The organism is Pedobacter sp. NEAU-ZC8, assembly GCF_059278965.1.
In genome coordinates this window covers 230,686-328,392 of sequence record NZ_JCAJXC010000002.1, presented here as the reverse complement: position 1 = coordinate 328,392, position 97,707 = coordinate 230,686, and the positions used below count along the sequence as shown (strand labels likewise).

Here is a 97,707-nt window from a genome sequence, read left to right as displayed (position 1 = left end):
GCAGCAGTTTATCAGATCTCCCCGGGTAAGAACGCAAACTTTCTCTCCATATACCTGTCGAATATACAGCGGGATGTTTCGGATAGTTTTGGGCTTTATTTTGTTGTGCAAACTCACCCACATCCAACTGCCTGATTCGCTTCCTGTTCGTCAGGCCAGAGATTTACCGCCGGCTTCCTTCAGATTCCTCCTCGCGAAGGACACCCTTGCCTTAGGTTAACGCTTCCCACTATCAAGGCGCGTTCGGGACTTTCACCCTATAGTTTGCGCCCGTGCCGGGCGCACGCATAAAAAAACAGGGCTCCGGATGGGAGCCCTGTTTTCTTGTATGTTGTGTTCTAATTAGTTAGAAGACGACTCAACACGACGGTTTTGGATACGACCTTCTTCAGTATCGTTTGAAGCAACTGGGTTAGCTTCACCATAACCTCTAGCTGTAACTTGGCTAGCGTTAACACCAGAGTTAACTAAGTAAGTTTTTACTGAGTTAGCACGGTCCTTAGATAACTTCATGTTATATGCAGCAGTACCTTCGCTTGAAGCGTAACCTTTAAGGGTTACTTTACTGTTGTTTTCACGTAATCTAGAAGATAATGCATCTAAGATTGGGTAAGATTCAGTTTTTAAAACTGAAGAGTTGAATTCAAATTGGATTGGCTCATAACCAGTTGCAGTTCCAGCTACGCTGTCAGCTTGCATTTTAGGTAGTGGACAACCTGATCCGTCAACTGCAGTACCAGCAGGAGTTCCTGGGCATTTGTCGAATTGATCAGCTACACCGTCACCATCAGTATCTTTTTTCAAGTCTTCGATAGAACGCTCTACGTTAGATACACGGTTTTTAAGTGCCTCAACTTCTTGACGTAAAGATGGATCTTTCAATTCATCATACATTAAAGCTAGAGGGTTAACCCACTGAAGATCTGGTTTAGATTTAGAACCTAATGAGAACTCAAGACCAGCATATCCGTAAGAGAATTTATCTTTAGTAGTTGCTTTAGCGTAGATTCCGTCTAAGTTATCTGCATCAACGAATGACATGGTGTAACCTAAGTTAAAGGCAACGCGGTCAGATACTTTAAACTTAACACCAGCACCAACTGGGATATAAGCTTCTTTTACATATTTTTTGTCTCTGTCATCACCAGCTCTGTCTTTCCAGTCAAATTCAGCACCGCTGGTAGAAACAGTTTTAGGAGCATAAGCGATTAAACCGTAACCTGCAGATACGTAGAAGTTAACAGCGTTTTCACGACGTAAAAAGTCTACAGTTGCAACGTTAACAACACCGCTTAAGTCAGCAGCATAACCAACTTCAGTTTCGAAAGATCTTAGACCGAACTGAGATCCGTTAACCGCATCTTTGTTAGTTCCAGAGATTTTTCCACGGAAGATGTTACCTTGTAATGCAAAAGCATGACCTAGTTGTTTTTTCAACGAGATACCATAACCTAAGTTTAGATCTTGGTTAGTAAAATCGTTAGATCCACCAATTACTACAAACGGAGATAAAACACCCGCGTTCACACCAACTGACCAAGTTCTGTACTGGCCTCTTCCGCCAAATACCTTGGCTGAAGACGAGGTACTTGTAGAATCCTGAGCACTAGCAAGAGTGGTAGCTCCTACTAAGGCTGCAAAGGATAATGCAAGACCCTTTTTTAAAGTAGAATAATTCATAATTTTCTTTTTTTAAGGTTAACAAATTTAAATAGTAATTCTTTTTTGTACAGCAAAACTAAACAAATATTTAATTTCTCAAAGCATTATACAAACTCTGTTCCAAAGTTGGCTATGCCAATGTTTAAACGACATCCACATGGCATTCACCTGCCATTGTGAATAAAAATCAGCCTGGGACTCACATTACGGTAAAGTAAAATCATAGGTTTAGAGCTTCTGAAGCGGGATTTTGGGCTAAAATAAAAACAGGTTCAGCGTATTATACAGTAAGTCCATTATTTAAGACAGAGTTATTAACATTATCTCCATGCATCAATAAACCTGTAAATATTGAAATTCTTTTCTTCAGAAGCCACCTTAATATCATTCAGTAAACGTTGCCGGTCAACATCCTGGGTGCGGTAGAATTGAAGTAACTTAAAGGCTTTTTCTGCAAGCAGGTAAGGTTTCCTGAAGTTATCATGATGAATTGGGCTTGAAAGCCAGTCGCAAAGCGCTGAAATGCCTTTATTTTTGTCCGCTACAGTTTTGAAGACAGGAACCTGGGGTTCCGTTTGCCGAAGCAATTTTATTAAGTTGTTAGCGAATAGATCTGCACCTTCCCGATCAGATTTATTAACTACAAACGCCTGTGCAATTTCCATCAGTCCGGATTTGATATTCTGAATTTCATCACCGGACTCCGGAACAAGCACCACGAGAGTACGTTCGGCAAGACCGGCAATTTCAAGTTCTGATTGCCCCACCCCTACGGTTTCGACGATGATGATATCGAAATTCGAGGCCGATAATACATCAACCATCTCCATTGTTTTTGTGGAAATACCGCCCAATGCGCCCCTTGTTGCAACAGAACGGATAAACACATTTGGATTGTTGAACTGCTGAGACATTCTAATTCGATCGCCTAGCAGGGAACCGAAGTTAAAAGGTGAGGTTGGGTCCACAGCAAGGATGGCCACCCGCTTATCCGCAGCGGCGTAATCGGCGGTAATAGCATTCACCAGCGTGCTTTTCCCGGCGCCTGGCGGGCCGGTAATGCCGATGATCGGCGCGCTACGCTGCACATCAAGAGCTCGCAGCAGTGCTTCGGATCCATGTAAGCTATTCTCCACGATCGTTAGTGCCCGAGCAATACTAATGAAATCACCTTCTTTAATGCCTTTAAGCAGTGCTTCTACTTTGTCCATCCGATCAGCTTTGTTTACAAAGAAATATAATTCTCCGCATATTAGAGGTTATGGCGCGGAAAACTATTCTACAGATGATACCTTTGTAGCTCATCTCAGTTCAATCCATATGTCGATACCGAAAATCATTCATCAGACATTTAAAACAGATAAACTCCCGTTTATCACCAGATGGCACATCGCGCGTTTCAGAAAACGGAACGCGGACTATGCTTACGAGTTTTACGATGATGAAAGGATCGCCAGCTTTCTCCAGGAGCATTTCGATGCGGAAGTTTTCAGACAATATCAGCGGCTGAACATTGGCGCTGCGAAAGCAGATTTCTTCCGCTATGCAGTAATGCTTAAAAAAGGAGGAGTATACCTTGACGTAGATAGTGCCATTAAAACACGTCTGGATGGCTTTATTTTTCCCGAAGACGTCGCGGTTATTTCCAGGGAGCACCATGAGAATTATTTTGTGCAATGGGCCTTGATTTATGAACCAGGCCACCCTTTCATGCAAAATACCCTTGATATTGTGCTGGATAACATTCGGAACAACACCTATCCACACGATGTACATAAGATGACAGGGCCACAAGCCTACAGCAAAGCCGTTGAAGCATGCCTGGCTGAGAACAAGGACATCCCCCATCGCGTTTTAGGGTACGATTACAATGATCACCTGCGATTTAAATTCCCATTAAATAAGCTGATGTATACGGACCGTGAAGAACACTGGAAGATAAAACAAATAAAAAGTACTGTATTGAAGAGTGTGTAGCGTTTTCAGCCTTGAAACCGTTCTAGAGGAAATTATTGGCTTATATTTGGCACCGTTTGTACCAAGTAGGCAGCACCAACGGTCACGTAGTAAATTGATCAATGAATGAAAGTATCAGGCTTTACCTTTATAAAAAACGCAGTCACCAACGACTACCCAGTTGTAGAAGCAATCACATCCATATTACCTCTATGTGATGAGTTTATAGTGGCGTTAGGAAAGTCTGACGACGGTACGGCTGAGCTGATTCGAAGCATTCCAACCAATAAGATCCGGATTGTAGACACCGTTTGGGACAACACCATGAAAGAAGGTGGCCGTGTATTCGCAATAGAAACGGACAAGGCCTTTGCAGCGATTTCGCCAGATACAGATTGGGCCTTCTATATACAAGGTGACGAAGCTGTACACGAACTTGATTTGCCTAAAATTAAGTTTGAAATGGAGGCTTGCCTGAATGATGACAACATCGAAGGTTTACTATTTAATTATCTCCACTTCTACGGATCCTATGAGTATTTGACAGATGCTCGAAAATGGTATCGCAGAGAAATCCGCCTTGTTAAACGGAAACTTAATGTACAATCTTACCGGGATGCTCAAGGATTCAGAATTGATGATCGAAAGATCAATGTGAAGCTGATCCCTGCTACCATTTACCACTATGGTTGGGTAAAGCCTCCAAATGGCTTACTTAGAAAAGGACAAAATTTCCGCTACTTCTATGATAAAGATGCGCAAATAACGGAAATCCCCGAAACAGCCGGCTATGACTACGCGAATGCCGTAAATTTAAAGCCTTTCAAAGGTAGCCATCCCATGGTCATGAAGAAACGCATTGATCAGGCGACTTGGACGTTTGATCCCAATGTTAGACACAAAACCAATCATTCCCTCAGAGAGCGTATCCTACAGAAAGTTTATGAACTAACTGGAATAAGGGTTGGGGAATATAAAAATTACCATATAGTTCATAACCGATCGTAAATGAAAGTGATATTAGATTGTGAGCGGATGAAATATCCGAACACCGGATTATTTGAGTACTGTCATCAGCTGGGGCTTGCATTAATACAGAGCCAAAACAAAGCAGATAAAGTGGGTATTTACATTCAAGAGCAAAATCAGAAATACTTTCCTGATGCTGTTGATTTTCTTAATCAAAAAAGTATCCACAAGTACCTTTTTCCAAGTCTAGGGAATGCCATTGATATATGGCATGCAACCCATCAGTCTACCTGGTACTTGCCTCCTAAAAGCCGGAATATTAAACGTGTTTTAACCATTCACGACCTAAACTTCTTATATGAGGAGAAGACGGAAGCAAAAAGAAAGAACTATCTGAACAGCCTTCAGCAGAAGATTAATCTTACTGATCACATTGTGGCGATCTCTGAATTTACAAAGAGCGACATCATCCAACACCTGAACGTCGATAGGCCCGTCACCGTTATCTATAACGGTTGCCGTGTTAAAGACCATTCAAACTTTGATCAACCAACCTATCGGCCGACAAACGCTTTTATATTCGCATTAGGATCCGTAAATGCAAAGAAAAACTTCCATACGCTTCCTTGTTTGGTTAAAAACAATTCCATGGAGCTGATTATTGCTGGAAATCCATCCAAAAGTTATGTAGAAAAAATATACAGTGAAGCCCAAGCGCTAGGCGTGGTCGACAGAGTGAAAGTAATTGGAGCAATTACAGAAAAAGATAAATATTGGTACTATAAACATTGTTCTGCGTTTGCTTTGCCATCAATTGCAGAAGGTTTTGGCATTCCTGTGATAGAAGCCATGAGCTTTGGCAAACCTGTGTTCCTTTCCACGTCAACCTCACTACCCGAGATTGGAGGTGAATACGCCAGTTATTTCAAAAACTTCAGTCCAGCGCATATGATCGAGGTTTTTGAAGCAGGCATGAAAAAGCACAATGACTTGAATCTTTCAAAATCAGTCATTCAATATGCTAAGAAATTTGACTGGAAGATTAGTGCGGAGGCTTATTGGAAAGTATACCAGAGCTTAGTGCCTTAATCCCCCACTCAGGCTTTATATCTTGTATCTTCAGGGTGTTAAATTTTTAAATGTGTAGCTTTGTGATTATAACTCCGGAATGAAGACCTATTTTAGACTTTTATCTTTTGCTAAACCAATCGAGAAATTTGCGATACCCTATGTAATTACTACACTTCTCGCAGTTTTTTTTAACACATTTAACTTCACTCTTTTATCTCCTTTACTAGATACCTTGTTTGCATCAGACACTAATGTCATGTCTGGCGGAGTTACCAAGGCTGTATCTGACTTGGACTTCCTGTCGAAATTCAGGGCCTTCATCGATTATTCTATCATAAATAACGGCAAGAATGCTACACTTGAAATTGTCTGTACCGTCATCCTAATATCCGTGTTGTTATCAAACTTTTTTAGATACCTGTCTCAACGGATAATGGAAGATCTTCGCGTGTATACGCTGCTAAACATCCGTAAAAAGGTCTTCAATAATGTTATGGACCTGCATATTGGGTACTTCAATAATGAGCGGAAAGGTGATATAATTGCCAAGATATCTTCAGACGTACAAGTCGTACAATTCACTGTCACCAACACGCTGCAGGTTGCCTTTAAAGAACCCTTGCAACTCATTTTTTACGTAATCGTACTCCTGAGCGTATCTGTAAAGCTAACTTTGTTTGCACTGCTCATTATTCCACTCTCTGGATTTATCATCAGTAAGATCGTAAAGCGTCTTCGGAAACAAGCCACTCAGGCTCAAGAATCCTTCGCAAGGATGATTGGCTTTTTAGATGAAGCACTAAGTGGAATTAAGATTGTAAAAGCTTTCAATGCTACTGGGCTTGTAAAGGATAGATTTCAACAGGAAAACGAACATTACTCAAATATCAATCGTAAGATGGTACGGCGCCAACAGCTAGCTTCTCCGGTGTCACAATCACTTGGTGTGCTAGTCGTTGTTTTAATTGTATTATACGGCGGAAATCTGGTCATCAACGGTAGTAATGAGTTTACGCCTTCCCAGTTTATCCTGTACATCGCTGTATTCTCTCAGGTCATGCAGCCAATTAAGGCCTTAAGTGATTCTTTCAGCGGCATCCATACCGGTATTTCAGCGGGTGAACGTGTATTATCACTTATTGACACCAAACCGGAGCTGGTAGACAAACCTAATGCTGTTGACATTACGGACTTTAAAGATTCCATCAAAATAGAAGGTGTCAACTTCAACTTTGGGGAACGACAAATCTTAAGCAACATAAACTTGGAGATTAAAAAAGGTAAAACGATTGCATTGGTTGGTCCCTCAGGTGGCGGAAAAAGTACGTTAATGGACATCATTCCGCGATTCTATGATCCACTTGTGGGCACACTGAAATTTGACGGCGTAGACTACAAAGATCTTAAAGTTGATTCCCTAAGGGCACAAATGGGCATTGTGAACCAGGAATCATTTCTATTCAATGACACGATCTTCAATAACATCGCATTTTCGAATCCAAATGCAACTGTCCAGGAAGTTGAGGCTGCAGCAAAGATTGCCAATGCTCATGATTTTATAATCCAACAGGAGCAAGGATATAACACCTTCGTTGGCGATAGAGGAAGCAGGTTATCCGGCGGACAACGTCAGCGGATAAGTATTGCCAGAGCGGTACTGGCCAATCCACCAATTATGCTTTTAGATGAAGCCACCTCTGCCCTGGACACGGAATCTGAAAAACTTGTTCAAGTGGCATTAAACAACCTCATGAAAAACCGTACATCAGTCGTTATTGCACATAGACTAAGTACCATTCAACACGCGGACCAGATTGTAGTTATTGATCAGGGCAGCATCAAAGAGACTGGAACACACCAGGAGCTAGTCAGCCAACATGGTATTTACAAGCGCTTAATCGATATGCAAACCTTCAATGAATGATATTGCTGCTGTCAATTGTTAGCTTTCGTAATATATGATACAGCCCTGAAGACTTTTTGCTTCACAACATCCCAATTGTAATTAGCGTGCACGTATGCTACTCCATTAGCTTTCATTGTGGACAGATCAACTCTCGAGTGCAATACTGTATCTAAAGCCAGCTTAAATGTTGAGAAATCTTTGAAAAGTAGCCCGGATTGGCTGTCTTGAACATGCATCCTGAGTACCTCGCAATGTTCATTTATTATCACTAAAGTACCTTCTTTCATACTCTCCAAGGTCACTAACGACAGACTTTCGTAGTACGATGGCATGATCAAAGCTTGTGCGCCCCGTAGCAAACTAAGCTTTCTCGATTCAGACACATATCCGAGGCTCAAAATACGCTCATTAACTGGAACCTCCATAAATTGCTGACCAATCAGCACAAGCTTACAATTTTCGCTTGTCGACTTTACATATTTGAGAAAATGATCAATCATCATTGCGCAACCCTTTGCATGATCGACCCGCCCTATGTAGATAAAGTATGGAAAATCAAAGTTCTGATGCTGTTCATTATCGTTAGGAACAGTTGCAGAGTCGATGCCTACACCAACGATATCATTGTAAATTGATGCGTTATCAAATAGCTTATGAACTAGATTTCTTTCCGCTGGTGTATTAAACAATATAGAGGCAGGCGATGTAAATACCTTTTTAAACCCGGGCAAATATATATCCGGCTCATCGTGTGCGGTGGGTATCAGTATTGACTTGTGCGCTGCAACACTTAAGCCGGCATATGTCGGGAAATATAAATAAGTAAAAAAGATTAGCGCATCATACTGCTCATGATTTTCTTTCAAATGATCAATAAGATCGGGGGTATATGGCCCCTGCGCTTTAGACCAGTTATCGAAAACAGCAACCAGATTCTGCTTGGGTTTAAACACACGCTCGAATAACTCAAGTGCGCCAAAGAAGCGAAGTATTTTTTGATGAACGGATCGTTTTCGGAGAATTCGACCCAACTTGTGGGCCTTCATTTTGTCACGTTCTTGCACCACCGGAAAACGCCTGACTACAATTCCATTGACGACCGTATTGCCGGGCCTGTATTCATTAGCCCAGGTGATATAGTCTTTAGCGCATGTGGTTAATACTTCAACATCAAAGATATCTTTTAAATGCTCAGCTAAAACCCTGCAGTGAAATTCCGCGCCACCGTTAACTTCTAAGCCATACCTTTGTACTACAAACCCAATTTTTTTCATAAACTTGAAAGGCAAATGTAATTTTAAATTTCAAATGTTTTTGTAAAGCATTTGGATCAAAACTTAGTCTTAGGTCCGAAAGTGCTTGATGTTCACTCTTAATAACTCTATGGAAGCACCTTCAATTGTCATTGTAATTCCCATCTATAAAGAAAAGCCAAACGCCCTGGAAGAACTTGCCATACAGCAGTGCTTCCACGTCCTGGGATCTCATCGGATCGTAGCCTTGAAGCCATCGAACCTTTGTACAGCCCATTATAGATACCCATTTCAGAAGGTGATCAGTTTTGATGATAGTTACTTTCGGGATGTCGCGGGATACAATCGCCTTATGTTATCGCCAGCCTTTTATGGTACCTTCCTCGAATTCGATTTCATGCTGATCTATCAGCCAGACGCATTTGTCTTTAAAGATGAACTTCTGTATTGGTGTAATAGTGGATACGACTACATTGGAGCACCATGGCTGACGAAAGGTGATTACCCTGACATTATTAAGAAGTGGAAGAACAAAACACTGAACTATTTTCATAGAAAATTCAACTTAAAACAGCCAGATTCTCATTTACCAACCGACATACAGCTGGAAAATATGGTTGGTAACGGAGGCTTCTCACTCCGTCGAATTGAGAAATTCCACAACCTTTGCTTGGAAGAACAAACACTAATCGAGCACTACAATTCCAAAAACGAGCACTATTTTCATGAAGATGTATTCTGGTCAATTGAAGTAAACCGAAGGAAAGGAAGACTAAAGATCCCTAGCTACAAAACGGCTGTACATTTTTCTATGGAAAACAATAGCGATTTTGGCTTCAAGCTGACCGGTGGAAAACTGCCATTTGGCTGTCATGCCTGGGATAAGAACCTGGGATTCTGGGCACCAATCCTTAAAAAGCAGAATATCAAACTCCAGTTACCTACATCTACTAATTAATACCGTCGAACAAGCACCTTAAAGTTGAATAGCAGAAACAAATTCCAGCCGAGTGCTCTCCATAATTGATGCCTCCAAAGCACTTTTAACTTATAAAAAGTACTGCGATCGAGCGCTGTAAGTTGCTTCATCAGACGCTTTGACGTTATCCGCTCGGCTTTCCTTGCCTCTGCGGGAGAAATTTCATCCACCACAACAGGCAGTTGCTGCTTGTGCTTATTGTGAAGCAACAGCGTTGCATTCAGCCAATCTTCAGAATAATTTCCCTCTGAAAAATGTTCCAAAAGAACTTCATAGGTGACATAGATCTTATACTTTGTGCCAACCTGCAGAGCGTACTCTACGTCATAGCCGTGAAAGCCTTTTATCAGCTCCTGATCAAATTTAAATTCATTAAATACAGATTTCCGAACACACATCCATACGCCATCAACTGTAGCAACCTGTTCTTTTGTATGTTGATCGGAGGCACTTGAGAATAGCTTCGTTTTCCGCTCCGAAAACTTGAAGTTTTGAAGGATATGTATTTTGTGTCGGGAGTCATCTACACCCGGGCATGCCCATTCAGCCGGTGTCAATGATTTATAGGTTGATCCCGCAATACCCAGCAACCCGATCTCCGGATCACTCATAATCTCTACAACCTTCTTTCCCCAATCCTGTGTATGCAATATTACGTCCTCATGCATAAAACACATGACATCATAACTTGCCTTCGCACCTGCGGCATTATACACCTCACAGATCCCCTTTTTTCCATCACCATTAGGTACAGCGATAATTTCGTAAGGAATGCCTACAGTGTCATCTATGTTCTTTTTAACGGCGCTTAGATATTCAGGGTTTGAAGAAGATATTATTATAGAAATCATGTTAATCTAACGTTATTCACCATCAAAATGCGACAGCTACAAAACTAAAAATCCCTGCCTGATTAACCAGACAGGGATTTGAATATTATAGATGTTAAAGATTAGAGTTTTCTCTTAACCTCTACCTGCTCGTAAGCTTCAACGATATCCCCAACCTCAATGTTGTTGAAGTTATGGATGTTCAATCCGCATTCGTAACCGGCGTTAACCTCTTTCACATCATCTTTATAACGTTTCAATGAAGCAAGTTCACCTGTGTAAACCACTACACCATCACGTACAATCCGGATCTTACTGTTTCTGGTAATCTTACCATCAAGAACCATACATCCTGCAATCGTACCCACTTTCGTGATCTTGAAGACATCTCTGATCTCCACGTTCGCAGTGATCTTCTCTTCGAATTCCGGTGCTAACATACCCTCCATCGCCGCTTTGATCTCGTTGATCGCATCGTAGATGATCGAGTACAGACGGATGTCGATTTGCTCCGCTTCAGCAAGCTTTCTTGCACCTGAAGATGGACGAACCTGGAAACCGATGATGATCGCATCTGAGGCCGAAGCAAGAAGTACATCAGATTCTGAGATCTGACCAACCGCTTTACCAATGATGTTGATCTGGATTTCCTGCGTAGACAGTTTCAATAACGAGTCAGATAGTGCCTCGATAGATCCATCCACGTCACCTTTAACAATCAGGTTAAGCTCTTTAAAGTTACCAATTGCAAGACGTCTTCCAATCTCATCCAATGTAATGTGTTTCTGGGTACGTAAACCTTGCTCACGCATCAACTGCAGACGTTTGTTTGCAATATCACGTGCTTCATGTTCCGTTTCCAACGCGTTGAACCTGTCACCAGCGGTTGGTGCACCCTGCATACCCAATACCTGAACCGGTACCGAAGGACCAGCCTCATTTACCTTTTGTCCACGCTCATTGAATAATGCTTTAACACGTCCACTGTAGCTACCTGCAAGAATCGGATCACCAATTTTCAGCGTACCTGCCTGAACAAGAACAGTAGTAACGATACCACGGCCTTTATCAAGGGTAGCCTCGATCACGCTACCAGTAGCACGTTTATTAGGATTAGCTTTCAGTTCAAGTAATTCTGCTTCAAGTAATACTTTTTCAAGTAATAGATCCACGTTTAAACCACTCTTACCAGAGATCTCCTGCGACTGGAATTTACCACCCCAATCCTCAACCAGGATATTCATCTGAGAAAGTTGTTCTCTGATGCGTTCTGAATTCGCACCTGGCTTATCAATCTTTGTAAATGCAAATACCAATGGTACACCTGCCGCCTGTGCGTGGTTGATCGCCTCTTTTGTTTGAGGCATCACCGCATCATCCGCCGCAACAACGATAATCGCGATATCCGCTACTTTCGCACCACGTGCACGCATCGCCGTAAAGGCCTCGTGACCTGGTGTATCCAGGAAGGTTACCTGTTTACCTGTTGGTGTAGTTACCATATAGGCACCAATGTGCTGGGTAATACCACCCGCCTCACCGGCAACAACGTTTGCTTTACGGATATAATCCAGCAAGGACGTTTTACCGTGATCCACGTGTCCCATAATGGTCACAACTGGTGCTCTAGGAATTAAATCTTCCGGATCATCTTCCTGCTCAATGATAGAATCGCTCTCATCATCAGGTTTAACAAACTGGATTTCGTATCCAAATTCGTCAGCCACAATGGTAAGGGTCTCTGCATCTAAACGCTGGTTGATGGAAACGAACATACCCAAACTCATACAGGTACCAATGATTTTCGTAACCGGTACGTCCATCATGTTTGCAAGCTCATTGGCTGTAACAAACTCCGTAACACGAAGTACTTTGGATTGTAATTCCTGCTCCATTGCAGCCTCTTCAGCTGTCATGGCAACATCGTCACGTTTCTGACGACGAAGTTTAGCACGTTGTGCAAACTTACCAGATTTACCAGCACCACTCAAACGAGCAAGTGTTGCTTTGATCTGATCTTGTATTTCTTTCTCCGTAGGTTCTTCCTTAGGACCTCCTGAACCTGGCGCACCCGGTCTGGCGTTTCTAAAGTTCGGCCTATTGGCAGTATTATTAGTATTGTTCCTGAAATCAGGTCTGTTGGTAAACGAAGGTGCACCTGCAGGGCGTGGAGCAGTACCAGGACCGCCATGCTGATTTCCAGCAGCAGCAGTACCTTGTCCTTGTACAGGATTAGCACCAGGTGTTTTCTTACGTTTACGCTTACGCTTCGCCTCTGCACTTTCGTTAGAAGAAGCAACTGGCTGTGATTTTCTTTCAGGCGTAGTTGGTAAAACAATTTTACCGATAATGTTCGGACCCGATAGTTTAACCGAACGTGCTTTAATAACCTCAACCTCTTCCGGTTTGTCCGCTTTAGGCGCTTCCGGTGCTGGCGTAGGTGCAGGTGTTGCAGGCTTAGGTGCTTCAACCGGTTTCTCCACTGGCTTCGGTGCCTCAGCAGCAACTTCTTTCGGTGCTTCAGGTGCAGCAGGTTGCTCTACTGCAAGGGCGGCAACTGGTTCAACCTTCGCAGGTTCAGGAACTACAGCTTTCGGCGCTTCTACAGCAGCAGGCTGCTCTGCAGGTGCTGCAGGCTCATCCTTTTTAGCAGGTCTGGTTTTCGCATTGAAGTTGGTAAGATCGATTTTTCCAACAATCTTAACTCCTGGCAATGTGCCATCTTCATGCTTCTCCTCTGCTTTAGCAGCAGGTGCTGCCGGTGCTGGTTCTTCTTTTGCTTTAGGAGCAACCGCCGCCTCATCCTTAGGTTTTTCTGTATGCGGTGTATGTACGTTAAGGTTCTTAACTAATATACCCTCATTTTCAAACTCTACATTTTTTCTAGGTGCCTCCGCAACTTTTTCAGTTACTTCAGGCTCATCACGACGAATTTTACCTATAACAATTTGATTAGCTTCTTCTTTTACAATTTTGTCCCCCTGAAACTCTTTTAACAAAGAATCATACATCTCACGGGAGAGCTTAGTAGTGGGTTTATTTTCCACAGAGAAGCCTTTCTTTTCCAGAAACTCTACAGCCGTAGCGATTCCGACGTTAAGTTCCTTAACTGCTTTAAATAAAATTATTGGTTTGTCGTCTGACATTGATATCCTATTTTTCTTAATTCTTATACAAAAGTAACGTTTATTCTTGTTTATTTCATGTCCTTACAATTAGTTTTTAAAATTTGGAAGCACATATAACCTTATTTTTTAATCTGTTAAGAGAATATAATACAGGTTCAATAATTAACAAACGCCTATTCAAACTCTGACCTTAAAATACTGATCACTTCTTTGATCGTTTCTTCTTCAAGGTCCGTACGTTTAACCAGTTCGTCAACTGAAAGTGTTAATACACTTTTCGCAGTATCACATCCAATAGCTTTCAACTCATCAATGATCCAGCTATCGATTTCATCTGAGAATTCCTCAATATCCACATCCTCATCCTCTTCACCAGCTTCACGGTAAACATCAATCTCATACCCGGTTAACTTACCCGCAAGTTTAATGTTATGTCCGCCTCTACCGATTGCCAAAGAAACCTGATCAGGTTTCAGGTATACCGAAGCATGTTTGGTCTCATCATCAAGCTTAATGGAAGTGATCTTCGCAGGGCTTAATGCTCTCTGGATATATAAAGAAACGTTATTGGTGAAGTTAATCACGTCGATATTCTCGTTCTTCAACTCCCGGACAATACCATGGATACGTGAACCTTTCATACCAACGCAAGCGCCAACCGGATCAATACGATCGTCGTAAGACTCCACAGCTACCTTAGCACGTTCTCCTGGTTCTCTTACGATCTTCTTAATCGTAATCAGGCCATCGAAGATCTCAGGTACTTCAATCTCAAATAATCTTTGTAAGAACTCCGGTGCAATCCTCGAAATAATGATCTTTGGTGTTGCGTTTACCATATCAACTTTGGAGATCACTGCACGTACAGTATCGCCTTTTTTGAAATAGTCGGCCGGAATCTGCTCTGTCTTAGGCATGATCAACTCATTACCCTCGTCATCCAGAATCAGGGTCTCTTTCTTCCATACCTGGTAAACCTCACCAGTTACAATTTCACCAACCCTGTCCTTATACTTCTTGAAGATCTCATCTTTCTCCAGCTCCAATACTTTGGAAACTAAAGTCTGACGGGCAGCTAAAATAGCCCTGCGACCAAAACTCTCCAGCGTGATCTGCTCAATGTAGTCGTCACCAACTTCCATATCCGGGTCCAGTTGTTTTACTTCAGACAATTCTATTTCAAGGTCATCATCCTCAGAAAATCCATCTTCCATCACTTTCCTGGTGCGCCAGATCTCCAAATCTCCATTGTCAGGGTTCACGATAACGTCGCAATTCTCATCCGTGCCATACTTCTTCCGCAACATACTACGGAAAACTTCTTCCAACACACTGATTACCGTCGGACGGTCGATATTCTTGAAGTCCTTAAACTCCTGAAATGAATCGATTAAATTAATATTGCTCATTTTTATTTAAATGAAATTAAAACCTTTGTTTCTACTATTTGATCAAAGCTGATTACAGTTTCCTCTAATCTCGCTTTTTTACCTTTCTCTTTAATCTGCTCCTCGATGGTAATGTTATCATCTGTTACCGACAACAATTTACCTTCTTTTTTCGTGCCGTCCGAAAATTTAACACTTAAATCCCGGCCAACATTCTTGTAGTACTGACGCTTTAATTTCAAAGGCTCTCCAACACCAGGAGAAGATACCTCCAGATTGTAAGCCTGTTCAATAACGTTTTCCTCTTCTAAATGAAAACCCACATGCCTGCTTATGGCCGCACAATCCTGGATACTGATGCCTTCATCACCATCAACGTGAATAATTAGCTTATTGTTCGGAAGCATTTTAATTTCCACCAAGAACAGTTCCGGTCTATCCGAAATCTTTTCTTCAATTAACTCTTTTACTCTATTTTCTACTTGCATATCAAAATTTTAACAAAAGAAAAGAGGGGACCTTTGTCCCCTCCTATTCCTCTATTAGAGCACAAAGGTAATTATATTTTTTTTAATTTAAAAATCAAGTGGTTACAAGAATTCAAGTACCTTTTGATTTGGCGCCATATTGAATTTCGTCTTATTCTTTATAATCGACTGGAAATCGGCAAATTTTGAGTTGATATAAGTGAGCACCATATACTTCCTGCCCTTCGCAAAGGGTCTGGCCGGCTGAAAGATCAGCGAATCTCCTGCTGCCAGCAGCTTTCCTGACAGCTGCAGCTGCAAGCCCGCAGTATCTTCCGCCAAGGGAGATTCCATTACGGTGACCAGCTCCTGCAGCAAGGAATCGCCAAGTTCGCCATTTTTAATCTTAGCCATACCTACCGGATCAATGTTCTTGATCACAATCGAGGTACTATCGCCGGAGAAATCAATATCAAGCGGCTTATTTTTTGTAGAATTGCAGGCAATAAGACTACAAAGCAGCATAAACACAACACAACAAAACGGGAACTTTAACATTCAACTAATATATTAAACGAAGGGCAAACAGATGAAAATTATAATCGACATCTTACTTATGGGCATTATTATGCTCCTGGCAGCTTACCTGGTACCTGGCGTTCAGGTTGATGGTTTTGGAACTGCAATTATTGCTGCGATCTTAATCGCAATTACGAATGCAACGATCGGATTTATCCTGCGCGTCTTAACGTTTCCAATCACCATTCTTACCCTGGGGCTGTTCTCTTTCGTGATCACCGTATTGATGATCCTGTTGGTAGATGCCATGCTGGATGGCTTTCATACCGCCGGATTCTGGTCGGCAGCACTACTCGCCATTGTCATAGCCATCATGAAGTCCATCTTTGGCGTTGTTGCCAAAAACGACTAGTACTATTTAAGGACCTCCCTGGAGATCACCATTTTCTGGATCTCGGAGGTGCCTTCATAGATCTGGGTAATTTTTGCGTCGCGCATCAGACGCTCTACATGGTATTCTTTCACAAAGCCGTAACCACCATGGATCTGTACCGCCTCAACGGTTACATCCATGGCAACTTTCGACGCATAAAGCTTAGCCATTGATCCTGCAAGTGTATAAGGCTGTCCCTGATCTTTCAACCAGGCGGCTTTATAAACCAGCATTCTGGCTGCTTCAATCTGCGTAGCCATGTCTGCAAGTTTAAAGGCGATGGCCTGATGATCTGCAATGGCTTTACCGAAAGATTTTCTTTGTTTAGCGTATTCAAGTGCAAGCTCATAGGCGCCTGCAGCAATGCCCAATGCTTGCGCTGCAATACCGATCCGCCCACCTTCAAGGGTCTTCATCGCGAACTTAAAACCGAAGCCATCTTCGCCGATGCGGTTTTCCTTAGGTACCTTCACATCATTGAACATCAGCGAATGGGTGTCACTCCCCCTGATCCCAAGTTTGTTCTCTTTAGGACCCACGGTAAAACCCTCCATCCCTCTTTCGACGATGAATGCATTAATTCCACGATGTTTTAGGGATCTGTCTGTTTGCGCAATAACCAGGTATACAGATGCAGTACTACCGTTGGTGATCCAGTTTTTGGTACCATTCAGCAGATAGTAGTCGCCCATATCCACTGCGGTGGTCTGCTGAGAAGTGGCATCAGAACCCGCTTCGGGCTCCGAAAGACAAAATGCACCGATCTTTTCACCTGATGCTAATGGCTTTAAATATTGCTCTTTCTGGGCTTCTGTACCATAAGCTTCCAGGCCATAACAAACCAGGGAGTTATTTACAGATACCACAACAGAGGCTGAAGCATCTATTTTAGAAAGCTCTTCCATAACCAGAACGTACGACAAGGCATCCAGGCCGCTACCATGGTATTTTTCGTCTACCATCATACCAAGGAAACCCAGCTCACCCAGTTTTTTCACCTGTTCTGCCGGAAATTTCTGGTGCTCGTCACGCTCAATAACGCCAGGTTTTAATTCATGCTGTGCGAAATCCCGCGCAGCCTGCTGGATCATTAATTGTTCTTCACTTAATTGAAATTGCATAATATTGTATTTATGAGATATGGTCTGGCCAAATTTAGTATTTAAGAACTAAATATTATGGCAGCATAGCAATTTTAATACAATAGCTTTCAGTAACTTATTTCAATAAATGGTTGTTGTCGTCGGGGAAAACTAATATTGGATGATATTTCTTTGCTTCTTCAATCGGCAATGAGCCGTAAGACATAATGATCAAGATATCGCCTACCTGCACTTTGCGGGCTGTTGCACCATTCAGGCACACCATTCCAGTGCCACGCTCGCCTTTAATCACGTAGGTTTCAAAACGCTCACCATTGTTGTTGTTTACGATCTGTACCTTTTCGTTTGCTATAATATGAGCAGCATCCATCAGATCTTCATCAATGGTGATGCTTCCAACATAGTTCAACTCAGCCTGAGTCACCTTTACACGGTGAATCTTAGACTTTAAAATTTGAATTATCATACCACAAAGTTAGGTATTTTTAAAACGGAAATAATACAATTAGCTCAACAGCATATTATCTATGAGCCTGGTATGACCAACCTTAGCAGCTACCAATGCAACCAGGTTTTTAGCGGCTTTATCGCTTTGCTTTTCCAGGGTGCTGCCATCTACGATGCTGAAATAATCGAGTTCCACACCTGGTGTATTGCTGATCATCTCGCTGGCATGTTCCTCCAGCGCATCAATGCTTTCCTGTTCAAAGTGCTCTTTTACATACTGGAGCGCTTTACTTAATACCAGCGCATGGGTCCTGTCGGATGCAGAAAGATGGATATTCCTGGAACTCATGGCCAGGCCGTCCTGCTCCCGGATGATTGGGCAGGTCACGATCTCGATCGGCAGTTTAAAGTAATGAACCATATTCTGGATCATGAGCACTTGCTGATAGTCTTTTTGTCCGAACAGCGCTTTATGCGGCTGCACTGCATCGAAAAGCTTTTTAACGATTTCCGTTACACCCTGGTAGTGCCCTTTACGGTAAGCACCTTCAAGCAGGAATTCTGCAGAACCAAGGTCAATATGCCATTGTTCCTGCTGCGGATACATCTCCTGAACCGAAGGCATAAATACCAGATCACAACCTGCTTGTTCAAGCATTTTGATGTCATGTTCTACCGGGCGGGGATATTTTTCAAGATCCTTGGGATCTGTAAATTGTGTTGGGTTAACAAAGACGCTGCAAACTACAAAATCTGCGATTTCCTGAGCAGCCTTGATGAGCGAAACATGTCCTGGATGAAGCGCACCCATGGTCGGTACCAGGGCAATTTTTTGGTTTGCCGCATTTACCGGCTCGAGCTGCATTTTCAATGCCGCTATCGTATTTATTACTTTCAAAACAGCTTCTAAAATTTTAGGCGGCTAAGTTGGTTAATTATAATTTCCCAACAAAACATCTTGCCTAAGAAGTTGATAAATGGTATAATTTTGCTATCTTTGCGCCTTGATTATCTTTTCTTTAACATAATTTATCTACGAATATGGAGATGGCAAAAACGAAGCTACTGATTGTTACACACGAGATGTCGCCTTTCCTCGAACTAACCAAAATTTCAGAAATTACCCGCCAATTGCCTCAGGCAATGCAAGACAAAGGATTCGAAATTCGGATTCTTATGCCAAAATTCGGAAACATTAATGAAAGAAGGAATAGATTACACGAAGTGATTCGCTTATCAGGCATGAATATCGTTATTGACGATAATGATAATCCTTTAATTATCAAAGTTGCCTCTATTCCTGCAGCACGCATGCAGGTTTACTTCCTGGATAACGAAGACTACTTCCACCGCAAGTATGTTTTCAGGGACAAAGAAAGCAAATTTTACGAAGACAACGACGAAAGAGCAATTTTCTTTTGTAAAGGCGCTTTGGAGACCGTTAAAAAGCTTGGCTGGGCACCAGATATCGTGCATTGCCATGGCTGGATGACTTCTCTTGTTCCGGTTTACATCAAAACCAGCTACAAGAATGACCCGACGTTTAAAAGCGCTAAAGTGGTTTATTCTGTTTATGAAAACTGCTTCACTGAAACCCTTAACTCGAAACTTTCTACTAAGGCAGTGATGAACAACATGACTGAAGCGGATACTAAAGTGTTTGAAAAGGCAGATTGCAGCACCATGCATATTGGTGCGATAACTTACTCAGACGCAGTGGTGTTAGCAGACGAAAAGCTCGAAGACGATGTGTTAAAATTTGTTAAAGATTCTAACAAGCCAACTTTAGCTTATAATTTAACAGAAGATTTTGAGAACTTCTACAACCTGTATGAAGAGATCTCAACTGAAGAATTACAGTCAATAGCTTAACAGCATTATTAATTTATTATGAAATTTTACAAAATAGACTTATTAACCCTGTTGATAGGTCTTTTTCTTTTTGCGTCCTGTAAATCCTCGAATACCATTGGCCTGGACGTTGATCCGGAAACCGCTGTTCAAGGTGAGCTGATCGACACACTAACCATCAACACCCAGACTTTACTGGAGGATCCAACGACGACAAACAACCTGGCCCGGTACCCACTTGGCTTGTTGACCGATCCTGTTTTAGGAACGACCGAGGCCAGTATCGCCATGAGCGTGAACCTGCCAAGTTCCAACTACAAGATCCAGCTGGATGCGACACTTGACTCGGCCGTATTGGTATTACCCTATGCAAGTGGATTCTACGGCGATTCTACTTCCGTATACAGCGTAAATGTTCATCAGCTAACCGAGAATCTTTCTACACAGACCTCTTTCCCAAGCAATAAGGAATGGAGCGTAAACACCAGTTCTGAACTGGTTCCAAATGGTGTTATCGGTAACTTTACCGGCCGGCTTAGACCGAATACCGCAATTCGGGTGACCGAGGTTGTTAGCGGAAAAGCAGACTCGACGAAAAGCGTGAAAGCTTTAAGAATTAAGCTCGACAACAACTTTATCACCGAAAGCATCCTGAGAATCCCTGCAAACGCATTGGTTAACTCTGCATTTTTCAACAGTCGCTTTAAAGGACTTCGGGTAAGTGTAAACAAAGAAGGTGTTTCGGGAAAAGGTGCACTGGCATTTTTCAATGTATCAAACACCGAGGATGCTGGCCTTGAGGTTTATTTCAAGCAAAACAATGCTACCACTGCTTCCAAAAAAGATACCGTGTCAGCGCTCTTCCCGGTAAGCACCAGTCTTAATCCTGTCGCAGCAACAGTTAAACACGATTATACTGGGACTCCGGTTGAAACGCAACTTGCAAACCCCGGTGTTCAATATGAAACGACTTACCTGCAAGGTACCACTGGCTTAAGGAACAAGATCACTTTCCCACACCTGGCGAGCTTAATCCAGAACCTGGGCGGTAAAGTAATTATTAATAAAGCCGAGCTGGTTGTTGACCTTGCTGCCGGTACTGACGTTGCGCCATTTACACCTGCTGATCGTTTGGCATTATACCGTTATGACATCGCTGGTCAGCGTGCTTACATTCCGGATGATCCCTTAGGCACTGACCGAAGAAAATTAATAAACTACGGTGGTACTTACGACGCAACCAAAAAGAACTACTCCTTTGTCATTACGGCTTACCTGCAAGACTTACTTGATGGTAAAACCCAGGACTACGGAACCTATATTGCTACAACAGGTGCAACAGGAACAGAATCGACGCTTTTAGCAGTGCCAACATCAGGTGGCAGATCTGTAATTGGATCGTTCAATAATCCGAATAACAAGGTAAAGCTGAATATCTATTATACTAAGATCCAATAGTAGCAGCAAAACATAGTTTAAGCCGCCTCATTTCTGTGAGGCGGCTTTTTTTTGCGCTAAACTTTCCTGCCACGATTAAGCTTGCATACGGGTTATACCCGGAAAGGGAGAGGCTTTGGGGTTGAGCCGCCCTCAAGCCGCCCTCTACCCGGGGTTGATACGCCCTTGACCGCCTTACTGGCGGATCAATGCCTGATGGATACCCAAGCAACGCAGGTTCAAGCCAAAAGCAGTGGGCATTAAAAAAGCCGTTTTACCATTTTCAGGTAAAGCGGCTACAAAAATCTTTGAGATTATTTAAAACGGGATATCGCCTCCGATATCTGCAGAACCCGAGTAGTCATGCTCTGGTTTAGAAACCGCAGCTGCAGGTGTTGTGTTTTCAAAATCACTCTTGCGGCCAAGTAGCGTGAAGTTCTCTGCAACAACTTCCGTCACATATTTTTTTACCTTTTCCCGGTCCTCGAAAGTGCGGGTACGTAATTTACCTTCAATATAAACCAGCTTACCCTTGGTCAGGTATTTGGAGGCAACCTCCGCCAGTCCCCGCCAAAGCACAATGTTATGCCATTCAGTTTGTTCTACACGTTTGCCGTCTTTGTTATAACTCTCAGAAGTCGCCAAAGGAAAACTTGCAACTGTAACACCGCCTTCTAAATGCCGGACTTCAGGATCTTTGCCTAAATGTCCTACTAAAATTACCTTATTGATACCTGACATGGACTTATAATTTGCTTAGATAAAATTTAACAAAGTCGTTAATGACGTTGGGTTTTGGCACAGCCATCAAGGCCTCGCTGTTCAGCCATTTAAAACCTGCCTTTGTATTAAAGTTAGTGATATTATTGTCTAAAGCAAAGAACTGCACATATATTATTTGGTGCGTAAGTACATGTTTTTTGTTTATCACCGGACGCAAAACGGGGATTGATCCGAACAGTTCATGTATGGCTTTCTGGAACATTTCCGGATCGGCATAATGCTCCTGAGCGGTCTCTACCAGGGGGAAATCGTAGAGCTGCTGCCAGACGTCGCCGGCACCCCGTTGTTTCATCAATACCAGGCCATCCTGCTCGATTACGAAGTAGTTGAAATGCCGGACACGTTTACCTGCAGCCTTCAGCTTCACTGGCAGCAGCTGTGTCTGGTGGTGCTTAAAAGCGAAGCAGCCCGGGCGCAGGGGACAGCTTTCACACAGCGGCACTTTGGGTTTGCACTGCAAGGCACCAAACTCCATAATGGCCTGATTGTAAATGGAAGGATCCTGGCCCTGGATTAACTCGGTAGCCAGTGCAGCAAACTGCTTTTGGCCTGCAGGACTGTTGATCGGCAGATCGATACCAAAATAACGGGCAAGTACCCGGTACACGTTACCATCTACTACCGCCCGTGACTCTTTGGCAGAGAAAGAACTGATTGCAGCAGCCGTGTAAGCGCCTATTCCTTTGAGCTTGACCAAAGTATCATACTGTGTAGGAAAAATGCCGCCATGAAGCTCCATGACAGCCCTGGCCGTATGCAGCATGTTCCTCCCTCTGGAGTAATAGCCTAAACCCTCCCAAAGTTTCAGAATTTCAGCTTCCGAAGCAGCGGCAAAATCTTTTACGGTGGGGAAACGGCTTAAAAAACGGTTGAAGTACGGCATACCCTGGTCTACGCGGGTTTGCTGCAGGATAATTTCAGAAAGCCAAATAATGTAAGCATCAGATGTATTTCTCCAGGGTAATTCACGTTTATTATTCAGATACCAGGTGATTATTTCCGGTTGAAAATTCATGCCTGCAAAAGTACATGCTTATTAATACTTATTTACAAAACTTGCATTCCGCTGATGCTTTAAACTACAAATAAATGATCTTTTATTTTCCTATCTCGTTAAAAAGCAATACTTTTGCAACCCCAAAACACTGATAAACATAACACACAATAAATTAATAATAACGAATATGACTAAGGCAGATATTATTACAGAAATATCAACAAAGACAGGAATTGAGAAAGTAGATGTGCAGGAAGCAGTTGAAGCTTTTTTCAAGGTAATTAAAAATAGCATGATCAGTGGCGAGAACGTATACGTCAGAGGTTTTGGAAGTTTTGTTGTAAAGAAACGTGCGCAAAAGACAGCCAGAAATATTTCTAAGAATACTGCGATCATTATCCCTGAGCATTTTGTGCCAAGCTTTAAGCCTGCGAAAGTGTTCGTGGAGAAAGTAAAAAACAACTCTAAAAAAATTACTGCTGTAGAAGCCTAATTAATCATGTCAAATACCCGTTCTAAACAAATCATCTTAGTTTCGGCAGTTTTACTGCTGGTTGTATTTTTGTTTACACGGGATATTAAGGGCCTGGTTAAACCTAAGGAAGATACCACCGCTGCACCTGCAGCAGGGCAAATGCAGGCTGAAGCCGCTGAAATTAATCTGGATGAGGTTTCCACGGTAGGGAAAAACTTAGTCGGCTCTGCCGTTGCGAAAGAGATCTCTACACTGGAAAACGAATTCAAGACTTCAAACGGCAGTAAAAAGATCAGCCTTGCAGCTTCACTTGCTAAAAAGTGGGACGCGGTAGATCAACCTGTTCCAAGTGCCTTGTACCTGGAAATGGTGGCACAGCAGGAAAAAACATTAGATAGCTGGCTTGCCTCTGGCGAGAAGCTGATGAAAGCATTTGATAACAGCAGGGACAGCACATTGTTGCAGCCCCTGTTGCAAAAAGCTAATGCTTCATACAGCGCAGCTGTAGCACTGGATTCTACGAATCTGGATGCGAAAACCGGATTAGGAATTACGATCGTCAATGGTATGGGTATGCCGATGCAAGGTATCGCCATGCTGATGGACGTGGTTAAAAAAGATCCGAAAAACCTAAAAGCAAACATGAGTTTAGGCATCTTTGCAATTAAGTCAGGTCAGTTTGATAAAGCCATCGCCAGGTTTAATGACATTATTGCCATTAAACCATCACCGGATGCTTATTTCTATCTGGCAACCTCTTACGAGAGCTTAGGAAAAAACAAAGAAGCTATAGATGCCTATTTGCAAAGTAAAAAGCTAGCCGGTAACCTTACCCTGTCTAAATTTATTGACAGAAAAGTAGCCGAGCTGCAAGAAAAAATTTAATCAACAGATTTTTAAAATATTAAACTTTAAAATTATGCCAAGCGGTAAAAAAAGAAAAAGACATAAAATGGCCACCCACAAACGCAAAAAACGTTTAAGAAAAAACAGACATAAGAAAAAGTAATTTCTTAACTCTTATATACGCAACAACATAGATCAAGCATATTCATGGTCTATGTTGTTGCGTATAGTGTTTTATTTTCAGTCCATGTATTAATAAGGTATCCGTACCTTGAAATCTCTAGCTTTTGGTAAAGGAATTAATTATCGATTCGGCTCCAACAGGAGTAACCATAGCTTTGATTGAAGACAAACACCTTGTAGAGCTTCATAAGGAACACATCAACAATAATTATGCTGTAGGCGATATCTATTTAGGCCGCATTAAGAAAATTATGCCCGGCCTGAACGCGGCCTTTGTTGATGTAGGTTATGAGAAAGATGCTTTTCTGCATTATTTTGATCTAGGCCCTCAGGTGCAGTCTTTAATAAAGCTCACAAAAATTAAGCGGAATGGATCAGTTACTGGAAATTTACTCGATGATATCAAATTAGAGCCCGATATTAATAAGGCCGGTAAAATATCAGAGGTCGTTTTCAAAAACATGGTGGTGCCGGTTCAAATAGCCAAAGAGCCTATTTCAACCAAAGGACCCCGTCTAAGTTCTGATCTTTCCATCGCAGGCCGGTACATTGTTTTAGTACCCTTTTCAAATGTGATCTCCATCTCTAAAAAGGTTAAGAGTAATACCGAACGTAATCGACTTAAGAAGATTATCGAAAGTATTAAACCTAAGAACTTTGGTGTGATCATCAGAACTGTTTCCGAAGGGAAAGGCGTTGCTGAGTTACAAAAAGACTTGATGGACTCTGTTGCAAAATGGGAAAGCTTCATGAAGAAGTTGCCTGATGCAGAGCCTTCAAAAAGAGTGTGGGGAGAAATGGACCGCACTTCAACTTTAATCCGTGATATTCTGAGTACAGACTTCACGAACGTTTATGTTAACGATCAACACTTGTACGAAGACATTAAATCGTACGTACATGAGATCTCTCCGGAAATGGAGAAAATCGTTAAACATTACAGACACAAAGAGCCCATCTTTGAGCATTTCGGGATCGAAAAGCAAATCAAAAATGGCTTCGGTAAAACCGTAAACCTACCCGGTGGGGCCTACCTTGTTGTTGAGCATACAGAAGCATTGCACGTTATTGACGTGAACAGCGGAAACAGAACGGCAAGCAAGGAAAACCAGGAAGAAAACGCCTTACAGGTTAATAAAGAGGCTGCAAAAGAAATTGCCCGCCAGCTTAGACTGCGAGATATGGGCGGTATTGTGGTGATCGACTTCATTGATATGCACAAACCACTGAACAGGAAGATCCTGTTTGATGATTTGCGTGAACTGATGCAACTTGATCGCGCCAAACATACCATCCTGCCTCCAAGTAAGTTTGGTTTGGTACAGATCACCCGCCAGCGGGTTAGACCTGAAATGAACATCGTGACAAGCGAGAAGTGTCCGACTTGCGGTGGAACAGGAGAAATTAAAGCCAGCATCGTATTGATGGATGACATTGAGAATAACCTGAACTACATCCTTCGGGAGCAAAATGAAAAGAACGTAACCTTGTGTGTTCATCCATACATTGAAGCGTACATTAAAAAAGGGATCTATTCCCTGCAATGGAAATGGTTCTTCAAATTCGGACAACGAATTAAGATCCGCGCAGTTTCCTCTTACAACCTAACCGAATTTCACATTCTTTCTTCCAAGGAAGAAGAGATCAAACTCTAAAACAACAACAAAAAGGGTATTCAATAGAGTACCCTTTTTGCTTGCTGCACTTTTCGGTTATTAAAAGCTAAATTCGTAACAACTAAATATTAAGCAATTGGCTAAAGCTAAATCCTCCTATTTCTGTCAGAGCTGCGGTTATGAATCCGCAAAGTGGCTCGGCAAATGCCCCTCATGTAACCAGTGGAATACCTTTGTTGAAGAGATCGTTGAAAGGAGCAGCGCAAAAGTGCCTTCCTGGAAAACCAGTTCTTCGACGCACCGCAGCAATGTGCCCAGTCAGGTAAGCACCATCGTTTCTTCTACGGAGAAACGTTTGAGCACGAGCGACCAGGAGCTGGACCGCGTGCTTGGCGGCGGACTGGTAACTGGCTCAGTGACGCTGATTGGCGGCGAGCCAGGCATCGGTAAATCGACACTGATGCTGCAGCTGGCACTGAACATCGAAAATAAAAAGGTGTTGTACATTTCTGGTGAAGAAAGTGAGCAGCAGATCAAGATGCGTGCAGAACGCATTACCAGTACACCACGGGCCGACTGCTACATCCTCACGGAAACCTCCACACAGAATATATTTAAGCAGATCGAGATCCTGGAACCGGAAATCATCATCGTAGACTCGATACAAACGCTGCACTCCGCACATATCGACTCCACACCTGGCAGTGTATCACAGGTGCGGGAATGTACCGCAGAACTGCTTCGTTTTGCCAAAGAAACGGATACCCCGGTATTCCTGATCGGGCACATCACTAAAGATGGCGCAATTGCAGGCCCAAAGATCCTGGAGCACATGGTGGATACGGTGCTGCAGTTTGAAGGCGACCGTCACCATGTTTACCGTATTTTGAGATCGATCAAGAACAGGTTTGGTGCCGCAGCAGAGATGGGGATTTATGCCATGAACAGCACGGGCTTGCGCGAGGTTTCCAATCCTTCGGAGATTCTGCTTTCCCAGCGGGATGAAGAGCTGAGTGGCATTGCGATTTCAGCCACTTTAGAGGGCGCCAGGCCAATGTTAATAGAAACACAGGCATTGGTGAGCATTGCAGCTTACGGAACGCCTCAGCGTTCTGCTACGGGCTTTGATACCCGGCGGATGAATATGCTGCTTGCCGTGCTGGAAAAACGCTGTGGATTTAAGCTGAGTACCCGTGATGTGTTCCTGAATATCGCAGGTGGTATCAAGGTGGAAGATCCTGCAATTGACTTGGCCATAATTGTGGCCATCATATCTTCCCATGAAGATATTCCGGTAAGTTCTAAAAACTGCTTTGCCGCAGAGGTTGGACTTTCGGGCGAGATCCGTGCGGTTAACCGCATTGATCAGCGTATTCTGGAGGCACAGAAGCTGGGCTTCGACAAGATCTTTGTTTCCAAGTTTAACCTGAAAGGATTAGTCATGGAGAAGTACAGCATTGAGGTGATTGGCATCAGCAAAATTGAAGATGTACTATCCATCTTATTTGGCTAAAAAGCAGCATTAACTTGAATTATTGTCTACATGTTGGGGAATTTAATTCCCACTGTGGAATGTACCTGGGTATTGTGGCACATTAAAAAGCGTCTTTAAACGTAAATTAGGGGGTTTTTTGCTGGAATTCAAAGTTGGAGCCTAAATTGACTATACCTAATTGTTCTAATCCAGAGGTGGGTTTTAACATAATTATAGGGATGATTAAAATCTCGTTACCGGAGGGTAACGAGGTTTTTTTTTGCGCCAGATTTTAGGGCATAAAAAAACCAGGCTTTCGCCTGGTCTTGTATTTAAAATTAAGAAGGAACTATTTACTTAAGTACATGGACTTGTCTTTAACCAGCTTAAGGAAGTAAGGATCTTCAAGGTTTTTGATGAAACGGATAGCCTCACCCGTAGATTTCATCTCCGGACCTAATTCTTTGGTTACTTCAGGGAACTTATCAAAAGAGAACACAGGCTCTTTAATCGCGAATCCTTCAAGCTTGCGCTCAATAGTGAAGTCTTTCAGTTTGTTTACACCTAACATCACTTTTGTAGCTATATTGATGTAAGGAACCTGGTAAGCCTTCGCAATGAAAGGAACAGTTCTGGAAGCTCTTGGATTGGCTTCAATCACATATACTTTATTGTCTTTAACCGCGAACTGGATGTTTAGTAAGCCTCGTACATTCAACGCACGTGCAATCTTTTTAGAGTATGCCTCCATGTTTGCAATAACCTCTTCAGATAAACCAAACGGTGGCAATACTGCGCTTGAATCACCGGAGTGAATACCTGCAGGTTCGATGTGCTCCATCAATCCTACAATATGTACATCTTCACCGTCGCAGATGGAGTCAGACTCGGTTTCTTCTGCACGGTCAAGGAAGTGGTCAATCAGTACACGGTTACCAGGAAGGTCACCTAGTAATTTCACAACCGCTTTCTCCAGGTCTTCATCATTGATCACGATGCTCATACCCTGCCCACCCAGTACGTAACTTGGACGAACTAATACCGGGTAACCTACTTCGTTAGCAACTACGATAGCCTCTTCAGCATTTTCAGCAACACCGTATCTTGGATAAGGAATCTCAAGTTCTTTTAGCAGGTCAGAGAAACGGCCGCGGTCCTCGGCAACGTCCATATCATTGTAAGAGGTACCGATGATCTTGATGCCATGCTCATGAAGCTTCTCAGCCATCTTAAGCGCCGTCTGACCACCCAATTGCACGATTACACCTTCAGGGTTCTCCAGGTCGATGATCTCACGAACATGCTCCCAGAATACTGGCTCGAAGTATAATTTATCAGCAATGTTGAAGTCTGTAGAAACCGTTTCTGGGTTACAGTTCACCATGATCGCTTCGTAGCCACTTTCTTTGGCTGCAAGGATACCGTGCACACATGAATAATCGAACTCAATACCCTGACCAATTCTGTTTGGTCCTGATCCTAGTACGATCACTTTCTTTTTCTCCGAACGGTGTGACTCGTTTTCTTCTTCGAAGGTGGAGTAGTAGTAAGGTGTTTTAGCGGAGAACTCTGCTGCACAGGTATCTACCATCTTGTAAACACGCTTAATGCCTAAGGCATGTCTGCGGTCGTACACTTCATCTTCAGTAACATTACCCAACAAGTAAGCGATCTGAATATCAGAGAAGCCTTTCTGTTTAAGCGTTACGAAGAAGTCTTTCGGTATGTTGTTTAAGGAATATCTTTTTAGTTCTGTTTCCAGCTGAACAAGTTCCTGGATCTGAGAAAGGAACCATTTATCAATTCTGGTTACTTTACGGATGGATTCTAATGGAACGCCCATGCTCATCGCATCTTTGATCAGGAATAAGCGGTTCCAGCTGGCATGCTCCAGGCCGTACATGATCTCGTCGATGCTACGATTGTGTTTACCATCAGCGCCTAATCCGGCTCTGCTGATCTCTAAACTCTGACAAGCCTTCTGTAAAGCCTCGATGAACGTACGGCCGATCGCCATAACCTCACCTACAGATTTCATCTGCAAGCCAAGCTCCATGTTCGCACCTTTGAATTTATCGAAGTTCCAACGAGGGATCTTCACGATTACATAGTCAAGGGTTGGCTCGAAATAAGCGGAAGTCGTTTTGGTGATCTGATTTTCGATCTCGTCAAGGTTGTAACCGATGGCCAGTTTTGAAGCGATCTTTGCAATTGGGTAACCAGTTGCTTTACTTGCAAGGGCAGATGAACGGGAAACCCTAGGATTGATCTCAATGGCGATGATCTCGTCGTCCGCCGGGTTAACGGAGAATTGTACGTTACAACCACCAGCGAAGTTACCGATCGCTCGCATCATTTTGATGGCCTGATTACGCATATCCTGGTAGCAACGATCAGATAAGGTCATTGCAGGGGCAACCGTGATCGAGTCGCCGGTGTGGATACCCATTGGGTCGAAGTTCTCGATCGAACAGATGATGATCACGTTGTCATTGCTGTCGCGCAAAAGCTCCAGCTCATATTCTTTCCAACCCAACACCGCCTGTTCTACCAGTACCTCATGTGTTGGAGAGGCTTCAAGACCACGTTTTAACGCATGGTCAAATTCTTCTTTTTTGTGCACGAAACCACCTCCTGAACCACCAAGGGTGTACGAAGGTCTGATTACAAGGGGATAGCCGATCTCTTGTGCAGCTTCTTTACCTTCAAGGAAGGAGTTTGCGATTCTGGAATTCGCAACGCCAACACCGATGTCTACCATCAGCTGGCGGAAAGCTTCCCGGTTTTCTGTTTTTTCAATCGCAGCAACATCAACCCCAATTACCTTAACGCCATATTTTTCCCAAACACCGCGTTCCTCAGCTTCCTTACACAGGTTTAAGGCTGTCTGCCCACCCATGGTTGGTAAAACTGCATCAATGCTCTGTTCAGTTAAGATTTCAACAATGGAGTCAACTGTTAATGGCCGTAAATAGACATGGTCAGCAATGACCTTGTCTGTCATAATTGTTGCCGGATTTGAGTTGATAATGGAAACTGAAATGCCCTCTTCTTTGAGGGATAAAGCTGCTTGTGAACCTGAATAATCAAATTCAGCGGCTTGTCCAATGATAATTGGTCCTGAACCGATAATTAATACTGAGCGTATCGAGGTGTCTCTAGGCATAATTGCGTTTAAATATGAAGCGACAGGTTCTATGCGAAATGAAGTAATATCCCGACTATCCTGTCGGGGTGCAAAGATATGGTTTAAAGAGATACCGAGCAACAAAAAAGACCACTCTGGTTAGGAGTGGCCTCTAGGTTTAGGTTGATTGTTTATATATTATTGCTGTAGCTTAATTTCGCCCATATCAGTAGTGCTGCCCTCCACCACGGCGACCCCCTCAACTGGGGTGTCTTTAAACGGCGCCACACCTTTGAACCATACGGAATAGGTTCCCGGTTTTACTTTGGCTAAAAAGAATGTACCATCGGTTATCGGTGAACTGATGGTGTCCTTCCCCGAAATGGCCATCACCAGATTAGCACCTTCCGCGGGTGCCACGCTACCTTTAATTGCACCTTCAAAAACATTTGTAAATGCAAATACAGCCGTAAGTGGAACAATACATGCTGCATATTTTAAAAAGCTCTTTACCATGATTGCCATTTTAAGTTCGACAAATAGACAACCTTCGTTCTAAATTGTTTTATTTTTTTGAACTAAAGTTTTAAGGTTGTTACAATCAGGGCGCCTATTTGGCTGTAATTCAACACTCTGTAACAAAGACATTTTCTTTAAAACATTAGACGTCATAAGAACGTCATGAAATATAAAGAAGGATATTTTCCTTCAGTTTGAACATACTTCATTAATCACTTTTCCGTTTTGTTCATAAACATTGCCAAGGCGGTATTTGCTTTTGTCTGGAATAGTCAGACGCATGATTTCAGGTGTGGTTGTAACCAGCACCGAGTAGAATTGACTTAAAACATCCTCTTAATCGAGGGTATTCTTCATAAATAGTTTGTTTGGTTTATTATCCGGCAAGGAAAAGATTTCCCTGCCGGATTTTTTGTTGCATATGTATTTAGGATATTTACTTTTGACCATGCTGTTATTTGCTGATGCCCTGAAAGAAAGTTTCCTGCAATTCTTCACGCAAACCGGATGGTTAGAATGGTGTGGTGTAATAACCGGCATACTTTGCGTCTGGCTGGCGGCAAAAAACAACATCCTCAGCTGGCCTATCGCCATCATCAGTGTTCTGATCTACATTGTGATCTTTTACGATGCCAAGCTTTATGCCGACATGGGTTTGCAGGTGTACTTCTTCGTTATGAATGTTTACGGCTGGTATTTCTGGAGCAACAACAAAATTAAAGACGAAGCGAGTAGTCCCGTTTTATCCATCATCAGAAAAGAAATTTTCATCTCTATCCTGGCTGTTATTGCCTTCACTTACATCATTGGCAGCCTGTTGCACCGCAATACCGATGCCTCTTTCCCTTTCATTGATAGCTTCTGCACGGCATGCAGCTTGGTTGCACAGGTGTTTTTGGCGAGGAAGGTGATGGAAAACTGGCTGATCTGGATCTTCGTAGACATCATCTATGTAGGGGTTTACTTTTCCAAGGACCTTTACGCCACGGGGCTGATGTATGCCTTGTATGTTTACATTGCCGCGGTAGGTTATACCGATTGGCGCAAAATTTACCGAACACAACATGATTAAAAAGATAGCGATCGTAGGGCCGGAGAGTACAGGCAAATCAACCATCTCGCAGCAGTTGGCCAGACACTATAATACTTTGTGGGTAGCAGAATTTGCGCGGTACTACTGCGCCGCACTTACGGAACCCTGCACCATGCAGGACGAGATCAACATGTTCCATGGCCAGGTTGCGCTGGAAGAATCGGTGCTCGCAATGGCGGATAAAGACTTCATCTTTTGCGACACCACCTTTGTTACGGTGAAAATCTGGAGCGATGCCATGCTGGGTCGCACACCACAGCTCGTGCTGGATGCACTACCTAAAAGAACTTACGACTTCTACCTGCTGATGGACATTGACCTGCCATGGCAGGAAGACCCTTTGCGCGACTTCCCCAATCAGCGGGAGCACTTCATGGAGGTTTGGCATAAAGAACTTCAGGCATTGAATGCCAATTATATGGTGATAAGCGGCATCGATGACCGTTTTGATAATGCTGTAGCTGCAGTAGATTCTTTCTTAGAACAATAGCGAACCGCAACTAAGTGCGCTGAATTAGTATTTGGGCACCTCTTCAAAACACGTCCCGAACTGCACAGCTGAACAACAGTTTCACAACTGAACCCCGCAATTCAGCGTTTTAAAATAATTTCCTACCTTTGCGACATCAAAAAGGGGTGCCTTGTTTTGCTAAGAAACACAAAAACAGGCTGAGAACATACCCATTATAGCTGCACACACAACCTGCCGCTATATGAACCTGATCCGGATAATGCCGGCGTAGGGATTGGAGTTATGGAGTTTAACTAAACTGTAAGTACCCCTACTTACAGCAGGTTTAACTAAAAACGTTAGAAATTGAAAAAGTTACTGTTTACAGCCCTCGCTGTAATGTTGCTGCCTTTATTTGTACAGGCACAGCTAAGCCTTCGCGGCAAAGTTTCCCAGGCGGGAACAAACAAAGTCTTACCCGGCGCAAGTGTCAGAATTCAAAGCCCAGCCAGAAACACGCAGACCGATGCTTCCGGAAGCTACCAGTTCAATAACCTGCAAGCAGGAAATTACACGGTGGTGGTGACTTACCTCGGTTTTACTGCCGCCCAGCAAACCATTTCCCTTAATGCAGATCAAACGCTAGATTTCCAGCTTAGCGCTTCGGCGTTCCTGGCGGATGAAGTGATTGTGCGCTCCACCCGGGCAACCGAACGTTCTGCCACAACGTTCAAAAACATCGGTACCGAGGAGATCGAAGCCAACAACTTCGGACAGGATCTGCCATTCATTCTAAACAATACACCCGGCGTGGTGGTGACCTCCGATGCGGGTGGTGGCGTAGGTTATACCGGTATTCGCATCCGCGGAAGTGATGCCACCCGTGTTAACGTAACACTGAACGGCATTCCTTATAACGACAGCGAAAGCCAGGGCACGTTCTGGGTGAATATGCCAGACTTCGCCTCCTCCGTAGACAACATCCAGATCCAGCGTGGCGTAGGTACCTCCACCAACGGCGCCGGGGCTTTCGGCGGTAGCCTCAACATCCAAACTACAGGAACCAGCGCTGAACCTTATGCCGAGCTCAACAATACCTATGGATCCTTCGATACCTGGAAGAACACCGTCAAACTCGGTACCGGGCTCATCAACAATAAATGGAGCTTTGATGGGCGACTGTCCAGGATAAAATCTGACGGTTTTATTGACCGCGCTGCTTCCGATTTGAAGTCCTACTTCCTTTCCGGTGCTTACCAGGGCAAAAACGACCTAATCCGCCTGAACGTCTTTGGAGGATCAGAGCAAACCTACCAGGCTTGGAATGGTATTCCGGAGTCCCGGTTAAATGGTGATTTGCCAGGCATGCAGGCCTACATTGCCAGGAATTACCTATCCGAAGCTGATGCCACGAACCTGCTGAACTCCGGTAACCGCACCTACAACCCTTTCACCTACAAGGACCAAACCGACAATTATTGGCAAAACCACTATCAGCTGCTCTATGCACGCCAGCTAAGCGACAAGCTTATTTTTAACGGCGCACTGCACTATACCGACGGCCGCGGTTACTATGAAGAATACAAGGCAGACCAGAAGTTTGCGAATTATGGCCTGGCAGATGTGATCCTTGGTGGTGATACCACTACGCGTACCAACCTGGTTCGCCGCAGGTGGCTCGACAATAACTTCTACGGGCTTACCTACAACCTGAACTACCAGGCAAACAGCCAGCTGAACTTTACCATCGGCGGTGCTTACAACGAGTACGACGGTAAACATTTCGGTGAGATCACCTGGGCGCAGTTCGCCTCAAACGGGAACCTGGGCGATCATTACTATGATAACACCGGCAAAAAGCAAGACTTCAACATCTTCGGAAAAGTGAACTTCAGTCCAAGTGAAAAGCTGAGCCTCTTTGCCGACCTGCAATACCGCAACTTAAACTATACCGTGCGTGGAACAGAGAAAAACCTGAACCAGCTGGACATCACCGATAAGTTGAACTTCTTTAACCCTAAAGTTGGCGCAACCTACTTCCTAAATCCGCAAAGCAACTTCTACGCATCCTTCAGCGTAGCCAACAAGGAACCCAACCGCGACGATTACATCAATGCAACAGCAAACCTTTACCCGCTATCAGAGCGTCTGTACAATACCGAAGCAGGTTACCGGTTTAAAAACGAAAAACTACAGGCGGGCCTGAACATCTACCACATGCAGTACAAAGATCAGCTGGTACTGACCGGAAAGATCAATGATGTAGGTGAATCCATCCGCCAGAATGTGGATGACAGCTACCGCTTGGGTGTCGAGCTGGATGCATCTTACACCATCAGTCCAAAGTTCCTGATCAATGCCAATGCTGCCCTGAGCCGCAACAAGATCAAGAACTACATTGATTATCTTTATGAATATGATGACAATGGCGACATCAGCAACATCATCACGACGGATTACAAGGATACCGATATCTCCTTCTCACCTGCAGCGGTCGCCTTTGCAGAGCTTGCTTACGCACCAGCAAAAGGGCTTGCTATTGCTTTCCAGAACAAGTATGTAAGCAAACAGTACCTGGACAACACACAAGATGATACCCGCAAACTGGATGCATATTATGTGAGTAACATTCGCGCAGGTTATACGTTTACTGCTTTAGGCGTTAAAAAAGTAAACCTTAGCTTACTTATAAATAATATTTTTGACAGAAAGTATGAAAGTAACGGTTATACCTACAGCTCGCTGTACCAGGGTGTAAGAACCACGGAGAACTTTTATTTCCCGCAAGCCGGCACAAACTTTCTACTGTCCTTAAACCTAAAGTTCTAAGCAATGAAAAAATATATTGAGCAACTACACTTCATCACCCACGACTTAGACCATCTGAGCCATGTGGAACAGGCAAGAATCGTGTGTGAAGCCGGCGGAAAATGGATCCAGTACCGTTGCCTGACCAAAGATGATGATGCACTTCTAGCAGATATCAATGAAATTGCGACCATCTGTGACGACTGGGGTGCCACGCTGATTGTTACCGATCATATTCACCTGCAAGGAAAAGCAGATATCCAGGGCTTTCACATTGAAGACATGAATGCCGACTTCCTGCGCATCCGCGCGCAAGTCGGCGAAGCCTACACCATCGGCGGCTCTTCCAACACGCTCGAAGGACTGCTGCGCCTCGCGAAAGAAGGTGTAGATTATGCCGGCTTCGGTCCCTTTGCCCATACAGACACTAAACCAAACAGCTACCCACATCTAGGCGTTCAAGGTTACGAACAGGCCATGCTAAAACTCAAAGAAATGCAGGTAAACCTACCCGTACTTGGTGTAGGTGGTGTAACCATCAATGATGTAGAGGCACTTATGCAGACCGGTATTTTCGGCATAGCGGTATCTTCGGCAATCAATCAGGCAGAAGACGTTGAAGCGGCATACCTGGATTTCTACCAGAAGTTGCGCTAAAACATTTAGCGACCAATAAAAAAATGTAGCCCATAAAACACGGAAAAACAGCTAAAGAAAGGGGCTGATTGTACCACAACAATCAGCCCCTTTTTCATTTAAACAAATGGTTAGTTTTTAGCGCTTAGCAATTACCTTTGTTTAAAAATACACCTCTTGCAAAAAGCTACCATCATCGACAAGAAGGACCCCTACGCGGCCCTGCGTTACAAAGAATTCCGCTCCTACCTGGGCATGCGGTTCTTTTTCACCTTTGCTTACCAAATGCAGGCCGTAATTATCGGCTTTCACATATACCACCTTACCAAAGATCCGCTTGCCTTAGGGCTGGTGGGCCTCTGTGAAGCCATCCCGGCCATCAGCATTGCACTATATGGCGGCTACGTGGCCGATAAGTCCGAAAAGCGTGGCTTACTCTTAAAAGTCTTCATTGGCGTATTCATCTGTTCCTTGGTGATGCTGCTGGTAACCTCCAGTCAGATGCAGCCCTATGTACCCGTAAGATATATCGTACCCATCATGTACCTGATGGTATTCGGAATCGGTATTGCGCGGGGATTCTTCAGCCCGGCAACCTTCTCCCTGATGGCTCAGATCGTACCCAAAGAGATTTATCCAAACTCCAGCACCTGGAACAGCTCCAGCTGGCAGGCGGCTTCCATCATTGGCCCTGCGATGGGCGGGCTGATCTACGGTTTCTTTGGCATCACCGCCACCTATTCCCTGATCCTGTTTTTCATTGGTGTTGCACTCATCTGTATCTTTTTCCTGAAACCACATCCACCCACATTCATCCCCAAAGACAGTATCATCAAGAGCCTTACCGAAGGCGTAAAGTTCGTATTTAGCAACAAGATGATGTTGGGTGCCATGAGCCTGGATCTCTTTTCGGTATTCTTCGGCGGGGCCGTGGCACTATTGCCCGTATTTGCAAACGACATCCTGAAAGTTGGCTCCGAAGGACTGGGATTCATGCGTGCAGCAGCATCCAGCGGTGCAGTGATCACCATGTTCCTGATGACGCGCTTTTCGCCGATGAACAAGCCATGGCGTAACCTGCTGATCGCGGTAACGGGATTTGGAACCAGTATTATCTGTTACGGGCTCTCTAAAAATTTCTATTTAACACTTGCATTCCTGTTTATGGAAGGCGCGTTCGACAGTGTAAGCGTGATCATCCGCTCCACAATCATGCAGCTGCTCACCCCTGATCAGATGCGGGGCAGGGTCTCTGCGGTGAATAGCATGTTCATCGGCTCATCCAACGAGATCGGCGCCTTTGAATCCGGGCTCACTGCAAAACTCATGCGCACCGTGCCCGCAGTCGTGTTCGGCGGTAGCATGACCATACTCGTGGCCGGCATCACCTACATGAAGACCAAAGGCATGACCAAGCTATCCCTTGAAGAGATCAACGAGCATACAACTTAGTTAGCCATTTACTTCAGGCACCCGTTCGCCCACCTGCTGGCGCCACATGGCATAGTACAGTCCCTTTTCATCCAGCAGGTCCTCATGGCGGCCCTGTTCGATGATCTTACCACGCTCCAGCACGTATATGCGGTCCGCATGGCGGATGGTAGATAGCCGGTGTGCAATCAAGATGGTGATATGACTGGTCTGTTCGGAAACGTCTCTGATGGTTGCTGTGATCTCCTCTTCTGTCAAGGAGTCCAGCGCAGAAGTAGCCTCATCAAAGACCAGGATATCCGGCTTACGCAGCAAAGCACGCGCAATAGATAGTCGCTGCTTTTCACCGCCAGAAACCTTAACACCACCTTCACCAATAACACTGTCCAGACCTTTATCTGCACGCGCAAGCAGATTCTCACAAGCCGCCTGACGTAACACGAACATACACTCCTCATCGGTTGCACCCGGTCGTACAAACTGCAGGTTCTCCCTTATGGTACCTGAAAACAGCTGCGTATCCTGAGTCACGAAGCCGATCTTCTCACGAAGCTGATCCAGATCAATCTCCTCTGCCGGGGTATCGTTATAGAGGATACTGCCCTGAACAGGTTTATATAGCCCTACAAGCAGCTTCACCAAAGTGGTTTTACCCGAGCCGGAAGGACCTACAAAGGCGATCGTCTCCCCATTATTGCTTCCAAAGGAGACATCCGTAAGTGCGTTCTGCTGCCCGGTCAGGTGTTTAAAGCTCACACCCTTAAAAGCCAGACGAGTAATACGCTCCAGCTTTACGGGATTTGCGGGTTTCTGATCTACCGGAATGCTCAGGATACGCTTGAAGTTATCCAGGGATACTTCCGCTTCGCGCCAGTATAGGATTACATTTCCAAGCTCTTGCAGGGGACCAAAAAGAAAGAAGGAGTAAAACAAGAACGAGAAGTACTGTCCCGGGGATATGGTGTTGTCAAAGATCAGGATCAGCAAAACCACCACCATACAACTCCGTACAAAGTTCACCGTTGTTCCCTGCAGAAAGCTCATGCTACGAACATATTTTACCTTCTTCAACTCCAATCCCAGAATCTTGTAGGTGGTCTTGTTCAGCCGCTCAATCTCCTGATTGGCCAATCCCAGACTTTTTACCAGCTCAATATTACGTAGGGATTCCGTTGTTGAACCCGCAAGCGCGGTTGTTTCCTTGATGATCGTACGTTGAATAACCTTAATCTTATTACTCAGCAGCCAGCTCACCAGACTGATGATCGGGATGGCGGCAAAATAGATCAGCGTCACTTTGTAACTCACCGTGACCGAATAAACGATCACGAAGACCATTCCGATAAGACTCACAAAGAGTACAGAGATAAATGAAGTAATGAACTTCTCACTGTCCTGACGCACCTTTTGCAGCACGCCCAGGGTTTCCCCGCTACGCTGGTCTTCAAAAACCTGGTAGGGCAACTCCAGTGAATGTTTTAAACCGTCTGCATACATCTGTGCACCTACTTTCTGCACAATAATGCTGGTAAAGTAATCCTGCAGGTTCTTAGCGATCCTGGAGCCCATTGCTGCAGCTACACCAAGGCCTACCAGGCCAAGTACGCCCCAAACAAAATCATTGCGGCTCAGGTCATCTTTGCGCTCAATAAAGCGGTCTACGATCAAACCGGTGATATATGGATCAAGTAAAGAAAAACCAATGTTTAAGGAAGCAAGCACAAGGGCCAGGATAACAATCCACTTGTATGCTTTTAGATAGGCTAAGAGTAATTTCATTCAGGCCGGATATATGAGGAACAAAAATAAAAAAAGGAATACAGCAGCTGCCATATTCCTTTTTTATTACTAGGAAAGATCGAAAAAATGACCTTAAATCGTCATGATGTCTTTCTCTTTTGCTTCCGCGTGTTTGTCAACTTTCACGATGCAGGCATCAGTGATCTTCTGAACTTCGGCTTCACCAACTTTAATGTCATCATCAGACACGGCTTCTGCTTTCAATCTTTTGATCTTCTCGTTTGCATCTTTACGGATGTTACGGATCGCGATACGGCCTCTTTCAGCTTCCTCTTTAACCTTTTTAACCAGGTCTTTCCTGCGCTCTTCTGTCAAAGGTGGCACAATCAGACGGATTACAATACCATCATTCTGAGGATTGATACCAATATTGGCTTCCATAATGGCGCGCTCAATAGGTACCAGCAGTTGTTTCTCCCAAGGCTGAATGTTCAAGGTACGCGCATCTGGCGTAGTGATACTTGAAACCTGGCTTAGGGGAGTCGGTGCACCATAATAATCAACCATGATCCCGTCAAGCATACCTACAGATGCTTTTCCAGCACGGATCTTGGTTAATTCAGATTCGCAATGGCTGATTGCCTTCTCCATAGTAGCCTGCGCATCCTGTAATTGTTTCTTTATCAGCTCATTCATATGATATTATTTTTGCAATATATATTTTTATCCTGCTACCAGGGTTCCAATTTCTTCACCATCGGTAACTTTCAACAGATTACCTTTCTTATTCATGTCAAACACAATGATCGGCAATTCGTTTTCCTCACATAAGGTGAACGCCGTCATGTCCATCACGTTCAGGTTGTTTGCATAAACTTCCTTGAACGACAGGTTAGTATAGCGTGTTGCGGTAGCATCTTTCTCCGGATCGGCGGTATAGATCCCATCAACACGGGTACCTTTAAGTACAATATCTGCTTTGATCTCAATTGCACGCAATGCTGCAGCAGAATCAGTGGTAAAATATGGATTACCGGTACCAGCACCGAAGATCACCACACGGCCTTTTTCAAGGTGCCTTACCGCCCTGCGACGAATAAAAGGTTCGCAGATCTGTTCCATTTTAATTGCGGTAAGTAAGCGGGTTTTAATGCCCACTTTTTCCAGTGCATCCTGCAAAGCCATACTGTTGATTACCGTAGCAAGCATACCCATGTAGTCTGCCTGCGCACGGTCCATACCCGACTTCTCTGCACTTAATCCTCTGAAAATATTTCCCCCTCCAATTACAATCGCGATTTCCAGACCTTTATCATGCACGGTTTTAATCTCTTTGGCATACTGATTAACAATTTCATTGTCAATGCCATACTGTTTGTCGCCCATTAGCGATTCACCGCTAAGCTTTAATAAGATCCTTTTATACTTCATTTCTTCAAAAATACTAATTGTTTTAATTAATAGGGTTCAAATATTCAACACCTGCTACAAATACACGTTTAAGGGACAAATCTTCCCCTAAAACCAACAAGTCTGCCGGCATACCGCTGGTCAGTGCTGTGAGCGGTTTACGCCCGATAACTTTCGCCGGAATAGTGCTCGCCATAGCCAGTGCACGAGGCAATTCAATGCCACAATGTTTAACGCAGTTCTGTACGGCTTGTAGTAAAGTGATGTTCGAACCAGATAGCGTGCCATCTTCCGTAACGTACTTATCGCCTTGCAACCGGTGTTTATAGGGGCCGATTTCACATGCGGTTACCGCATCCGTAATCAGGAATAAGCGCTCCTGCATCAGCTTGGCGGCCATTTTTACGACCTCAAAGTTCACATGCTCGCCATCAGCGATGATGCTGCCATGGGCTGTCGGGTGACTGAATAAAGCAACCGGCAAATTGGGCGAACGGTGGTGGATCTGCGGCATCGCATTAAACAGGTGGGTAGTCGTGGTGAAGCCGTTATTATAAGCCGAAGTGGCTTGTTCATAACTGGCGTCGCTATGGCCTAAAGACAGCACAACACCTTTCGAAAGCAGGTACTCGATTACCGCTGCATCCTGCAGTTCAGCAGCCAGGGTCATCATCTTCACGGTACCATCAGCGGCTTCGATCAGCCCTTTTACCTCCTCCAGCGTTGCTTTTTTCACATACGCTGCCGGATGGGCTCCCAGACGTTTCGGGTTCAGGTAAGGACCTTCCAGATGAAGCCCCATAAAACCTTTCGCTTCCGCACGATAAGCCTTTGCAGCTTCGATGGCTTTATAGAATACATCAATGCTATTGGTTGCCAGACAAACCAGGAAGGACGTGGTGCCCTTCCGCGCCAGGTCCATATCCATCTGCCTCAGCGTTTCTACCGTTGGATAAGCAGAAAACAGGTTACCGCCAGAACCATAGATTTGCAGCTCCATAAAACCGGACGTGATGAGCTGACCCGCAGCATCGATCCGTTCGTAAGTATCCGGAACTTCCATTGCTCCGATGGCCTCAATATGGCCATTACTGATCAAAAATGTCTGATTGTGCAGCAATTCGCTGCCCTTGTAGTAGCTGGCATTGGTTATGGCGATCATCCTGGTAAATTTAAGTCATAAAAAAAGTCCCTTGAACCAAGGGACTTTTTAAAAATCTATAAGAATTAAGATCCTAACTGAACGCGTTTAAATGCGGTAACAGTTAATCCGTTCGAAGTATCATTTAAGAATTTACGAACGTCTTTAGAAGAATCTTTAACGAACTCCTGGTTCAATAAAGTGCTGTCTTTGTAGAATTTGTTCAATTTACCAGCAGCAATTTTCTCGATCATGTTTTCTGGTTTACCTTCAGCGCGGATCTGCTCTTTAGCAATTTCAGTTTCACGCTCAATAGTAGTTGCATCAACACCGTCTTTATCTAAAGCAACCGGGTTCATTGCCGCAATTTGCATAGCAACATCTTTACCAGCTTCTTCCACACCAGCAACATCCTGGTTTAAAGCAACCAATACACCTAAACGGTAGTTACCGTGGATGTAAGGAACAACTTTCTCACCAACTACAGTCTCATATTTAGAGATACCAATTTTCTCACCGATTTTACCAGTGTTCTCTACGATGATCTCAGAAACTTTCTGACCATCAATTTCCAACGCCAAAAGCGCTTCAAGAGATGCAGGATTGTTTTCAAGTGCTAGATCAGTGAATTTATTTGCAAGTGCAACGAAGTCTGCGTTTTTAGCCACGAAATCAGTTTCGCAGTTCAATTCAACAACAACACCACGTTTGCCATCAGCAGTAGCTTTAGCGATAACAACACCTTCATTAGAATCACGATCTTGTCTGCTTGCTGCAACTTTAGCACCTTTTTTACGTAGGTAATCTACAGCGGCTTCGAAGTCACCGTTAGCTTCTGTTAATGCCTTTTTGCAATCCATCATACCGGCACCGGTTTGTTGGCGTAATTTGTTTACATCTGCAGCAGTAATTTGTACTGACATTTTCTTTTCTTTTTTAAAGTTTTCAAAAAAAATATGGGTTGTACGTTGCGTGCTGAAGGCAAAGCCTGCAAAACACAACATACAACCCAATTAAATTATTTAAGCTTCGCTGGTACCTTCTTCAGAATCAGCATTAACTTTTTTAGGTCTTCTAGCGCCTGGTGCAGCAGTTTCCGGAGCATCAGCAGCAGCTTTAGCAGCTACAGCTTCTTTTTCAGCTTCATCATCTTTCTCACGTTTACGCTCGTCTAAACCTTCTTCAATTGCTTTGATGATTACATCAGTAATTAAAGAGATCGATTTAGTCGCATCATCATTCGCAGGAATTGGGAAATCGATGTTAGACGGATCAGAGTTGGTATCAACCATTGCGAAAGTAGGGATGTTTAATTTCAACGCCTCGCTAACCGCAATGTGTTCTTTTTTAACGTCAATTAAAAAGATTGCAGCTGGTAAACGGTTAAGATCCGCGATACCACCTAAAAGGCTTTCTAATTTAATACGCTCACGCTGAATCATTAAACGCTCTTTCTTAGAAAGGATCGTGTAAGTACCGTCTTTAGTCATCTTGTCGATGTTAGCCATCTTCTTGATCGACTTGCGTACGGTAGCAAAGTTGGTTAACATACCACCTAACCAACGCTCAGTTACGAAAGGCATGTTTACTTTTCTTGCTTGTTCAGCAACGATTTCTTTAGCTTGTTTCTTCGTAGCTACAAATAAGATCTTACGACCAGATTTAACGATTTGTTTAATCGCTGCAGCAGCCTCTTCAGTTTTAGTTAAAGTTTTATTTAAATCTATGATGTGGATACCATTGCGCTCCATGAAAATGTAAGGCGCCATTTTTGGGTTCCATTTACGGGTAAGGTGACCAAAGTGTACACCTGCATCCAATAAGTCCTGATATGTTGTTCTAGCCATTGTGTTGTCTCCTTAAGATTAACGTTTACTGAATTGGAATTTTTTACGAGCTTTCTTGCGTCCTGGTTTCTTACGTTCAACCATACGCATATCACGGGTCATTAACCCTTTAGCGCGTAATGCTGGTTTTTTCTCAGCATCTAATTCAACAATAGCTTTAGCAATAGCTAAACGAACAGCTTGTGCCTGGCCTGTGATACCACCACCTGCTACATTTACAGTAACATCATACTGACCAGCAAGTTCTGCAACTTCGAATGACTGGTTAACGACATATTGTAAAGGTAATGTTGGAAAATATTCTTTGTGATCTTTACCATTTACGGTAATAGCGCCGTTGCCTTCTTTTAAATAGATACGTGCAACAGCAGTTTTTCTTCTTCCTGAAGTGTTTGTAACTGACATTTCTTTCTTCCTTTAATTAAAGTGTAATGGTTGTTGGTGATTGTGCTGCGTGCGGATGCTCAGAACCTGCGTAAACAAATAGGTTGGTGTATAATTTAGCACCAAGTTTTGTTTTAGGTAACATACCACGAACAGCTTTCTCGATAACACGTGTAGGGTGTTTCGCCATTAACTCTTTCGGAGAAATGAAACGTTGACCACCTGGATAGCCTGTGTAAGAAATGTAAGTCTTATCACTGAACTTGTTTCCGGTCAATTTAACCTTGTCTGCATTGATAACGATTACATTATCGCCGCAGTCTACGTGTGGGGTGTACTCAGGCTTGTTTTTACCTCTAATGATCATAGCGATCTTAGATGCCAAGCGCCCCAAAATCTCGCCTTGTGCGTCAACAACAACCCACTGTTTGTTAACAGTTTTTGCATTGGCAGAGACAGTTTTGTAACTTAACGTATTCACTTGCTTGTATTTAATTTGTTAAACAATTTGTAATTCCCAGTATTTTAGGGACTGCAAAGATAGCCTAAATTGTGTAATTCTCAAATACTTGCTAAAAATAAAAGATCATCTGTTTACAGCCTGCCTTTTGCACCGCTAAGATCCGCCACTGAACAATCAAAAATACTTCGGGAATATTTAACAATAAAGCTAAGGACTAACGTTGCTTAAGCTTGGTTTTGCACCGTACTTGCACCGTACTTGCGACGTACTTGCCAGGTGCTTGCGACGTACTTCCTACGTATGGAGACGTAACAATCTCCCATCAACCTTGAGGCAACATTAACGCAATTAGCCATTAATACTCAGCCCATCTAAATTCATTTGCCATTCAATTGCGGCACAATCTTGGCTTTCCCTAAGCCGGAGATTTAAATCGAAACTATTTAAAAGCAACGTTGTTAATTTTTAAAAACCCTTAAACTATGACAAAAGAAACCAAAATCATCGCGGGAGTACTGGCAGGAGCTGCCTTAGGTGCCGCTATAGCACTGATCTTATCTTCAGATAATACTGACGACCTTAAAAACGATGTAACCGATTGGTTCAGCGACTTACTGGATTCGTCGAAAGACAAACTTGCAAGTGTTTCTGAATCTGTTAAAGACACCGTATCACATGCTAAAGATTCGCTTTCTCACGCAACTGACTCGATCACACATGCTAAAGAATCAGCAACCGATGCTGTTAAAGATTCCATCTCTAAAGTAAAGGGATAGGGATAGAATGAAAATCACATTTCATGGTGCTGCACGTGCTGTAACCGGCAGCAAGCACCTTATTACGCTAACCAATGGCACCCAGGTCCTGTTGGACTGCGGATTATTTCAGGGTATGGGCGAAGTAACCGACAAACTGAACGGTTACTTCGGCTTTAACCCGGAAAAAATAGACTACATGATTCTCTCGCATGCCCATATTGACCATGTGGGTCTTTTACCAAGACTGGCGAAAGAAGGCTTCAACGGCAACATCTATGCTACCGCAGCCACAATGGACCTTGCCAGGATACTATTAATGGATTCTGCGAAAATCCAGATGCAGGATGCAGAATACCTTAGCAGCACCGGCAACAGTGATGATGATGACGGCTTATATAATGAAGATGATGTCATCAAAGCGCTGGGGCAATTTAAGGTTCTGGAATATAATGAGGAAGTTGAAATTGATCCCAGGATCCGCGTAACACTTACCGATGCCGGACACGTGCTTGGTAGTGCGGCCATACACCTGACCATTATCGATGATGGGAAAGAATATAAGATCACTTTCAGTGGCGATGTGGGCCGTTATGGTGATCTGCTGTTGAAAAGCCCGCAGACCTTCCAGCAGGCTGATTACATCATCATGGAATCTACCTATGGCAATTCCCTGCACAAGGACCTCGAACCTGTTGAGGACCGGCTATTGGAGATCATCAACAACACCTGCAACATCAAGGGTGGTAAGGTGGTTATCCCTGCTTTCAGCGTCGGTAGAACCCAGGAGATTTTATATGCACTGAACAGTCTTGAACTGAAGAACAAACTGCCGGATGTACCCTACTATGTTGATAGCCCGTTATCTTTGCAAGCAACTCAGGTGATTAAAAACCACCCGGAAGTCTACAACAACGGGGTGAAAGAGGTGATGAAGGTCGATGATGATCCTTTCCATTTCAAGGGACTGAAGTTTATAGAAAGCGTGGAAGAATCACGTGCGCTGGTAGACGACCCGCGGCCATGCGTGATCATTTCCGCGTCGGGAATGGCAGATAGTGGCCGGGTAAGGCACCATATTCGCAACATCATCGGCAATCAGAAGCATACGATCCTGATGGTTGGATACTGTGAGCCGAAGTCGCTCGGTGGCCGGTTAATTGCCGGCCAGCCGGTAGTGGAAATATTCCGTGAGGAGTTTACCGTAGCTGCAGAAGTTATTGCCGTTAAATCCATGAGTGCACACGGGGATTATGAGGATCTGCTACACTTTTTAAGTTGTCAGGATCCTTCTTTGGTTAAAAAGGTGTTCCTGGTCCACGGAGAATATGAGGTGCAGCAGGAGTTCGCAAAGAAGATCCTGGAGAAAGGCTTCACTTCGGTTGAAATTCCGGAATACCATCAGGAGTTTGAACTTGAATAACACGAATGAATGATATTAGATAGCATATTAGGTTACGAGTTTCCCAAATTTCTGAACAACCTGATCATTGCAGCACTTGCATTGTTGACCGGCTATATTATAAAGGTTATCCTATGGCAGCTTTTTCATGTAAGTACCAGGATCTGGGACAGCTTTGTCGTTAAAGCAATCAGCAGACGTTTAAACAAGCCTTTTACGTTTTTCTTCCCCCTATTTATACTAAACATTGCGACAGGGTTCATGAATTTGAACCCTGTTTTTCGCTTTGAATTCAAGCGGGTTATCGGGATTTGCATCGCTGTTGTTTTTGCATTTATCCTGATCAACATCATCAAAGTGCTGGAAGATTATTTCTACCATCGCTTTGATCTTTCCAAAGAAAACAACCTTAAGGAGCGTAAACTTAAAACGCAGCTGCAGTTCATCCGGAAGTTTGTGATTTCGTTGATCGTCTTTTTTACGGTCGCCATCATCCTGCTGAGCTTCGAAAGTATGCGGAAAATTGGCGCAGGACTACTCACAGGTGTGGGTGTAGGTGGTATCATCATCGGTTTTGCCGCGCAGAAATCATTGGGCAGCCTCCTTGCGGGTTTTCAGATTGCCTTTACGCAGCCCATCCGGATAGATGATGTGCTGATCGTAGAGGGCGAATGGGGCCGCGTGGAAGAAATTACGCTCACTTACGTCGTAGTCAGCATATGGGACCAGCGCCGTTTGATCCTGCCGATCACCTATTTTATTGAAAAGCCCTTCCAAAACTGGACCCGGGTTTCTTCTGAATTGCTGGGTACCGTGTTTCTGAATTTGGACTACAGCATCCCCATCCCACCCTTGCGGGAGGAGTTTACCCGCTTACTGAAAGAAAACCCGCTTTGGGACAGACGGGTAAATGTGGTGCAGGTGACCGACAGCAAGGAATCCATTGTGGAAGTCCGGTTCTTAATGAGTGCCAGAAATTCTTCTGAGGCATTTGACCTGCGCTGTTATGTGCGGGAGCATATGATTGCCTTTGTGCGCGACAACTATCCACATGGCCTGCCGCGGGCACGTGTAGAGTTTCATAAGACACCTTAAATCTGTATTTTTGGCGCTATGGACGTATTTGGACAAGCGCTAACCGATCAGTTTAAACATGGCAAAGCCGACACCCTGCATCTTTACACCTCCCTGGGTGATTTAGAGGAAATGCCGCTCGATCTGTTTTTCCGCTCGGAAGAAGAAATGCCGGAGCTGGAAACCTATGCGCTTGAACTTTGCAGGGGCAAGGTACTGGACATTGGCGCAGGTGTAGGCAGTCATGCCTTGGCGCTGCAGCAAAAAGGCTTTGATGTTACGGCAAACGATATCTCTGAAGCAGCCTGTGAGATCATGCGGGAACGTGGGGTACAAAACATCCTTTGTGGTAACATACAGCACCTGCAGCTTGAAAAATACGACACCCTGCTGATGCTGATGAACGGTATCGGTGTGTTCGGAAAACTAAAGGGCTTTTCAGATTTTCTGGAACGTGCAAAAGGCTTGATCAATGAAGGCGGGCAACTGCTGTTCGACTCGTCAGACATCACTTATGCCTACGAAGATACTGTGCTGCCCACAGGCAACTACTTCGGTGAAGTATCTTACCAGTACGAATACAAAGGCAACAAAGGCGAATGGTTCGATTGGCTGTTTATAGACCAGGCGACCCTTATTTCTACGGCATACCAGGCCGGCTGGACCTGCGAGATACTCTATATAGATGAAAATGATCAGTATCTGGCTAGGCTTTTTCTTCCCAGATCGTTGCAATATTAACGATCGTCTGCACCGCTTTCTCCATATCCTGTAAGGAAACCCATTCCTGTTTGCCATGGAAAGCATGTTCGCCGGCAAAGATATTTGGGCAAGGTAAGCCCATAAGCGATAGTCTGGAGCCATCGGTACCACCCCTGATGCTTTGACGGATCGGGTTTAAACCTGCACGTGTTATGGCGAGTATACCGTATTCCATCACCTTTGGATGCTGATCCAATACCTTCTTCATGTTCCGGTATTGTGCCGAGATCGTAAGCTTATAAGAGGCCTCCGGGTACCCTTGCATGACTTCTTTAACTGTACGTTCCAGGGTCTGTCCATGTTCAGCAAGTTTAGCATCATCAAAATCACGCAGGATAAACTCCACCATCGTTTCCTCTACATTACCTGCAACATCTACGGGGTGAATAAAACCTTCCTTTAAACTGGTCGATTCCGGTGATAAATGATCCTTGGGTAAGGCATCAATAATCGCAGCAGCAATCTTAATCGCACTCTGCATCTTACCTTTTGCGAATCCTGGGTGGGCACTTACCCCATAAATGGTTAACATGGCGCCATCTGCAGAGAAAGTTTCGTCTTCAATGGAACCACAGGTCTCCCCATCAACCGTATAGGCGTATTGCGCACCGAGCTTTTCGAGGTTTACATTGTCTACACCACGTCCAATTTCCTCATCCGGGGTGAAGAGGATCTTAATTTCACCATGTTTAATTTCCGGATGGCTTAGCAGGAAAGCTGCTGCTTCCATGATTTCAGCGACGCCTGCCTTGTTATCTGCACCAAGCAGTGTGGTTCCACTAGCGGTGATGATGTCATTCCCGATTTGATTTTTCAAGTCAGGATGCTCCGCCATTTTCAATACCACCGTAGGATCATCAGGTAATACAAGATCCTGGCCCTGGTAGTTGCGGTGTATGATGGGTTTAACATCCAAGCCACTGCAATCGGGCGAGGTATCCATGTGCGAACAGAAGCAGATCACCGGTACTTGCTTTTCCGTATTTGATGGGATGCTGGCATACACATAGCCAAATTCATCAAGTTCTGCATCGTGGATGCCCATGCTTTGAAGCTCCTCTACCAGCACTTTGGCCAGGTTCTTTTGCTTTTCGGTACTTGGACTGCTGGTGCTGCGCGGATCGGATTGTGTATCAATCTGAACGTACTTTGTGAAGCGAAATGCGAGGGAATCGGTTTGAAATTGATAATTTGGCATAATTATGTAGCGGTATAGGATTAAAGCCCTTTACGAACAAAACTAACAATAGATCTCTTGAAAAGAATATATATTTTTCTATTATGCGCCCTGGCAGGATTGCAGGCAAGTGCCCAATCGAACTTCTACAAATACTCGGTTGGTGCTGGTGGAGGGGTAACTGTTGGCTATGGCGACCTGCGTGGTCAGTCGCTTTCGCCAGCAGCATACGGTACGGCAGAATTTTACTTTACGCCCTATGTTTCCATGGGTGTAGAAGGACAACTTGGACGCATTAAGGGCGGAGATACGACAGCGAATTTTGCAAACTATAACAATAAATACAAAGCAGGGTCCCTTTACGCGCGACTTGCCGCTGGTGCTTTTATGAACCACACTTATCGGCATACCACATTGAAAAAGCTTATCAGAGGGGTTTATGTTGGTACCGGGATCGGTTTAATTCGAAATGATATCGTCGAGCGCTACCCAACCGTTAACGTCAATCCACGCGTTGATCAGGGTAAACGCCATTCCTGGGATGCACTTGTTCCATTGAACGTAGGCCTCAACTACGGCATCAGTGAAAAAAATGGGTACGAACGCTTTGTAATAAACCTGAACTTTCAGGGTAACCTTACCTTTGGTGAGGGCATGGATGGCTTTGACCGGAACCCATTATTCTCCCGGAAAACCAGCAACGACATTTATACTTTCAGTTCTATTGGTATAAAGTATAAATTTGGTCCTGTTGGATATTTTAAACGATAAACATTCATGAGGCGAGTATATTTGATTTTCCTGGTATGCCTGGGCATGCAGAGCTTTGGACAGCAGACACCATTTGAAAACAGTCAGAAACAAGCGACAGCAACCTACCCGGAAGTAATCAAGTATTATCAGGCCTTAGATGCCGCCTATCCTCAAGCCAAACTCATTACTTATGGCCCGACCGACTTCGGTGAGCCATTGCGCCTTTTGGTATTATCTAAAGACAAGACCTTTGATCCGGAGCTGATCCGCAAGCAAAATAAACGCATTTTACTGATCAATAATGGCATACATCCGGGCGAGCCGGAGGGTATTGATGCCAGTATGATGCTTGCACGCGACATGCTTAAAGGCAATAAATTGCCGGATAATATGGTAATCTGTATAATTCCGCTGTACAATATAGACGGAAGCTATAATAGAACCAGCAGCTCCAGAGCTAATCAAAATGGACCTGTAGCTTACGGCTTCCGGGGTAATAGCAGGAACCTGGATCTGAACCGCGACTTTATAAAAACTGACTCGAAGAACTCTGCAAGCTTCCAGCAGATCTTTAATATCTGGCAACCAGAGGTATTTGTTGATACGCATACCAGCAATGGCGCAGATTACCAATACACCATGACGCTGATCCCAACACAGAAGGATAAACTGAATGCGACATTATCGGCTTACCTGACCAGGCAAATGGTGCCCGCCTTGTACAAGGACATGGCTGCTAAAGGTTACGAGCTTATTCCTTACATCAACAGCGTGGAGGAAACGCCAGATGCAGGGATCACGGGATTTCTGGAGCCGGCAAGGTTTTCTACCGGCTATGCGGCGCTACACAATGCCATCGGCTTTATGCCTGAAACACACATGCTGAAGGCTTTTGATAAACGTGTGGATGCAACCTATAAACTTTTGGAAACCTATATCGCTATTGTTTCGAGAGACGCTAAACAAATTGGTCTGAACAAACAAAAAGCAGATCAGGATGTTGCTGCGCAAACCGTTTTCCCATTGGAATGGAAGCTGAACAAAGAATTATATGACAGCATTCCCTTCAAAGGTTACACGGCAAAGCAAAAGCCGAGTGCGGTAAGCGGAAAAGACCGGCTTTACTACGACCGGAATGCACCCTACGAAAAGTACATCAAACAATGGAACAACTTCGAGCCCGCAGTTACGGTTAAGAAACCCGTCGCATACGTGATCCCGAAAGCCTGGAGCCGCGTGGTGGAACTGCTGAAGTTAAACGGCGTGAAGGTGCAGCAACTGGATAGCGATACCAGGCTGGATCTGGAGATGTACTACATCAAGGATTATAAAACCGCCCCAGCGCCCTATGAAGGACATTATATCCATTCGGCAGTACAGGTAAATCCAGTGAAGCAGAGCCTGCAATTCTACAAGGGCGACTACCTGGTATACGTTAACCAGCCGCAGAACCGTTATATTGTGGAAACCCTGGAGCCACAGGCAACGGACTCTTTTTTCAACTGGAACTTCTTTGACTCCATCTTAGGACAGAAAGAGCACTATTCTGCCTATGTTTTCGAAGATACCGCAGCGCAGCTGCTGAAAGATAATCCCGAACTTAAAGAACAGTTGGCACAGGCAAAAGCGAGTAACCCTGACCTGGCGAAAAGCGCAGCAGCACAACTGCAGTTTGTGTACAAGAACTCTGCATATTACGAAAAAACACACTTGAGGTACCCGGTTGGTAGATTACTGGAGCCTTTAAAGGATAGTACAAAATAAAAGCATGGAATATTTAAACCAGACCCCAGTAGCAAGTCTCATTTTAGTTTTTACCGTTGTTACCAGCATCTATGCTTTCAACGACCATACGCTTTATGGCAAGTTTATGCTGCACCCATACAGTGTTTACCGGAAGAACAAGCTATATACCCTGATTACAAGTGGTATGATCCACTCGGACTGGATGCACCTGATTTTTAACATGATGACCTTCTTCTTTTTTGCATTTACGCTGGAAGCGCAGATCGGTTCATTTCGTTTTGGCTTGATCTATTTCCTGAGTTTGATCCTAAGTGATATCCCTTCCGTGTTGAAGCATAAGGATGACTTCTGGTACAACAGTCTGGGCGCGTCAGGTGCCATTAGTGGGGTGCTGTTCAGCTACATCTTGTTCTATCCGCTAAGCAAGCTGTACCTTTTCTTCATCCCAATTGGCATACCGGCAGTACTCTTCGGCGGACTATACCTGATGTATTGTGTTTATGCTTCAAAGCAATCCAGGGATAACATAAACCATGACGCACACTTTTTTGGGGCGCTCACCGGCATTATCATCACCATATTGATCATTCCGGGTATTGTGCCGCACTTTTTAAGTGCTTTAGTAGGCGGGCGGTAAAGCTGCCGGATTGAAGTAGCTCATCGGTGCCAAAGGATCTTTGATGATCTCAAATAGCGTATGGCCCCATGGTTTCCAGAAGTTCTCCAGCACCTGCGCATAGGTCTTATGCTGCCAGTTATCGAACAAAGGTTTACTTGAAGCGCCTTTCAGTGGCATTGGAGAGATGTAAATGGTGCCTTCTACTGGCAGAATGGTGTATTCCGGCAAACGGTTGAAGAGGTAGGCGGAGTAGAAGAACCTGGCGCATAACTCTTCGAACTGCTGCTCGAGCAACGCTTTACCTGCAATTTGATCCAGGATCTCCTTGTGAAAACGTTTGTTAGTGCCATTGTCCTGCAGACACATGATGATACCGAAATCTTTAAGCTTAAGGGAGAAGGTCATGGTATTGATCTCATCACGGAAGCTGAAATAATGATCCTGATCAGCAAGCGGTACAACAACGATAGACCATGGTTCGAAATCCTCAAAATCTACGTTCAGGTAAATGCTCTGAATCATGGTGTGCAGGTTACCAAATTTATGCATTAGGCCCTGCGACATATTTACCCCATCAGAACTTAATTGCTGCAGCTTAATCGCCGCATTCATTTCGATATAGATCAGGCTGTACATGAACTTGCCCACCCATTTGAAAAGATCGATTTCTTCCAGCTTGGAGACGGCTGCATAGCCACCTTGAAAGGCTGTCGCAATTTTCGCTTCAAGCGGATCAATGAATTGCTCAAGAATCTCCGTGTTAACCGGCACTTTGAGGGTGTTATAAGAACGTACGCTTTCATCCAGAAGCTTAATCTGCTCCTGACCGGAAAAGTTGGCCAGGGCAAGAAGCCAATCCGGAAGCACATTGATTTCCGTTATGGGCGTTTTCAAAGTATCGCCGCTAAGGAAGCAGTTTTTATACTTAAAATCGAAGTTTTTGAAGGGCTGGTAGATGCTGCTGTTCATAGAACCGGCAATATTATGGATATTATTTTTACATTCACCGGCGCAATCATATTTTAACTTTACGATTACCAATCCGCTTCAGCATCATGCAGGCAACCCATATCTCCTACCAGCTTGAACTCAAACACCCCTTTGCGATCGCTAAGTTCTCCAGGACGAGCACACCCTTATTGCTGCTGAAGCTCGACCATGAAGGGCACACCGGATATGGCGAGGCCTCTATGGTACCCTACATGGGGGAATCATACGAGTCCGCGTCGCGTTTTCTGGAACGGGTAGACTGGAGCCGCATCCAGGCGCCATTCAACTTTCCCGAGATCATTGCCTACCTGGATGCTCTTGAAAGTGGCAATCCCGCTGTCAAAGCCGCCATAGATATTGCGCTGAATGACCTGCAGGGTAAGCTCCTGAACAAGCCCTGTTACGAGATCTATGGTGCTGAACCTTCGAAAATGCCTTTAACATCTTACACGATTGGTATCGACAGGCCAGAGGTGCTGAAGGAGAAGATCCTTGATGCAAAAGATTTCAAGGTGCTGAAGATTAAACTCGGCCGCGATAACGATCGGGAGCTGATCAATACGATCCGTAGTGTAAGTGACCTTCCGCTGTATATTGACGCCAACCAGGGTTGGACAGATCGTAAGTCGGCCATTGAAATGATCTACTGGCTGCATGAGCAAGGCGCGGTGTTGATCGAGCAGCCGATGGACAAGAACGACCTGGAAGGCAATGCCTGGATTACAGGTAGAAGTCCGATCCCTATTCTGGCCGATGAGGCCGTGCAGCGTTTAACAGATATCGACAAGATCAAAGGTGCCTATCATGGCATTAATGTAAAGCTGATGAAAAGCGGCGGAATGTATGAAGCACATCAGATGATCCTGAAGGCAAAAAGCCTGGATATGAAGGTGCTGATCGGGTGTATGAGTGAGACCTCTTGTGCCACGCTCGCTGGAATCGCGCTGGCACCGCTATGCAACTGGGCAGATCTGGATGGACCATGGTTAACCAGTAACAATCCATTTAAGGCCCCGCAAATGGATGCAGGGCGCTATAAGATGAATGATCTTCCTGGTTTAGGCCTGGAAGGTATTAACGCTGATTTGTTTTATTCTTAATGGTTTGTCTGAGGTCCCTGATTAGGGTGATCTTCAGATAAATAAAGAAGATCGCTGAGGCGACGAACAAACATACCGCAGGCATATTGTGTATTTCCCATGCCCATTTAAGCCCGATGATCGAAATGAAGATCCCCAGGTAAAAAAATACGTTATAGGCAATTTGTTTCTTCATGATTAGTATACCGGCATGTTTGGATCAAACGCTTCCTGCCATGCCAGGATACCGCCTTTAAGGTTATACAGGTTGGTGAAACCCAGTTGTTCCAGCTGCATCACTGCCGCCGCGCTGCGTTTTCCGCTTCTGCACTGCACGATTACCGGTTTATCGGTTGCAATTTTATCAGCTTCTATTAATATGCCGCCTAAAGGGATATTTTCCCCATTCAGATTGGAGGTTTCATACTCGAAAGTCTCTCTAACGTCGATTAGCTGGAAATCTTCGTTATTATCCATCTTCTGTTTAAGCTCTTGTACAGTAACTTCTTTCATCTGTTTAGATTTTTATTGGTAATGAAATCATCATGACGAGATTTCATGGTTAAATTTTCTCAAAGATAAGCAATTAATATAATACGCATTTGTCGCCTGACGACCAGCTTCCTGTAAAATTTATCGACAATATCGCTGTAACAACGTTGCCCCCCAGGCGTTTAATAGATAGCTATATTAATACCCTGAACTATGAACTCCGTTAACCAATTCTTTTGGTTTTGCTCCGGTGTGCACCTGGATACGCTAAAAAAACATCCTACCGAACAGAACAAGTATGTCGGGATCGGCGCCACCATTTTCTTTACAGGACTCTTCGCAGCACTTTCGGGCGGCTATGCCATGTATTTTGTCTTTAAAGGCGATCCATTTGCGGTCATCTTCGCGCTGCTGTTCGGCATCCTCTGGGGGCTGGCGATCTTTAACATGGACCGCTATATTGTGGCCAGCATCAACAAGAATACCTCCGTATGGAAGCAAATCCTGCAGGCCACACCCAGGATCCTGCTTGCAGTGATGATCGGGATTGTGATTTCGCGCCCGCTGGAGCTGAAGATCTTTGACAAGGAGATCCGGGAACGGCTGAAGGTAAGTTACCTGAACAACCAGCGTGCAAAGATCGATACGTTAAACAAGGCATTCAACAACAAATACGCCATTGAGCTTGCTAAGCTGAATGCTACCCGCACCGAAAGAGACTCCCTTGCCAGTGCCATCAAAGCCGACCGGCAGAAGCTTAACTTTGAGATCTTCGGCAATAAAACTGCGGAAACCTCGGGTGTAATGGGCTACGGTCCGTATGCTAAGCGCAAGGAAGCGGAGCTCATCCAGCGCCAGCAGAACCTGGATACGCTGAATGCTTATGTCCGGCAGCAGGAAGATTTCGTGACCCGACGTAAGGAATTCGATGGTATGTTCGCTGAAAAGATATACACCGGCAAACAGCTGGACAGCCTGGCCAGCATTGCAGGTTTCGCCGACCGCAACTGGGCGCTAGGACAGCTGAGCTTTAATCCGAATGGTACACGTGATGAAAGTACAGCCATGGCCGTCACCTTCATTGGCCTGCTCTTCATTTTCTTCGAGTGTTTGCCTGTTTTTGTCAAGATGATGAGCAGCATTGGCCCTTACGATAGATCCGTCGAGTTCAGGGAAACTGCCGAGGTCTATACCGCTGAAAAAGACCGTGACTATGAGGTAGAAGTGGTTGATGGCGTACATGAAACACGCGTAAACACCAGCATCGAGCAGAAAAAGTTAAGGCTTAAAGAAGATAATTACTAATTTAACCCAAAAAACAAGTAATGAAGAACAAACTCTTTTACGCCTTTCTGTTTCTACTCCTGACCGGACAAGTCAGTGCTCAGGACATCAATAAAATCATCACTAAGGACTATGTAGACCGACTCATCAAAACCCTGAGCAGTGACGAAATGGAAGGCCGTGCCACCTTCACTCCGGGTATAGACAAAGCAGCAAGCTTTATTGAAAAGGAATTTAAGGCCATCGGCTTGAAACCTTTAACAGGCGCAAGCGGATACAGGCAAAGCTTCTTCAAATACCGCGTAGCACCCGCTTCGGTTGAAGTAAACCTTAATGGAACGACGGTAGCGCCGGAGAATATCCTGGTTGCTGGTAGTACCACAGCATCACTTACCTTCGACAATACTGCTGCAGAAAGCTGGATGAAATTAGATGCTTCTAAAGACTTTATTTCGCAGTTCCGTGGGCTATCAAGAAGTAAAAAGCAACAACTGGTATTGGTTGACCCTAAGATGGAGAAAGATTTCAATCGTGTGAAAGATGCACTTAAGCGTGGAAGCATGGTTGACGAGAAAGACCTTCAGGCTGCGCAGGCATCTGGATTGGTATTCGTGCTAACGAGGGACACCGTAGCTACGCAGTTCAAGGCGAACGTTAAAAACGAAGTATCCAAGCTGCCATTGTTTAACGTTGCCGGTATGATTCCCGGTAAATCAAAAGCGAAGGAGTTGGTCGTATTCTCAGGTCACTATGATCACCTGGGCATTGTAAAGGCTGTTGAAGGCGATAGCATTGCCAATGGTGCTGACGATGATGCCTCTGGTACTACTGCGATGATCGCGCTGGCGAAATACTATAAAAAGCTAAACAACAATGAGCGTACGTTAATCTTCGTTGCATTTACAGCAGAGGAGATCGGCGGTTTTGGTGCTAAATATTTCTCAGAGCAGTTGAACCCAGACGACGTTGTGGCGATGTTTAACATCGAAATGATCGGTAAAGAAAGCAAGTTTGGCAAGAACGCCGCATTCATCACTGGCTACGAGAGATCCGACTTTGGAAAGATCCTGCAGAAGAACCTTAGCGGCACGGAGTTTACCTTTCACCCGGATCCATATCCGCAGCAAAACCTGTTCTACCGCAGTGACAACGCTACGCTGGCAGCTTTAGGTGTTCCGGCACATACCATCAGTACTGACCAGATTGATACCGATAAGTTGTATCATACGGTGAAAGATGAGTACAGCTCTATGGATATCGACAACATTCTCTCTACCATTAAAGCAATTGCAAAAAGTGCCATTACGATCGTTAAAGGCACCGACACCCCGAGCAGAATACCTAAGCTGGCTCGATAGTCTTTTCCATGATATAATCATTCATATAGAATCCGTTGCCAATCTCATTGTCAACGGATTCTTTGATTTTAAAGCCAGCACTTTCATAGAAGTCCTTGGCTTTATTATACCTGTTTACGTTTAAACGCAGGTATCTGCCGCCTTCAGCGCGGACCCTATTTACCACTTCATTCATCAGGAATTTCCCGACACCCTGTCCATGCGCTTCCGGCAAGACATACAGCTTGTGCAGGTGAAAAGCATCACCTTCATCCCTGGAATAAGCAGCAAAACCGACCTCTTTAGAACCCTGACGCGCGATAAAGAACTGATGTCCTTGTGCCAGCTGCTCCTGCAAGGCCGGAAGGTTGTAGATCTTGTTTAACATATAATCAACCTGCTCCTGACCAATAATATGGGTGTAGGTCGGCCCCCAGGTTTCCTGTGCGATCTCCTGAATGATCGGCAGATCAGATTCTGTAGCTTTCTTAAGTAGGATCATAATATTCCCTCACAAACAAATAGGTACCAGCAAATGTAAATTCAACGAAACCGTCTTTGATGACTTCAAAACGTTCCTTCTCGTTAGGGAGCAGGTTAGTGGTTTCAAAGTAATTCGTCAGCGGGATCTGGAACTCCGTCCCTTTAGGCTTCCATACTTTAAACCCTGATTTTATCGCATAGTTTTTAGTATTTGTCGTAAAGATCACGATGTTGATTTGCGGGAAGTAGTCGATAAGGTCTGGCAGTTGCCCATCCTGATCGATGATGTTAACCGCCTGGTAGCCCTCCTCGATCAAGAAGTCAAGCACTTCCAGGATATCGGCTTTCATCTTTTCAATTAAACGGGTATTCTCCTGGTATTCCTGTCTGCTGGAGGGATTCAGTACAACATCGACCTTCAAGCCTAAACTCACTACTTTCTCGTATTCCGTGGAATTTACGATCAAAGTCGGGCTCCATTCCAACAATTGTCCAAGGTATTCTTCATTAAAGTCACCCAGCTGGTGAATGTATAACGCAGGTTCCTGCTTTTCTCTGATGATATGATGTGATGACATAAAACAAAAATATAAATATGAGTTTATTGACAAACCCTGATTATTTCAAAAGCGGAAGATAGTCAAAAAATTAGGGTACCCTTGTTCTACACACGTTTACAAGAAATATTGCGTTAATTAGTATATTCTTTTACATTTAAGCCGCAAATGATAACCGCTAAGATAGCTTAGCAATTTAGAACTAATAAAATCTTATGAACAAATTAAGAATGTACTTTTTGCCAGTTGCGCTGGGCATCTTGACACTAACCATGTACTCGTGTAAAGCGAAAAAAATGGTCACAACAACCCCTGCACCGGTGGTTAAAAAAGAAACCCCTGAAGTAACCAAAACTGAGCCTGAGCCACAAAGAGCACCTGAGCCACAGAAAGAAGAACCGGTTGCAAAGCCTGACTATAACTTTGAGAACATCCTGTTCGAATTCAACTCTGCAGTGCTTAAAACATCTTCTTTCGCAATCCTGGACAAAGCTGTAGCGGAAATGAAAAAAGATACTTCTGTTAAATTTGAGCTAAACGGTCACTCTTCTGCGGAAGGTTCTCCGGCACACAACATGTCACTATCTATCGACAGAGCAAATTCGGTAAAATCTTACCTGGTAAATGCTGGTTTTAGTGCAGATAACTTCAGCGTAAAAGGATTCGGTGAAGCGAAACCAGCATCATCAAACACCAATGAAGAAGGCAGAGCATTAAACCGTCGTGTAGAAATTAAAGTCGTTAAATAATAAGCCTTCTGGCTTTAGACTATAAAAAAAGGAGATACCTGCGTATCTCCTTTTTTTATTACCAGAAAGGGCATTAAAGCCATCTTACCTGAGCGGTGTTGCCTTACAATCCGCAGGTGCGAATATAAACCTGGCATGTTCATAATCGATCGGCACCGTTTCATCGAAGGCACCTGTGCCCCAAACCACATTGATCTGTCCGATACCAAGTACCAGGCTGTCGCCGCGCTTTAGAAAAGCCATAGGATTCCGGTACCATTTGTCTACGTTATTTATCTTGAAATCATAAGCAAGGATCAGCGTATCACCTTTCCCTTTTTGTTCACCCAATATGGTGCCGTCATAGACTTTGCCGTCACCATAGTTAATGCGCATTTTACCTTTGATCTTAGATCCGGTAAAGCTTAGGTTCATCATGGCTGTGTCCTGCTGAAAACTGGCGACGTAGCAACGCTCCGTTGTGCTTAGCTGTGTTGTGGCTTCCGGCTGCGTCTGATTACAGCTTGTTCCAAGCATTATAGCTGAGCCCAGCAAAGCCAGGACTCCCTTAGCGGATGTAAGCTGTAGGAGAAATCGCGGAACAATGGCCTGAGGTGAGTAAGGTTCAAGCATTGGTATGTATTTTAGCCGACATTCACCGGTTTAAAAGGGGGCATATTGGTTTTATTCAGAACCGATGTTACGCTGGAGATCACACCTGCAATATCGGAAAGATCTGCCGGCACAATCATCGTGTTATTGGTTTTCGCCAGTTTACCAAACTCGTTCAGGTATTGCTCTGCAATACGCAGGTTAACGGCATTCATGCCACCCTCCTGATTTATCGCACCAGCAATTTCCTTTATACCGATGGCGGTCGCAACAGCAACCATCTCAATTTCCGCAGCAAGACCACTTGCTTCGTTGATCTTACGCTGCTTTTCACCTTCCGAGCGTGCAATCATCTCCTGTTTGTCCCCTTCAGCACGGTTGATCTTCGCTTGTTTATCACCTTCAGATTCGGCGATCAAAGCGCGTTTTTCACGTTCTGCACGCATCTGCTTCTCCATCGCATCGCGAATACTTTGTGGTGGAGAGATGTTTTTTACCTCATAGCGGGATACTTTGATCCCCCATGGATCACTCGCCTTATCTACCGCATTAACGATCGCGCCGTTTACGGTTTCTCTTTCCTCGAAGGTTTTATCCAGCTCCATTCTACCGATCACACTTCTCATGGTGGTTTGCGAGATCTGGATCACCGCAAAACGATAGTTATCAATCCCGTAGGATGCTTTCTGCGGATCTACAACCTGTAAGTACAGCACACCATCTACCTCGACCGCGATATTGTCTTTGGTGATACAAATTTGCGGCGCCACATCGATCGCCTGCTCTTTCAGGTTCTGCTTGTAGGCTATTTTATCTATGAACGGGATCAGAATGTGAAAGCCGGCTTCTAAGGAGCGGCTGTATTTACCCAAACGTTCTACAATGAATACGGTACGTTGCGGCACAACTTTAAAGGTGGACAAAAATGCCACGAGCACGAATAGTGCGAGGAAGATCAGAATAATAGTGGATGACGTCATATTGCTTTAGTTGGTTTTACATATAATAAAATACTGTCTATTCGGGTAATGATCACGTTTTCGCCGGGTGAGATGGTTTCTTCAGAACAGGCATCCCATTCGGTGCCCCTGAATTCTACACGCCCCTTTTTACCAGGAAGGATCATGGTTTCTGCTACGGCAATTTTTCCAACGAACTCATCAGGAAGCATGCTGGCCACCGTTTGTCCCATGCCGAACCTACGTTTCACCCAATTGCGAAACAGCAGCACAGAAAGTACTGAGCTTACCAGAAAAACAATTAGTTGCGTATTGATGGAAATGTCAAAAAAGAAGGTTGCAATGGCTACGATCCAGGCACCCAGTCCAAAAAAGAACAAGATAAAACCCGGGAGCAGAAACTCCAGCAAGAAGAGCGCTAAACCGAGGCCAAACCAAATTACCGCGTTATTTAAAAAACTTTCCATATCACAATTAGCTTATTTAGTTTTGAAGGTGCTGTTTCTTCGAAGGATCTTTTAATTCGCTATATATCCCTTAGCACTTTCTCTAAATATAAGTAATTTACGCGAAAAAATGAACTTAAAAGGCACTGAAAACCTCGTAATCACCCGAAAATGAAAGAAATCCCTGAGCGAAATCATGATCTGTTAAGAAAAAAGATATACATCATTATCTTCAGGTCGGATACGCCTGCAGGGAGGCTGTTTGATCTCACGCTGCTATTCTTAATCCTGCTCAGTATCTTTTCAGTTGCATTAGAAAGCGTGGCGACTTTCCGGAGAGATTACCTGACCTATATCCACGTCATCGAATGGACCTGCACCATCTTTTTTACCATAGAGTATGCCTTGAGGATTTATGTCATAAACCGGCCGAAACAATATATTTTTAGCTTTTATGGACTGGTAGATCTGGTGGCCTTTTTGCCAACCTACCTTAGTTTTTTCCTGGCAGGCACGCAGTTTCTGGTCGTTGTCCGCGCATTCAGGTTGCTAAGGGTATTCCGGATCTTGAAATTGAGCAGGTTCCTTTCCGAAGGTAATATTCTGAAGCAGGCACTACAGAATTCTATGCATAAGATTGTGGTCTTTCTGGCTACAGTACTCACCCTGGTAATCATTATGGGCACCATTATGTACCTTATTGAAGGTCCGCATAATGGCTTTGAAAACATACCTATTTCTATTTACTGGGCTATAGTAACGATTACCACGGTAGGTTATGGCGATGTATCGCCACAAAGCCCCTTAGGGCAGTTCTTCGCCAGTATCTTGATGATTATGGGTTACGGAATTATTGCTGTACCGACCGGGATTGTGTCTGTAGAGATGGCGAAAGCAACGGAGCTGGCAAAAAAACGCTGCCCCGCGTGCAGGGCAGCGATATTTGATTCGGAAGCAAATTTCTGTTCCAATTGCGGCGTCGATCTGAAACAGATCCAAACCAACGCGGAAGCCCAAAAATCGAAATAAAACCGCAAATCCGCCTGGATATTAGCTGGCTTGGGCGGTAGGGCGCAGAATGATCTCATTCACGTCAAACTCTTCAGGCTGCTCAATCACATACGCTACTGCCCTTGCAATAGATTCTGGCGATATCGCAATGTCCAATACCGGCTGCATCACTTCTTTAATATTATTGTCCGTGATGGTGTCAGGTAACTCCGTTTTAATGGCTCCTGGAGAAATAATGGTTGTTCGGATGTTATAAGGCTTCACTTCTTGCCTCAATCCTTCTGAGATAGCCCTGACCGCAAATTTTGTGGCCGAATAGACCGCAGCCCCAGGCCCTACACGGTGCCCTGCAACAGAAGATACATTAATGAAATGACCGCTTTTTTGCTCTTTAAAAACTGGCAATACTGCGCCAATGCCATATAACACCCCTTTGATGTTGGTGTCAATCATCTTTTCCCACTCTTCATAGTGCAGGTTTTCCAGGCGGGATAGCGGCATCAGCCCGGCGTTGTTAAAGATAACGTCAACCCTGCCGAAAGCATCCAGCGTGTTTTTTACCAGGGCATCAAGATCTTCCTTTTTCGTGACGTCGGTAATGAAAGCACGGGCAGATCCACCTGCCTGCTCAATGTCTTGTACAATCTGATCCAGCTTCTCTTTTCTGCGGGCGCCAAGACTAACTTTCGCACCCTGTGCTGTAAGATGTTTTGCTACAGCTTCGCCAATACCACTGCTGGCGCCGGTGATGATCACCACTTTTCCTTCAATATTATTTCCCATAGAAATTGTTGATAGCTAACAGGGCTACCTGCCCTGGAGCATTTATCTACAATCGGGAAAATTTAATGTTTTAGCGCGGAATGGATCTGTAATAAATATGACAATAACGAACTAGGCGTTTACTTACCCTGATCGTCATTCACCTCCAGCCAGTGGCCATCAGGATCCTGGAAGTACACCTGCTTTACCCCGTCAACCCGAACAGTAGGCGCCTTTTCAGTACCAGGCCAGTTGGAGAATTCGATTTTTTGTTTATTTAGTACGGCAATAAAGTTGTCAATATTAGGTACGCTGAAGCAGAGGTGCTCATTTTTATCGTGCGTTGCTTTTGCATTAGGTCCCTGAATCAGGTGCAAAGCGCCTGCGGGTCCTAAGGTAAACCATACATGTCTTCCGTCCTTAAAGGGTTCATTGATCTTCACCAGGTTTAACAAGGTGTGGTAGAACTTTTCACTTTTCTCAAGGTCAGATACGTATACGGCAATGTGGTTTAGCCTGGCACTTACCGGCTGGTTTTTTTCCTGGGCATTCATAGATTTACAAAACAGCGTGCTTATTGCGATTGTTAGAAGGACTGCAAACTTTTTCATCATTCGGGTATTTGGTTTAATGGTAAACTTAAACACAAATCGTTATTCCCCGTAGCTGTTATTGTATTATTTTTATTGCTCGAAAAACTAATCAGTTAATTAACCAAATATGAAGTACAAATCCCTATTCTTAGGCAACATTGCCTTGCTGTTCATCACCTTTGCTACGGCAGCGGCCCCAGTAAAAAAGGCACCACCACGTGAGTTCTACCAGCTTATGGTTTACCACATCAAAGACAAAGCACAGGAAACACGTATGGACAAGTTCCTGTCGGAAGCCTACTTGCCGGCCTTACACCGCGCAGGAGTCAAAACTGTAGGCGTGTTTAAGACGCTGAACATCGACACGGCCAGCGACAAGAAAATTTATGTTTTCATGCCATTCAAATCCCTGGCAGCATTTCACAAGACCACGAAGCTGTTGGAAACAGATAAGGAAATCGCCGCTAAAGGCGCAGATTATCTGAACGCAGCTTACAACGACGCACCATACATCCGTATAGAGTCTATCCTGATGGAAGCTTTCAGTGGCATGCCAGAGATGAAAAAGCCGACGTTCAGCACGCCGAAGAGCGAACGCGTTTACGAATTACGTAGCTACGAAAGCGCTACAGAGAAGCTGTACAGGAATAAAGTGGCCATGTTCGACAAAGAAGAGGTCGAAATCTTCGATAGAATTGGCAGTCAGCCGGTATTCTATGGAGAAGTAATTGCCGGAAGCAGAATGCCAAACCTGATGTATCTCACCACTTACAGCAATATGGAATCCAGAACGGCACATTGGAAAACATTTAGCGATGACCCGAAATGGAAAAGGGTATCGGCCATGCCGGAATACCAGCACAACGTGAGTAAAAACGACACCAAGTTTCTGGTGCCAACTGACTATTCAGACATTTAAACAGCAAGCCTCCAAAGCGGACGCAGCTTCCATCCAGCTTGTACCTTAACAAGGCTTTAACAGGGGGTTGACAAGGGGTTGACAGGGCCTAAAGCCGGCCAATGCCTTGTCAACCCCTAGCTAAGACCTTTTGAACCTCTTGTCTGACTACTACTTGTATATATTTTTTAAGTCCTTTTCAAATAGCGTGTATGGATCCTTGTAAAATCTCATGAAATCCGGTACACTTGGATGCCCGGGAAAAGGAGCATAATAGTGGGTAGGGCTTTTCGTATCATTTCTCCAGACCAGTACATAAGATAACTCCATTTTGTTGCGCTTCATCACTTTGAGCAACACATCATTCCACCAGTTGGTATTGGGAATAGACTCCAATCCAGTTTCCGTAAATGCCGCAAGCTTACCGGTTTTTTTAGCATAATCAGAAACGATAGTAAGCTTCTGTACTGCAGCCTCCAGGTTATAACGATTATCACGGCCCATATCGCCATAGTTGTCCATGCCAACCATATCCACCCATTCATCTCCGGGATAGCGTTCCAGGAATTCTGCTTCGGTTTTGAATTTATTATCCGGGGAGAAAGCATAAAGGATGTTATGAACGTTAGCGCTGTCTTTTAGATAAGAGACTGTAAAGCGCCATAGCGTTTTAAACTCCTCGGTGGTACAATGCGGTTTACCCCACCAGAACCACTCGCCATCAAACTCATGGTATGGGCGGAAAATGATTGGCACCTGCTTTCCATCCTTACCTTTAAGGTCTTTAACCAGTCCGGCTACATTGTCCAGGATCTTCTTGTATTCCTCATGTGCTTTGCCCCCAGGAATGATGTATTTCACTGCTGGCAAGGAAAGTGAATCTACCCAGTAGAACCCACCTTTGGCAACGGGATTGGAGAAGTGCCAGGCTACAGTAGTAACTCCTCCACGATTATAGGTATCTACGATGTTTTTCTTTAAAGCAGCTTTGTTCTTTTCGATCTCCGTTTCAGGAAGGCCGGACAGGCCAGAGAAATCTACTCCAATTACTGCCGGATGAGAACCGGTAACCGATTTAACATCCGAGCGGTTTTCATCACCAAACCAGCCATGTCCGTATTCGGTGGCATGCTGGTGCCCAAACAGCGTGTGCTTTTTAGAAAGCGTTTTCAGGTTTTTATACAAGGCCTTGGTTTCAGGGGTAGCTTGAGGGTCTATCGGTCCCTGCTGGGCAGATGCCGCGGAAAAGAGCAGCATTGCAATCGCGGATAATAAGAATGATCTCTTCATGGTGTTATACTTGGTATTATAATAATTTCGGTGTTTACTGCATCGACTAAATCAAAGCTATTGGATTCCGGCGCCTGCTTTCAATGCTATTTTATCGGAACATTGTATTAAAATGCGAAACAGGAATGGAATCGCGCAAATTGATGATGATATAAGACATCCTTACCGGGGAAGGTACTTCGAGAACTTTGCATGCAAGTATTTTTTTTCTTCAGTCTGTTGACGCCCATAAATGCCAATATAGCCGCTAAATAGGTACGCGGTAAAACACGCCAGGGCAAAGAAAAGCAGATGTTCAACACCAAACAGTTCAAGGCCCATGACCGTACAGGCCAGCGGGGTGTTGGTGGCTCCTGCGAACACGGCAATAAAGCCCAATGCGGCAAAGAGGCTCACTGGTGCATTCAGCAGGCCTGAGAGTGTATTGCCAAGCGTAGCGCCGATATAAAACAGCGGGGTCACCTCACCACCTTTAAACCCCGTTCCAACAGTTATGGAAGTATAGATGGTTTTCCAGAGCCAGCTCCAGTGGTCTGCGCCGCCAAGATGGAAAGCTGATTGTAAGGTCACCGCAGCGGGATATTCCGGATCTACTCCAAGGCTCAGGTAATCTGGCTTGCCCAAGAGCTGTGTAAGTCCGATGATGATGAGTCCCCCAACAAAGGGGATCATCCATTTAAGCTTGAAAATGCGGTTGGATAAAGTCTTTATTTCATTGATCATACGGGTAAACAGGTAGCTGGCCAAACCAAAAGCGGCTGCAGCAGGAATAATTTTCAATGCCAGCAGCAGATCAAAATGTAGTGTACGGCTGAAATAATCGGCATCGAGGGGCAGCTCGTCGATGCGGTAGTGCTGGTGGTGGACCTGCCAGGCCTTAACCGTTGCATCTGCCAGCAGTGCTGCCATAAGGCCCGGGAGAAATGCTTTGTATTGGACTTTGCCCTTGGTGAGTACTTCAAACGCAAATATAGCACCGGTGAAAGGCGTTCCAAATACGGCGGCAAAACCTGCAGCCAATCCTGCGCTAAGCATCAGTTTGCGTTCTTCCGACATGAGTTTAAACAAGCCATTGAACATGGAAGCGATGCTGCCACCCATCTGTACCGCTGTACCTTCACGGCCCGCAGAACCGCCAAACAGGTGTGTCATCAGTGTTGTAAGAAGTATCAGCGGTGCCATGCGCTTTGGAACAGGACCACCATCCTGTTGAATTTGATCCAGGATCAGGCTGTTTCCTTTTTCGGCAGACTGGCCAATCGACTGGTAAATGAGCTGGATCGCCACCCCGGCTAGCGGTAGCAGGAACAACAACCAGGGATGTTCAAAGCGGAAGTGAATGGTCTTTTGCAAGGCCCATAAGAAGAAGGCAACCATGCTGCCAACTACAATCGCCATCGGTACAGTTAAGATCAACCAGCGTACAAGCCAGCGAAAAACAGTAAGCTGTTCGGAAAAGTAAAAGTTTCTTTTGGGTGACACCATCTCCTGCGATAAAACTAATGCATTATCCCAGGAAATGCAAATGCCTCATTTTTATTGATGCGGGGATATACTACAGCTTAGCCGGTTGCGTTATACCTACCTGAGTATGAGAGAGACAAGTAAAAACATTAACGCTTGCCGCTTGCTCCTTACCCTCATCAGCTTTCTATTTATCACCTTCAGTGCTTCGGCTCAAATCATCCTGACAGACGAAGCCATCCAACTAAAGCCTACTGGTTTTTACATTGCAGAAGTAAAGGATAATCGTGCTGAGAAAAGCAAGCCGGCAGAAATCATTATAAAAGATAACTTAAATAAACCACAAGCACAGTCCATGAACCTTCAGGGTGGCACGGCGGGCGCTATTAAGCAGTACCTCGCTAAGAACCTGCCAAAATCAACATCGGGCAGGCCTATCGTGATTGGCATCGAACAGTTCAGGATTAGCGAGACCGCCGTCGGGACTAACAGCGTGGATGGGCAGATCAGTTTGAAGCTGTCCTTTGGCCTGGATAAAGATTATGGCGTAGAGCCGCTGATCAGCTATCCTGGATCCCTGCGCTACCGCAGAGGTTTGGCCGGTACGGCATCTGTGGAAAGGAACCTGCGTCAGCTCATCAACAGCGGGATCGGGTACTTCAGCTCCTGGATGGCATCGAACCTGGGTTCGGACCGCAGACTGGCCAAGTCGGTGAAGATCAGCTTTACGGATTATAAGGAAAGCAAGGAGGGTGATACCATTTATTACGATCCGAAGAGGCCCTTAACCTGGGCAGACTTTCAGTCTAAGATCAGGATCTCCGGCAATTTTCAGGCCTCAGTGATGCCGAGTTTCGGTTACACGCAGGATGCTGATCTGGAGAATGGTGTACTGGATGTACGGGTAGCTGTTAAGGCATATGTCCCGAAGAGCGCCTGCTGGGCCAACCCCACAGACCGGAATGCCTACTACCTAAACCATGAACAACGGCACTTTGATATTGCCAAGATCATTGCGGAGCAGTTTAAAAAGAAGATGCTGGCAAAAAAGCTGAGCCCAGACAACTATGAAGCATTACTAAACATGCAGTATTTAGACTCTTACCGGGATATGAATACGATGCAGAAAGCTTATGATGATGAAACGAGCCATGGCATCAACAGGTTTGCGCAGGATGTGTGGAACGCCAGGATTGATAAGGAATTAAAGCAATAAAAAACCGGCAGGGATTACCTGCCGGTTGAATAACTATTTTTGGAATACCCTTACATAATCGACCATCATTTGCTGCGGGAAAGTCGTTGTTGCGTCCGGGTTCCCCGGCCATCGGCCACCTACAGCAAGGTTGAACAACAGGAAGTAAGGCTCCTGAAATTCCTTCCGTGCTGCAGAACTAATCTCCTGGGTATGGAATTCAACATCGTCTACAAACCAGCTGATCTTGTTTTCATCCCATAGGATAGAAAAGACATGGAACTTTTCTGAAAAATCCCCGGTTGGCAATGCGTAAGGTTTGCTGATGTTCGCATAAGTGCCGTTATCGTCAAAATGGATGGTGCCATATACGGTATTGTCTTTGCCAGGACCGCCACCTACTAGCTCCATGATGTCGATTTCGCCACTATATGGCCATTTTACATCATCGATGTTAGCGCCGAGCATCCATAAAGCAGGCCATATACCTTGACCTTTAGCCAACTTCGCCCGGATGTCTATACGACCATATTTAAAGGTCTTTTTGTACTGGGTTTTGATTCTGGAAGAGGTATACTGATACCCCCCAAAGGCTTCTTTTTTTGCGGTAATGGTGAGACAACCATCCTTCACACTCGTGTTTTCCGCCCGATAATACTGCTGTTCCGCATTACCCCAGCCATCAGTGCCGTTTCCAGTTTCGAAGCTCCAATCTGCAGTGTTTAGCGCATTTCCGCTGAAGTCATCTTTCCACACCAAGCTCATACCGGGGTAGCTGTCGGCACTCTGATAGCCTTCATCTTTGACGGCAACCGTCACATCAACTTCCTTTGTCGCTACTGCAGAGGTGTTATCCGGTCCATATGCGGTAACTTTGATGGTATATTTTCCATTGGCCGTATAAGTCACAGAGGCCTTCCCGTCGGTGGAACGCAGGCCTTCTTCGTTATTACTTTTTCCGAAGGTGAAATAGTAACGGTCAGCATTGTTTGCCGTTGCAGTAGCCTGAACCAGGCCGGAACCATCATTGGAAACCACTACTGAAAGTTGCAAGTTCAGCGATGCAGGTGCATGTTCTGCTTTGGAACAAGATACCGTTAAGGTAAGGAGGAAAAGCAGCAATACCTTGGTCATCGTAGCTATTATCGATTTCATAGGATCTTAATTTAGTCGTTCTTTCTAGTTTACGTAAAAGGGAATATTTGCGGTTGCAACATTATTATTGCCGTCCTTAACGTACACAAACAATCGGTAAGCGCCTTTCTGGGCTGGTGCAGTAATGGCCACCTGGTTAGTTTTAAGGTTATCCAGGTTCAGCGGGATCGCCACCGGGCGATCTTCATGATCTCCGCCTTCACCCACATTGGTTGCTTCAGGCAAGAGTTCATAATGATAGTTTAAGGGATCCTGATCCGGATCTGCGGCATCAACCAGAACCTGGTACTTTGTTCCGGCCTTCAACTGAATGCTGTTGACTGCTTTTTTCCCATCGAGATTGAAAGCGTAGATATGCGGCGCTTTATTTTTAGGGTAGCTGCCCGACCAAAGGTACTGCATAACGTCTACCACTTCAGATTCTTCACCTTTCTCCGTGAACACACCGTACCACGTTGGTGTCCTTTCCTGTTTCTGTCCCCATAAAAACACGTAGGAGCCCAGGCAGTTTAGCGTGTCGCGTTCTACAGAAAAGGCGTACCTGCTTTTGTAAACCGCGGCTTTCTCGCTGCTGGTCTCCTCAATAGGCGCCTTCCAGGTGGTCTGCAGACCTTCCCAGTGTCCTGTTGGTCCCCATTCGGTTACCATGTACGGCCCTTGCCAGCCAGTAGCTTTAACCTGCTCAGGCAATTGTGCCAGTCCACCATAGGTGTTGATCGACAAAATATCGATGGCCGGTGTATTGGTCTTAATATAATCGATCTCTCTTTTATTAATCCCTGCCAGTACGGTGCTCGCCGGGTGATTCGGGTCTTCCTTATGGATCATCTTTGCAATATCGTTTACCGCATCCCATACTTTAGGGTTCTTGTAAGAAAGATTAAGCTCATTTCCAATGCCCCAAGCCAGCAAGGCTGGATGATCTTTAAACTTGATGACGTCTGCTTTTACGCGCTCAAACTGCTTTTTAACCGCAGCGGCGTCGTCATAATTAAAGCCATGCCTTTCAGGAACTACACCTAATCCCATCAACACCGTTAATCCGTGCTTTTGCGCCGAATCCAGGATTTGCTGGGCATCTTTAGTACCCCAGGTTCGTACAGAATTTCCGCCATAGGCCGCAATGCGGTCCATATAACTGGTGCCACCAGCACCTTTGATGAAATAGGGTTGGCCATTTCGCAACAGCTGATAGGTATTGCCATTCTTTTTTACCTCCACTTTCACCGGCCCTTTGGAGGTCGTTTGCTGGGCCCTCAGTGCCAAGGGTAATGTGCATGCAACTGCTGCGAACAATAAATTTTTAAGCTTCATAACTGTTTAAATATAGGGAAAAGAGGGTAGCGGAGGCTACCCTCCGCTGAGCGTATTAATATCCTGGATTCTGAACCAATTTGTTATTTCGCTCCAGTTCGATTTGTGGAATTGGAAGCAAGTTATAATGTTCTTTATAGCCCCTGTTCTCCAGGTTTTCATCGGTGTAGGTGAAGCTGCCATCGGCATTTTTCACGATCTTAACACGCTTTACCGGCTGATTGAAATAGGTCGAGCCCAATTTCCAGCGGCGTACATCAAAGAAGCGGTGTTCTTCAAATGATAGCTCTACCCGTCTTTCGTTTCTGATCTTTTCTCTCATCTGACTTTGACCCATTGCCGTTAGTGCAGGCTGTCCTGATCTTTCCCGGACTTTGTTTATAGCAGCCAATACCGTTCCATCAGCCCCGGCAACTTCGTTCTGTGCTTCTGCATAGTTCAAGAGGATTTCCGCATAACGCATGAAGATCCAATCGTTATCTCCACCCTGGTAAACGGCATCTGCAGATACATATTTCTCGTCAATGAATTTCTTCAAACCATAACCCGTTTTGGTACGGTCGCCATTGGTCGGTTTGTTCGCATTGCCACCTTCAAAGGTTTCTACGGTAACACCTTTCCAGCTGGATCCGTTTCTGAGTACGGATTTATCCAGGCGGCTATCGCGGTTTGCATAAGGATTGTCCTTATCGTAGTTGCTGGTCGGATCGGTGATCAATTTACCATCTTTCATTTCGTAAGCATCCACGAAGTTCTGGGTAGCATGGAAGGCACCCCATGCACCGCCAATTACCGAAGGTGCTTCGATACTCATTGCCAGCTTCCATGCAGTTTCGTGGATTCTACTTGGTCTTGCAAACTTCTTAGCGAAGATCACCTCCCGGTTACCTGTTTTGTCGATGAATAAACGGTAGTAGTCTGGATGGGTATCGTAAACACCTAAATCCATCACATCTTTAGCTGCTTTGGCAGCGTTTGACCAGCGTGTTGCATCGTTTGATGGGTTGTTTAACGGACTTGCATAATAAAGCAATACACGCGCTTTCAAGCCCAGTGCTGCACCTTTTGTCGCGCGGCCCAGATCTGCATCCGAATAACTCAAAGGCAGATCTGCAGCTGCAGCATCACATTCATCCACAATGAACTTAACACATTCGTCGTAGCTGCTTCTTGGCACCGAAAGATCATCGGAGATCATTTGTTCCGTGGTGATCAGCGGCACGCCTCCGAAAGCTTTCACCAGTTCTTCATAACCGAAAGCACGTAAGAATCTAGCTTCAGCCTTTAAGCGGGCTTTTAGCTGCTCATCTGTAGTCGGAACAGCGTCTATCCTGGCCAGTAAGGTATTTGCCCTTCTGATCAATACATAGTTTGCCTGCCACATCTCCGTGCCGAAGTTGAAGTTGGAGGAGTTTAGGTCGCCTGCCTGAATCAGGTTGACGTTCAATGAAGCGTGTGCCTCAATATCGTCGGTCGCCATATCCAATAATCCGAAACCTACGGACCAGTCCTGACCCAATCCGGCATCCCGGCGTTCAAAACCACTAAGCAAGCTGGAGTAGATATTGGTTACAAACTGTGAGGTAAGTGTAATGTCCTTGAAAACAGCCTCATCAGACACAAAGTTTGTTGGCTTTACATCCAGGACTTTCTTGCAGGAATAGGCAGTAGACGCAAAGAATGCGATGCCCAGGATCCATGTTATTTTTTTAGTAATCATTATATGCTGATTTAATATGAGTAAATAATTATGCTAGCTTAAAATTGAACACTTAAACCAAAGTTGAAGGTCTTCTGCTGTGGATAGTACCAACCGTTAGCAGCTGTATTTTCCGGGTCAACATTCAGGATGTCGGTCAGGGTAAACAAGTTTTGACCATTGGCGTAAACCCGAACACCTGATAGCTTCAATTTAGAAAGGAATTCTGTTTTGAAGGTATAAGCCAGCTCTACGTTTTTAAGGCGTAAATAGGTCGCATCTTTAAGCCAGAAGCTGCTGGTTACATAGTTATTTCCGTTAGCGTTTAGTGATAGTCTTGGCAAAGTAGCGTCGAGATTATCAGGTGTCCAACGATCTAACCATTCTTCTGTTACGCGACCGCCATTATAGAATGCCCATGATGCATTTTGCGTAAGCATCTGCTGTGATCTGGTTGCACCCTGGAAAAGGAAGTTTAACTCGAAGCCTTTATAGTTCAGCCCACCGCTGATACCATAAATGATCTCCGGTAAAGCACCACCACCTAAATAGGTTACGTCAAAATCGTCGATTACACCATCCGGAGCACCGTTAGGGCCACTAAGGTCTTCATACTTGATGTCACCAGGACCCGTTGTAGCCAGGAAAGCTGAGGTTTTAGCGGAGTTGTTGAAGTCGGCAGCATCTTTGAAGATACCGATCGCTTTGTAGCCATAATAACCACCATTTGGACGTCCGGTGATTCTTTTTCCTGCAGGCACATTGATCGCCTCGGCAGCTTCGATGATCTTATTCTTCGCATACGTAAAGTTTCCGCTTACATAGTAAGATAGATCATTTGAAATGGTGTTGTTGTGACTTAGCACCAACTCTATACCTTGGTTGGTTACACGACCAATGTTTTCTGTAGGCAGATTTGCACCAAATGATAATGGAACAGATAGGCTACGCGTTGCGAGAATATCCTTACGGTCTTCCTTGAAGTAAGTGAAATCTACACCGATCAGGTTTTTAAGTAATCTGGTTTCGAAACCGATATCTGTCTTGGTTGAAGTTTCCCAGGTAACGTTTGGATTGGCAATGGCACCTGGCGTTAAACCATTATACAAGGTGCCTCCAAAAGGATAGTTGTTAGCCACCAGATCATACCTGTTATAGTAACCAAACCGGCTAGCGATTCTGTCGCTACCAAGTTTACCATAAGATCCCTTAATTTTCAAGTAATCTACTGCGCTGATGTTCTTCATGAAATCTTCGCCAGTAACCAGCCAGCCAGCAGATACTGCAGGGAAATAGCCGGTTCTTTTGTTTGGTGCAAAGTTTTCGGACTCATCACGTCTTAAACTTCCCTGAATGAAATACTTGTTATCATAATCATAGTTCAGACGGAATGCAGCACTTCTTAAGCCTGTTTTATTTTCATCGTCTGAAAGCACTTCATTCTCTGCAGGACCAAAGTTGATCAGTTCCAGTGCTGAGCTTTCGTAAGAGTTCCTGGCACCACGGAGCCGGCTGTCCTGATTTTCTTTCTGCAGGATTAATGCTAAAGCGGAGACACCATGTTTTCCAAAGCGGTTCTCATAATTGATATGTCCCTGGAACTCCAAACCCTGACCTTCGTTGAAAGTCTTGGATAAAGAAGATTGGGAAGGTGCCGTAGTTCCATAAGTGCCATCTGCATTCTTGACGTACAGAGGCACCCAGGTATTCCAGGTTTTATTGTAATTGAAGTTCCTGTCGAATGCCATCACCCCTTTTACCGATAGGCCTTTTACCCCAGGAATGTCCTGTGCCAATTGGAAATTGGTTAGAATGTAGTTGCCGGAGGTTCTGTTGTAACCGCTTTCCGGGCTAACTAAAGCTAGCGGATTAGGGTATGAACCCGGGCTAGCCAGATGTCCGTCTGCATACTGCGCCAGGAAGATTGGCGGGTTACGCATGGTATGTTCGAAGATGCCGCCTGAAGGTGGGGCAAGCTTGTTTTCTAACCTCCCGGATAGATCCACAGAGAAACGTGTGGTGTTCGTCACCTGTACATCCAGGTTGGTACGTACATTATAGCGCTTGTAGTTAAGCGATTTATACAAACCATCTTCGTTCAGATAACCTAATGAAGTGAAGTACTTAGTTTTCTCTGTACCTCCGCTTAAGGAAACATTGTGCTGCATTCTGGCTGCAGTTCCACCAAGCACAAGATCCATCCAGTCAGTATTCGGATAAAGTTCGCGATCAACACCGCTTCTGAAACCATCTAATCGCTCCAGAGAAAATTCAGGTGCTGCATTTGGGTTATCGTTTAGTTTGGCTTCATTGAAAAGCACGCCATATTCATAAGAACCCAGGCTTTTAGGCAATCTGGTTACCTGTGAAAGTCCGTAGTTGAAAGTATAACTTGCGGTTAACTTGCCCGCTTTTCCGCGTTTTGTAGTAACCAAAATTACCCCGTTTGCACCTTTAACACCGAATATTGCGGCAGAGGAAGCATCTTTCAGGATGTTTACCGATTCAATTTCATTAGGGTCCATCTGCGAGAAGTCACGGAAAGCACGCACAATTCCATCAACCACGAACAATGGCTCCATAGTAGAGTTGCCAAAAGTTGAATTACCACGGATGTAGATCTGTGCCGCATCAGAACCAGGCTCGCCTCCCGGCTGCTTGGTGATTACACCCACAGTTCTACCAGCAAGCGTATTACTTAAATCGCCTACCGGATTTTGGAGCATTTCCTTACTGTTCAGCGTTGCAATTGACCCGGTAACACTCGCTTTCCGCTGGGTACCGTAACCGACAACCACGACATCGTTCAACACGTTCTCCGAATCTTCCAGCACCACATTGATGGTCCTGGATGTTCCAACCACGATCTCCTGCCTGTTGGTGCCGACATAGCTGAATACCAATACAGCACCGCTTTCAGGAACACTAATGCGGTAATTTCCATCTGCATCCGATGAAGTGGCCGTTGTAGTGCCTTTTAGGAGTACGGAGGCGCCAGCGATTGCTGTCCCTGTTTTATCTGTAATCTTTCCGTTTACAGCGATGTTTTGTGCAACCGCCTGCTGTAGGAAACAGGAGGTGATCAAAAACACTATAATTTGTATAGTTCTTCTCATTTCGTTTTTATTTAAATCTTGAATAGATGATGTTATTGGGCTACAAACCTGAACTGGTGTACAGTTTCATTCGCTTTTCCGCTTCTTAGTACGAGTTCGGAATCTGTAATGGAGATGATCCTGTAGTTATTTGAACTTACGTCGGTAACACCAATGAACATTGCAGGTGGCGCACCTGGAAGGGTGATGGTAGCGAGACCTGCGCCAGATACCACGGTGGAGTAGGTAAAGGAAACATTGCTGTAAGAGCGATCAGCACCACATGCATAGTTCGGCTGAACGTTTCCGGCGTTGAACGTTGATCCATTAGCGTTGTAGGTTAACTTGAAATCGTTGTTAACGAAGGCGAAGGTGTAAACATCATCCATTTGGCAATCTGCCAGGGAACCACCGCCGAAGTATTCTGCGGGATTATTCTCGGTACCCACAATGACCGGCGCGGTAGATGTAGGGTCCAGTTTCCAGGAATGTGCGGTAAGTAATTTGAATTCCGGACTGTTTAAGATGGGTGAAAGATCATCGTCCGCGACCACTACTTTTTGGGTAGCGACATCATAGCCACCATTGCCGTGCGCATACAACTTTACCTCGTACTCACCCTTTTTAAGAAAGTAAGCTTCTTTGTTTGCCTCAGCAGCAACGAGCCCCTGTCCGTCGCCAAGATCCCACTGGTACCTGTAGGCATTTTCAGAAGTACTCTCTAGCAAGAAGGTATTGACCTTACCGCTAACCGGGGTAACTGTAAAAGATGCTTTTGCGGCCTGGCCGAGTTCACCTACGGTTTTCTTGCAGCCAAGGATTAGGAAGAAAGCCAGAAATACTGGCAGGTACAGGCACTTGAGCCTATACGAAGATTGTAGAAAATTCATACGTGTTTACATTTGGGTTAAACAGCTACAAATGTATTCACAGCTTTCAGATTTGCGGTTTTTAGGGGTACATCAATACTACATCATACCGCCTAAAAACACCATTAAACGCGGTTTTTGTGTACATTGATTGAAACGATGAAGTTTTTGCCTACTTTTATCCAAATTGCTATGCGCAGATCGCTTCTCCTCATTTCGATACTTTACACGCTTACTTGCGGCAGGTTATTAGGGCAAAATCCAGTCGGATTACCAGACATCATCAATTACGAAAAAACCACTTACGGTGCCGGCACACAGAACTGGGCCATTCAACAGGACCGGAATGGCATGCTCTATTTTGCCAACAATGAAGGGCTCTTAACTTTTGATGGAACCTTCTGGAAAACTTACCCTATAGCAAATAAAACCATCGTCAGATCATTGGTTATCGCGCCAGACCACAAGATCTATGTAGGGGCACAAGGCGACTTTGGCTACTTCTCTCCCGCAGCAAATGGCAAGCTGCAATACCACAGCCTGCTGGATAAAGTTCCTGAAGGCGATAAGGTATTCGCTGATATCTGGGATATCGTAGCGCAGGGTAAGGATATTTTCTTCCGTGCGGAAAATAAAATCTTTAAACTGTCTGAGCATAAAATTACCGTGTACAACAGTGCTTCCGGCTGGCGCTTCCTGGGTGCAGCGAACAACCAGATCATTGCGCAGGATAAACGTGGATTGTTAAAGTATGAAGGCAATAAATGGGTCTCTTTCCTTCAAGCGGATATTCCAGGCGACTACATAGCGACCTCGCTCTCTCCCTACAACGGAGATACGCTGCTGCTCGCCACCTGGCAACACGGGTTGTACACCATCAGCAACAACAGCATCCGCAAGCTACAGGACTACCAGGCGGAGCGGTTTACGAATGAACAGCTGTCCCAGGCATTTAAGCTCAATGCGGATATGATGGTGATCGCCACCAACATCAATGGATGCTACATCGTAAACAAAAAAGGTACGATCGTTTACAATTTCTCCCGGAAATTGGGCCTGCAGAACAATGCGGTGCTCAGCATGCTCAAAGACAATCATAACAACCTCTGGCTAGGATTGAACAACGGCATTGATTTCATTGCGAACAACGACGCCATCAGGCATCTCAACCCGGAGGCCTTTAGTGAAGGTGTAGGTCATAGTTCGATGCTTTACGACAATGCGCTATATTTCGGACTATCGGGGGCTGTTTTTAGAATACCCATTGATGAGGCGAAAGATTTCAGCCTGCTGCAGCATGCCTTCGAATACATCAATTACAGTGCAGGACAAGCCTGGGGCATGAATGTCGTGAAAGGCCGGCTCTTGCTTGGTAAACATGAAGGTGCATTCCGGGTCGAGGGAAATAGTGCAGTAAATCTGGTTGCTGGCAAAGGATACTGGAATTTTCTTCCCTATGAGCTGAATAACCAACCGGTAGTATTGGCAGGTAACTATAACGGCATTGATATTCTGCACTACCAGAATGGGAAACTGGTGCCTGCTGGGAAAATTAAGGGTTTTAATGAATCTGCCAGGTTTACCGCAGTAGATCAACAAAAGGTGATCTGGACCTCCCATCCCTATCAGGGCGTGTACAAGATCGACCTCAGCCAAGCTGAAACACCTAAGATCAGGTTGTACACCAAGGCAGACAAGTTGCCCTCAACTTATAACAACCATGTTTACAAGGTTAAAAACCAGATTGTGGTTACCACAGAAAGTGGTGTGTATGCCTACAACCCGGTAAGCGATAAATTTGAGCCATCGAGGCTGTTTAACGAGCTTTTTGACGGATTATACATCCGCTACCTGAAAGAGGACAAGGATGGAAATGTATGGTTTGTGCATGAGAAGAATTTAGGTGTATGTGATTTCTCCGGCAATAAGCCAAAGCTGATTTATATTCCCGAGTTAAACGGCAAACTGGTCAGCGGATTTGAACACATCAATCCGATTAATAAGAACAACATCATCGTAGGGGCACAAAAAGGGTTTTATCACCTGAACTATGAAAAGTATCTGCAGGCCTTAAACAATCCTCAGGTACGCATAAATGTGGTTCGGGCAATAGGAAAATCCGACAGCCTGCTATTTGCGGGTTATCATGGAGAAGTTAATGATGCAAAAACTCAGCAGCGCATTCCCCGCATCAGGTACAACTGGAACTCCTTCCACTTTGAGTTTACAGCGATATTGCCCCAAAGCCAGGCCAATGTGGAGTACAGCTACTACCTGCAAGGCTTCGATAAGCAATGGTCTGAATTCAGTAAGAAAACAGAAAAGGATTATACCAACCTGCCTTATGGAGATTATGTTTTCCGGGTTAAAGCCAGGAACAACTTCGGACAGGAGTCTGCCGTAGCGGCTTACCAGTTTGTGATACTTCCGCCATGGTACCAGACCATTTACGCTTATATGGCTTATGCGGTTGTGGCGGTATGCCTGGTGATCTTGATCTATAAACGCCAGCAGAAGAAGTTTCGTAAGCAGCGGGAGGCCTTTGAGCAGGAACAAGAGCGCATGCGATACCTGCACCAGCTGGAAATAGATAAGTCGGAACAGGAAATCATCAAGCTGAAAAACGAAAGACTGATCACCGAGATTGAAATTGCGAACACTGCACTGGCATCAACTTCCATGCACCTGGTTCAAAAGGAAGAACTGCTGACCAAGATCAAGCACGACCTAAGCAAACTGAACACCAACATCCCTTCAGACGAGAACCTTTACAACTTAAGAAAGATCATCAGGTTACTTTCCTCCGAGGAGAAATCGGCGGAAGGTTGGGAGCAGTTTTCCATTTACTTCAATAAAGTACATGCAAACTTTCTGGAAGACTTAAAATCAGTTTATGGCAACTTAACCTCCAATGACATGAAGCTGGCCGCTTATCTGAAGTTGGGATTATCTACGAAGGAAATTGCCGAACTGATGAAGATCTCGCCGCGTGGGGTAGAAATAAGCCGGTACCGTCTTCGGAAGAAGCTGCAGATACCGGCTGAAGTAAGTTTATTTACATTTTTCTCAGAATTTAAAGCGAACTAGCTACCAGGATACCATTGAAGCAGCTTCACCTCAACACTTTTATCGCCATCATTCACCAGCTTTTTAAACGCTTCCACATCTTGTCCGCGGAAATGGTATGGATATACAACTTTCGGTTTAAATGCAAGCACCGCTGAAGCCGCTGCATTAACATCCATCGTATATGGCAGGTTCATACAAACAAAAGCCATATCAATGTTCTTCAAGGCACGCATTTCAGGGGTATCTGCCGTATCACCCGAGATGTACAGGCGTTTTCCGCCGATTTCCAGGATGTAACCATTTCCTCTGCCTTTCGGGTGGAACTTGGCGTTTTCTGCATTTGGAAGGTTATACATCGGCACCGCAAGGATAGAAATGCCGGCTTGGCTGGTCTTTGAACCGTTATTGAGGATCACCAGTTTCTTTTTGTTGATGGTCGCCGGCAGTGAATCTGCTACTGCTTGTGGCACCACCAGCGTCGCATCGGATTTATTGATCGCTTCAATGGTTTTCTTGTCGAAATGGTCTCCATGGATATCCGTGATCAGGATTACATGTGCAGCGCCTAATCCTGTGTAGGCTTCCGCACCACCGGTTGGATCGACGTAGATGTTCTTGTTTTGGTAGTTCAATACTAAACTCGCATGAGTTATGGGCTGAATGGTGAGCTCGCCGCCTTTAACACTTACACGCTCCGGAACGGGCAATTTGGCTTGTTGATCCTGTGCGTATAGGCTGGCAGTAGAGAGCATTAAGGTTGCGAGTGCAATTTTCAGTTTCATAATCATCTGGTTTTTATATTGTAAACGATAATTCAAAGGCTTTGTTTGCCAGGTCATCAGCAATGCTATTTGAATTTCAAAACTGAAACGATCGGCAGATGGTCTGAAGCATAGCGCTCTTGAATGACCTGATGACTAACCACTTCCAGGTTACTGGCTTTGCTGAAGCCGATAAAGTCGATCGCCTTTGTTGGATTGATCTGCGGAATGGTGAAGGCACAATCACTGCAGGTACGGGTGAACTGTTCATCAAAGATCTTGATCACCGCGCTTTCTGGTGTCGCGTTCAGGTCGCCTGCAATGATGAAGGGCAATTCTTCCTGCGCTGCGATCTTGTTGATCTCCGCAACCTGTAAAAGCCTGTTGGTATCATTCTTCTGGGCATCCAGGTGTGTGCTTCCGAAACGGATCTTTCTACCTCCAGGCAGATTCACCTGTGCTGTGGCGAGTACGCGTGGTTCTCCTTTTGTACCTTCTTGTGTTGGCAGCCGGTGAATTTGATTATTTGATATCGGGTATTTGGAGAGTATCGCCACCCCGTAATCGCCGCCTTCATGATCAATGGCTTTAGCGAAAAAGAAGCCTTTAAATCCCAGTTTCAGGGCAAGTATACTGGCTTCATTGATCTTTCCGGAACGGGCCGTGTTTACATCTACTTCCTGTAAGGCAACCAGATCTGGATCCTGGTCCTTGATAGCCTTCGCAATGGCATCAAGGTCGATCTTGCCCGGTTCGGCGGGTGGGTTAGCATGGTGAATATTATAGGACATCACCTTTAAGCTGCGCACATTGGCGGGCGTGGCTTGTTGAAGCTTCGGCGAACAGCTGAGCAGCACCATGATGCTGCTCAGTAGGCCAAGTTGTTTAAATATGGTCTTCATGGATTATTTGGTTAATTCCAGCCAGGATTTTGACCTAAGTTAGGATTTCGCTGAATTTGATTCAATGGAACCGGCCATAAATAATGCTTATTTTCATCAAATTGCCGCCCTGTCATCACAATAATGTAGCCATCTGCATCCGCAGCGATGTTACTCACCTGAGCGGGTACCAGCGCAAGAGATTTCTTCATGCCTTTTACATCTGCTGCGAGCAATGCACCTTGTTTCCAGCGAATGATGTCGTACCAGCGCTGACCTTCACGGGCAAGTTCAACCCGGCGTTCTCTTCTGATCTCATTGCGCAGGTCAAGTCCATTTTGTGCAAGTTCAGCGATCACCATGTGACGCATACCCACCCGGTCCCGCAGCTTGTTTATGCTGATGTCCAGATCTGCCTGGGTAAGTGTACCCTGCTCCATTTTGGCTTCCGCATAGTTGAGCAGTACCTCGCCTAAACGCATAACATGGATATCATTCTGATCCTTCGAAACCTGAGATACGGTACTCACCTCAACATATTTGGTAAAATAATAGCCGGTGATGGTAACACTACCAAGCTTGTCGGATACAAACTTTGGTGCGGTGAAGATGCTCGCATTGGTATTTGCAGGATTACCGTCTCTACGACCGCCCCAAGCGGCACCTGGCGCAAGAATGGTCTGCTTCATGCGTGGATCGCGATTCTCAAACAAGGCCGCATAGCTGTCTTCTTTATACAATGGTGATCTATCGATCGGCAGTCCGTCCACGCAGAGGTACGAATCAACGAGCGATTTGGTCGGATTGTATCTTGAGGCCTGATCGGGAACTTGCGATTCCCGGCTGATGTTGTGCATGCTTACATCGGTCAGGTTGATTCTGGCAACAATGGTTTCTTTGTTGGCCCCATTGGATAGCTTTCCCTTGTAGTTGAAGAGGTTGTTGTAATCTACTGCAGGATTTCCGGTGGAATACAAGCTATAAACCCCCAGGTCCATAACTTCTTTGGCTGCTTTTTCCGCTTCAGCCCAACGGCTGTCGAATAAGGCAATCCTCGATTTGAATGCTAATGCAGCGCCCTTACTCAGGCGCCCCAATGTAGCACCGGTCTGCGGTTTTGCCTGCATCATTGCCGCAGCTTCATCAAGTTCCTTGATGATGAAGTCGATCACTTCCTTCCTGGGCTTTCGGGGCTCATATAGCTCATCAATATTCAGCGGCTTGGTTACAATCGGTAGATCACCGAAGTAACATACCAGGTTCATATACATGTAAGCACGGATGGTCTTTGCCTCACCGGCCATCTGGTCTCTTTTCTCCTGGCTTACACTCGTGGCGTTATTGTATTTTTCTAAAAAGACATTGCACTGGCGGATGCCTGCATATTGGCTACGCCATTCGGCATCTACCGACGCCAGATCTGCCCCGAAGTTGCCGCTACTGAAGATGCGGTAGCTATCGCCGGTAGAGGAGTTGATGCTGTTATCACCCATCTGGTCCAGGGCAACGGTATTGCTGTTTTTGATATTGGCGTATAAGCCATTGACGGCCAGGATAAGCTGCTCTTCGGTATTCCAGAAGGTATCGTCTGAAATGGTATCCAGCGGCTGGCGATCTAAAAAGTCTTTTTTGCATGAGCTGGCAACTAAAGCCAGGCTGAGCATCATATAGGTAATTTGCTTCTTCATGTTATTTGAAATTGATGTTCAGACCAAAAATGAATGTCTTTACTTGCGGATAAAATCCGCCGGATGACACAGGGGTCTCGGGATCGTACCCGTAGAAATAATTAGATCTGGTAAACAGGTTATCTGCCGAGGCATAGAACCTTAGCCGGTCAATGCGAAGCTTCTCTGTAAGGGCTTTTGGGAAGGTATAACCCACCTGCACGTTCTTTAAACGCAGGTAAGAAGCATCTTCCAGCCAGTAGGTGGATAGTCGCTGGTTGTAGCTGTAACCGTAGGCCAGCCTCGGATAACTTGCATTGGTGTTTGTCGGTGTCCAGCGGTCCAGGTGTATGGCCTGAGGATTGGAGCTGTCGTTGATCAATGCGTGACGAGCCCCACCGGTAATTAAACCGTCAGCTTTCCCAACACCCTGGAAGAAAAAGCTTAGATCTACCCCTTTGTAGCCAATATTTCCCCTGAAGCCGTAAGTATAACGCGGAATCTGATTACCAATAACCTGACGGTCGTCTGCAGGGGTGATCCTGCCATCACCATTAAGGTCGCGGAACATGATATCACCTGGAAGCATAGGGTAACTTACATCGTATGGAAAGTTCGGCGTGTATTTGTTGGTTACGGGATCAAGCGTATAATCAGAAACCTCGCTGATGCGTTCTGCGACAAAGCCATAGAAAGCATCTATTGGGTGGCCAACCATGCGCACCTGATCACCTACCGTAGCCGGAGCGTCGCCTAAGCTCAACACCTTGTTGCGGACATCCGACAGGTTAAAGTTAACGCCATAAGTAAACTCGCGGATGTTGTCCTGCCAGCCCATTTGCAGCTCCCAACCTTTGTTTTCTACTTTACCGGCATTTTGTGGCGGGTAACTTGTACCAAGCACATCCGGAAGTGGGACTTCCAGTAAGATGTTGTTGGTGGTATTCTTGTAATAATCTGCTGTCAGGCTTAAGCGGTTGTTCAGCATGGTAAGGTCGATACCGATATCCTGCTTCACGACCGACTCCCAGGTAAGCCATTGATTTGGAATGCCCGTTTGTCTGTAACCCAGGGTGATCACGTTACCAATCGGCATGGTATTTACCGAATTGATTGCCGCCAGATAGGCAAAATCGGAACCTACTTTATCATTTCCCTGTGTCCCGTAAGAGGCTCTGATCTTACCGAAACTGATGATGTTTTGTAATGGTTCAAAGAACTTTTCTTTGGAAAAGATCCATCCGGCAGAACCAGACAAGAACGTGTTCCAGCGAAGTTCCGGTGCGAAACGTGAAGAACCATCATACCGGAAGTTACCCTCCAGGAGGTACTTTTCCTGGAAACTGTAGTTTAATCGTCCAAATAAAGATTGCAGCGCATTCTGGGAGCCATTGCTATCATTCAACTGGTTTAAAGTACCCAGGTTTATGCTACCAACATCCTGTGTAGGCACATTCGTTCTGCTGGCCAGCAAGTAGGTATTGCTGTTCTCTTCCGAAGATGCACCTGCCAGTGCTTTGATGTAGTGCTTTTCCGCGAAGGTTTTTTCGTATTCTGCGGTTGCAATAAAGGTCTGGTAGGTTTGTGTATAATCCCTGTTGTCGATCTTATTGGGATTGTTGGTCATGTAGATCAGCGAATTATCGATCGGACTGTAATAGTTGATCGTTTTATTGAAGATCTGTCTTAAGGAATTCGACTTTACCAGCCCATATTGGCCTTTCAACCGCAAATCAGAAGTAATGTTTAAGGTAGCTTGAAGGTTGGCGGTGAGCTCTTGTGAGCTGAAGTCGTTGGTGCCCCCGTCCGTCGCAATTGCAACGGGGTTTGCAGATCCGCCAAGGTAACCCCAGCCGCCCGTGGTAAAACGCACTGGCACCAATGGGGATATTACATGTGAGGTGTAAATGACCCCACTGCCTGCAGCTACGCCGGCGCTGGAGCCGTTTACGGCACGGTCTACATAACCAAGGTTCGCATCCAGCTGCAGTTTGTCGAACAAGGTTGAACTCAGGCGCATTCTGGCATTATGTCGATTGGCATTGAACGCATCCCCGGTGATCAGTCCGCCTTCCTTTAGAAAGGAGTAAGACACGTAATAATTCATGTTGTTTCCACCGCCAGAGAGATTCAGATTATGGTTCTGCTGTGGTGCTGAACTCTTGTACATTTCATTGATCCAGTTTGTGCTGGCGTAGTAGTTGGGGTCGCTGCCGCTTCTGGCGATCTCAATTTGCTCGTCGGTATAGGTGGGATTGGCTCCTGCGTTGATCTTGGCTTCATTTAGCAGGGTCATATAGTCTACTGAGCCCAGGAATTCTGGCAGTGCCGTTGGCGTCTGAATACCGAAGTAGTTGTTGTACGACAAGCTCGGTTGTGCATTGGCTGCGCCTTTTTTGGTGGTTACCAAGATAACACCATTGGCGCCACGGACCCCATAAATGGAAGATGAGGCCGCATCTTTTAACACGGTGACAGACTCAATATCGGAGGGATTGAGGATGTTGATGTTACCACTAGGCACACCATCAATCACGTAGAGCGGGCTAGCGTCGTTCAGGGTTCCGATACCTCGGATGTTGATCGTTCCGCCATTACTGCCCGGCAGGCCGGTGGAGTTTACGACGGTAACACCCGGCATTTGCCCTTGAAGCAGCGCGCCCACGGTAGGAGCCGCGCGACTTTCGAACTCCTTGCCAGTAACCGTGCTTATCGCACCGGTTAGGTTCGCTTTCTTCTGGGTGCCGTAGCCTACTACAACAACCTCTTCCAGGTCCTGTTCGGAGGATTGCATCCTGATGGTAAGCGTGCTTTGTGTGCCTGGACTGACGGTTTGTTCGGCGTAGCCGATCATTCGGAGCAGCAGTTGCTCGCCACCGGCCACTTCAATGCTGAACTTTCCGGAAGCGTCGGTAGAGACACTGCGCTTCGTACTGCTGTTGGTTACCACGACGCCGGGTAGCGCCTGGTTGTTGCTTTGGTCTAGCACTGTTCCGCTGACTGTTCTGCTTTGCGCAAGCAATTGCATGCTGAAAAGAAGCAAAATGCAGGTCATGGCGAGCATTGCCTTGACATGCATGCTGCATGTAAAACGTAAGGGTTTTCTCATGGATTAACTATTATAGGGTGAATAATTAGTCGTGTTTAAGTAGTTTTCATCCGGCGGCAAAGTAACTGATAATGGAATTTTCTGGTGTTAAGCCCTTGTTAAGCAATCGTGATGTTACTAGCAAGTTATCAACTTGATTGAATTGAAGGGAAGCCTTACTCGTAACAAAACCTTGACTTTGAGCAATTAACAAGGAAGTTACACAGCCGTATACATGGTACATTTCGCTACAAAGAACCTTGAAGAAAAATAATACTTGTACGGTTTTCCGTAAAAACAAGGACATAGCGCTGCATACTTTTGAGACAACAAAAAGAGAATGCTTAGAAAATGGTTGAACACCATTACACCGATAGTTAAGGCAGATGCTGTTGCTTAACACAGCTGCCAAAGTACAAAGCAGATCAAATATCATTCAGGTGAATGACTCTGGAAGCTGTAAACTCCGGGATCTAAGCCTTAATCTGACGAATGATGCCGCCCGGCATCTATGAATAGATTTTGAATGGTTTGAGTGCGTTGCTCTCAGGAATTGCGGGGATTGTTTCTGGTTCGTTTCCATCAACCAGCCGGAGCAATCCTCCTTTCCAATACCATAAATCCACCCCATTGCAAGCTGAAAAGATGTTTACACAAGGTGTTTCAGAACAGGCTTCGAAGAGTGCTTTGTCCCATCGAGAGAAAAAACACCTCCTTACGTGAAGAATCCTTAATCAAAACTGATCATAATAAATCTGATCGGTCTCGTTTCCCTTTATTCGATCCTATACATCTTGGTGTGAACGTAAAATACGAATGGTTCTTCGCCAATTTTGATGCAATCTTCCTACGACAACTATGATGATAAGGAGAAAGTGCATCGCTGCATTATTCAGCTTCATCTGGTCCTGCAGTAACTCACAAGAGTGGGAATACTGAAAGCCCGCTGGGTATTTATTTCTTGATATACTTCTCCCAAAGCATAAGATGGGTACCGCAGTGCTGGTAAAGTCCTTATTAAAGTATTCAACAAGGCTGTTAAAATGATCCTTACCGGGCTCAGTATCCTCCGGAACATTTACATCACCAGGGAACGGCTTAAAAATCAGTTTACCTCCTCAGAATTAATGCTTCCTGTTCCAGCCCTCTTTTATACCGATGTAAAAGTAAGCTAAGCTCATGTATGCCTGCCTCATCTATTTCTGATAGCTGGAAACTGGGCTTCTGATAATCATACAACGCCCGGTTTCCGTAGCGGACGATAAGCTCTTCAAGATTTGCAGGGATGAAGAACTTTGCCCGCTTCCCTAAAGATCGCTTGTATTCATTCAGGTAAATATTGATACCGGCAAAGTCAAAGTCCCCAAAATGCAAATACGAATTAGGAATACCCTGAAGCCATCGTAATAGATCTTTGTTTTGATTTTGAGGATAGCGGCTGACGAAAAGTGTAGAAATGCCCTCAAAGAGATGTCGTTGCCGGGCAATCTGGCTGAAGTTTTCTGAATTTTCGACATTTACAATCACCACATCCTGATCTGGGACAAAGTGCTCATAACTATGAATGAACTGAAAGGTACCTTCAGGTGGTGCAATGGTTATTGCGGCGCCCTCTAGTGTGGCAGCGATAGGTTGATAGCTGTTTACGAGAAATCCCTTAAAGGTCCTGACGGCTTTCGCCTTTGAATTTGAGGCATTTCGGGTCAGATCTGCCCTGGAAAGCTCGTTTTGATTCATCAACTCGACATAGCCTTGCAAGTCTATGATCTGAAAGTTGTTGCGCAAGAAACCTTCGAGGGCTTTTGGATCAGGACAAAACAATGTACTCTTAGTCCGTCCGGTTCTATGATCCATGAGGATACCCTCGGTGATCAGTTCCTGCACGAGTTCATATCTAAGCGCACTAGCAGGCAAGCGTTCGCCTTTAGCTAAGCAAAGTAACTTAACTGCTAAGGCTCTGCTTAATTCCATGATGCGTGTTGTTGGTAATCAACTTCTTGATCGTAGTCGAATTCTTACTGTCTTTACTCAACAAATAAGTGAATTTATAATCGACAGCATTGTAAGATGTAGGTGAACTATTGATCAGCACAATATTTCGGTCATTGGCAAACTTGAGAATGCCCTTCACATTGTTGGGATGTAGTTTTCCGATCTCATCCATCATGCAATGCAACCTGAAATCCTTGAATTTTTTCGAGGCGCTTTCTTTGAAGACATTGAGTAACATAATGTTAATCATCGCTTTCACCAGTACATCGGTTCCTTCAGATCCTACATTTGTAAGCTTTTCAACCCAACCACTGTCGTTGTCGTTTTCAACAATCCTGAACTCGAGTTCAAAAGTATCAGAGAGTGTAACTTCACTTTGTTTTGAACTGGCTATCTCATCTGCAAAGCTCTTTAAATAGCTTACAGCGCGTTTGTTGTTTTGTGCAGAATCGTTGTTGCTGAAAAGATTCGCTCCGCCCAGGGTTGTCCCAAATTCGTTGTTAAACCGGCGGATCTCCTGCAAAAGCGTCACAATCTTATGAGCACTCGGGGAAAGCCGCAGATTGATGCTCTTGATCACACCGGTAAAATTCCGTACTTCAAAGTCTTTATTGATGTCGCTGATCCCCTTGCTGATGGTCGCTTCCTTAGAAACAAGCGCGGTGGTTTCTTTGCCAACCTGGACAATCAGGTTTGAAAAAAACTCATTAGTTCGTGTTTCATATTCTTCAATTTTATTCTCTTCTAAAAACTCGCTTAGGCGCTCTGCAAACCTGATATAATCATCGTCTTCATTGAGGTTGAATTCAAACCCAAAGATATTGCCTCGGGAGAAATGACTCAAAAACTTGTTTATGGAAGCCCGTAAATCGTTCATGCGGTTGGTAGATTCATGGATTCTGTCGGTGATGGTGGTGACGAGCGTCGTGAGACGCTGACCATCATTAGTCAGCTTTACCTGATTTGAAGCAAGAACTACTGCGTCCTGAAACATCTGCGTATTGCTGAAAGTATCAAATGCCTGCAGGTCTTGTTCCATCTCCATAATTTCCTGCTGTTGTATTTCGATGACGTTTTTCAATTGGGTTAGAGCCTCCTTAAGCTTAGCCTTTCCGGCCTCATGTCGCTGCTGCTCTGACAGCAGTTTGGTTTCGGCCAACTTCTTATTCGCTTTTAAGTCATCAACACGGTCAAATAATTCCCGCTTGTCTTTTCTATATTCAACTACTTTGTCGCGGTTAGCCTCAATATGGTCCAGCTCTGCTGCTGCTTGAATGAGCTCCCATTCTATTGCGCTAATCCGGATCACGTCCGCACCATCCTCTTCAAGCGCCCTTTTACTTTGATTTTCTACATCAGTTTTCCGGTGCTGTATGCGGGCACGCTCATCGGAGATCTCCGATGTGACGCCTTCTAAAGCTAAAGCAAGAGCCTTAACTTCTGCCTCGATTTTATGATCCCGCTCTTTTCTTTTGTCTTCAACTTGTTTTTTTATGTTTTTTTGAATCACCTGCAGTTGCCCTTCTGCGTCAGTGCGCTCCTGGCGGGCATTCACAATTTCCTGTTTAATCGCAGCGATAGCGGCTTTCTGTGCAGTTTCCGCTTTTCGCTGCTTCTCATCACGGTCCAGTATGGCGGCTTCAAGTGCCCTTGCTGCCTTCTCTTTTTCGTATTCCCCCAAAGCAATCTGGTCTTTCAACCCCTTTACTTGTGGTTGGTATTTCTTTTTGAGCTTTTCAGCGTCTTTAGTCTGATCTTCGGACAACCTCGTCAGAAACGATTCATGTTCGGCAATATTCTTGGTAAACTGTTCTATTTCCTGCTCGTAATTTGGGATGGATTTGATATCTGAAGCGAGGCCTGAGAGATCGAGCTCAACCCCATAGAGCAGATTATGATCCTGGTTTACGTTCTTTGGAAATAATTCCGAATTAAACAAAACTGATCTCTGATCAATTACTTTCCCGATGGTGTGCTCCCAGCCCGGTTTATTTTCATGCAACCATTCATAAAGAGAGTTGCTACTAGCAGCGATGATTTCTCTATTTTGATCAATTCTTTGCCTTAGCACAAGCATATCGTGCTCTGGTTTACGTCGCCTGCTGGCAAATAGCGCTTCGTTTGTAGCAGTATCCAGCTCCCATTGTTTTTGCAACAATTCAATTTGTGCTTTAAGTGTGACCTTCTCCGTCTCTACGGTCAATAAAATCTGCTTAGCAGCCGCGATGTTGTGCTCAGCGGTTAGAATCTCTTTTTCAAACCAGCGCTTGAATTCGGCTTCCTTTCTTCTGAGTTCAAGTTGATAGATAAACTGTTTTTTCTCCTCCAGCAGCGCTTCGGCATTTTGTTTTATACCCGCATGCTCCTGCTCGATACCAGCGATGATTTTCTCATATTGTCGCCTCAGTTCATCCCGAATCTGGTAAGAAGCAGCTTTACGGTCATTACCGGCATTATTCTTTGCGTTTACAAACTGTTCCAACTGGTTTTGCAACTGTATGATGATCGCTTCATACTTTGTGGTAATTTCCTGATAACGGGCAGCCAAGAGAGACCGCTCTGCCTGCAGGTGTTCTTTTTTGCTTTCCCAGTCGGGCTTTTTAGCTATCCGTTGTATGATAAGGTGGATGTCAATGCGTTCGTATTGTTCCAGCTTACGCCTTGATTCAGCCAGTTTCGCGTCGGCGAGCGTAATCTCTTTGTTAATCTTATCTTTCTTCAGCTGGAACTTTTGGTCCGCATCTTCGACTTTTCTGAGTACGCCAGCCAGCTTATCTTTTTCATGATCAAGCGCTCTGGATAATCCGGGATATGCGTGCTCTATAGCGGCATGAACATCAAGGAGCGATTGAATAAGATGTATTCTATCCTGCTCTAAAAAGCGGACGGTTGTATATAGCTTCGCGATTTTATCGGCCAATAAACGAACAACAATGTCTCCGGAGCGGGTTCGTTCACTCCATTTTCCGATGTCAGAAAGTTGCTGCTCGAAATCCTTCAGATGTAAAGCAAACTGCTCGAGATCGATTCTGACATCATCCTCATTGAGCGACATAATTATGGTCTGCTTTATGAATTCCGCTTCAAGTTTAGAGTTCAGAAAGACATTCTGAATGGTGCGGGGCAGATTTTGATACTGCCTGCTGTCGATGAGTGCAAATTTCCTAAACTGCGCCTGCAGACCTTTGTTGTTTCCGTATAAAATATCACGGTATTCCTCATAGTGTTCAATCTTTCTGCTGTAGAATGGCCCAACTGAAAATGTATTCCTGATTTGTTCCCAATTCATTGCCTTGTGATCTTCACTGATGAAATTGGTCCTGCTATAGGCGCCGTCAATAAAGCGGAATGCTACGCGCCCCTGCGCTTTATAGGCAAGCACGCAAAAGTTTCCGGTTTCGGTAACGACCTCGTAGATGATGAATGAATTTCCATGTGGAAAATAGTACTCATCAAAACTCCGCTTGCCTTTTTCAATACCCAGCTTGAGTTTATCTGCATTGTAGAAAAAAAGAATGGCGCGCAGGGTTGTACTTTTTCCAACGCCTTGTGTGCCGATAAAGTGGACATTCCCGGAGATCTCAATTTCAGCGTAGGCGATGTTGGCACTATTGATAAAAACAACTTTATTCAGGTATCTCATGCTGTATATCTTCAGGAATATTGATGGTCAGGACTAATTTTTCCAGGTAAGAGAAAGAAGCGAGTGTCTTATATTCCTGTGAAATATTGTTTTCAAGTTCTATAAAATTGTCTCTCTCCAGCTGATCAAGCACTCTTTCCAGAATGTCACTATACTTCTCCTTGGCGGGCGCATACTTCTTCAAGCCATCCAACTTGTTTTTCAAATCAGCATCTACACCCAATCGAGCCAGTATTTCCGCAATTCGGAAACGGGTGCCGGATCCAAAGCTGTTATCATAAGTCTTCAGGAAATCTATGATGTCGATCCATTTCATTGCAATATCCAACTTTCGTTCTAGTTCTGCCCGGCTCTCAGAACGGGCAAAATAATAGTACTCATCTCCTTCCTCCAGAACAAAATTCAGCCCTGCGTAATATTCAGAATAGGTGTCAACATCTTCACTTATCGCAAGATAAAGTCTCCTTGTAGCATCTTTGGTGCTATTGGAGCAGATAAATTGCCCCTTGCTGAGTATCTCGAAGACTTCTGCTGATTGCTTTGGTATTTCGTTCATGTTACAGCGGATATATTAGTAAATATTCGGTTTCATTTTTAGTCTGATAAGTATTTGTTAGCCTGAAATACGCATCATATTGTGAAATAAGTTGGCAGTAAATGGTAAGGCATTCTTCAAAAGAAACATCCATTCCGAAATCGTAAGATTGAAGAAAATCGTAAAGATTGTTGCTGCCCGCCAGAAAACTGTTTTTTACCTCTTCCAGATTAACCTGCGAAACTAACTCGGCATCTGCCTCCAGGTAATTCTGAAGGTTAGTGTCTGCTAAGGACTGCTTTATCGCTTTTCCAGACTTGGAACGGGCATTGATTTTTCTGATCAACTCGAGACTGACATCGTCACTTTGCAGCTGATCAAGCGAAAGCTTGAAGGGATACGAAGGTTTAGGCTCGAAAAGCAGTGGATTTTCTGATGCGAGTACCTGTAGAATATTGGTTTTGCTGCGCAATTCAAACTGATCTTTCAGGTATTTAAGCTGACGGATTTTTTCCATGATACTATTCTGCTGCCGCAGTTTGTTCAGGTACTCGATGATCTGTTTTTGATTATCAATAAGATTATGTCTGCAGATATTCATCTGCACCTTTAAGGTAGTGATGATACGCTGCAGTTCCTCATCCGAAGCTGTCTTGAAAAAGGTCTGTTCCTGATCTTCTGATATGAGCTCTTCAGTGAAATCAATAAGTTGTGAAATGTCTTTTCGTTTGATGTCCAGATGCTCTAGCTTGGATTTCTTAATCTTATAGTTCGGCTCATTTTTAAAGGTATTGTCGATGTTTCGCTTTAGATCAATAACATTACGGAGGGCTATTGTACCGATTTTTCGAAAGGCATTTTTTACCTGTCTGAGATAATGATATCGCCGCGTCTCGCTATGCTCCTGAAGGTAGTACAGGATATTCTGCCGGATGGTTTGCAGGCTTTCATTAATATAGAAGGCATTTATTTCTTCGTTCACTTCAAGAACTTGTTCAAAGAACTGCAGGAATTGATCGTCCAGCTCCAGGTAACGTCCATTTTCCCGCAGCACAGCGAGGTCTATAAGATTGCGAAGCCTGTCTTCGTTATAATCCAGGAGTTCAAGTGCATCATCAATCTTGTATGCCAACACTTTACGCTTCTCGAAAATTTCGCTGATTAGCTTATGTTCACGGCTGAGCAGCCCGAGCAGTTCTTTGATGGAGGAAAATGTTTTCAAAACGTGGTTAGTTGAATAAATTTTGTCAGTTCCTCCACCATCGCCCGCCGACGCCAATAAGTTGTGCTCAATTCTTTTGCAAGATCTGACATTTGTTGCGTCCCTTCAGGAATGTCCTTGATAATCTTTTTCATCTGATTAACCAGATGTCTATATTGATTCCTATCACTAACCTTAGCTGCGGCAATCTTAAGGGCAGGCAGATACACGTTCAGAAGATCCGATCGATAATCATTAAGCAAAACTTCATGGTAGTATAGAATACGCTCCAGCGCTGTTTCCTGCTTAACCAATGCCATCAAACGATCCAGGTACCGCTCTTCGAGATAAATAGAAGCTACAGCAGATAACAACGATAGCATGCTTTGCGCCTGCCAACCTCTCTTTTTATTTAACTCATAAACATCGGTTGCAGCATCAATAGATTGCTGTATATGTAGCTCAATTACGTCCTTCCAGTTTTCAGACGAATAGGTGTTTTTCCAAATTCGGTAATACTCTATATTAAAGCCTCTATCAAAAGCAAAGTATTTACTATAGTGCCTTATTGCTTCTTCATCTTTCTCAAGGAACGCGATACGGAGTAATTCCTTTTGCCAGTGAGCAATGGTACCAGGATGATCATTTTTTGCCGCAATCTCTATTCCATCTTGGATCAGTTCCTTTGCGTGTATATATTTATGCTCGCTTATCGCCTCGTTTACTACTCCTTGCCGCACTTCAACAATATTCAAATTTTGCTGCACCGATTCCTGTGCCTCATCTAATCTCCCAATTGAGGTTAAAAATTCAATCTTTCTAACTTGATAGAAGTTTTTAGTGTAGTCCGAGTAGGCTTGTGCAGGTTTTGAAAGCTGAATATTTAAGTGCTTTAAGAATACTTCAGCTTGACTAAGTTTAACCGCTAACGACTCAAAGATATCCAGTAACCTGTAGCCGAAATTACCGTAGTCAAAATATACGTCCTCCTTTAACAGTGTCTCCAGATAAATAAATATTACCTCCTTTAAGGGATTACCTGCATTCGGATTGCTTGCTATCTGTTCCAGCAACTGAATACAAAATTCTACTGTACTGCCTAAATTCCCGGACGAGTCATCACTGTACGCCAATATTTGCACAATTTCAGGTAGCGCAACCCTGGCAAGCGCAAAAGCGTCCTGGAAATTGTGTTTTTCAGCTAAGACAAAGCCCGTGTTGATAATATTATCTAAGTCGCATGCTAGGGCGGAACTGTTCCTATAATCTATAAATCCCCTATGCTCATACTTACGGATTGTTTTTCTGATCCATTCACTGTATCTCTCGCTAATATCTACTTTTCCATCTTTGCGAGCAAAATACAACTCAAATTCTGCTTTGAATTCAGGAGCCTTAATACTATATAACAGCATAAAGTCCCGCAGCTCATCTATTGTTATCTTTTCCAGCAGCTTTTCAAATTTCATCAGCTAATTCAATTAGCTTAAAGATAAGTTGAATTAGATTAAAATAAAAGCTCGGTCTAATTTGATGAGATTGGCTTGGGGCTTCAAGTTAGCCAAAGCTCTTATATATACCTATCCTCTGCAAACAAGAATGGCCTTCCTGATGTAGAAAGGCCATTTTTGTTTTACTAGTAATTATTAAAATGTGGTCCCGACGAGAATCGAACTCATATCTAAAGTTTAGGAAACTTCTATTCTATCCGTTGAACTACGGGACCAGTACTATTTGATAACGCTGCCGTTGTTATGCTTATCAACAGGCGCCACAAAAGTAAGTTTTCCATCGGAATTTTCAGACATTAAAATCATTCCCTGAGATAATATTCCTTTGATCTCCCTTGGCGCAAGATTTACTAGCAAACTCACCTGTTGTCCAATGATTTCCTCTGGCTTATAGTGTTCTGCAATACCAGATACAACCGTTCTCGTATCAAGACCGGTATCAAGCGTCAGCTTAAGCAGCTTTTTAGTCTTTTCAACCTTTTCCGCAGCAATAATCGTCGCAACCCGGATGTCTACCGCACTAAAATCGTCGAAGTTGATATTCTCTTTAGCAGGTGCCGCTACAGCATTTGCCAGGGTATTTTCGTCTTTACTTTTTGTCAGCTTGTCTATTTGGAACTGCACCTGATCATCTTCAATCTTCTCGAACAATAGAACTGGCTGATTCAACTGGTGTCCGCGAGGTAACAGGTTCATCTGACCCGCATGTGCCCAAAGGTGACCACCGTAGTTAAGCATTTTCATCAGCTTGTCGGCCGTAAAAGGCAGGAAAGGCTCAATCAGGATTTCCAGGCTTGCAACAATCTGCAAACTGATATTCAAGATGGTTCTAACACGATCCTCATCGGTCTTGATGACTTTCCAAGGCTCCATATCCGCCAGGTACTTATTACCCAGACGTGCAACATTCATCACCTCCATCAAAGCCTCTCTAAAACGATAATTCTCTATAGAAGCACTGATCTTGGCTGGATACTGCGCCAACTCGTCAATCACAGCCTGATCTTCCGGCTTAATTTCCATGATCATCGGCACCTTACCTTCGAAGTATTTGTGGGTTAAAACCACCACCCGGTTGATGAAATTACCCAAAACCGCAACCAGCTCATTGTTATTTCTGGCTTGAAAGTCCTTCCAGGTAAAGTCATTGTCTTTAGTTTCCGGCGCAGTAGCAGTAAGTACGTAACGAAGCACGTCTTGCTTATCAGGAAACTCCAACAGGTACTCATTCAACCAAACCGCCCAGTTCTTGGAAGTAGAGATCTTCTGACCTTCCAGGTTCAGGAACTCATTGGCAGGCACATTATCCGCAAGGATATACTCCCCATGTGCCATCAGCATTGCAGGGAAGATGATGCAGTGGAATACAATGTTATCTTTTCCGATAAAGTGTACAAGTTTGGTGCTGTCATCCTTCCAGTATTCTTCCCAATTGCCTTTTTCTACGGTATTCTGGTTGATGTAATATTTCTCCGCTTTCGGGTTCCAGACATCAAGCTTCGCATAGTTAAAAAACTCTTTCGTTGCAGAGATGTAGCCGATCGGCGCATCAAACCACACATAAAGCACTTTTCCGGCAGCATCTTTTAATGGTACCTCTACACCCCAGTCCAGATCTCTGGTCATCGCACGAGGCTGCAAACCGGCGTTCAGCCAGCTTTGGCACTGACCATACACATTCGGTTTCCACTCCTTATGACTTTCAATATATGCTCTAAGCTTATCTTCATACTTATCCAGCGGCAGAAACCAGTTTTTGGTTTCCTTACGTACTGGAGGCTCACCAGATAACGTAGATTTTGGATTGATCAGGTCCGTCGCATTTAAAGTACTTCCGCAGTTTTCACATTGGTCGCCATAAGCATGCTCAAAACCGCAGCGTGGACAAGTTCCGGTGATGTAGCGGTCAGCAAGGAACTGCTGTGCCTTTTCATCA

At 44.6% G+C, this 97,707-nt stretch carries 83 protein-coding genes and 1 tRNA gene (1 of these 84 only partly in view); 32 read left to right on the top strand and 52 right to left on the bottom strand.

Annotated features, from left to right (window positions below; all coding sequences use genetic code 11):
• Positions 1-342 precede the first annotated feature (342 nt).
• Together AC5WJX_RS03135 and meaB are read right to left on the bottom strand one after the other, a co-directional pair.
• On the bottom strand, positions 343-1,680 hold the full coding sequence (locus AC5WJX_RS03135) for an OmpA family protein (protein ID WP_494483315.1): 1,338 nt from the start codon (positions 1,678-1,680) through the stop codon (positions 343-345).
• A 302-nt stretch (positions 1,681-1,982) separates the two neighbouring features.
• Positions 1,983-2,873, bottom strand: a complete 891-nt coding sequence (gene meaB, locus AC5WJX_RS03130) for a methylmalonyl Co-A mutase-associated GTPase MeaB (protein ID WP_494483314.1) — start codon at positions 2,871-2,873, stop codon at positions 1,983-1,985.
• A 109-nt stretch (positions 2,874-2,982) separates the two neighbouring features.
• On the opposite strand from meaB, the gene AC5WJX_RS03125 reads away from it, so the two are divergent.
• From AC5WJX_RS03125 to AC5WJX_RS03110, 4 genes are all read left to right on the top strand, one after another.
• On the top strand, positions 2,983-3,639 hold the full coding sequence (locus tag AC5WJX_RS03125) for a glycosyltransferase family 32 protein (RefSeq protein ID WP_494483313.1): 657 nt from the start codon (positions 2,983-2,985) through the stop codon (positions 3,637-3,639).
• 105 nt (positions 3,640-3,744) lie between these two features.
• A complete protein-coding gene (locus tag AC5WJX_RS03120) occupies positions 3,745-4,626 on the top strand; it encodes a glycosyltransferase family protein (RefSeq protein ID WP_494483312.1) in 882 nt (293 codons plus the stop codon).
• Positions 4,627-5,676, top strand: coding sequence for a glycosyltransferase family 4 protein (locus AC5WJX_RS03115; RefSeq protein WP_494483311.1), 1,050 nt, complete (start codon positions 4,627-4,629; stop codon positions 5,674-5,676).
• 79 nt (positions 5,677-5,755) lie between these two features.
• Entirely contained in the window at positions 5,756-7,582 is a 1,827-nt protein-coding gene (locus tag AC5WJX_RS03110) for an ABC transporter ATP-binding protein (protein WP_494483310.1), read from the top strand.
• An 11-nt stretch (positions 7,583-7,593) separates the two neighbouring features.
• Here the strand turns inward: AC5WJX_RS03110 and AC5WJX_RS03105 are convergent, their stop codons facing one another.
• Positions 7,594-8,838, bottom strand: coding sequence for a glycosyltransferase family 4 protein (locus tag AC5WJX_RS03105; protein WP_494483309.1), 1,245 nt, complete (start codon positions 8,836-8,838; stop codon positions 7,594-7,596).
• 109 nt (positions 8,839-8,947) lie between these two features.
• On the opposite strand from AC5WJX_RS03105, the gene AC5WJX_RS03100 reads away from it, so the two are divergent.
• A complete protein-coding gene (locus AC5WJX_RS03100) occupies positions 8,948-9,775 on the top strand; it encodes a DUF5672 family protein (RefSeq protein ID WP_494483308.1) in 828 nt (275 codons plus the stop codon).
• On the opposite strand, the gene AC5WJX_RS03095 is transcribed toward AC5WJX_RS03100, so the two are convergent.
• From AC5WJX_RS03095 to AC5WJX_RS03075, 5 genes are all read right to left on the bottom strand, one after another.
• Positions 9,772-10,647 (bottom strand): glycosyltransferase, encoded by an 876-nt coding sequence (locus AC5WJX_RS03095; protein ID WP_494483307.1) that lies wholly within the window; start codon positions 10,645-10,647, stop codon positions 9,772-9,774. The genes AC5WJX_RS03100 and AC5WJX_RS03095 overlap by 4 nt on opposite strands.
• A 101-nt stretch (positions 10,648-10,748) precedes the next feature.
• The gene (gene infB, locus AC5WJX_RS03090) at positions 10,749-13,772 is read right to left on the bottom strand and encodes a translation initiation factor IF-2 (RefSeq protein ID WP_494483306.1); all 3,024 of its coding nucleotides are present in this window, start codon (positions 13,770-13,772) and stop codon (positions 10,749-10,751) included.
• 155 nt (positions 13,773-13,927) lie between these two features.
• A complete protein-coding gene (gene nusA / locus AC5WJX_RS03085) occupies positions 13,928-15,163 on the bottom strand; it encodes a transcription termination factor NusA (protein ID WP_440428550.1) in 1,236 nt (411 codons plus the stop codon).
• A gap of 2 nt (positions 15,164-15,165) precedes the next feature.
• The gene (rimP, locus tag AC5WJX_RS03080) at positions 15,166-15,630 is read right to left on the bottom strand and encodes a ribosome assembly cofactor RimP (protein ID WP_440428551.1); all 465 of its coding nucleotides are present in this window, start codon (positions 15,628-15,630) and stop codon (positions 15,166-15,168) included.
• Positions 15,631-15,732: 102 nt separating this feature from the next.
• Positions 15,733-16,167 carry a hypothetical protein gene (locus tag AC5WJX_RS03075; RefSeq protein ID WP_494483305.1) on the bottom strand — a complete coding sequence of 145 codons (435 nt, stop codon included), beginning with the start codon at positions 16,165-16,167 and terminating at the stop codon, positions 15,733-15,735.
• 31 nt (positions 16,168-16,198) lie between these two features.
• Between AC5WJX_RS03075 and AC5WJX_RS03070 the strand changes: the two genes are divergently transcribed.
• Entirely contained in the window at positions 16,199-16,540 is a 342-nt protein-coding gene (locus AC5WJX_RS03070) for a phage holin family protein (protein WP_440428553.1), read from the top strand.
• Positions 16,541-16,542: 2 nt separating this feature from the next.
• Here AC5WJX_RS03070 and AC5WJX_RS03065 read toward each other — a convergent pair whose 3' ends face one another.
• The 3 genes from AC5WJX_RS03065 to panC form a co-directional block, all read right to left on the bottom strand.
• The gene (locus AC5WJX_RS03065) at positions 16,543-17,682 is read right to left on the bottom strand and encodes an acyl-CoA dehydrogenase (RefSeq protein WP_440428554.1); all 1,140 of its coding nucleotides are present in this window, start codon (positions 17,680-17,682) and stop codon (positions 16,543-16,545) included.
• 97 nt (positions 17,683-17,779) lie between these two features.
• Positions 17,780-18,130 carry an aspartate 1-decarboxylase gene (panD, locus tag AC5WJX_RS03060; RefSeq protein ID WP_440428555.1) on the bottom strand — a complete coding sequence of 117 codons (351 nt, stop codon included), beginning with the start codon at positions 18,128-18,130 and terminating at the stop codon, positions 17,780-17,782.
• Between the two features lie 39 nt (positions 18,131-18,169).
• Positions 18,170-19,009, bottom strand: coding sequence for a pantoate--beta-alanine ligase (gene panC / locus AC5WJX_RS03055; RefSeq protein WP_494483304.1), 840 nt, complete (start codon positions 19,007-19,009; stop codon positions 18,170-18,172).
• 149 nt (positions 19,010-19,158) lie between these two features.
• Between panC and AC5WJX_RS03050 the strand changes: the two genes are divergently transcribed.
• Both AC5WJX_RS03050 and AC5WJX_RS03045 read left to right on the top strand, forming a co-directional pair.
• Positions 19,159-19,983, top strand: coding sequence for a glycogen/starch synthase (locus AC5WJX_RS03050; protein ID WP_440428986.1), 825 nt, complete (start codon positions 19,159-19,161; stop codon positions 19,981-19,983).
• 18 nt (positions 19,984-20,001) lie between these two features.
• Complete coding sequence (locus tag AC5WJX_RS03045) at positions 20,002-21,420, top strand: DUF4270 domain-containing protein (RefSeq protein ID WP_494483303.1); 1,419 nt, start codon at positions 20,002-20,004, stop codon at positions 21,418-21,420.
• Between the two features lie 297 nt (positions 21,421-21,717).
• Here AC5WJX_RS03045 and AC5WJX_RS03040 read toward each other — a convergent pair whose 3' ends face one another.
• Both AC5WJX_RS03040 and mutY read right to left on the bottom strand, forming a co-directional pair.
• Positions 21,718-22,140, bottom strand: coding sequence for a single-stranded DNA-binding protein (locus tag AC5WJX_RS03040; protein ID WP_440428558.1), 423 nt, complete (start codon positions 22,138-22,140; stop codon positions 21,718-21,720).
• Positions 22,141-22,144: 4 nt separating this feature from the next.
• Positions 22,145-23,197 (bottom strand): A/G-specific adenine glycosylase, encoded by a 1,053-nt coding sequence (mutY, locus tag AC5WJX_RS03035; protein WP_494483302.1) that lies wholly within the window; start codon positions 23,195-23,197, stop codon positions 22,145-22,147.
• A 169-nt stretch (positions 23,198-23,366) separates the two neighbouring features.
• Between mutY and AC5WJX_RS03030 the strand changes: the two genes are divergently transcribed.
• The 4 genes from AC5WJX_RS03030 to radA all read left to right on the top strand — a co-directional run bounded on the left by AC5WJX_RS03030 (position 23,367) and on the right by radA (position 27,812).
• Entirely contained in the window at positions 23,367-23,672 is a 306-nt protein-coding gene (locus AC5WJX_RS03030; protein WP_188625318.1) for an HU family DNA-binding protein, read from the top strand.
• Positions 23,673-23,678: 6 nt separating this feature from the next.
• Complete coding sequence (locus tag AC5WJX_RS03025; RefSeq protein ID WP_494483301.1) at positions 23,679-24,539, top strand: tetratricopeptide repeat protein; 861 nt, start codon at positions 23,679-23,681, stop codon at positions 24,537-24,539.
• Between the two features lie 248 nt (positions 24,540-24,787).
• Complete coding sequence (locus tag AC5WJX_RS03020) at positions 24,788-26,338, top strand: Rne/Rng family ribonuclease (protein ID WP_440428563.1); 1,551 nt, start codon at positions 24,788-24,790, stop codon at positions 26,336-26,338.
• Between the two features lie 97 nt (positions 26,339-26,435).
• Complete coding sequence (radA, locus tag AC5WJX_RS03015) at positions 26,436-27,812, top strand: DNA repair protein RadA (RefSeq protein WP_494483300.1); 1,377 nt, start codon at positions 26,436-26,438, stop codon at positions 27,810-27,812.
• A gap of 310 nt (positions 27,813-28,122) precedes the next feature.
• Here radA and carB read toward each other — a convergent pair whose 3' ends face one another.
• Together carB and AC5WJX_RS03005 are read right to left on the bottom strand one after the other, a co-directional pair.
• The gene (gene carB, locus AC5WJX_RS03010) at positions 28,123-30,939 is read right to left on the bottom strand and encodes a carbamoyl-phosphate synthase large subunit (RefSeq protein ID WP_494483299.1); all 2,817 of its coding nucleotides are present in this window, start codon (positions 30,937-30,939) and stop codon (positions 28,123-28,125) included.
• Positions 30,940-31,098: 159 nt separating this feature from the next.
• Positions 31,099-31,416, bottom strand: coding sequence for a peptidase associated/transthyretin-like domain-containing protein (locus AC5WJX_RS03005; protein ID WP_494483298.1), 318 nt, complete (start codon positions 31,414-31,416; stop codon positions 31,099-31,101).
• Between the two features lie 451 nt (positions 31,417-31,867).
• On the opposite strand from AC5WJX_RS03005, the gene pnuC reads away from it, so the two are divergent.
• From pnuC to AC5WJX_RS02980, 5 genes are all read left to right on the top strand, one after another.
• Positions 31,868-32,491 carry a nicotinamide riboside transporter PnuC gene (gene pnuC, locus AC5WJX_RS03000; protein ID WP_494483297.1) on the top strand — a complete coding sequence of 208 codons (624 nt, stop codon included), beginning with the start codon at positions 31,868-31,870 and terminating at the stop codon, positions 32,489-32,491.
• Complete coding sequence (locus tag AC5WJX_RS02995; protein WP_494483296.1) at positions 32,484-33,002, top strand: AAA family ATPase; 519 nt, start codon at positions 32,484-32,486, stop codon at positions 33,000-33,002. Before pnuC ends, AC5WJX_RS02995 begins: the two co-directional genes overlap by 8 nt.
• 327 nt (positions 33,003-33,329) lie before the next feature.
• Entirely contained in the window at positions 33,330-35,792 is a 2,463-nt protein-coding gene (locus AC5WJX_RS02990; protein ID WP_494483295.1) for a TonB-dependent receptor, read from the top strand.
• 3 nt (positions 35,793-35,795) lie between these two features.
• Positions 35,796-36,428, top strand: coding sequence for a thiamine phosphate synthase (locus AC5WJX_RS02985; protein WP_494483294.1), 633 nt, complete (start codon positions 35,796-35,798; stop codon positions 36,426-36,428).
• Between the two features lie 156 nt (positions 36,429-36,584).
• A complete protein-coding gene (locus AC5WJX_RS02980; protein ID WP_494483293.1) occupies positions 36,585-37,859 on the top strand; it encodes an MFS transporter in 1,275 nt (424 codons plus the stop codon).
• Here AC5WJX_RS02980 and AC5WJX_RS02975 read toward each other — a convergent pair whose 3' ends face one another.
• The 8 genes from AC5WJX_RS02975 to rplM all read right to left on the bottom strand — a co-directional run bounded on the left by AC5WJX_RS02975 (position 37,860) and on the right by rplM (position 44,841).
• Positions 37,860-39,617, bottom strand: a complete 1,758-nt coding sequence (locus AC5WJX_RS02975) for an ABC transporter ATP-binding protein (protein ID WP_494483292.1) — start codon at positions 39,615-39,617, stop codon at positions 37,860-37,862.
• Between the two features lie 93 nt (positions 39,618-39,710).
• A complete protein-coding gene (frr, locus tag AC5WJX_RS02970) occupies positions 39,711-40,274 on the bottom strand; it encodes a ribosome recycling factor (protein WP_440428579.1) in 564 nt (187 codons plus the stop codon).
• Between the two features lie 27 nt (positions 40,275-40,301).
• Positions 40,302-41,009 (bottom strand): UMP kinase, encoded by a 708-nt coding sequence (pyrH, locus tag AC5WJX_RS02965; RefSeq protein WP_440428580.1) that lies wholly within the window; start codon positions 41,007-41,009, stop codon positions 40,302-40,304.
• A 22-nt stretch (positions 41,010-41,031) separates the two neighbouring features.
• A complete protein-coding gene (gene nagA / locus AC5WJX_RS02960) occupies positions 41,032-42,150 on the bottom strand; it encodes an N-acetylglucosamine-6-phosphate deacetylase (RefSeq protein WP_494483291.1) in 1,119 nt (372 codons plus the stop codon).
• Positions 42,151-42,215: 65 nt separating this feature from the next.
• Positions 42,216-43,052: a translation elongation factor Ts gene (gene tsf, locus AC5WJX_RS02955; protein ID WP_440428582.1), complete on the bottom strand. Its 837-nt coding sequence runs from the start codon at positions 43,050-43,052 to the stop codon at positions 42,216-42,218.
• A gap of 99 nt (positions 43,053-43,151) precedes the next feature.
• Positions 43,152-43,976: a 30S ribosomal protein S2 gene (gene rpsB / locus AC5WJX_RS02950; protein ID WP_440428583.1), complete on the bottom strand. Its 825-nt coding sequence runs from the start codon at positions 43,974-43,976 to the stop codon at positions 43,152-43,154.
• 18 nt (positions 43,977-43,994) lie between these two features.
• A complete protein-coding gene (gene rpsI / locus AC5WJX_RS02945) occupies positions 43,995-44,381 on the bottom strand; it encodes a 30S ribosomal protein S9 (RefSeq protein ID WP_494483290.1) in 387 nt (128 codons plus the stop codon).
• A gap of 16 nt (positions 44,382-44,397) precedes the next feature.
• Positions 44,398-44,841 carry a 50S ribosomal protein L13 gene (gene rplM, locus AC5WJX_RS02940; RefSeq protein WP_440428586.1) on the bottom strand — a complete coding sequence of 148 codons (444 nt, stop codon included), beginning with the start codon at positions 44,839-44,841 and terminating at the stop codon, positions 44,398-44,400.
• A gap of 464 nt (positions 44,842-45,305) precedes the next feature.
• Between rplM and AC5WJX_RS02935 the strand changes: the two genes are divergently transcribed.
• From AC5WJX_RS02935 to AC5WJX_RS02920, 4 genes are read left to right on the top strand one after another with little or no spacing between them, the layout of a single operon-like run.
• A complete protein-coding gene (locus AC5WJX_RS02935; RefSeq protein ID WP_440428587.1) occupies positions 45,306-45,599 on the top strand; it encodes a YtxH domain-containing protein in 294 nt (97 codons plus the stop codon).
• 7 nt (positions 45,600-45,606) lie between these two features.
• Positions 45,607-47,001, top strand: coding sequence for an MBL fold metallo-hydrolase (locus AC5WJX_RS02930; RefSeq protein WP_494483289.1), 1,395 nt, complete (start codon positions 45,607-45,609; stop codon positions 46,999-47,001).
• 9 nt (positions 47,002-47,010) lie between these two features.
• A complete protein-coding gene (locus AC5WJX_RS02925) occupies positions 47,011-48,075 on the top strand; it encodes a mechanosensitive ion channel family protein (RefSeq protein WP_494483288.1) in 1,065 nt (354 codons plus the stop codon).
• 18 nt (positions 48,076-48,093) lie between these two features.
• Entirely contained in the window at positions 48,094-48,795 is a 702-nt protein-coding gene (locus AC5WJX_RS02920) for a class I SAM-dependent methyltransferase (protein WP_494483287.1), read from the top strand.
• Here the strand turns inward: AC5WJX_RS02920 and pepT are convergent.
• Positions 48,761-50,014, bottom strand: a complete 1,254-nt coding sequence (gene pepT, locus AC5WJX_RS02915; RefSeq protein WP_494483286.1) for a peptidase T — start codon at positions 50,012-50,014, stop codon at positions 48,761-48,763. The two genes, AC5WJX_RS02920 and pepT, sit on opposite strands and share 35 nt — an antisense overlap.
• Positions 50,015-50,071: 57 nt before the next feature.
• On the opposite strand from pepT, the gene AC5WJX_RS02910 reads away from it, so the two are divergent.
• The 3 genes from AC5WJX_RS02910 to AC5WJX_RS02900 are packed head-to-tail and all read left to right on the top strand — an operon-like array spanning position 50,072 to position 53,129.
• Positions 50,072-50,764, top strand: coding sequence for a hypothetical protein (locus tag AC5WJX_RS02910; protein WP_494483285.1), 693 nt, complete (start codon positions 50,072-50,074; stop codon positions 50,762-50,764).
• A gap of 6 nt (positions 50,765-50,770) precedes the next feature.
• Positions 50,771-52,510 carry a M14 family metallopeptidase gene (locus AC5WJX_RS02905; protein ID WP_494483284.1) on the top strand — a complete coding sequence of 580 codons (1,740 nt, stop codon included), beginning with the start codon at positions 50,771-50,773 and terminating at the stop codon, positions 52,508-52,510.
• Positions 52,511-52,514: 4 nt separating this feature from the next.
• Positions 52,515-53,129, top strand: coding sequence for a rhomboid family intramembrane serine protease (locus AC5WJX_RS02900; RefSeq protein WP_440428597.1), 615 nt, complete (start codon positions 52,515-52,517; stop codon positions 53,127-53,129).
• On the opposite strand, the gene AC5WJX_RS02895 is transcribed toward AC5WJX_RS02900, so the two are convergent.
• Positions 53,112-54,080, bottom strand: a complete 969-nt coding sequence (locus tag AC5WJX_RS02895; protein ID WP_494483283.1) for a hypothetical protein — start codon at positions 54,078-54,080, stop codon at positions 53,112-53,114. The genes AC5WJX_RS02900 and AC5WJX_RS02895 overlap by 18 nt on opposite strands.
• Positions 54,081-54,166: 86 nt before the next feature.
• On the opposite strand from AC5WJX_RS02895, the gene AC5WJX_RS02890 reads away from it, so the two are divergent.
• Entirely contained in the window at positions 54,167-55,201 is a 1,035-nt protein-coding gene (locus AC5WJX_RS02890; RefSeq protein ID WP_494483282.1) for a dipeptide epimerase, read from the top strand.
• On the opposite strand, the gene AC5WJX_RS02885 is transcribed toward AC5WJX_RS02890, so the two are convergent.
• Positions 55,176-55,376, bottom strand: a complete 201-nt coding sequence (locus AC5WJX_RS02885) for a DUF6358 family protein (protein ID WP_440428600.1) — start codon at positions 55,374-55,376, stop codon at positions 55,176-55,178. The two genes, AC5WJX_RS02890 and AC5WJX_RS02885, sit on opposite strands and share 26 nt — an antisense overlap.
• A gap of 2 nt (positions 55,377-55,378) precedes the next feature.
• Positions 55,379-55,693, bottom strand: a complete 315-nt coding sequence (locus AC5WJX_RS02880; RefSeq protein ID WP_440428601.1) for a rhodanese-like domain-containing protein — start codon at positions 55,691-55,693, stop codon at positions 55,379-55,381.
• 192 nt (positions 55,694-55,885) lie between these two features.
• On the opposite strand from AC5WJX_RS02880, the gene AC5WJX_RS02875 reads away from it, so the two are divergent.
• Entirely contained in the window at positions 55,886-56,977 is a 1,092-nt protein-coding gene (locus AC5WJX_RS02875) for a DUF4407 domain-containing protein (protein ID WP_494483281.1), read from the top strand.
• A 20-nt stretch (positions 56,978-56,997) separates the two neighbouring features.
• Entirely contained in the window at positions 56,998-58,314 is a 1,317-nt protein-coding gene (locus tag AC5WJX_RS02870; protein ID WP_494483280.1) for a M20/M25/M40 family metallo-hydrolase, read from the top strand.
• Here AC5WJX_RS02870 and AC5WJX_RS02865 read toward each other — a convergent pair.
• A complete protein-coding gene (locus tag AC5WJX_RS02865; RefSeq protein ID WP_494483279.1) occupies positions 58,298-58,795 on the bottom strand; it encodes a GNAT family N-acetyltransferase in 498 nt (165 codons plus the stop codon). The genes AC5WJX_RS02870 and AC5WJX_RS02865 overlap by 17 nt on opposite strands.
• On the bottom strand, positions 58,782-59,354 hold the full coding sequence (locus tag AC5WJX_RS02860) for a thiamine pyrophosphokinase (protein WP_494483278.1): 573 nt from the start codon (positions 59,352-59,354) through the stop codon (positions 58,782-58,784). The genes AC5WJX_RS02865 and AC5WJX_RS02860 overlap by 14 nt, the downstream gene beginning before the upstream one ends.
• Positions 59,355-59,548: 194 nt before the next feature.
• Between AC5WJX_RS02860 and AC5WJX_RS02855 the strand changes: the two genes are divergently transcribed.
• The gene (locus AC5WJX_RS02855) at positions 59,549-60,082 is read left to right on the top strand and encodes an OmpA family protein (RefSeq protein WP_494483277.1); all 534 of its coding nucleotides are present in this window, start codon (positions 59,549-59,551) and stop codon (positions 60,080-60,082) included.
• A gap of 84 nt (positions 60,083-60,166) precedes the next feature.
• Here AC5WJX_RS02855 and AC5WJX_RS02850 read toward each other — a convergent pair whose 3' ends face one another.
• The 3 genes from AC5WJX_RS02850 to AC5WJX_RS02840 are packed head-to-tail and all read right to left on the bottom strand — an operon-like array spanning position 60,167 to position 62,099.
• On the bottom strand, positions 60,167-60,694 hold the full coding sequence (locus AC5WJX_RS02850; RefSeq protein WP_494483276.1) for a hypothetical protein: 528 nt from the start codon (positions 60,692-60,694) through the stop codon (positions 60,167-60,169).
• 11 nt (positions 60,695-60,705) lie between these two features.
• Positions 60,706-61,653, bottom strand: coding sequence for an SPFH domain-containing protein (locus tag AC5WJX_RS02845; RefSeq protein WP_440428608.1), 948 nt, complete (start codon positions 61,651-61,653; stop codon positions 60,706-60,708).
• A complete protein-coding gene (locus AC5WJX_RS02840) occupies positions 61,650-62,099 on the bottom strand; it encodes an NfeD family protein (protein ID WP_440428609.1) in 450 nt (149 codons plus the stop codon). Before AC5WJX_RS02840 ends, AC5WJX_RS02845 begins: the two co-directional genes overlap by 4 nt.
• Before the next feature lie 150 nt (positions 62,100-62,249).
• Here AC5WJX_RS02840 and AC5WJX_RS02835 point away from each other — a divergent pair, with 150 nt between their 5' ends.
• Complete coding sequence (locus AC5WJX_RS02835) at positions 62,250-63,107, top strand: ion transporter (RefSeq protein WP_494483275.1); 858 nt, start codon at positions 62,250-62,252, stop codon at positions 63,105-63,107.
• Positions 63,108-63,128: 21 nt separating this feature from the next.
• On the opposite strand, the gene AC5WJX_RS02830 is transcribed toward AC5WJX_RS02835, so the two are convergent.
• Positions 63,129-63,872, bottom strand: a complete 744-nt coding sequence (locus tag AC5WJX_RS02830) for an SDR family oxidoreductase (RefSeq protein ID WP_494483274.1) — start codon at positions 63,870-63,872, stop codon at positions 63,129-63,131.
• A gap of 119 nt (positions 63,873-63,991) precedes the next feature.
• Positions 63,992-64,405, bottom strand: coding sequence for a VOC family protein (locus tag AC5WJX_RS02825; RefSeq protein ID WP_494483273.1), 414 nt, complete (start codon positions 64,403-64,405; stop codon positions 63,992-63,994).
• Positions 64,406-64,571: 166 nt separating this feature from the next.
• On the opposite strand from AC5WJX_RS02825, the gene AC5WJX_RS02820 reads away from it, so the two are divergent.
• The gene (locus AC5WJX_RS02820) at positions 64,572-65,363 is read left to right on the top strand and encodes an NIPSNAP family protein (protein WP_494483272.1); all 792 of its coding nucleotides are present in this window, start codon (positions 64,572-64,574) and stop codon (positions 65,361-65,363) included.
• A 150-nt stretch (positions 65,364-65,513) separates the two neighbouring features.
• On the opposite strand, the gene AC5WJX_RS02815 is transcribed toward AC5WJX_RS02820, so the two are convergent.
• Positions 65,514-66,632, bottom strand: coding sequence for a glycoside hydrolase family 26 protein (locus tag AC5WJX_RS02815; protein WP_494483271.1), 1,119 nt, complete (start codon positions 66,630-66,632; stop codon positions 65,514-65,516).
• 162 nt (positions 66,633-66,794) lie between these two features.
• A complete protein-coding gene (locus tag AC5WJX_RS02810; RefSeq protein ID WP_494483270.1) occupies positions 66,795-68,030 on the bottom strand; it encodes a voltage-gated chloride channel family protein in 1,236 nt (411 codons plus the stop codon).
• A gap of 193 nt (positions 68,031-68,223) precedes the next feature.
• Between AC5WJX_RS02810 and AC5WJX_RS02805 the strand changes: the two genes are divergently transcribed.
• A complete protein-coding gene (locus tag AC5WJX_RS02805) occupies positions 68,224-69,312 on the top strand; it encodes a DUF922 domain-containing protein (RefSeq protein ID WP_494483269.1) in 1,089 nt (362 codons plus the stop codon).
• A 33-nt stretch (positions 69,313-69,345) separates the two neighbouring features.
• On the opposite strand, the gene AC5WJX_RS02800 is transcribed toward AC5WJX_RS02805, so the two are convergent.
• The 5 genes from AC5WJX_RS02800 to AC5WJX_RS02780 are packed head-to-tail and all read right to left on the bottom strand — an operon-like array spanning position 69,346 to position 77,444.
• Positions 69,346-70,446: a family 16 glycosylhydrolase gene (locus AC5WJX_RS02800; RefSeq protein ID WP_494483268.1), complete on the bottom strand. Its 1,101-nt coding sequence runs from the start codon at positions 70,444-70,446 to the stop codon at positions 69,346-69,348.
• A 24-nt stretch (positions 70,447-70,470) separates the two neighbouring features.
• On the bottom strand, positions 70,471-71,760 hold the full coding sequence (locus tag AC5WJX_RS02795; protein ID WP_494483267.1) for a glycoside hydrolase family 2 TIM barrel-domain containing protein: 1,290 nt from the start codon (positions 71,758-71,760) through the stop codon (positions 70,471-70,473).
• Positions 71,761-71,815: 55 nt separating this feature from the next.
• Positions 71,816-73,480 (bottom strand): RagB/SusD family nutrient uptake outer membrane protein, encoded by a 1,665-nt coding sequence (locus AC5WJX_RS02790; RefSeq protein WP_494483266.1) that lies wholly within the window; start codon positions 73,478-73,480, stop codon positions 71,816-71,818.
• A 38-nt stretch (positions 73,481-73,518) separates the two neighbouring features.
• Entirely contained in the window at positions 73,519-76,575 is a 3,057-nt protein-coding gene (locus AC5WJX_RS02785) for a SusC/RagA family TonB-linked outer membrane protein (protein ID WP_494483265.1), read from the bottom strand.
• A 32-nt stretch (positions 76,576-76,607) separates the two neighbouring features.
• Positions 76,608-77,444, bottom strand: a complete 837-nt coding sequence (locus AC5WJX_RS02780) for a PKD domain-containing protein (RefSeq protein ID WP_494483264.1) — start codon at positions 77,442-77,444, stop codon at positions 76,608-76,610.
• 171 nt (positions 77,445-77,615) lie between these two features.
• On the opposite strand from AC5WJX_RS02780, the gene AC5WJX_RS02775 reads away from it, so the two are divergent.
• Positions 77,616-80,510 (top strand): ligand-binding sensor domain-containing protein, encoded by a 2,895-nt coding sequence (locus tag AC5WJX_RS02775; RefSeq protein ID WP_494483263.1) that lies wholly within the window; start codon positions 77,616-77,618, stop codon positions 80,508-80,510.
• Here the strand turns inward: AC5WJX_RS02775 and AC5WJX_RS02770 are convergent.
• From AC5WJX_RS02770 to metG, 11 genes are all read right to left on the bottom strand, one after another.
• A complete protein-coding gene (locus tag AC5WJX_RS02770) occupies positions 80,507-81,274 on the bottom strand; it encodes an MBL fold metallo-hydrolase (RefSeq protein WP_494483262.1) in 768 nt (255 codons plus the stop codon). The two genes, AC5WJX_RS02775 and AC5WJX_RS02770, sit on opposite strands and share 4 nt — an antisense overlap.
• Positions 81,275-81,339: 65 nt before the next feature.
• Entirely contained in the window at positions 81,340-82,155 is an 816-nt protein-coding gene (locus AC5WJX_RS02765; protein ID WP_494483261.1) for an endonuclease/exonuclease/phosphatase family protein, read from the bottom strand.
• A gap of 11 nt (positions 82,156-82,166) precedes the next feature.
• A complete protein-coding gene (locus AC5WJX_RS02760) occupies positions 82,167-83,822 on the bottom strand; it encodes a RagB/SusD family nutrient uptake outer membrane protein (protein ID WP_494483260.1) in 1,656 nt (551 codons plus the stop codon).
• A gap of 1 nt (position 83,823) precedes the next feature.
• On the bottom strand, positions 83,824-86,910 hold the full coding sequence (locus AC5WJX_RS02755) for a SusC/RagA family TonB-linked outer membrane protein (protein WP_494483259.1): 3,087 nt from the start codon (positions 86,908-86,910) through the stop codon (positions 83,824-83,826).
• 1,089 nt (positions 86,911-87,999) lie between these two features.
• Positions 88,000-88,860 carry a DUF7281 domain-containing protein gene (locus AC5WJX_RS02750; protein WP_494483258.1) on the bottom strand — a complete coding sequence of 287 codons (861 nt, stop codon included), beginning with the start codon at positions 88,858-88,860 and terminating at the stop codon, positions 88,000-88,002.
• Complete coding sequence (locus tag AC5WJX_RS02745) at positions 88,832-92,524, bottom strand: ATP-binding protein (RefSeq protein ID WP_494483257.1); 3,693 nt, start codon at positions 92,522-92,524, stop codon at positions 88,832-88,834. Before AC5WJX_RS02745 ends, AC5WJX_RS02750 begins: the two co-directional genes overlap by 29 nt.
• A complete protein-coding gene (locus tag AC5WJX_RS02740; protein ID WP_494483256.1) occupies positions 92,508-93,080 on the bottom strand; it encodes a condensin complex protein MksE in 573 nt (190 codons plus the stop codon). The genes AC5WJX_RS02745 and AC5WJX_RS02740 overlap by 17 nt, the downstream gene beginning before the upstream one ends.
• 1 nt (position 93,081) lies before the next feature.
• Positions 93,082-94,281 (bottom strand): hypothetical protein, encoded by a 1,200-nt coding sequence (locus AC5WJX_RS02735; RefSeq protein WP_494483255.1) that lies wholly within the window; start codon positions 94,279-94,281, stop codon positions 93,082-93,084.
• On the bottom strand, positions 94,278-95,729 hold the full coding sequence (locus AC5WJX_RS02730) for a hypothetical protein (RefSeq protein ID WP_494483254.1): 1,452 nt from the start codon (positions 95,727-95,729) through the stop codon (positions 94,278-94,280). Before AC5WJX_RS02730 ends, AC5WJX_RS02735 begins: the two co-directional genes overlap by 4 nt.
• 185 nt (positions 95,730-95,914) lie before the next feature.
• Positions 95,915-95,986: transfer RNA gene (locus tag AC5WJX_RS02725), tRNA-Arg, on the bottom strand.
• 4 nt (positions 95,987-95,990) lie between these two features.
• Positions 95,991-97,707: the 3' portion of a methionine--tRNA ligase gene (metG, locus tag AC5WJX_RS02720; protein ID WP_494483253.1), read on the bottom strand. The gene runs 392 nt beyond the window's last position; only the last 1,717 of its 2,109 coding nucleotides appear in the window; the start codon falls outside the window, past its right edge; the stop codon is at positions 95,991-95,993.

Coding starts and splice junctions, on each gene's coding strand:
- AC5WJX_RS02740 (WP_494483256.1), bottom strand. CDS start 93,080: ATGAACGAAATACCAAAGCAATCAGCAGAAGTCTTCGAGATACTCAGC.
- pepT (WP_494483286.1), bottom strand. CDS start 50,014: ATGCCAAATTATCAATTTCAAACCGATTCCCTCGCATTTCGCTTCACA.
- AC5WJX_RS02825 (WP_494483273.1), bottom strand. CDS start 64,405: ATGAATGCCCAGGAAAAAAACCAGCCGGTAAGTGCCAGGCTAAACCAC.
- AC5WJX_RS03120 (WP_494483312.1), top strand. CDS start 3,745: ATGAAAGTATCAGGCTTTACCTTTATAAAAAACGCAGTCACCAACGAC.
- pyrH (WP_440428580.1), bottom strand. CDS start 41,009: ATGAAGTATAAAAGGATCTTATTAAAGCTTAGCGGTGAATCGCTAATG.
- AC5WJX_RS02900 (WP_440428597.1), top strand. CDS start 52,515: ATGGAATATTTAAACCAGACCCCAGTAGCAAGTCTCATTTTAGTTTTT.
- AC5WJX_RS02775 (WP_494483263.1), top strand. CDS start 77,616: ATGCGCAGATCGCTTCTCCTCATTTCGATACTTTACACGCTTACTTGC.
- AC5WJX_RS03040 (WP_440428558.1), bottom strand. CDS start 22,140: ATGTCAGGTATCAATAAGGTAATTTTAGTAGGACATTTAGGCAAAGAT.
- AC5WJX_RS03135 (WP_494483315.1), bottom strand. CDS start 1,680: ATGAATTATTCTACTTTAAAAAAGGGTCTTGCATTATCCTTTGCAGCC.
- AC5WJX_RS02790 (WP_494483266.1), bottom strand. CDS start 73,480: ATGATTACTAAAAAAATAACATGGATCCTGGGCATCGCATTCTTTGCG.
- AC5WJX_RS02835 (WP_494483275.1), top strand. CDS start 62,250: ATGAAAGAAATCCCTGAGCGAAATCATGATCTGTTAAGAAAAAAGATA.
- AC5WJX_RS02920 (WP_494483287.1), top strand. CDS start 48,094: ATGGACGTATTTGGACAAGCGCTAACCGATCAGTTTAAACATGGCAAA.
- AC5WJX_RS02930 (WP_494483289.1), top strand. CDS start 45,607: ATGAAAATCACATTTCATGGTGCTGCACGTGCTGTAACCGGCAGCAAG.
- AC5WJX_RS03050 (WP_440428986.1), top strand. CDS start 19,159: ATGGCAAAAACGAAGCTACTGATTGTTACACACGAGATGTCGCCTTTC.
- AC5WJX_RS02785 (WP_494483265.1), bottom strand. CDS start 76,575: ATGAGAAGAACTATACAAATTATAGTGTTTTTGATCACCTCCTGTTTC.
- AC5WJX_RS02995 (WP_494483296.1), top strand. CDS start 32,484: ATGATTAAAAAGATAGCGATCGTAGGGCCGGAGAGTACAGGCAAATCA.
- AC5WJX_RS02860 (WP_494483278.1), bottom strand. CDS start 59,354: ATGTCATCACATCATATCATCAGAGAAAAGCAGGAACCTGCGTTATAC.
- panD (WP_440428555.1), bottom strand. CDS start 18,130: ATGATAATTCAAATTTTAAAGTCTAAGATTCACCGTGTAAAGGTGACT.
- AC5WJX_RS02820 (WP_494483272.1), top strand. CDS start 64,572: ATGAAGTACAAATCCCTATTCTTAGGCAACATTGCCTTGCTGTTCATC.
- AC5WJX_RS02975 (WP_494483292.1), bottom strand. CDS start 39,617: ATGAAATTACTCTTAGCCTATCTAAAAGCATACAAGTGGATTGTTATC.
- AC5WJX_RS02810 (WP_494483270.1), bottom strand. CDS start 68,030: ATGGCGATTGTAGTTGGCAGCATGGTTGCCTTCTTCTTATGGGCCTTG.
- AC5WJX_RS02925 (WP_494483288.1), top strand. CDS start 47,011: ATGATATTAGATAGCATATTAGGTTACGAGTTTCCCAAATTTCTGAAC.
- AC5WJX_RS02745 (WP_494483257.1), bottom strand. CDS start 92,524: ATGAGATACCTGAATAAAGTTGTTTTTATCAATAGTGCCAACATCGCC.
- AC5WJX_RS03100 (WP_494483308.1), top strand. CDS start 8,948: ATGGAAGCACCTTCAATTGTCATTGTAATTCCCATCTATAAAGAAAAG.
- AC5WJX_RS03110 (WP_494483310.1), top strand. CDS start 5,756: ATGAAGACCTATTTTAGACTTTTATCTTTTGCTAAACCAATCGAGAAA.
- pnuC (WP_494483297.1), top strand. CDS start 31,868: ATGCTGTTATTTGCTGATGCCCTGAAAGAAAGTTTCCTGCAATTCTTC.
- AC5WJX_RS02780 (WP_494483264.1), bottom strand. CDS start 77,444: ATGAATTTTCTACAATCTTCGTATAGGCTCAAGTGCCTGTACCTGCCA.
- AC5WJX_RS02730 (WP_494483254.1), bottom strand. CDS start 95,729: ATGAAATTTGAAAAGCTGCTGGAAAAGATAACAATAGATGAGCTGCGG.
- AC5WJX_RS03065 (WP_440428554.1), bottom strand. CDS start 17,682: ATGCAATTTCAATTAAGTGAAGAACAATTAATGATCCAGCAGGCTGCG.
- AC5WJX_RS02755 (WP_494483259.1), bottom strand. CDS start 86,910: ATGAGAAAACCCTTACGTTTTACATGCAGCATGCATGTCAAGGCAATG.
- AC5WJX_RS03075 (WP_494483305.1), bottom strand. CDS start 16,167: ATGTTAAAGTTCCCGTTTTGTTGTGTTGTGTTTATGCTGCTTTGTAGT.
- mutY (WP_494483302.1), bottom strand. CDS start 23,197: ATGAATTTTCAACCGGAAATAATCACCTGGTATCTGAATAATAAACGT.
- AC5WJX_RS02870 (WP_494483280.1), top strand. CDS start 56,998: ATGAAGAACAAACTCTTTTACGCCTTTCTGTTTCTACTCCTGACCGGA.
- AC5WJX_RS02770 (WP_494483262.1), bottom strand. CDS start 81,274: ATGAAACTGAAAATTGCACTCGCAACCTTAATGCTCTCTACTGCCAGC.
- AC5WJX_RS02885 (WP_440428600.1), bottom strand. CDS start 55,376: ATGAAGAAACAAATTGCCTATAACGTATTTTTTTACCTGGGGATCTTC.
- AC5WJX_RS02805 (WP_494483269.1), top strand. CDS start 68,224: ATGAGAGAGACAAGTAAAAACATTAACGCTTGCCGCTTGCTCCTTACC.
- AC5WJX_RS02905 (WP_494483284.1), top strand. CDS start 50,771: ATGAGGCGAGTATATTTGATTTTCCTGGTATGCCTGGGCATGCAGAGC.
- AC5WJX_RS02855 (WP_494483277.1), top strand. CDS start 59,549: ATGAACAAATTAAGAATGTACTTTTTGCCAGTTGCGCTGGGCATCTTG.
- AC5WJX_RS02795 (WP_494483267.1), bottom strand. CDS start 71,760: ATGAAGCTTAAAAATTTATTGTTCGCAGCAGTTGCATGCACATTACCC.
- tsf (WP_440428582.1), bottom strand. CDS start 43,052: ATGTCAGTACAAATTACTGCTGCAGATGTAAACAAATTACGCCAACAA.
- AC5WJX_RS03030 (WP_188625318.1), top strand. CDS start 23,367: ATGACTAAGGCAGATATTATTACAGAAATATCAACAAAGACAGGAATT.
- rpsI (WP_494483290.1), bottom strand. CDS start 44,381: ATGTCAGTTACAAACACTTCAGGAAGAAGAAAAACTGCTGTTGCACGT.
- AC5WJX_RS02800 (WP_494483268.1), bottom strand. CDS start 70,446: ATGAAATCGATAATAGCTACGATGACCAAGGTATTGCTGCTTTTCCTC.
- AC5WJX_RS02850 (WP_494483276.1), bottom strand. CDS start 60,694: ATGCTTGAACCTTACTCACCTCAGGCCATTGTTCCGCGATTTCTCCTA.
- AC5WJX_RS02875 (WP_494483281.1), top strand. CDS start 55,886: ATGAACTCCGTTAACCAATTCTTTTGGTTTTGCTCCGGTGTGCACCTG.
- nusA (WP_440428550.1), bottom strand. CDS start 15,163: ATGAGCAATATTAATTTAATCGATTCATTTCAGGAGTTTAAGGACTTC.
- AC5WJX_RS02985 (WP_494483294.1), top strand. CDS start 35,796: ATGAAAAAATATATTGAGCAACTACACTTCATCACCCACGACTTAGAC.
- AC5WJX_RS03105 (WP_494483309.1), bottom strand. CDS start 8,838: ATGAAAAAAATTGGGTTTGTAGTACAAAGGTATGGCTTAGAAGTTAAC.
- AC5WJX_RS02880 (WP_440428601.1), bottom strand. CDS start 55,693: ATGAAAGAAGTTACTGTACAAGAGCTTAAACAGAAGATGGATAATAAC.
- AC5WJX_RS03095 (WP_494483307.1), bottom strand. CDS start 10,647: ATGATTTCTATAATAATATCTTCTTCAAACCCTGAATATCTAAGCGCC.
- rimP (WP_440428551.1), bottom strand. CDS start 15,630: ATGCAAGTAGAAAATAGAGTAAAAGAGTTAATTGAAGAAAAGATTTCG.
- nagA (WP_494483291.1), bottom strand. CDS start 42,150: ATGATCGCCATAACCAATGCCAGCTACTACAAGGGCAGCGAATTGCTG.
- AC5WJX_RS02840 (WP_440428609.1), bottom strand. CDS start 62,099: ATGGAAAGTTTTTTAAATAACGCGGTAATTTGGTTTGGCCTCGGTTTA.
- AC5WJX_RS02765 (WP_494483261.1), bottom strand. CDS start 82,155: ATGAAGACCATATTTAAACAACTTGGCCTACTGAGCAGCATCATGGTG.
- carB (WP_494483299.1), bottom strand. CDS start 30,939: ATGCCTAGAGACACCTCGATACGCTCAGTATTAATTATCGGTTCAGGA.
- AC5WJX_RS03025 (WP_494483301.1), top strand. CDS start 23,679: ATGTCAAATACCCGTTCTAAACAAATCATCTTAGTTTCGGCAGTTTTA.
- meaB (WP_494483314.1), bottom strand. CDS start 2,873: ATGGACAAAGTAGAAGCACTGCTTAAAGGCATTAAAGAAGGTGATTTC.
- AC5WJX_RS03005 (WP_494483298.1), bottom strand. CDS start 31,416: ATGGTAAAGAGCTTTTTAAAATATGCAGCATGTATTGTTCCACTTACG.
- AC5WJX_RS02895 (WP_494483283.1), bottom strand. CDS start 54,080: ATGAACAGCAGCATCTACCAGCCCTTCAAAAACTTCGATTTTAAGTAT.
- AC5WJX_RS02845 (WP_440428608.1), bottom strand. CDS start 61,653: ATGACGTCATCCACTATTATTCTGATCTTCCTCGCACTATTCGTGCTC.
- rpsB (WP_440428583.1), bottom strand. CDS start 43,976: ATGGCTAGAACAACATATCAGGACTTATTGGATGCAGGTGTACACTTT.
- AC5WJX_RS02830 (WP_494483274.1), bottom strand. CDS start 63,872: ATGGGAAATAATATTGAAGGAAAAGTGGTGATCATCACCGGCGCCAGC.
- AC5WJX_RS03115 (WP_494483311.1), top strand. CDS start 4,627: ATGAAAGTGATATTAGATTGTGAGCGGATGAAATATCCGAACACCGGA.
- AC5WJX_RS02935 (WP_440428587.1), top strand. CDS start 45,306: ATGACAAAAGAAACCAAAATCATCGCGGGAGTACTGGCAGGAGCTGCC.
- AC5WJX_RS02865 (WP_494483279.1), bottom strand. CDS start 58,795: ATGATCCTACTTAAGAAAGCTACAGAATCTGATCTGCCGATCATTCAG.
- infB (WP_494483306.1), bottom strand. CDS start 13,772: ATGTCAGACGACAAACCAATAATTTTATTTAAAGCAGTTAAGGAACTT.
- AC5WJX_RS03070 (WP_440428553.1), top strand. CDS start 16,199: ATGAAAATTATAATCGACATCTTACTTATGGGCATTATTATGCTCCTG.
- frr (WP_440428579.1), bottom strand. CDS start 40,274: ATGAATGAGCTGATAAAGAAACAATTACAGGATGCGCAGGCTACTATG.
- AC5WJX_RS02815 (WP_494483271.1), bottom strand. CDS start 66,632: ATGAAGAGATCATTCTTATTATCCGCGATTGCAATGCTGCTCTTTTCC.
- AC5WJX_RS02890 (WP_494483282.1), top strand. CDS start 54,167: ATGCAGGCAACCCATATCTCCTACCAGCTTGAACTCAAACACCCCTTT.
- AC5WJX_RS02760 (WP_494483260.1), bottom strand. CDS start 83,822: ATGAAGAAGCAAATTACCTATATGATGCTCAGCCTGGCTTTAGTTGCC.
- AC5WJX_RS03045 (WP_494483303.1), top strand. CDS start 20,002: ATGAAATTTTACAAAATAGACTTATTAACCCTGTTGATAGGTCTTTTT.
- AC5WJX_RS02750 (WP_494483258.1), bottom strand. CDS start 88,860: ATGGAATTAAGCAGAGCCTTAGCAGTTAAGTTACTTTGCTTAGCTAAA.
- AC5WJX_RS03125 (WP_494483313.1), top strand. CDS start 2,983: ATGTCGATACCGAAAATCATTCATCAGACATTTAAAACAGATAAACTC.